This window comes from Kitasatospora dryopteridis (genome assembly GCF_050749075.1).
Classification (GTDB): Bacteria; Actinomycetota; Actinomycetes; order Streptomycetales; family Streptomycetaceae; genus Kitasatospora.
Genome location: NZ_CP192749.1, coordinates 5879654 through 5994996, shown reverse-complemented (window position 1 = coordinate 5994996; position 115343 = coordinate 5879654). Strand labels below are relative to the sequence as shown.

Sequence of the window (115343 nt, the reverse complement as noted above, 5' to 3'; positions counted from 1 at the left end):
GCGCCTCCGGGCTTGGAGACCAGGACCTCGGTGCGGCTTGCACCGACGGCGTCCACGAGCATCGCCCGGACGGCGAACTTGTCGGTGACCAGGTCGATGGTGCCGTGCGGGTGCGCATGTTGGCGCCCCTGCAGGTAGACGGGCACCAGGGCCGCGAACTCATCTCGCAGGGACTGGAGTTGCTCCCGCCTCGAGCGGAGCTCCTCCTCGCGGGCGCGGAGGGCGGCCTCCTCGTCGGAGAGCAGCTGGGCACTGGCGGCCTGGGGGTTCTCCGCCTGCCAGGCCGCTCCGTCGGCTGCCGTGGCATCGGCGGGCTTGAGGAGGCGGGCCGCGGCCAAGGTCTGGAGAGCGGCGAGGCAGGCGGCTTCCGTGAGGCAGGTCTCGCTCGCGGCCCGCGGCAGGAGGCGTTCGGTGAGGGGGCCGTTGACCAGAGTCCACTGGTACAGGGCGAGCGCCGCCTCGTCGATCACCGGCCCTGCCGGGTCCAGCGGGTCCTTCACCACCGATTACCTCCTGAACGTGCATGGCGCGCAGATGAGACATTCACGGCCTCCCGCTCGCCACCCCGCGATGCGATCGTTCTTCCTGGGCGATGCACCACAAGTGCCCGCCCTGCAGAGGTTGTCCAGACAGGATGAGGAGGGGAATCCCGTGAAGAAGAGGGTCGCACGCCTGATGGCGGTCACGGCGCTGGGGTTCGGGATCATCGGTGCGGTCGTGGTGCACACCGGGGGATCCAGCGCATGGACCGGCCCGGAGCGGACGACGGCAGGCCAGAGCTGCCCGGTCACGACGGCCTGGGGGCCCGACGGCGGCAATCCTCATCTGTCCTGCGTACGGGCGCCGCTCAGCTAGCATTCCGGCCCTACCGGGGCCGAAGTCGCCGAATGCGACTGCACTGTTGTGCCCGGACGCAGTCACCGCGTCCGGGACGGCGGCCCGGCGATCCACAGGCGGAGCGTTCCGCCGGGCCGCAGCCGTAGAACCCCCCGAGGCTCCGCCCGGGTGCGGGGGCAGCGGAATCCATCCGCTGTCGGTTGGGTGGAAGTGGGCCCGCGCCCGAAACGATCCTCGACCGCGGCACGAGCATCCACGTGATGCCGGAAGAGCCGACGTCCTGATGCACGGACGCCCGTCTGCCTGCCGAGAACCTGTTCTGACGGTCATTCACTTCACGGCACTGCGCCGCCCGATGCAACGGGCTGTGGCGCCGCTGCGCGCCGGGCCTGCGATGCGCGCAGCGCGCTCGCGTGCCACGGGCATTCGAACCTTCACGCCGAACCGACCGGACGTGCGCCATGCCGCCGGATCGGTCCGGAGTGCTGGGCTCCACCTGTCCCCGGCACACGTCCCCACCACTCTCCATGCGACGAAAGGGATCACGATGCTGTCGGCAGAGAAGAACCGGACGCTGACGGAGGTGGGCGCCGGCACACCCATGGGTGAACTGCTGCGCAGGTACTGGCATCCGATCGCCCCCATCGCGGAGCTGCGCGAGCAGGGCGTCAAGCCCGTCAGGCTGCTGGGTGAGGATCTCGTACTGTTCCGGAAGTCGGACGGAAGCCACGGCCTGATCTCCCGCGGGTGCCCGCACCGGGGCACCGACCTCGGCACCGGCTGGGTCGACGGCGACCGCATCCGGTGTGCCTATCACGGCTGGGCCTTCGACTCGGAGGGCCGGTGCGTCAACCAGCCTTTCGAGGAAGCGGGCCCGGCCGGGGGATTCCGTGACAAGGTCCGGGTGGCTTCCTATCCCACCGCGACCCTCGGCGGACTGGTCTGGGCCTACCTGGGGCCGGACCCGGCGCCGCTGCTACCGGATTTCGAGCCCTTCGGCTGGCGGCACGGATTCGTCGAGCTCATCATGACCCGGCTCCCGTGCAACTGGTTCCAGTGCCACGAGAACGGGATGGACCCCGTTCACTTCGAATGGCTGCACCTGAACGGGAATGCCGTGCGGACCGCTCCGGACGCCCCCGTCTACGTCCCGAGCCACCTGTCGATCGACTTCCTGGAATTCGAGTTCGGATTCGTCAACGGCCGCGAGATCGAGACCCCCGCGGTCCCGCCGAAGGTCTCGTACGCGGGCACCAGCAGGGTGGAGGACGGCGGCATCCTCTGCCTGTGGCCCTACACCCTGGCGTCGGGGAACACCATCGAGTTCCGCGTACCGGTGGACGACCACAACACCCTGAACATCACCTGGCAGTACTCGGTGCTGCCGGACGACGTTTCCACGGACGCCCAGGAGACCGGCGCCGTCCCCTACTGGTACGGCCCGCTGACCGACCCGGCAACCGGGCGGATGCTCATGTCGCACACCGGGAACCAGGACTTCGCGGCGTGGGTCGGGCAGGGCACGGTCGCCGACCGCAGCCGCGAGCAACTCGGGCGCACCGACGCCGGAATCACCCTGCTCAGGCGCAGGTACTTCGAGGCGATCGAGACGGTGGCCCGCGGTGAGGACCCGCCGGGGACGGTGCGCGACCCCGGGGCCAATGTGCGCATTCCGCTTCCGCTCAGCGGAAAGTCCCTCTACACCGACGGAATGCCCCGCGCGGAGTTCGAGGAGAAGCTCGCCGCCAGGAAGCGGAGCGGGCTGTTCGGAATCGGCGGGTTCCTGGCCGTCCAGGCGGGGCGACCCGAGCATCTCCAGGAGGCCTACGAAAAGCTCGCGGGAATCGTCGAGGAGCCGTCGGGCGAAATCGATTGAACCCGCCGTGCCGACCGGCACCGTTCACTTGATGTCTTGATGCTTTGGAGCCCCCAGTGATCAGAGATTCCGTCGTCAAGAGCGTGCTCCTCATCGGAGGAAGGCGTACGGAGGCACTCGAGGCGGCCCGCGAGGCCGGCTGCCGCGTCATTTTCGCCGGGCCGAAATCGGCGATGACGGAACGGCACCGCGAGCTGGCCGATGCCGTGTTCCTGCTGCCCGACCTGGCGCCCGGAACCGCGGTCGAACTCGCGCTCGCCGTGCACCCGGTGGTGCCGTTCGACCTGGCCCTCACGGTCGGCGACCAGTATTCCCTGGCCGCGGCGAGGATCAACCACGAACTCGGACTCGGGTCCAACCCGCTGCGCACCGTGAGCGCGGTCAACGACAAGGCACTCATGCGGGAGATCCTGCGTGACAAGGCCGTCAGCCAGGTCTCGGCAGCCGAGGTGCGGACCCCCGCAGACCTGCAGGAGTTCGTCGCGTCCACCGGATTCCCGGTGATCGTCAAGCCTGCGCTGGGAAGCGCCAGCAAGGACGTCTTCGTCGTCGCGGACCGGGCCGCCCTGGAGAGCACGATGCCACGGCTGGGGCTCGCCGACGGCGACTCGACGCCCTGGGTGGTCGAGGAGTTCCTCCAGGGCCGGGAGTTCAGCGTCGAGACGCACAGCACCGCCGGGGTGCACCATCTCCTCGCCGTCACCGAGAAGTTCACGACGGAGAACTTCGTCGAGATCGGCCACGTGGTGCCGGCCCGGATCAGCGCCGAGGAGCGCGACGCGATCGCGGACGAAGTGCGGGCGGTCCTGACCGCCCTCGGAGTGGAGGAGGGCCCGGGGCACACCGAGATCATGCTGACCGCCCGCGGGCCCCGGCTGATCGAGACCCACACCCGCCCGGGCGGCGACGCGATCGTGGAACTCCTCCGGCTCGCCACCGGCCACGACATCCACCGGCTCAACTTCGCCTGGCTGTCCGGGCAGCCGGTGGACATGGCGGCCAAGCCCCTGGTCGGCGCCGCGGCCATCTGGTTCCTCACGCTCCCGCAGGGCCGGGTGACGGCCGCCGGCGGGCTGGCCGAGGCCGACGCCGTCGAAGGGGTGATGGCAGCCGACCTCTCCGCCGCGGTCGGCGACGTCATCGCCCCGATCCGCAGCTCCGAGGACCGGTACGGCGAGGCGCTCGCGGTCGGCGACGACGCGGACAGCGCGCTGCACCGGGCCCGGGAGGGCGTCGCCCGGCTCACCGTCGAGGTAGAGCCGCCGCAGCCCGCCGCGCCCGCAGCGCGATGACCTCCGCCCATCACCTACCGAGAAACGGTGGCCGCATGACCACGACGACCGCCGGCCCGGACGGACCGGCCGCCGAACGACCGCACCTGCTGCTGGTGGGCAGCGGGGGACGGATCTGGCGCGAGTACCTCCTGCAGTCCATGAGCGCCGGGTACCGGCTGCACCTGCTCTGCCCCGCGCCTCCCACCTGGGAGCTGCCCTACCTCGACGCCTTCAGCGTCGTGGACACCCTGGACGCCGAGGCCATGGCGGACGTCGCCCGTGGCCGGCGGGAGAGCTTCGCCGGCGTGCTGACGTACGAGGAGACCCGGGTGGAGGCGGCCGCCGCGCTGGCCACCGCGCTGGGCCTGCGCACCAGCCCGCCGGCCGCGGTGCACGCCTGCCGGGACAAGTACACCGGCCGCGAGGCACTCGGACGGGCCGGCGTCCCGCAGGCCGAATCGATCGCCGTCGCGGACCTGGCCGAGGCCCGGGCCGCCGCAGCCCGGATCGGCTACCCGGTGGTGGTCAAACCGCGTGCACTGTCCGCAAGTTGCGGAGTGACGCTGGTGGCAGGGCCGGAGCAACTGGAGGCGGCCTACCTGGAGGCGGGCAGGATCTGGTTCGACGAGGTGCCGGCCTTTGAGCGCCCCACCCTCATCGAGGAGTTCCTGGACGGCCCGGAGATCAGCGTCGAGGCGCTCTGCCGCGACGGGCAGGTCACCGCGCTGTTCGTGGCCCGCAAGGAGCTCGGCTACGCGCCCGGCTTCGAGGAGGTCGGCCACACCGTCCGGGCCGACGACGCGCTGCTGCACGACGAGGCCCTGCTGAAGGTGCTGCAGGACGCGCACACCGCCGTCGGACTGACCGACACGGTGACGCACACCGAGCTGCGCCTGACGGCCACCGGTCCGCGGGTCGTCGAGATCAACGCCCGGATCGGCGGGGACCGGATCCCCTACCTGGGCCGGCTCGCCACCGGCGTCGAGACCGGGCTGGTGGCGGCGGACCTCGCATGCGGGGCCGTACCGGACACCACGCCGACGCGCTCGACCACGGCCGCCGTCCGGTTCCTCTATCCCCACCACGACCTCACGGTCGAATCCATCGAGATCGACCACGGCCGGCTGCCGTCCGAGATCCACGAGCTGCAACCGCTGGTGGAGCCGGGCACCCCGCTGCGACTCCCCCCGGTCGACTACGCCCGGTGCCGCTACGCCCTCGTCATCGCGACGTCCGACAGCGAGAAGACCTGCGCGGCAGCACTGGAGCAGGCAGCCGCCGCGGTGACCGTGCACGGCACCCCGCTGTCCTGACCGCTGCCTCGAACTCCGAAGGAACACCACGCACATGTCCAAAATCATCGCCGTCGTCTCGGGCGGCATGGACTCCGTCACCATGGCGCACCACCTCAAGGAGCAGGGCAACGAGCTCCAGCTGCTGTCCGTCGACTACGGCCAGCGCCACCGCAAGGAGCACGACTACGCGGCCGAGGCGGCCGAACGGCTCGGTGCGGTGCACCAGGTCGCCGATCTGAGCGCCCTGGGTGCCATGTTCCACGGCTCCTCGCTCACCGACCCCTCGGTCGACGTGCCCGAGCAGACCTGGAACACCTACGGCGAGAGCCCCAACATTGTCCCCAACCGCAACGCCCTGCTGCTCGCCGCCGCCTACGCGATCGCCGTCGTGGAGCAGGCCGAGGCCGTCGCCATCGGCGTGATGGCCGGCGACGTCGCCTCGGTGCCCGACAGCACCCCCGCCTTCCTCGAGGCCTTCGACGCCATGGAGCGGATCGCCACCCGGGGATACGCACACCCCGACCTCACCCTGCTCGCCCCGCTGGCAGGCATGGACAAGAGCGGCGTGGTCCTGCTGGGCGAAGAGCTCGGCGTGGACTGGACCCGCACCTGGACCTGCTTCCGCGGCGGCGAGATCCACTGCGGGCGCTGCGCGTCCTGCTGGGAGCGGCAGGACGCCTTCGCCGGCGCCGCCGTCAACGACCCGACCACCTACCAGGAGAAGAAGTCATGACCCTGCGCATCACCAAGCAGTTCGCCTTCTCGGCGAGCCACCAGCTGCACGGCCTGCCCGAGGGGCACCAGTGCGGCCGGCTGCATGGCCACAACTACGCGGTGGAGCTCGAACTCAGCGCCGCCCGCGACCGGCTCACCGCTCCCGGCTTCGTCCGCGACTACGGCGAGCTCGCCGGCTTCAAGGGCTGGATCGACGAGTGGCTCGACCACCGGCACCTCAACGACGTGCTCACGGAGCAGAACCCGTCGGCCGAGAACCTCGCCGTGTGGATCTACGACCAGTGGTCGAAGGAGTTCCCCGAACTGACCGCCGTCCGGGTCTCCGAGACGCCGAAGACCTGGGCCGAGTACCGGCCCTGACCATCCGTTGCGGCCTTCGGACGCCGCAACCCGACATACGGAAGTGAGGTGGTGCCCAGTGGAACCGGAACTCGTCGTCAACGAGATCTTCGGCCCCACCTAGCGGCCTTCCAGGGCGAAGGCAGATCGATCGGCCGCCGCTGCGCCTTCCTGCGGCTGGGCGGCTGCAACCTCGCGTGCCACTGGTGCGACACCCCGTACACCTGGGACTGGACGGGCCGGAGCGACGCGGGGGTGAAGTACGACCCCAAGGTCGAACTCCGGTCGATGCCCGTCGGCGCGGTCGCGGAGAAGCTGCTCGACTACGGCGTCGACCTGGTGGTGATCTCCGGCGGAGAGCCGCTGAGCCAGCAGCAGCGGCTGGTGCCGCTGGTCGACCGGCTGACCGGCCGGGGCATCGAGATCGAGGTCGAGACCAACGGCACGCGGGTGCCCGACGACCGCCTGATCGAGGCCGGCGTGCGCTTCAACATCTCACCGAAGCTCTCGCACGCCGGAGACCCCGCGGCACGCCGGATCGTCCCGCGCGCACTCCGCAGGATGGCCGAACTGCCGTCCAGCACCTTCAAGTTCGTCTGCGAGAGCACGACGGACCTGGACGAGGTCGCCGAGCTCGTCCAGCAGTTCGGGATCGCCTCGGTCTGGGTCATGCCGGAGGGGCAGAGCCGCGAGGCGATCGACAAGCACATGGAAGATCTGGTCCCCGAGGTCATCGACCGGGGCTGGAACATCACGACCAGGCTGCACACCCTGGTCTGGGGACACAAAAGGGGTGTCTGAGCAATGTTCAACACACAGGTCGACGACCGGCTCCTGGACCTCGTCGACACGACCGGCACGGATCCCCTGGAGGATCTCGCACGCCTGCTGCTGACGGAGATCGGCGAGGACGTGACCCGCGACGGACTCAAGGACACCCCGGCGCGCTATGCCCGCTGGTGGCGGGAGTTCACCGACTACGACCCCGGCACCATCGAGACGCTGTTCGAGGCGACCTCCACCGGCCAGCTCGTACTGGTCTCCGGCATCGAGGTGTGGTCGCTGTGCGAGCACCACCTGCTGCCGTTCAACTGCACGCTGTCCATCGCCTACCGGCCCGCAGACCGGCTGCTCGGCCTGTCCAAGTTCGCCCGGATCGCACACCGGCACGCGCACAGGCTGCAGGTCCAGGAGCGCCTGGTCTCGGACATCGCGAACGACATCATGCGGATCACCGGCGCGGAGGACGTCGCCGTCATCGGCCACGGCGAGCACCTGTGCATGACCATGCGCGGCATCAGGACCGCCGCCCGGATGACCTCCAGCTCCTTCAACGGAGCCTTCGCCGAGGAGGGCCCCGCCCGCTCCGAGCTGTTCACCCTCCTCCGCGGAGCCTGACCGAAAGGCACCCCATGTCCGACATGTTTCCCGTACTCGACCTCCGGGACACCGAACGGGGCCCGCAGGCGCGCGCCGAGTTCCTGGACCGGCTGCGCGCAGCCGCCCACGACACCGGCTTCTTCCAGCTGGTCGGCCACGGCGTCGACGGCTCGGCCGAACTGCTCGACCTGGCCCGCGAGTTCTTCGCCCTGCCGCAGAAGAGCCGCGAGGCCCTCGACATCCTGGACTCCCCGCACTTCCGCGGATATTCGCAGCTCGGCCGGGAGCGCACCCGCGGCATCCCGGACCTGCGCCAGCAACTGGACGTCGGCCCCGAGCGGCCGGGCGCACCGGGCCCCGGCGACCCCGCCTACCTCCGGCTGGTCGGCCCCAACCAGTGGCCGGCCGAACTGCCGGCCCTGCGCCCCGCCGTACTGGACTGGATGAGCCGGCTGACCGAGGTCTCGCACCGGCTGCTCCGGCTCCTCCTGGAGGCGCTCGAGACGCCCGCCGACTTCCTGGACGCGGTGGTGGACCCCGACCCGCAGGTCCACTTCAAGCTGCTGCACTACCCGGGCCCGGCCGCCGGCGCGGACGACGCCGAGGGCCAGGGCGCGGGAATCCACAAGGACCTCGGCCTGCTCACCCTGCTGCTGCAGGACGACAAGGGCGGTCTGCAGGTCGCCGTCGACGACGGCCGGTTCGTCGACGTCCCGGTGGTGCCGGGGGCGTTCGTGGTGAACCTCGGCGAACTGCTCGAGGTCGCCACCCGCGGCTACCTCCGGGCCACCGTCCACCGGGTGGTCCGCCCTGCGCCCGGCGTCGACCGCTACTCCGCGCCGTTCTTCTTCAGCCCCCGGCTGGAGGCGTCGATGCAGCCGCTGCCGAGCCCCTACGTCTCCGCCGCGGGCGGGGTCGTCCACGACCCGGACAACCCGCTGTTCGCGTGCTACGGCGAGAACGTCATGAAGGGGCTGCAGCGGGGGTTCCCCGAGCTCGTCGCCCGCCACCACCCCGACCTGCTCGCGCCGGCCGGCCGGTGAGGCACACCGCCGGCCGCCGGCCGGGCAGCACCGTCCACAGGAAGGAGCAGAGCAGTTGAACGACCGCAAGCCGGCCGTCCTGCTGATCGACCCGGTGAACATCGGGGTGGGATACAAGCAGGCCGCCCGGGACATGGGGCTGGCCGTCGTGTCCCTCTACACCAACGAGCCCGGCGAGTTGAACGCCACCTGGCCGAACCACTCCGCGGGCGACGACGTCTCGCTCTTCAATCTCGAGGCTCCCGAGCTGCTGGCCGCACTGGCCGGGCTCGACTTCGAGATCAGGGCCGTCGTCCCGGCGATGGAGTCCGCCGTCCACCTCACCGACGTCGTCGCGCACGAACTCGGCCTGCCCGGGAACGACCTCACGCTCGCCTGGGCCCGGCGCAACAAGGTCGCCATGCGCGAGCACGCGGCCGCCGCCGGCATCCGCATCCCGGCCTTCCGGCTGGTGAAGGACCCGTCCGAGGTGCTGGAGGCCGCCGAGAGCATCGGCTACCCGGTCATCGTGAAGCAGACCATGGGCGCCGGCTCGCTGGGCACCACGCTGGTGAACGACAGCGAGGCCGCGCGCAACTACCGGGCCGTGGAGACGGTCGACATGTGGGGCTGGCCGGTCGAGGAGTGGCTGGTCGAGGAGTACGTCCGGGGACGCGAGTTCGCGGTCAACGCCTTCAGCAGCGACGGCGAGCACCGGGTGCTGGACATGTGGGAGTACCGGCAGCCCGACGACCGGGACTACGACTTCCCGCTCTGGGACAACGTCCAGGCCGTCCGGGAGGACCGGGACTGGGCCAGGGTCGAGGCGTACGTCGAGGACGTGCTCACCGCGTTCGGCGTGCACCGCGGCCCCAGCCACACCGAGGTGAAGGTCAACGCCGACGGCGTCTACCTGATGGAGACCGCGGCCCGGCTCCCCGGCGGCCCGGCCACCGACCAGTGGTCGAACTTCACCGACATCCGGCCGTTCCACGACGCGCTGGAGTGCTACCTCGGGAAGCGTCCCGCCGTCATGGACAGGCCGATCAACAGCCGCGCCGTCTTCGGCGCGAGCGCCGTCCGCAACGACGACGCCCCGGGCACCCTCGTGGCCGTGCACGGCCTGGAGCAGATCCGCAACCACCCCGGTGTCGACAAGGTCCTGGTCTCCTACGAGCCGGGAGACCACGTGCCGCTCACCACGGACACCAAGACCATCCCGTTCGGCGCCTGGGTCTCCGGCCCCGACCAGGACGCGGTCGTCCGCGTGCTCGCCGAGATCCGGGAGATCGTCCGGCTGGAGATCGTGCCGGACCCGGCAGCCTGACGGAGTCCCCCCAGGCCCTCCCCCTGCCCCCTGCCCCGGGCCTCGCACCGGGGCAGGGCGGCCGGGGCCTGCGCACCCGTCCGACCCGCCAACCCGCCCACTCGCAGGGGATGTTCGCAACCCGACATCGGCATCCGGCATCGGGTGTCCGACATCGGCATCCGACCTTCGCGACGCAAGAGGAACAGCAGCATGACACTCGCACCCTTGACGCATCCCGACCCCGTCCAGGTGGACGCCTGCACGGCAAGCGCGTTGAAACAGCTCGCCGAAGACCTGCGCAGCGTGGCCGGGGGCCGGATCGACAGCCGGGAATGGATCCGCGCCGCCCGGCAGGCGTGGGCCGGCGCCCCGGAGCAACTACGCAGCACTCTCGCAGAGTTCAGGCGCGACTCCGGGCCGTCGGGCACACTCCTGATACGCGGCCTGCCGGTGGCCGACGAACACGGAATCCCGGACACACCCGTCGTCGGCGGCTCCGTCCAGCGCACGGCCTCCGTGCCGGCCGCCGTCCTGATGCTGGCCGCCCACGGGCTCGGCGACCCGATCGCCTTCCAGCAGGAGAAGTCCGGCGCGCTGGTGCAGGACGTGGTCCCGGTCCCCGGGCAGGAGGAATTCCAGGGCAACGCCGGCTCGACCCGGCTCACCTTCCACGTGGAGAACGCATTCCACGACCACCGGCCGGACTACGTGATGCTGCTGTGCCTGCGCGCGGACCACGACGGGAGCGCCGAACTGCGCACCTGCTCCGCCCGCCAGGTGCTGCCCGACCTGAGCGAGGCGACTCTGCGCACGCTGCGCGGGCCGCACTTCGTCACCGCCCCTCCGCCGTCGTTCGGTTCGGGGCGGGAAGGCCGGCCGCACGCCGTCCTGATCGGCAGCCCGGAGGACCCGGTGCTGCGCGTCGACGAGGCCGCGACGAAACCGCTGACCCGGCAGGCCGCTGCAGCCATGGCCGAACTCGGCGACCTGTTCCAGAACTCCTACAACGCGGTCCGGCTGCTCCCCGGGGACCTCGCCGTCGTGGACAACAGGGTCACCGTGCACGGCCGTTCGGCCTTCCGCCCGCGCTACGACGGACGGGACCGCTGGCTGCAGCGCACCTTCGTGGCGGCGGACCTGCACCGCTCACGGGCACTGCGACCCGGGGACGGCCATGTCCTCGCCTCCTGAGACGCAGACCGCCGAACCGCACCGGCCGCCGGCCGGCTACCGCGAGCTGATGCGCGTCCCCGGCTTCTGGCGGATCGCGGCGATCAGCATGGCGTCGAAGCTGCCGCCCAGCATGGTCCTGCTCAGCCTGCTGCTGCTGGTCGGCCGGGACTACTCGTACGGCACGGCGGGGCTGGCGGTGAGCAGCTTCATGATCGGCCAGGGCGTGACCGCCCCGCTGCGCGGCCGGTTCGTCGACCGGTACTCGCCGCGAGCCGTTCTGCCCAGCTTGCTGGCCGGGTACCTCGGATCCACGGTCCTGCTGGTCCTGCAGGTACGCGCCCACGGGTCCGACACCGCCGTCGTGGCGCTGGCCGCGGCGCTGGGAGCCACCACCCCGCCGGTCACCGCCATGATGCGGTCGATATGGCACACGGTCGCCGATGCACGGGTGCTGGCCACTGCCATGGCGCTCGACTCGACCATGATGGGCGCCGCACTGGTCATCGGCCCGGTGCTGGCCGGCTGGCTCAGCCTGTCGGTCTCGGGTGTCGCACCGTTCGCGGTCGTCGCGGTCCTGACGGCCGGCGCGGTCGCCCCGCTGGTCAACACCCCGCCCGCCCGCAGCCCGGGCCGGCCCGGGCACTGGCTGGGGCCGCTGGCGTCCGCGCCGCTGCGCCGCCTGATGGCCGCGGACGCGCTGTTCGTCGTATCGCTCACCGCCGTCGACGTCGTGCTGCCGATCTACGCCCAGCAGAACCACGCGGCCTCGTACGCCGGCCTGTACCTGGGGGTGATGTCGGTGGGCAGCACCCTCGGAAGCCTCGCCCTCGGCGCGGCACCGGCATGGCTGTCCCGCGGGCCGAGGGTCTCCGTCCTCCTCGGCCTCTTCGCACTGGGCACCGGCGTGCTGGCACTGGCCGCCCGGTTCTCGCCGCAGGCGGTCCTGCTGGTCTGCCCGGTGGCCGGGCTGCTGATCGGTTCCGTCTTCGGGACGCTGCGGACGGTGGGCGGGGACCTCGCACCCGACGGCACGGTAACCGAGACCATGGCCTGGCTCAGCAGCCTCGACCAGGCGGGCGGCGCCCTGGGCGCTGCGGTCTTCGCCCACCTCGCCGTCGTGAACGGCGGTAGCACGGCACTGCTGTTCGTGCCGGCCATCGCCCTGCTGGCCGCCGCAACCGGCTGGAGAGCCGCCGCCGCGCCGACCGCTTCCAGCGCACCGGATTCGTGAAGTTCGACGAGTCCGCGCGACCGGTGCCCGACACCCTGGTCGACTCCGTCCGGGCGGAGTGCGACCGGCTGCTGCAGGAGCACGTGAGCGCCGCGACCTCCTGACCCTCGGCGCCGGCGGCCCGCACTGCGGCGGCGCCCGGAATGGGCAGAGCTACCGATGCGCACGTGCCGGCCGTCGGGCGAGTCTGGTGGTGTCGTCCGAGGCGATGAGGGCAGGAGGTGCGGCGATGAACAGCATGGTCACGACCACCGCGATCGAGCGGTTCGAGGTCCGCTCACCGGACGGGACGGTGCTCGCGGTTTGGGCCGAGGGCGAGGGGCCGGCGCTGGTGATGGTCCACGGCTCGCTGCAGGACCACACGGTCTCCGCCGCGCTCGTGGCGGAACTGCGTTCGGACACCGCCACCTTCTCGATGGACCGCCGGGGCTTCGGGGCGAGCAGCGACGCCGTCGGAGCCGCGTACGCGATCGAGCGGGAGTTCGAGGACGTCGCTGCCGTCGTGGACGCGGTCGCCGCGCGGACCGGCGGGCCGGTGGCCCTGTGGGGCCACTCGTACGGCGCGGGTCTGGCGATGGGCGGGGCTGCACTCACCACGAACATCGGCCACCTGGTGCTGTACGAACCCAGCCTCGGGCTCGCCTACCCGGAGGGCTGGATCGACAGGCTCGAACAGACGCTCGCCGAAGGCGACGACGAGGGCGCGATCGTCCTGGCGCTCCGGGACGTACTCGAGTTCACCGACGACCGGATCGACGCCATGCGCGCGGGCCCCGAGTGGGCGGGCCGGGTCGCCGTGGCGCCGACCGTCGCGCGGGAGGCCCGCGCCGAGGAGGGCTGGGTGTACCGGCCGGGCCGGTTCGACGCCGTCGCGGCACCGACGCTGCTGCTGTCGGGCTCGCAGAGCCCGCCATCGCTCAAGCAGGCCACCGCCGAGGCCGCCGAGGCCCTCCCCCGCGCCCGCGTCCGGGTGCTCGACGGTCACGCGCACATCGCCCACCGGACGGATCCCGCCCTGGTCGCGGGGATCGTCCGGGCATTCACGGCGTCGTAGCCGGACACCCGCCGCGGCGCCGGACCGGATCAGCCGCGCAGGAGGTCGTGCTCCAGCGCGAAGAGCGTGGCACCCGCGCGGGTCGAGGTGCCGATCTTGCCGTAGATGTGCTGGACGTGGTGCTCGGCGGTGCGGCGCGAGACGACCAGCCTTGCTCCGATCTGCTGGTTCGTCAGGCCGCGCGCCAGCAGCCGGAGGACATCGACCTCACGCTCCGTGAGGCCCGCCGGCCGGGGCGGGGCCGGTGCGGGCGGTCGCTGCCCGGTTGCGACGGCGACGGCGCGCACGCACTCGGGATCGAGGCCGCCGGCCGTGGCCTGCCGGGCCAGCAGCTCGGCCGCCTGCTCGGCGCTGCGGGCCGGCCGGTGGGGGCGGTCCTGGGTGGCGGCCTGGAACGTGTCGGCGGCGGCGAGGATCCGGGCGGGCAGCGGGATGGCGGCCGCCGTCAGCCCGTGGTGGTAACCGCTGCCGTCCAGGCGTTCGTGGTGCAGACCGGCGACGCGTCCCAGTGGCTCCAGCACACGCGAGCAGGCCAGGATTCGTTCCGTGTGGTAGGGGTGCAGCCTGATCCGCTCGCGCTCACCGCGCGTCAGCGGGCCGGGCTTGTCCCAGATACCGCTCGGGACGCCAACCCGCCCCAGGTCGTGCAGGAGGGCGGCGTGCCGCAGGTCCCGCACCTCGGGTTCCGCCAGCCCGAGCAGGCGGGCGGCGTGTTCGGCCAGCTCGGCCACCCCGGTCGAGTGCCCCAGCGTGTAAGGCGCCTTGAGGTCCACCATGTCCGCGAAGGCGCGGGCCACCCGGTCGAGCTCCGTCCCGTCGATGCGGCGCACGGGCGGCGGTTCGGCCGTCAGGACGGCTTCCCACGGGTCCGCCGTGTCGAGCTCGCGCAGCAGCGCGCCCCCGTGGCGGCGGAAGGCATCGGCGACCGACGGGTCGAACCATCCGCCGGCGCGCCGCTCCACCATGGACAGCGCGGCATCCGGCCCGCCCGCCAGGTGGAACAGCAGCGCCTGGTTGGCGACCTCCCCGATCCGCGCAGCGAGCGAGATCTCCTCCCCCGCCAGGCGGCGCGGCACCCCCTTGCCGTCCCAGCGCTCGAACTGCTGGTACAGGCAGTCCCGGACCTCCCGGCCCAGCCCGAGCCGCCCGGCCAGCAACGAGCCGGCCTCGCAGACGGACCGCAGGATCGTCTCCCCGTACCGGAGGTCGCCCACGACGGCCCGCACGAGCAGCCCCGGTCGGCGCGGACCGGTCCCACGACCCACGGCGAGAGTCAGGGCGAGGGCCTCCCGGGCGTCACGGAAGTCGGCCGATTCGGCCGCGGAGCGTGACGCCAGCTCGTCGCCCCCGTACAGACGGGCCTCGACGGACGCCGTGGCGGTGCACCCCAGGTGGCGCAGCAGCGCGGCGAGGTAGACGTCACGCACCTGCCGCTCGGGCAGTCCCAGCGCACGGGCGAGCCCGGTGGCCAGCAGGCACGAGCGGACCGCCTTCTCGGGCGGCTGCCCCGTGCCGAGGTCGGTGGCCACCGACAGCGCGGCCAGCAGGTCCGCGAGCCGTAGCTGGTTCCGCATGCGTCACTCCCGTGCCGTGAGCACGGGTCCATCCTCCCACGGAGCCCCTCCCCGAAGTTCCCCCACGATCTTGGACAGCGGGTTTCGCGCTGCGGGGGTGAAGTCTCGTTGCAACCGGCTCCGGGTTTCGAGCGGGGTGAGGTACTCGAGCTCGGGGTGCCTGCGGAGCGGGTGCGGTTGTACTCGACTTCGATGAAGCGGAAGATGTCCGCCCCGGCTCGGGCCCGGGTGCTCACCGGAGGGTGCCAGGAGGCGGCCCACGTCGGAACGGCCGAACCCACGGGGACGAGAGTCGATTGACTGATGACCCGCGCGTGGTCCGCGGGTCAGGGTTTCCGGAGCGGGCCGGAGAGTCTCCGGTACGGAACCCTCTGTGCCCTGACGGAAAGTCAGGACCGAAAGGGCAGCTCCCATCACCATGACGCTCATCACCACCCCCTTCGACATGCGCGCGACGGCCGCAGAGGTCCTGTCCGGGGTCGGCCTGACCGGCAGGCACGCGAAGGAGACGCGGAAGTGGGCCGAGGCGAGCGCCGCCACCGGCTTCCCGGCCGGGCAGCGAGCGTGGCCCGTTGCGCATGCACCGGACGCGCATCCACCCGACACTTCGCGACGGAGAACCTTTCATGAACCGCAAGACCTGGCTGATCACCGGCGCCTCCAGCGGGCTGGACAGGGCGCTCGCCGAGTACGTGCCGGATCACGGGACCGGGCGGTGGTGGTCGCGAGCTCGACGGCCGCCACCACCGAGCCGGCCTCGCGTTGCCTGGAGAAGGAGGCCGACCGTCGCGGGCCGTTCGAGGTGAACTTCTTCGGCACCGCTGCCCTGACGCGCGAAGTACTCCCCGGCATGCACCGGCGCCGTACAGACGTCATCGTCAACGCCCCCTCGATGGACGGCTCACGCCGGAGATGTTCCCCGGTTACCCGCAGAGGGCCGCCGAAGCCATCCACACCGCCGTGACGTCTCCCTGCCCCGGCACTGGGCAGTCCTGGGCAGTCCTGGGCAGTCCTGGGCAGTCCTGGGCAGCGACGCCCAGCGCCGGATCGGGACGAAGCTCGACGTGCTGCGGGCCGAGTTCGACGCGGGCAAGGACCTCGCACTGAGCACCGGTTTCCCGGGGAGCGCCGACAGCGCTGTGCTTTGAGCGCCCGGAGCCCACAGGGCCACACCCCGTGCCGCATGCCGACGCCTGCGTAACCGCGCCGGGCACACATCGTTGGACGGTGCGTCACGCGCAGCCGTGCGTACACCAATGACCGAGAGGGACATCTGATGGCCGAGGCCTACTTCGCATTCAAGTGCCAGCCCGCTCCGGAGGAGTTCGTCTTCAAGCTGACCGATGACGCGAAGATCGAGGAGGCGCGCAAGATCCTCCGGGGCGAGGAGAAGGACAGGATCCATGTGATCGGCCGGATCATCAAGCGGCCCGCCCCCTACAACCCGGGCTGGAGCTACCACCTGGACCCGACCACCATCAGCTTCTTCGAGATGGCCATCGAGGTGTGCGACGCCAACCCCGCGTACGTCGAGGACCACCTCGACGAGGCCTGCGGCGCCTTCCTGCCCGGCTGCATGTGGTGCCCCTGGAGCTCTACGCTCACTCGCGAGGTCAACGGGGCGACGGCGGCCACCACGACGTCCACAACCCCTGCGGCCCTCCAGGCCAAGACACTGTCGAACGGCTGGCCGGCCCTGAAGGGCACCGCCTTCGCCACCGGCATCGACGCCGTGTGCGGCGTGCCGGACAACGCCACCGACCTGTACCTGTTCAAGGGTGACCAGTACCTGCGCTACAAGGTCGCCGAGGAGAAGATCGCCTCCGGGCCCAAGAGTCTCGCGGACGGCTGGTCCGGCCTCAAGGGCACCGCCTTCGCCACCGGCATCGACGCCGCCTCCCTCGCCCCGGACAACACCACCGACGTCTACCTGTTCAAGGGCGACCAGTACCTGCGCTACCGCACCGGCGACGAGAAGATCACCTCCGGGCCCAAGAGCCTCGCGGACGGCTGGTCCGGCCTCAAGGGCACCGCCTTCGCCACCGGCATCAGCGCGGCCTGCAGCGTGCCCGGCGAGCCGACCAGTCTGTACCTGTTCAAGGACGACCAGTACGTGCTCTACCGCACCCGCGACGAGAAGATCACCTCCGGGCCCAAGAGCCTGGCGTCGGTCTGGGGGATCGACGGTGTCTTCGCCAAGGGAGTCGACGACGCCTGCCGCGTCCCCGGAGGCACCGGCGACCTGTACTTCTTCAAGGGCGACCAGTACGTCCGGGTGCGCTAGCCGGGGCCCGACCACGCCGGGCCGGCCACAGCTCGCCGAGCCCGGCGTGGAGTGGGCGCAGGACGGCGGCGCCAGCGAGGGCCCACGGGCTTCACTGCGGGCGCGTTGGCTCGCCGCCATGGGAGACACTGCGCCCCTGGGCCGTGGGATGCACCCCCGGGTGGCCGGCGCCGCGGCCCCTGCATCGCCATGCAGTCGACGCTGCGGAGGCGGTGGACCGGATGGACGACGCGCCCGGCATCTCCGCCAGCGCCACCCCGGCCGCATTCAGAGAGGAGGACGGCTCAGCCGCCGGGATGTCCACGGAGGGCTGGTCAAGCAGGGTTGATGTCACCCGTGGATGTCGAAAGGGCCGGAGACTATGTCTCTGAAGTTCCCCCTTGATCTTGGACAGCGGGTTTCTACGCTGCGGGGGTGAAGTCGCGCTGCAGTCTGACCCGGGTTTCGAGCGGGGTGAGGTACCCGAGTTCGGGGTGCCTGCGGAGCCGACTGCGGTTGTACTCGACTTCGATGAAGCGGAAGACATCGGCTCGAGCCTGGGCTCGAGTGGCCCACGCTGTGGTGCCGATCTCGGCCTTGAACAGGGCGAACCAGCTCTCCGCTGCGGCGTTATCGTAACAGGAGCCGACCCGGCCCATCGACTGCCTCATGCCCAACTCGCCTATCACCGAGCGGAATTCACTGCTGGTGTATTCACTGCCGCGGTCGGTGTGCATGATGCAGCCGGCCTCCAGCTGTCCGCGTCCGGCCGCCAGCCGCAGCGCGGCGACCGGCAGCTCGGCCCGGTGGTGGTCCGCCAGCGCCCAACCGACCACCTCCCGCGTTGCGAGGTCGATGCAGGTCGCCAGGTACAACTTCCCTTCCTCGGTGATCAGTTCGGTCATGTCGCCAACCAGCCGCATCCCGGGTCTGGGGGCGGTGAAGTCCCGGCCGATCAGGTCGGCCGCGAACACTGCCCGCTTCGCCTGCCGGGTCAGCCCCCGGCGTCGGCGGCGGGTGATGCCGGTGATGCCGTGCGCACGCATCAGCCGCTCGACTCGTTTGCGGTTGACCGCACGGCCCGCCCGTGCCAGGGCGGCGTGGACTCGGGGAACGCCGTAGGCGCCGCGCGAGCCGGCATGCAGGAGCCGGATCTCACCCACCAGCTTCTCCTCGGCCCGCTGCCGGGCCCGCCGGGCCGGGGCGGCCGCGACGTGCGCGTAGTAGGTGGAGCGCGGCAGGCCCAGGGCGCGGCACAGCAGTGCCACGCTGAAGCCGCCGGGGTTGGTGTCGGTGGCCTTCTCCGCGTCGACGAAGGCGCACAGGGTGCCTACTTCAGCGTGTCCTGCGCGAAGAAGGCCGCGGCTTTTTTCAGGATCTCGATGGTCTGCTGCTGTTCCCGGTTCTGCCGCCGAAGCCGGGCGAGCTCCTCGCGTTCCGCGCTGGTCAGCGCGCCCACCGGGCCCTCGCCCCGGTCCGCCTTGGCCTGGTTGACCCAGTTCCGCAGGCCCTCGGCACTGACGCCGAGATCCCGGGCCACCTCGGTGACGGTCCTGTCCGAGGACAGCGCGAGCTCGACCGCGTCCTGCTTGAACTCGGCCGTGTACCGCTTGCTCCTGTTGTTCTGCTTGCTCACTACCTGGGCTGCTTCCTCCGGGACCATCCGTCCCAGTATCAAGCTGTCCAGGTCAGCGGGGGAACCTCACTCCGGCCCTCTGACCACTGTCGGGACGACAGGATTTGAACCTGCGACCCCTTGACCCCCAGATCGCGATGCAAGGAGTTTCCACAGGTCAGAGGGCACCGAGAGCACGTTCAGCTTTTGAGTCGAGCTGCGATTGCTCGGCTCTGTGCATGGCGTGTGGTCCCGCCGCGGGACCAGCGGCGCCTCATAGATCGCTCCCTTGACCTCAGGTGCATCCGTTGACGCAGAACACAGTTGGCCGACCAGGCCAAGCAGCCGCTCCGGATCGAGTTCGGCGATCGGGACCCGCACGCCCGGCATATCCTCACGTCTCCGCCCGATGGCACGGCGCCCGCTTGTAAGGCCGCGCCGGCCGTTGTGGCCGGCCGGCGCGGTGGTGTGTGGTGGGATTGCTGGGTTGTGGTCAGCGGCTGGTGCCGCCGAGCAGGGCCGGTCCCTGCCAGCCACTGCCGGTCTGCCAGTCGTTCGCGACGAAGCCGTTGGTGTCGACGAAGGCGACAAGGTTGCCGGCGTTGGTGGTGCTGAGGCCGGAGCCGGCCCGGGCCTGGCCACCGATCAGCGCCGGGCCCTGCCAGCCACCGCTGGTCGCCCAGTCGTTCGCGACATCGCCGTTGGTGTCGATGAAGTAGAGGTGGTCGCTGTTCGCGTCGAACACCAGCGGGGAGTCGGAACGCGCCTGGCCGCCCAGCAGCGCAGGACCCTGCCAGCCACTGCTGGTCGCCCAGTCATTGGCCACATTGCCGTCAGTGTCCACGAACGCGACCCGGTACCCGGCGGCGTCGGTGGCGAGACCGGAGCCGGCCCGGGCCTTACCGCCGATCAGCGCAGGACCCTGCCAGCCACTGCTGGTCATCCAGTCGTTCGCGACATCGCCGTTGGTGTCGATGAAGAAGACATGGTCGCTGTTCGCGTCGAACGCCAGCGGGGAATCGGACCGGGCCTGGCCGCCCAGCAGCGCAGGACCCTGCCAGCCACTGCTGGTCGCCCAGTCGTTCGCGACATTGCCGTCAGTGTCCACGAACGCGACCCGGTACCCGGCGGCGTCGGTGACGAGGGAGGAACCGGCGCGCGCCTTACCCCCGATCAGCGCCGGACCCTGCCAACTGCCATTGGCATACCAGTCGTTGGCAACATTGCCATTGGTGTCAATGAAGAACACCTTGTCGCCGCTGGGACTGAAGACCACCGGCGAATCCGCACGAGCCTGCCCACCAAGCAGCGCCGGACCCGCCCAACCCGTGCTCGTCGCCCAGTCATTGGCCACATTGCCGTTGGTGTCCACAAACCCGACGTGACCACCGGCAGCATCAAACGACACCGTGCCGAGAGCTGACGCCCCGCTGAACGATACGCCGGGGTAGTAGCGGCTCAGTATCGACTGCCAGGAGTTACCGGCGAGGGCGCAGTTCTGCGACCCCCACTGGCTGAGCGTGTCCGGATAGCGGGACAGGCCGGAGCCGCAGGCCTCGGACGGATTGTTGGTGAGCGTGGCCTGATACGAGGCCTGGAAGACCGAGCCGTTCCGTGTCATCACCGTGTTCCAGGTCGCCGCAACAGCGGCGTTGGTGGCGGCGGTGGCCGAGCCGGGGATGTAGCGCTGGTAGTTGATGGAGTCGTCGACGTTGTAGCAGGTGCCGCCGTAGGATCCGCCGCGCCAGTGGTTGACCTGGTACCACGCGTAGGTCTTCGCCGCCATCGCGCCCGCCTTCAGCGCGTCAGGCTGCCAGGAGGGTATCCACTCATTGGCCAGCACATCCTGGACGTACGACTGGAACGGCACACTGACCACGCCGATCTGTGTGCCCGCTACCGGCGCCCCCGCGCTGGTGTGCTGTGAGTACTGCAGCACCCGGATGGTAGAGGGCGGGGTCGAGTCGGACGAGTAGCCGCCGCAGCTGCCCGCCGTCGCCTGCGCCGTGGCCGCGGCGGCCCGGTTGAGCGGGTCCGTCGCGGGTGCGGCCTGGTCGCTGCCCGACTGCGCCTTGCCCGTCAGCTGCACGGTCAGCGAGTCACCGGTGTGTTCCGGGGTCACGCCGGCCAGCTGGTAGGCGCCGAATCCCGGAGCGGTCACCGTGATCGTCACGGGTTTACCGGTCGGGTCCGGGTAGTCGAACTTGAACGCGCCCGCACGGTCGGTGCGGCCCACGAGGGTGCCGTTCACCTCGATGCGCGCGCCGTTCACGGCCGGCATCGAGGCGGGAGGGATGATCACCTCGCCGGACACCCTTTCTGCGCGGGCGTCCTTCACGGTCCCCGACAGGGTGATCGACTTTGATGGCGAAGCGCTCGGCGACGGCAGCACCGCCGCGACTGCCGTTCCTGCCGACACACAGCACACGGTCGCCATCGCCGTGACACCGATGAGCGTCGGGCGTAGGCCGCGGATGACTGACAAGTCTGATTCCCTACTTGTAAGGCCGCGCCGGCCGTTGTGGCCGGCCGGCGCGGTGGTGTGTGGTGGGATTGCTGGGTTGTGGTCAGCGGCTGGTGCCGCCGAGCAGGGCCGGTCCCTGCCAGCCACTGCCGGTCTGCCAGTCGTTCGCGACGAAGCCGTTGGTGTCGACGAAGGCGACAAGGTTGCCGGCGTTGGTGGTGCTGAGGCCGGAGCCGGCCCGGGCCTGGCCACCGATCAGCGCCGGGCCCTGCCAGCCACCGCTGGTCGCCCAGTCGTTCGCGACATTGCCGTTGGTGTCGATGAAGTAGAGGTGGTCGCTGTTCGCGTCGAACACCAGCGGGGAGTCGGAACGCGCCTGGCCGCCCAGCAGCGCAGGACCCTGCCAGCCACTGCTGGTCGCCCAGTCATTGGCCACATTGCCGTCAGTGTCCACGAACGCGACCCGGTACCCGGCGGCGTCGGTGGCGAGGCCGGAGCCGGCCCGGGCCTTACCGCCGATCAGCGCCGGACCCTGCCAGCCACTGCTGGTCATCCAGTCGTTCGCGACATCGCCGTTGGTGTCGATGAAGAAGACATGGTCGCTGTTCGCGTCGAACGCCAGCGGGGAATCGGACCGGGCCTGGCCGCCCAGCAGCGCAGGACCCTGCCAGCCACTGCTGGTCGCCCAGTCGTTCGCGACATTGCCGTCAGTGTCCACGAACGCGACCCGGTACCCGGCGGCGTCGGTGACGAGGGAGGAACCGGCGCGCGCCTTACCCCCGATCAGCGCCGGACCCTGCCAACTGCCATTGGCATACCAGTCGTTGGCAACATTGCCATTGGTGTCAATGAAGAACACCTTGTCGCCGCTGGGACTGAAGACCACCGGCGAATCCGCACGAGCCTGCCCACCAAGCAGCGCCGGACCCGCCCAACCCGTGCTCGTCGCCCAGTCATTGGCCACATTGCCGTTGGTGTCCACAAACCCGACGTGACCACCGGCAGCATCAAACGACACCGGCGAGGTCTGGGCCCGGTCATCGGCGATGTTGTCGTATCGATAGGGACTGAAGGTGCCGTGCCCAGCGAAGTAGGGGTACGGAATGTGGCGCCGCACGGCACCGACACTGCTCGCCTCCTCCAGGCCGTCGTACTCGGTGTGAGCGGAGTTGGTCCAGCCGTTGAAGATGACGACGTGCCCGAGAGCACCGGATGCGGGGTTGAGCAGGATATCGCCCGGCTTGAGGTCCTCCTTGCTGATGGCGGTGGAGAAGTTCGGCAGGGTCCCGGTGGTCTCACCCCAGTTGTTGGCGCTGGATGAGGCCAAGTTCCAGGCCATCGAGACGAAGCCGGAACAGTCGGTGCGGTACCTCCCGTTGGCGTCCGTCCGGTAGGCGCCCATGCTGTACGGCACACCAGCGTTCACCCAGCTCATCGCCCGGGATATGACGTCCGAGCGGGTGACGGCCGACGCGGTGCGCTGGTTCAGGGTCGGCGCCGTCAGCGAGCGGGAACCCGCCTTCTTCGCGGCGTCGGCCAGCTCCGAGGCCGTCGCCGTCGTCGGATTGGGGACAGTCGGAACGAACACACTCTGGTAGCCGGAGGTCGAGGCAACGACGGCGACCCCATCGGGGTCGGTAGGCGCCGCTGCGGCCGGGCCGACGAGGGTCCCACCAAGCGCACCCGCTACAGCAACGGCGAGAGTGGTTCGTAGGACAAGGCGAAGGGACATCTTCAACTTGGGTAACTCCAGTAGCAGAGATCGATGGATGGAAGAGCGCCCGCTCGTGCTGTGACCGCGAGGCTGCTGCCCCAGCGGAGTCCCTTCTCGCCGCGGATGCGGGCGAGTTCCCGGCGCTGGACGGCCAGGAGTTTCGGGGTGGCAGGCGTTGGCGTTGCGCACCGGAGGATCTGGGGGGTGCGGGCTACCGGGAGTGGTTCGCTTCGGTCGTGCTCCGGTGGTGCCGCGCACGGTCAGTGGGAGGGCTGGTACTCCTCCCAGGTCTGGATGGGGATGGGGATGCGGGGGCCGTCGTCGGCGGCGTGGTTGGCCAGGCCGTTGAGGCCGAGGTCGCCGGGCGCACCGTGCTGACGGACAAGATCTTGTGCGACGACTGATTGTCAGGACAGCTGACCCGGTGATGGACAATCAATTCCTTACAAGTGCACGGCGTTCCGCTGTCCTGACAAAGTCCGTACAACGTCCTGACAACGTCCGAGTGCACCGTTGGACAGCTGGACAACCACCGCGCGCAGGGACGACCAGAAGTCAGCTGCAGTGGCTCCAGCCGCTGGTCCACGGGGTGCCCGTGTGGGAGCCGCCCAAGGACAGGTATCGGGTTTGTGATCAGTTTGTGCGTTTCGCCCTCGCGGTCGCGCCTGATCCGATAGATCCTGTTGTGTGACGCGAGTGCAACTGATCGATGCCGAGTGGGAGTTCATCGAGCCGTACCTGCCAATCAATCGGTGAGTACGGCCCATATCCCGAGCGGCTGCGCCGGCAGTTCGAGGGCGTGATCTGGAGGTTTCGGACGGGCAGCCAGTGGCGGGAGATACCGCAGAAGTTCGGCGCCTGGTCGACGGTCCACAACCGCTTCCGGCAGCGGAGGGACGCCCGGGTGTTCGAGGCCCTGCTGGAGGGTGCGATCGCGGAGGCCGCGAAGCGGGGTGAGGTGGACTTGTCGCTGGTCAGCGTGGATTCCACCACCGTCCGGGCCCCACCACGACGCCGCGGGCATGCACCTCGACCCCGCCATGCTCGCCGACTGGGAGAAGGCCGCCGAGGAGGCGGAGAAGGCCCGGCAAGAAGGGGCAGCGCGGAGGGACAAGGCGGACAGGACACCGCACACGACCCGGAACGGGACGAGCGGCGACGTGTCCGACGCCGACGCAGGCTCCGCCTGAAGGCCGCGCTGCTCGGCCGCTCCAGGGGCGGGCAGACCAGCAAGGTCCACGTCGCCGGCGAGCGCAGGTGCCGCCCGCTGGTGCTCGTTCTGACCGAGGGGCAGGCCGCCGACAGTCCGCAGTTCATCCCCGTGTTGGAGAAGGTGCGGGTCCGCGGGCCGGTCGGCCGCCCGCGCACCCGACCCGACGCGGTCGCCGGGGACAAGGCCTACTCGTCGCGCGGAAACTGCGCCCACCTGCGTAAACGCGGCATCAAGGCCGTCATCCCGGAGAAGCGGGACCAGGCCGCCAACCGGAAGCGGAAAGGCTCGGCGGGCGGCCGGCCCGTCGGCCACGACGCCGAGCTCTACAGGGAGCGGAACACCGTCGAACGCCTGATCAACAGGCTGAAGGCCTGGCGGGGCATCGCCACCCGGTTCGACAAGACACCAGAGAGCTACCTTGCAGGCCTCCACCTGCGCGGCGCAATGACCTGGATCAAAGACCTCACCAAGACCACCCCGTGATCACGACCGAGTACGCTCCCTAGGCGGGGTAGCGGCAGGCGGTCCGTGCGGCAGTGCTCCGGTCGCCCTCGCCCAGCGACAGCGGCCGCGCCTGGGTGGGAGCCGCAGGGGGAAGGGTCAGCGCGTCCAGCACATCGGTGGGGCCGTCCCCACCCAGGCAGGCGACGGCGACCAGCTGGATCGGGCCCTGATCAGCCGTTGGCTTCGCGATCCGCCAGGGGAGCACAAATCCGTCGACGCCGACGCCGATCAGGCCGAGCTGGTGCCAGCGCGGCACGGGCACGGCTTGTCCGCTGTCGGAGAAGTACCCGGCGAACCCCACGATGCCGAGGTGGGAACCGCTGGCGCGCAGTTCCACGGTCTTGGGGTCGGAGGGTTGTGGCGCGACCGCCAGGGAGATCGACGATGGAGCCGGGAACTCACCCGGGCAGCGGTCCGGCCTCAACTCCCACGGCGGATTTCCGTGCACCACCGCCGACGAGACCAGCCCGCCGCTGCCCAGTTTGAACCAGCGCACATCGGGAGTCCCGGCCGTCACGTCCACCTCGACGTCACCGATGCAGAAGCCGACGAACTGGACCCTGCACCCGGGCGGGATCTGGTCGATCACCGGTGCGCTGCGGGTGGCGCTGCTGCGGACCCGGGTGCTCCCGCTGTAGGTCATGCCCTGGAAGGTGTTCCCGCCGGCCGGGCCGGCCGGACAGCCGGATCCGGAGACCGTGTGTGTGTCGCCGGACCCGCGCTTGGGACCCACGAGCAGGCCGGTCAGCACCAGCGCCAGGGCGACGGCCATGACGGGCAGCCACGCCCGCGACCGCCACAGGCGCCGATGCGGTGCTCCCGGCTCCTCGCCGTCGACCGGCTCGGGCTCGAAGCTCTGTTTCTGGAACGCGTCCACCACCGGGGCTCGGTTCTCGGTGTCCGCCTGCGTCGGCTCGACTAACTCCGAGACGGTCAGTGCGACCTGCACACTCGACGGCCGGACCCGCGCGTCGGCTCCGGTGCTGCCGGCGAGCCGACGGTCGAGTGCGTACCAGTGCCTCTCCCAAAGCTTGACATCGCCACCGCAGGCGCCGACATACGCCAGCGTCACGTCCAGTGTGGGCCTGCGCACGCCGCCGGCGGCGTCGCTCAGCGTCGCGGCACTGAAGCCTGCGGTAGCTGCGAGTGCCCGATAAGTCGGGTTCCCGGCCGCCTGCCGCAGACACCTCAGCTCGTAGGCGAACGCCTGCAGTGGGCCGTCATCGGGGTCGAGCGGTCGTAGCCTACGGGGCAACGGACTCCCCTTCGCCGCCCACGGTTGGTACCGACATCCCCGGATTCCCCCTCAGCTCTGTTGCCGTCAGCCGTAGCCGGTCTCGCTGCCACGAACCCCGGCCCCACTGCTGACCTGCGGCAATATGTAACGCGCACCAGCTGACTGATCATCACATTGTTGCACAGGGGGTGGGCGTCCTTCACCGGAGATACACAGGGCGCTGCCCCGGGAGCAGAGGCATCCCGGGGCAGCGCCCTGTGTGTCGCGGAGGTGTCCGGCGGGTAGGGCCGATCAGGTGTAGCACTAGGGCCTGTTGCGAAAGTGCTGGTCACAGCCACTCGTTGATGGCCGCGACCAGCACCGTTGCCTCGCAGCGCACGGCCAGCCTGTCGTACCGGGTGGCGACCGCCCGGTGCCTCTTGAGCCGGTTGATCCCGCACTCCACCGCGTGGCGCTCGCGGTAGTCGATCGCGTCGAACTTCGGCGGTCGGCCGCCGCGGGAGCCGAGTCTCCGGCGGTTGCGGATCTGGTCCTTCTTCTCGGGGATCGTGCACCGGATCTTGCGTCGTCGCAGGCAGGAGCGGTTCTTGCGGGAACCGTGGGCTTTGTCCGCGCGGACCTTGTCCGGCCTGGTGCGCGGCCGCCCGGGGCCGGGGCGGGGAACCCGGATTCCTTCCAAAACGGGCTCGAACTGCGGGGAGTCTCCGCGCTGCCCGGCGGTGATCACGATGGACATGGGCTTCTGCCCCTGCTCGACCGCCAGATGAATCTTGGTGGTCAATCCGCCCCGGGAGCGTCCGGGGCCGCGGTCGGTGGGCTCGGCGTCGACACCACCGGGCGGCTCCTTCTGCAGAGCCCCTTTTTCGAGGCGCCCGCCGCGCGCTGATGGGCCCGGCACACCGTCGAGTCCACGCTGATGTCCCAGGTGATCAGGCCTTTCGCGTCGGCCTGGGCCTGAAGCTCGGTGAAGATCCACTTCCAGGTGCCGTTGCGCTGCCAGCGCCGGAACAGGTCGTACACCCGGTCCCAGGGGCCGTACCGCTCGGGGACATCCCGCCACGGTGTCCCGGCCCGAGTCCGCCACCGTATCCCGTCGATCAGCTGCCGCCGGCTCCACTTCGGCGGCCGGCCAGGCTTCTTCCTCTTGGGTAATACCGGTTCCAAGCGGGCCCACTGTGCGTCTGTCAGATCTCCACGTGCCACGGCACGTGATCATCCACAACCAAGATCCACTTTCGCAACAGACCCCTAGCTCAGCAGACTGGCGCTTTGCCCGAGATGCTGGAGTGGTGCGCGCAGGCTGCGGCGGCAGCGGGTAGAGCCGTGAACATCGAGCTCGCCGCGCCCGACGAAAGAGCCCATGTGCTCATCGAGCTTCCAGGAGCCGATGTCCCAGCAACTTGAGCGCGCTCACCAGTCTGCTCAACAGCACCGTCCCCTTCTTCTCCTGCACTCCCAACGAGGACCGGATACTGCTGGAACTCACCCAACCCCCCGAGCTGACGTCGCTCACGGGTCTTGCACGGATCGGCCTCGACGCATACGCGAACGGCACCCCAGAGCCTCGGCAGGCTGGTGTGGACACAGCCGCCATCTCTGAGCAGCGCGCCGATGAGGACCCGCAAAGGGACTCCGCCGCAGATAGCGACTACTCCCGGGAAGGCATCCACCCGGGCCATGCTCAGGACGCTGTGCCATCCGCACCCTGACCTGTCTGCCTCCTCCTGCTTCCAGGCAGAGGCAGACAGGGTCCTCTCACCTATCACATCACCACCGCCAAGGGAGAAGTCCTGTTCAGGACGGCGAACAGGTGGCGGATGATGGCGGAGTGATGGCAACTCAAACGCCATGCTGCGCCAGCTGCCTTCCCCGAGCGCTGAAAGCCATCGTGGAAACAGGCTCTCCTTCTGGAGGAACGCTTGGCTGCTCATCCTGACCGTGGACGGATCTACCGGCGATGCGGCTGCCGCGACGCCAACGGAAAGCAGTTCGGCGCGCGGTGCCCCAGCCTCAGCGGCACCACGCGCCACGGCTCCTGGGCCTACGCCTTCGACGTGCCCTCGGCCGACGGACACCGCAGGCAGCGGCGCCGCAGGGGCTTCCCCACTCGCAAGGCCGCTCGTGAGGCGCTGGAGCACGCCCTCGAATGCGAGCGCACCGGCCTGGACCGCGACGACGATCTCACGGTGGCCGGCTACCTGACCGGGTGGCTGCGCACCAAGGAGGACGTGCTCAAACCCACCACGTACGCCCGCTACCGAGACCACGTGCACAACGACCTCGTTCCGGCCTTCGGCCGGCTCAGGCTGTCAGACCTGCGCGAGCGGCACATCGCCCCTTGGAGCGACGCCGAGCTTGCCCGAGGGCGGGGACGCACCAACGTCTACCGCGCCGGCGCCACCCTCTCCAGCGCTCTGAACACTGCGGTCCGCACCCGACGGTTGGCCGACAACCCGGCGCGCTATGCCGTCATGTCCCGCCCCGCCGCGCCCGAGCGGATCTGCTGGACCCCGTCGCAGGCTGCGACGTTCCTGCGGCACAACCACGACACCTACGGCGACCAGCTGGCGGACGCCTTCGAGGTCCTGCTGGGTACCGGGATGCGCCGCGGCGAACTTCTGGGTCTGCACTGGCTCGAGGTGCACCTGGCCGAGCGGATACTGCTGGTGCGGTGGAACCTCACCGCCGTCGACAACAACCACCTCCACCTCGGCCACCCCAAGACCAAGGCGAGCCGCAACTGGGTCAGCCTCTCCCCTCGGGTCGTCGCCGCGCTCGAACGGCGGGCTGCGGCCGCGCGGGCGAGCCTGCCGGAGGGCGCCCCGCTCGAAGGACTCGTGTTCTGCCAGCCGGACGGCGCGCCACTGCGCCCGCAACAGCTCCTGGTCACGCTGCGCCGCAGGTCGGCGGAGATCGGTCTCCCCCGGATCGGGGTTCACGACCTGCGGCACACGGCCGCCAGCATCATGATCAGCTCTGAGGTTCCTTTGGCCGTGGTGTCGAAGACGCTGCGGCACTCGACGCTGTCAACCACGGTCAACATCTACGGTCATCTGCTCCCGCACGCCGCGCGCGATGCCGTAACCGTCCTGTGCCAGGCGCTCGACGACGCCTCGCCGCCTTCCGCCGCCCCCTACGGCGAAGCGTCAGGCCTTCCGGAGGCCGCGTAGCCGACGAGAAGTCACCCGGGCCATGCGTCCTGCCATCACGTCGCCATCACCGTTCACCCGAACGAGAACAGCGGGCCTGCCGATTTCCGGCAGACCCGCTGGTCACATACGTCGGGACGACAGGATTTGAACCTGCGACCCCTTGACCCCCAGCAGGGACTTTGAGAGACGTAGAGCGACTCCGGCCTGGTTCAGGGCTGTAGTCGTCTGATGCGCGCGCCGGCCCGCCGTCGAGGGCGGCTCGGCGCTCCAGTGTGCCGAACCGATCCGCACGCGCGAGGCCGGCGTCAGCACTGCTTTATCGGTGAGCGGGCAGCGGCATGTGCGGGGGTCACCGGAGCTGTTCCAGCGGGTAGCCCTGGGCGAGAGTGGCCTTACGGAAGGCGGTGAGTCGGTCGGCGGGGACGGCGAAGTGACGCTCCCCCAGCGGGGTTGCGACGCCACGCAGGCGCCGGTCCCCGGCCAGGAGAGCAGCCACCACGGGGTCCGCGCATTCGATCAGGTGGACCGGGCCAGTGTCGCGGACCTGGCCGAGACGACGGGCCGCGTCGTCCAGAAGCGTCGTGACGGTCTGCGGCAGCGGATGCCGGCTCGCCGACTCCAGGTAGCGGCGCAGCTCGGTGAGGTCGCGCCCGGCGTCGGCGGCTCGGAGCAGGGAGCGGTGGGTGAGGCTCCAGACGTGGTCGCCGGTCTTGTCCGCGAAGGCGTTCAGGAGCAGGGCGTCGGCCGGGGCGAGTCCGTCGAGGGCGGCGATGCCGTGGTTGGGCAGGACGGTGATCCGGCCGGGCGGGGTTGCCGGTTGGGGCCTGGGGCTGGGCGTGTAGGTGGCGCTCTGGTCGGTGGCATAGGCGCCGAGCGGGTTGAGGCGTACGGCAAGCAGGCCGTCGTAGCGGCTGAGTTGGTCGAGGTAGTCGCCGCCCCAATTGTGCTGGTAGTCGGTGCGGGCTCCGGCGGGCGGGATGTAGTCGATGTCGACCAGGCCGAGGACGGCGGCGTACTCGAACAGCACGGCGAGGGTATAGCGGCCTTGCAGCAGCGACCAGTCGTGGTGGCCGTCGTAGCCGAGGCTTCCGTACTGGGGGTCTTCCAGGTACAGCTTCCACAGGGCGCGTTCGGTCCGGGTGATCACGGGGTCCTGGCCGGCTCGGCGCATCTGCGCGAACAGGTCGTCCACGGTGATCCATTGGCCGACGGTGCGGGTGGTGAGCGCCTGGCCGACGAGCTCGCGGCGCGGTCGGGCTGCGGTGAGGACGTTGGCGGCACGCTGGCCCTTGATCTCCTCGATCCGGGAGAACTCGTCCAGCAGGGTGTTCTTCAGCCAGCGCCGCCAAAGGGCGGCGATGGTCTCGTGTGCGGGCTTGGCGAGTGCGGTGCGGCCGCGCGGGGTCAGGGTGAGCTTGCCAGAGGCGAGCGTTGCCAGGCCGCCGGCTTGGAAGAGCAGGGGCCAGGCGAAGGCGGCGATGGCCTCGTGTTCGTAGAAGTCGCCGCCGTCGAGGACTTCGGTGATCGCGGCGACGGCGGCCGCGCCCGGCCTGCGGGTCTTCTCGCTGCAGCGGAGCCTGCCCGTGGCGCACAACTGCAGCACGGCGGCCAGATTGGCCTGCGCCTCGTGTTCGGTGGCACGGATCCGGCGCTCCTTCTCCTGCCAGTCCTCGAGCTGGTGATCGATGCTCACAACTGCCCCATCGCCACGGTGTAGTGGAAGCCGTCCGGGCCGCAGGACTGCTCCAGGGTGCGGACAATGTGCCGGGCGTCGTCGTGCGGGCCGGAGACGTAGAACGGGTTCCCCTCGCGGCCGAAGACGATCGGGGGCTCGTCGCCCCGCACAGGCCCCAGGTACGGGGCGGTGTCCGCGAAGCCGGGTGCGGGCGTGAAGCCGAGGGAACGCGCGTACTCGACCGCGCCGTGCACGATCGCGCGCGTCTGGTCGAACTCGATGCTCAGCGGCGGCTGGTCGAAGGCCGAGTAGTACCGGCGCAGATAGGCAAGGAGTGAGCCGGCTCCGATAACCTCCGGCTCGACGGTGTTCTTCACACCCAAGCAGTAGACGTCCACCAGGAACCCGCACACTGTCACTCTGCTGGCTCGCTCCTGACGGGCCACCAGCACCTGCGCAAACCACCGGTCGCGGGATCGGCGGTGGCATGCGGGTCGGCCTGCGCCCACGCGGGCACGGCGGCCAGTCCCAGGCCGACGCTCCAGCCCGCGTTCACCCAGCATCCCACCGCCGGCCGATCGGCTGGGTCCGTCCCTTCCGCCTGGCACTCAGCTGCCTGTCGCAGCAGCGCACTCGCCTGCGCGGGGCGCAGACCGAGCGCCCTGGCGATCTGCTTCGGCCCGCTCCCCGCGGCCCGCAGCTCCAAGACCCTCGCCAGCACATCGTCACTCTCCATCACCCAGCATTCTCCACCAGCCCCGCACTACCTTGGACCTGGCCCTGGGATGTCGACCCGAACGGCTGGCAGACGCTTCAAGCAACCGCCGGCGCCCCTGGTGACGGTATACCCTGCGCTCCGAGCCCAGCTCCCACGGTGGAACTGCCATCCGTTCTCCACGTAAGCCCGCCATGTCGCCCGAGTCTCGCAGCCGCAAAGCCCGAGAAGAAGAACCAGGGCGCCAGCGGACGATAGGGCAAGCCTTGCCGCCGTGTCCCAAGGCGGCCGCCGGGCCGCCGAGCACTGCCCCCAGATGCACTGATCCTGTGGCCGCCCCTCGGAGGAATCCCAGAGCCGCAGTCCCAGCGCGCCGGCGCCCGGACCGGTCACCTGGCAGCCCCCGCCGACAGCCGCAGGACCTCAGCCGGCGAACGGGTCAACCAAGGCCATCGGCGTGCGTGCCACCTCCAGTGCGCGCTGTGGGAATCGTGGTCCGGCCGTGTAGTACCTCGCCCGAGTACGCCCAACCGGCTCAAGCACCTGGGCAGCGACCATGTCTCGTAGATCTCGCTGCGCCTGCTGCAGGCTCAGACTCTCGGCGTGCTCGTAGCGCGAGCGCCGCACACGGCCGGCCATCGCCACATCGTGCAGGGCGGAGACCACGCGCTCGTCGACGCCTGCGCCTGCCGCGAAGTCGGCAAGCAGGCCCCAGACCCGCCCCGACCGCTCAAGGCGGGCTCGTACGGTCTGCGCCTGCTGATGGTAAGCGGTCAGGTTGAAGCGAACCCAGCTGGAGACATCCTGGTCGGGCACGTACTCGGAGCCCCGGCGACCCAGCTCCCGGTAGTACTCCCAGGTATTGCCCGGACGCCCCAGCCAGGCCTCGATCGACGAGAACTCCGGCGCCAGTACCCCCTCCCTGGCGATCATGAGCGTCTGCAGCGAGCGTGACATCCGGCCGTTCCCGTCCGCCCATGGATGAATGGACACCAGATGCAGGTGCGCCATGGCGGCCCGTACCAGCGGGTGGGTGCCATCGTCGGAGTTCAGCCAGTCCACCAACTCCCCCATCAACGCCGGGACATCCCCCGCGTCGGGGGCGGTGTAGGCGGCAATGCTCGGATCGCGGGCATCGGTGACATACACAGGTCCCCTCCGCCACTGCCCGGCCGGCTTTCGCACAGTGTGACGATGCCCCTGCAGCATCCAGTGCAGGGCATTGAGAAGGCCCTTGCTATAGGAGAAGTCCTCGACATCGAAAAGCGTCTGGATGTACGTCATCATCCGCTGGTAGGCAAGCGTCTCCTCGCGGTTCTCCTCCGACACCTCGACGTCGCGCTCACCTTCCAGAAGGTCCTCGACGTCGACCGTGGCGACCTTGAATCCCTCAATGGAGTTGGATGCCGCCACGGCATCGGCCGTCAGGAACTTACGCAGGCCCTCAGTCCACTTCGAGGGAGCCGAACGCACCTGGTGGCGCAGAGCCAGGCGCATGCTCTCGACGTCGCGGAGAACTCGTTCGTCGTGAGCAGTGAGGACAGGGGTGGGGAAGAGCATGCAGCAATGATAGAGTGACGCAGTCATTACGTCAAATCACGAGGCGCCGGACGGTAGCCGTGCCCGGCGAGCCAGGCCCGCGCCCGGCCGCGCTGCCGTTCCTCGGCGAACAGGTAGAACCGGCACAGCTCGTCCTCACGGCGCGCCAGGACGTCCTTGAAACGGCGGAACGCCCCGCGGCCCGTGATCGCGATCTCCAGGCGGTCCGTGAAATCGGCGTCACCGACTGTCGCGATGAACAGCTCCATGTCCCGGTAGCTGTCCCGGGAGCCCTCGCACCACACTGGTAGCCACCGCTCGGGGTCTTCGTCATCCTCCGTCTGGTCGTCGGAGTCGGCCTGCTGGGGCCAGCAGTCACCGGTGGTCAGGTCGATCCGGCCACCGCCGAAGACGGGGTCGCCTTCCAGCAGCCCGGACAGCTCCTCCAGATCCACCGGCAGTGGCCTGAGCAACGGCACGGGGCCGCGGCCCAGGGCGGCCTCGAGCTGCCGCGCCAACTCCGCGTCCCCCTCCCAGTCGCGCTCGGCGAGCCCGGCGACGCACTGTGCAGCCAGTTCCGCCGCGCCCGGCACCCGCGGTCACCGCGTCGCCGACGGTATCCCCCACCTGCTGCAGAACCTCGGCCAGCAGTTGCTCCGACAGCAGCGCGACCAGCGCCGCCCCGTCGCCGGCATGCCGCGCCGCACGCAGCTGCCGCAGGCTCTCCACGTACCCCTCATGGACAGCACGGTAGCCGCACACCCGATCCGGCGAACGTCACCTCCGCCGTCAGGGAACGGGCCCTCGGGCGTCTGCTCGCGGAGATGCCCGACGTGGTGGGATGGGCGCATGGGCACGAACACGGTCTCCCCGGAAGAGCTCGCCGCACTGGTGGACAGGCTGCGGTGGGACAAGCGCCGCCATCCCTACCACGGGCGGGGCGAGTACCAGGCAACCGCCCACCGAGCACTGGAGACGGCGACCACCCTGGTCGAGGCCGGCCGGGCCCACACGATCGTGCGAACGCTGCGCACCGCCGTGGATCGGGTCACCCGTACGCTGATGTACCTGGACGACTCCTCCGGCATCGTCGGCGACGCGCTCCAGGGACTGGTCGACCTGTACGCCCGTGCCCTGGAACAAGCCCCGCCCGCCAACCCCAAGACGCTCGCTTCCTGGCTGGTCTCAGCGCAGTTCGACGGTCCCGGCTGGCCCCGCATCCACCTGCGCGCGTTCGCGCCCGCCCTCGGCGAGCGGGGCATTGCCGAGATCACCGCCCAGGTCCAGGCGCGTGCCGCCGACGCCGACCCCGACTCGTGGAGCGCCCAGTTCGCCGTCCGCGACTTCCGCGAGCAGCTCGCCGAGCTCACCGGCGACACCGACCACTACATCGCGGTCCTCGCCGAGGACTTGAAGAACCCCGAGCAGTACTGCAGGATCGCACGCGCCCTGACCGACGCCGACCGGCCTGCCGAGGCCGTCAACTGGGCCCGGCGCGGGCTGGCCCACCATCCCGGCAACCCCTACAGCGACAGGCTCCGCGCCCTGCTCGTCAACCTCCTGCTCGACGACGGCCAACCCGACGCCGCGCTCGACATACGCATCACCGAGTTCCACCGACACCCCATCGCCGCCACCTTCCGCGCGCTCGCCGCCACCTGTGACCGCACCGGCGACACCACGCCACTCGTCCCAGCACTGGACGAACTGCGTGCCCGCGCCGCAACCGACCCCTACCGCCTCAGCGAACTCATCCAGGCCTTGACCATCGCAGGCCTCGCCGAGGAGGCATGGTCCACTGCCGCCACCCACCCCCACGAGACCGGCCCGCACCTGCTCAGCTCCCTCATCGAGCATCGCGAAACCGTACATCCCGCCGACGTACTGGCCCCCTACCGCTACCTGATCCAGGCCCAGCTCGCCGACACCGGCAAGTACCGCTACGAGCACGCGATCAAGCTGCTTCGCCGCCTGCGCGCCGCCCACACCGCAGCAGGCGACCCCGGCGGCTTCAGCCGCTACCTCGCCGAGCTCCGCGCGGAGCACAAGCGCAAGACCAGCTTCATCGCCAAACTCGACAACGCCGGACTGACTCCCTGATCTGATCTGCTCAGCTCGACGGCTTCGCCTACCAGCCGCGCAGCGCCCCCCAGCGCCGCTCGAACACCGCCACGCCATCGGGCCCGAGCAGGTGGCGGTAGGAAGCAGGCAGGTTCAGGAACGAATCCGTCTCGCATTCAGCAGCCAACTTGGCGAGGCGCTCGGCCAGCTCCGCCGGGTCGACCTGCAGCTGCTCGCAAAGGCCGACATGGACGGCGCCGATGGCAGAGCCGATCTCACGCGACTCACGATCGTAGGTTCGCCAGTCCTGGCTCAGCACCCCGGCGAGATAGTCCCAGCACTCGGCGGCGTACTCCACCGCATCCAGCAGCTCGACCGACGGCGGACGCAGCGCCAGCACCTGAAGTTCGGCCACCACAGCGCGCCCCGCAGTGACGATGTCGTGCAGGTCGTACTCGTACCGGCCGTCCGGGATCTCCCTGGCCTCGTCCACCAGCGCGCGCAGCGACGCCAGATCCCCGGCGCCCGGCGCGCCGAGGCGGCCGGTGACCACCTGGAGGTCCATGGCGAGCTGCCGGTCACGGACGGCATGACGTGCGATCAGGGCGATGAGCTCCGCGGTGTCGAGGGTCTTGGCCAGATCGCGGTAACGGCGCTCCTTCGGATCCACCGTCTGCGAGTCAGGGCGGGACATGGGCAGCGCGATCCAGGGGAACTGGGCTTGCACCGCAGCCAGGGCCACGGCAACCGTGTGCGGGCACAGAGCACCGGTGTGGGCGTCGAGACAGTCGCACTCTCCCGTCAAGGCACGGCCCACCACACCGACCCAGACCTGCCATGTCTGCGTCCCGTCCGCAACGTCAGCATTGGCACCGCCGTAGCCCGGCTCCAGGCGCTTGACCGCACTGGCGGCCAGCAACTTCTCGCCGCCGCGGTAGGCCTTCGCGGACGCGGCGGACCGGACAGTGTCGACAGCGATACTCACAGCCATCCCGCCATCCAACCGATCCCATCGCAGCCGCGCAACAAAATCCCCGAACGAGTGAGCCCGCACTCCGACTCCGCCATGGGCTGGTCCCACCCCACCGCCGCACTTTGCGCTTTGACAAGGGGCTCTCGCAGGTCAAGAGCCTAAACGATCACCCGTGGTCGCAAAGTGTGCCCAGACTGGAGGAACCACGAAACCGCTCGCCCTCGGAATGTGATCACCATGCGTTCCTCCGCGCGTACCGGCCGCGTCTACCGCCGATGCGGCTGCCGCGACCTCCAGCAGAAGCAACTCGGCGCCCGCTGCCCCCGCCTCACCACCGAGCCCGACCACGGCACCTGGACCTTCGCCGTTGACCTCCCCTCCCCCGACCGTCGCCACACCCTCCGCCGCGGCGGCTTCGCCACCAAGGAAGCCGCCCGCGCCGCCCTCCACCGGGTGCTCGACGCCCAGGACGGCGGCTACAACGCCGACCCCAACCAGACCGTCGCCGACTACCTCACCACGTGGCTCGGCACCAAGGCCCTCACCCTCAAGCCGACGACGCTGATCCGCTACCGGGACTACGTCACCTACGACCTCGTCCCGAACCTCGGGCACATCAAGCTCGACGAGCTCACCCGTCGGGACATCGCCAGCTTCGCCCGCACCCAGCTCGCCCATGGCCGCGGCCCATTCACCCTGCACCGCTGCCTCGCCACCCTCTCCAGCGCCCTCGGTGACGCCGTCCGACAGGACCGGCTTCCCCGCAACCCCGCGCGGCCCAGCGTGCTGCAGCGCCCCGCGTCCCCCGAACGCCGGATCTGGACCGCCGACGAGGCCGCCCGCTTCCTGCGCTACTGCCACCGGGCCGACCCGTTCCTGGCCGACCTGTTCGAGGTCCTGATCGGCACCGGCATGCGCCGGGGCGAGGTCCTCGGTCTGCACTGGGCGGACGTCCACCTCGACCAGCACGTCCTCTACGTCCGCTACACGCTCTCCTCGATCAACAACGCCCGCACCGTCCTCACCGCGCCGAAGACCCGCAGCAGCAAAAAACTGGATCGCCATCTCACCCCGCGTCGCCACCGTCTTCCGGCACCACGCCATAACCCAGGGCCCCATCCCGCCCGACGGCCTGGTCTTCTGCAAACCCGACGGCCAACCGCTCCGGCCGCAGCGCGTTCTGGACCGCCTGCGTCGGCTCTCTGCCGAGGCCGGAGTCCCGAAGGTCACCGTCCACGACCTTCGCCACCTCGCCGCCACCCTGCCCATCACCGCCGGCGTCCCCCTGATCACGGTCTCCAAGACGCTCCGCCACTCGACGCTCTCGACGACCGCGAACATCTACCACCACCTCACCCGGAAAGCGGCCAGCGACGCCGTCGACACCATCGCCGCCGTCCTCGGCCAGGCCGACCGCGCGGCCGCACACCACCGCTGGCCCACCTGGCTGCGACCACACCGCGACCACAGTGAAAGCGTCAACGGCACCCGACAAGCTTCAAGCTCCGCGCGCTTGCCGCTGCTTGAATCCTGGTCCCGCACCGTTCAAGGCATGAAGGCGGCACATGCGACCACAATGCGACCATCAGCCGACGAAACGTCAAAAAGGGCCGCTCCCACATCACTGCGGAAACGGCCTACGACCTGCGGTTATGCAAGTCGGGACGACAGGATTTGAACCTGCGACCCCTTGACCCCCAGTCGCCCGGCGATGTGCATCGCTGCACGTCAGACCGTAGACAGCACGCGCTGTCCGTTGACCGAAGCACACCTCGGTGCGTGGTGGTGCGCAGCGCGTGGTCCCTGGCAGTCCCCCGGCTGGCTGCAACCCGGATCTGCCTCAAGCCGCGGAAGCAGGAGGCTGGTCCGGCCGACCTCGGCTACGCGGGACTCACCTGAGGGCGCCGTCACCACTCCCCGCGCTGCCGTGCCCTTCTCGCGCGAACTGGATCAGCCCTCGCAGTAGTCCGCCCCGGTGCCGACTGCCCCAGCTGATCGGTGTCAGAGCCACCCGCGGAGGGCTTGTCGTGCGGGGCGTCAGGGCCGGCGGCTTACGCTCGGGAGCTTGCCGTCGAACTCCCGACCGGCCCGATGGCCGCTCTCGCCAACCTGGTCTTTCTCGGCACCCGGACGACACCCAGTCACGACTGAGCTTTGAGGCGGCCCGCACCCGGACGCACCGTTTAGCCCGCGCTTGGGGACACATCGCAGTACCCTCGCGCGATAGGCTTGATGAGCACCAGCGCTGACTTGAAGTCAGCAACACCGCACACTTCGTGAGGATAGTTTGGACCTCCCCTACCAGGCGTGGCAGCAGGCGCTGGAGGACGAATTCTTCGGCTCAGCGCAGGCTGGCCGCCCGACCTTGTTCTATGTCGATGACGATGTCGAGCGGGAGCTCCGGAAGCGCTACGGTATCGGTGTGCCGCTAGCCGAGTGTGTGGGCCGTTTCCTCAACTCTGGCACGGATCGGCCCTACGCCCCAGTGGAGACATACCGCTGGCGGAAGTGGAAGGAAGACAAGGAAGCGATCCCTGCGTTCCTGCCACTGCTCGCCGCCTCCGTGCTCGCGGCAACGAGGATGGTGAATGACGGGCACCACCCGGCGAGCGCCTATCACGTCCGCTTCTCCGAGCTGCTGACTAACCGTGAAGACCTCCTTCGCGGTGAAGAGTTCGAAGCAGTGTCACAGATGTGGCAGGTCCTTGCGCGGTGGCAGCACAGCCAGGGCACGGCCCGTGGTGTCTGCACCATCCCCGCCGCCGCGGACCTGCCGCGCAACCAGTCGAGGATCGGCTTCCCGCTGTCCCAGGCACTGCTGAACGGCGGCGACCGGCAGGCACTTCCGGAGATCTTCGCAAAGCTGCGAAGCCACAACTCCGGCGCCTGGCCCCTTGACGGAGAGACCTTGCTGGCCACTCTGGAACAGTGGGGCTGGGACAGCAGGTTCTCGGCCGGCTTCCGACGGGCGAAGAAGGTTCCCGATTTCCGTTCACACATAGCCCGGCTCCTGGGCAAACTCGCTGTTTCCTGGGACAGCACGGCAGTCAAGGCGAGCCGCGGCAGCGGGCGGACCGAGCTGCTTGTGAAGTTCGAGGCCGGCAGGCTGTCCTGGCTCGCTCGCGTCCCAAATGCGGGGGCGCCGCACATCAGCCTTTCCGGTGGAGTGTTCCTGGAACGGCTCGCTGACACCGCCTACTACTCGGTCGACGGGCTGGGCGTGCCAGATGCACGGAACCTGAACCGTTGGCTGAACGCCAGCTCCGATGAGGCAGCGCTGAACCGGTCGCCGACACCCGTGCTGGCGCTCGGGCGCGACGATGTCCTGGGCACCTGGGTGAGTGCCAGCGCCTTTGTCCCCGGTGAGGAATACATAGTGCTGGCGGCGCCTGAGGCACAGTCGGACGTGCGGCGCCTCCTGGACCGGGCCGCGTCTCCAGGCCGACCCAGGGAGGGAGGGAGGCTGCCGTGGGTCCCTGAGGGCTGGGCCGTCCACACGGGAGTGGTCTTCAACAGTGCCGTGACACTGCGGCGGGCCGTCAGTGAGATCCAGGGCGCCGTCGATTCACTGCGGCCCACCCAAGAATTCGACCTGCGGCTGGTCGGCGGCCTACGCCTCGCCCCAGTACTGGAGCGGCAGCTCTATCTCGTCGGGGGTGAGCCCTCCGTTGTCATCCCGGACGACGCGTCGGAGACGCTCCTCGTCGACGGGACCGCGCGCCCGGAGCTGAACGGGGCAAGGGCCCTCGGCGGTCTGGTGCCGCTGGCGGGGCTCGGCCTTCCCGCTGGCGTCCACACGGTCTCACTCGGTGCCAGTGCCGTCCGGTTCACCACGGCCGAGGGGCTCCCCGTCCCTGCGGCGGCGGAGCGCCGCTGCGGATTCGAGGTGTCCGGCTTCAAGGCTTCGGCGTACCCGGCGGTGTGCGGGAGCGGGGAGGCGCTGTCCGGGGCGGACTGCGCCGGGCACCGGGTTGGTGCTGTCCCCGAAGTGGTCCTCAGCCGCCGGGGCGCCGACGAGCTGCTGTTCGCTGCCTCCGACGGGAGGCTGTGGCGCATCACCGCTCCCGAGCCGCCCACCTGGCTGGCAGAGCGGCTGCCGCAGGCGTCAGCGCCGTACCTGTTCGAGGTTGAGCTGCACGATGTCGGCGGCTGGCTGCTGGAGCGCCGCGCCGGGCGCTGGCGCGGGCGCGCCGTCAGCCCCGGCATCCCGGAGCCGGCCTCGTCGCCGAACGTCAGCACCTGGGCCGAGGCGGTCCTCGCGGCAAGGGACTGCACAGCGGATTCGAGGTGGGCCGCCTACGTTCACGCGGCGGAGGAGGCAGCCCGGTGAGCACTGAGACGATCGGCGATCTGCTGCTGCGCTGGCTGAGCGAGCGGCAGGGCGGTTCGGTAACGACATTGCGGGAGGGTGTCCGCAGCACGGTGCGGGCATACGGCATCGACACCGCCGAGTACGCGGACTGGGAATGGGTGCGCGCCGTGTCCTCGCTCGGATTCCTGGATGCGGACATCCGGGCGGACCGGTGGTCCGCCGCTCCGCTGGTCCTCACCCGCCTGCCGTTCTCCGACGGTCTGGCACTGATCACCGGTGCCCGTACGGCGGCGGTGCGTGCGGCCCTCGGGTCCGCCGCTGCGGACTGGCTGGAATTGCTGGAGATCCCCGGCGAGACCCGCGAGAGGGCCGTGCCGCTGCCCGCAACGCTGATGGTCCAGTACGACGACGCAGCACGGCTGGACGAGCTGGCCGCGCGCATCGGGGCCGCTTACGTCCCCTGTGCGGCACTCCAGTTGGCCGCGCTCCTGCCGCCTGCCCAGACAGGGGCCGAGGCTGCCCCTCCGGGCGGCGCCGGGCTGGACACCGTGGAGCGCTACGACCTTGCTTCGCGGCGCTTCGTCCCGGCCGATTCGCACACCGAGGACGGACTGTACCGCTGGCGTGGCGCCGACCACGCCCGGCTGGTGCGGCTGCTGCGCGACGGCCGCTTCACCCGGACCGAACACGAGACGGGTATCTACCTCGAACTCGCCCGCCACCATGAGAACGCCGTGCGCTGGCGCCCGGAGGCGGCCGAAGGACGTGCCCGTCTCGGGCGGCTGTTCGTGGACTGCAACTCCCCGCTGCCGCCGCTCCACGCCCGTGCTGCCGTGCTGTGCACGGGTCTGCCGCCGATCAGAGGAAGCCAGGGTCAGACCCTGGCCTACGACAACGTCCCGCAAGTCCTGGCCGAGGCCGTGGCTGCCTCGCTGCTACAGGACCTGGAGATCCTGCCGCCGCTGGCGGCCGTACCCGGGAGGGCACATTGAGCGCCGACAAGGGCATTTCGACCGGAAGTGCGGCACCCGGCGACGTAATCGCTACCTTCGGCGATCTCCGCCGGGCACTGTTCCGCTACTACGACACCCCGTTCGGTGTCGACGACGTCTCGGTGATGGAGGAGCGCCGCCTGCTGCTGGACCGCGACAACGGCGCCTGGCGCGAGCCGCTGATCGAGCTGCGCCCCCAGTACGAGGCCAGCGGGATGACCGTCCCCGAGTCGTTCGCCGCTGCCGCAGCTCACCCGGAAGCCGCCGGCTTCGCCCGGTTCGCACTGCCCGACGGGGTATCGAGCCTCTACCGCCACCAGCACGAAGCTCTGGTGGCGGCCTGCCGGGACGGCAAGGACTTCGTCGTCACGGCCGGAACCGGCTCGGGCAAGACCGAGGCGTTCCTGCTGCCGGTGCTGGCCGACCTGGTCGCCGAGTCCGCCTCCTGGACCGGCACCCGCGCCGCACAGAGCACGTGGTGGCGAGGAGAGGACGAGTACCGCCCGAGCCGCACGGGAGAGAACGGCCACCTCGCGGCAGTCCGGGCCCTGATCCTCTACCCCACCAACGCCCTCGCCGACGACCAGATGATGCGGCTGCGCAAGGCACTGGACGGCGAGGGGGCCCGCACATGGCTCGACGCCAACCGGAACGGCCACCGCTTCTACTTCGGCCGCTACACCGGCGCCACACCCGTACCGGGCGCCAGCACGTCCGCACCCGCCGCGGCCAGGCTGCGCGAGTACCTGCGGGCCCTGGACGCGCGCGAGCAGCGCGCGGACAGCCGCCACCACGCGTTCATCCCCCGCCTGGGCGGGGCGGAGATGCAGAGCCGCTGGGACATGCAGGCCGCACCGCCGGACGTCATGGTCACCAACTATTCGATGCTCAACATCATGCTCCTGCGCCCGCAGGAGGCAGGCCTGTTCGCGGCCACCCGCCGATGGCTGGAGACCACGCCGGACGCCCGGTTCACGCTCGTCCTCGACGAGCTCCACATGTACCGCGGCACGGCCGGCACCGAGGTCGCGTACCTGCTCCGCAACCTGCGGCACCGACTCGGGCTGGACTCCGCCCCGGAGAAGTTCCGGGTACTGGCGGCCTCCGCGTCGCTGGAGGAGGGACGCGACGACGCGTTCCTTGAGGACTTCTTCGCGCTCCCCCGGTCCCGGTGCAGGATCATCCCCGGCACCGCCCTGCTGCCGAAGCGCGCCAGCACCGACCTGACCGCCCACGCGCAGCTCCTCGCCACAGCCGCGAACGATGAGCTGCGCCAGGACCAGGCGCGCGGCCTGGCCGAAGCCACCGGCCTCGGCGGTGCGATCCCCCACGTGCTCTCCCCCGGCGGGACGCCCCGGACACTGCGGATCTCCGCACTCGCCGAGCAGCTCTTCCCGGGCATCGCGGCCCCGGAGCAGCGCGAGGCGGCCCTGCACGGAGCGCTGCGGGTGCTCGGTGCGGCCGAGGACCCCGACCTGCCCAAGCTGCGGGCCCACCTCTTCTTCCGCAACATCGGCGGCATCTGGGCCTGCTCGGACCCGCAGTGCCCAGACATCCCGGTGGAGGCGGACAAGGACCGCCGGGTCGGCCGCCTGTTCGCCGAACCAGCCTCCCGCTGCAGCTGCGGCGCCCGGGTGCTGGAACTGCTGTACTGCCAGACCTGCGGCGACCTGATGCTCGGCGGGTACGCCAGCCCTGAGGACACCCGGAAGCGGAGGTTCACCGGCGCGCTGCACACCGACTTCCCCGAACTCGACCTGCTGCCGGACGAGGCCAGCGGCGTCCCGACAGCGGCGAACTACATCGTGTACTGGCCCAGGCCGAAGGCCCTCGGCCTGGACAAGCCGGACTGGTCAGCCGGGCTGTCGAACAGCGGGGGCAGCGTCGGCTTCGAGTTCCGGCGCAGCGCATACCAGCCCGCCACCGGACGCCTTGTCAACAAGGATGTCGGGCACAGCGGCTGGTCGTTCCACATCACCGTGCCGGACGGCAAGGACTCAGGGGAGCCTGTCCTCGACCCCGCGCAGCTGCGGCCGTTCCCGACACACTGCCCCTCGTGCGGCGACGACTGGGAGATCCGGCGGGACCGCGACGGCCGGCCCATCCCGCTGGAGGACCCCGCCAGGCTCCGCAGCGCCCCGGTGCGCCGCATGCGGACCGGTTTCGACAAGATCAACCAGGTGCTCGCCACCGAGGCACTCGGCCACCTCCCGGCGGACGAACGAAAGGCGATCGCCTTCTCTGACAGCCGCGACGACGCGTCCGAACTCGCCAGCGGCCTCGCGCTGCGCCATTACCAGGACCTGCTGCGGCTGCTCACCGCCAAGGCCGTCCGTGAGCAGGGCGACCCGTTCGCGGACCTGCAGTTGGTAAAGGCCCACTACGCGGGCGAGCAGGTCGAACCCGCAGCGGCCAAGGCCGCCATGCTCCGGCTGCGCGACCGGCATCCGGCCGACTGGGGCAAGCTGAAGGCCATCCTGACGGACGACCTCGACGCCGAGCCGGAGCTGCTGCCCGATCTTGAGCGCCGCTTCGCCAACCTCCCGTCGCTCGATTCCCTCCCCGGCGACCTCGAGGGGCTGCTCGTCGGCTGCGGCACCAACCCCGGCGGCCCGTCCGCCTCGCTGCAGCAGACCTCCGCAGGGCAGAGCTGGACCGTGCTCTTCAACTGGAAGCGCAACCGGGAGTCGGCCGCCGAGACGCAGGCCCAGGAGGAGCTGCTGGACCGAATCCGCAAGCGGCTGCGCACCGAGTTCCTGAACGGGCTCTTCTCCAGCGCGGGACGCGACTTCGAGTCCCTGGGGCTGGGGTGGCTCTGCCTCCAGGACGACCGCGCACCGGTCGAGGCGGCCGTCGGCGGCGACGACGGACTTGCCCGGGCCAGCCTGCGGATCCTCGGCCAGATGCGCCGCTTCCACCAGATGCGCAGCGGGCTGCAGAATCCGCCCGCTCCGCTGAAGCACTTCTGGCAGGAGGTGGCGACCCGCGATGGCACCGACCTGGAATCGGTCAGGGAGCGCGTGCTCGGCATCTGGAAGGACGCCGTGGTCGAGTATGTGATCAACCCCGAGAAGGTGGCGCTCCGTACCGGCATCGGCAAGGTCTGGACGTGCACTGGCTGCCGCCGCCCGCACCTCCACCCGGGCGCAGGGATCTGCACCAAGTGCCGCATCGAACTCCCGTCACAGCCCGAGGAGTTCGAGGGGGCACTCGCCGACGACTACTACGCATGGAAGGCCGAGCACGGAACGGGGAACTTCGCGCTGCGAACGGCGGAGCTGACCGGGCAGACCGACCGGCTGGAGGCCCAGCGCCGCCAGAGCATCTTCCAGGATGTCTTCCTCGGCGAACACGACGTCGAGGAAGCCGACGGGCTCGAGCTCCTGTCGGTGACCACCACCATGGAGGCCGGCGTCGACGTCGGCCCGCTGAACACGGTGCTCCTCGCCAACATGCCGCCGACCCGCTTCAACTACCAGCAGCGTGTGGGCCGGGCCGGCCGACGGAACAGCCCAGTCGCGGTCGCGCTCACGGTCTGCCGCGGGCGCAGTCACGACGAGCACTACTTCGCCCGCCCCGAGGCCATCACCAACAGCCCGACGCCGCCGCCCTACCTGGCGCTGGGAATGCCCGCGATCTTCAAGCGCGTGCTGCTCGGCGAGGTCCTGCGGCAGGCCTTCGAAGCGCTGTCCGCCGCCGACACCGATGACACGCCGTCGCTGACGAACAACGTCCACGGCCAGTTCGGCCTCTCAGCCGGCTGGGCGGACCACCGTGACGCAATCAGGAGCTGGACCGCCGCACACCCCGACCGCATCCGGGCGGCCGCCGCCGCCCTGCAGGCCCGCACCCCCGAGGCAGTCTCCTCGATCGACCCGGTGGCATGCATCGCCGACCTGCTGGACCGGATCGACACAGTCTCCGCGGAGCGGGTCGGCCACGCCGAACTGAGCCAGCGGCTCGCCGAGGCAGGGCTGCTGCCGATGTTCGGGTTCCCGACCAGGGCGCGCCTGCTGTACTCCAGCTTCCCCGACAAGCCATTCCCGTGGCCGCCCTCAGACTCGATCAACCGCGATCTCGCCGTGGCGCTGAGCAAATTCGCGCCCGGCAGCGAGACCCCGCGCGACGGCCGCCTGCTCCGCTCGACAGGCATCGTCTCGCTCAGCCCAGGTGCACGCCGGGTCTACGCCGCCGAGGACCCTTTCGGCCCGGAGCAGCTGGTGGCGATGTGCAGGATCTGCGCCAACATCGATCCGGTGCCCGACGGCGCCGAGCCCCCGGACCGCTGCCCGGCCTGCGGCGCAGAGGGCAAGAACTACCGCGTCGTCCCGTTCCGGGAGCCGGCCGGCTTCCGTGCCGCACCCGACCCGCGGGACTACGACGGCACACGCGACTGGGGCAGCGGTTCGACCAGCACGCGCACCGCCGCCGATCTGGAGAACACCGCACCCCGGGTGCTGCGGTCGGCGGACGACTGGCTGGTGGTGCACTGCGGCAGCGGGGACCGCTACATGGTCAACAGCAACGGCGGCAGGCTGTTCCGCTTCCGCAAGGACACCGGCAAGTGGAAGGGCTACTGGCACGTCGAGAACCCGAGGGCCGACGCGGACCTGCAGACCGCCCTCGGTGCAACCCAGCACACCGACATGCTGTTCCTCGGAGCGAAGGCGGCCGTGGACGAGCGGCGGGGCCTGCGGTTCGACATCTCGCGTTCCGCGCAGCCTGACGGCTTCGCCGACGCCTACCACGGGCGCCGTGCCGCCTGGTACTCCCTCGCCGCCCTGCTGCGCCGCGCGGCCGCGCCGTACCTCGACGTCCAGCCTGATGAGCTGCTGAGCGGCATCCACGGCTCCCCTGCACCGGTGGCGGCACCGGTCATGGCCTACCTCGCCGACAGCCTCGACAACGGCGCGGGTTTCAGCACCCACCTGGGAGCGCCCGACCAGATCAACGGGTTCCTCGACGCGGTGGACGACTACCTCGCCCAGTTCGGGGAGGACAGCCGGCACGCGGAGGCGTGCAGCAGCTCCTGCTACTCGTGCCTCCGGGACTACACGAACATGCGCCTGCACCCCCTGCTGGACTGGCGCCTCGCCCGGGACCTCGTCGGCGCCCTGCGCGGCCGGGATCTCCAGCCGGAACCGTCCCGGCACGAGGAACTCCTGCGCGGCTGGGCGAAGGAGGACCCCGCTGTCCGCCTGGCGGAGACCGGAAGCGGCCTGGTCTGCGTCCACACCTCGGACTTCACCGGCGAGCCCGTCGCCGTCGCAGTCAAGCATCCGCTGGAATCCTCCACCGCCGCCTGCGAGGCACCGCGCCTGGAGCGGCTGCGGAAGGAGGTGTCCGATGCGGGCATCGCCGACCGGCTGGCGTTCGTCGACGCGTACTGCCTGGACCGGACCCCGGCGGCTGTGATCGACGAGGTCCGCAGGTTCGCGGAGGAGTGATGGCGGAGAGCACCGGTGTCATATACGGCGGCGGCGCCACCGGCCCCGCCGACGAGCTGGAGGAGCTCCGTCGGCGTGAGCTGGCCCGGCGCAGAGCGCTAGCCGAAGCACGCGAGCGCGGCGAGCGGCCTGCGCTGCGCTCGGGCCGCGGCGCGTCCCCAGCGGCAGCCGAGCGGCGCCACGGCCCGGTGGGGAGCGTGGCCGCGGACCCTGTGCGGGTCCCCGAAGGTTTCGCCGACGCCGGGGCGTGGGCGGAGGCCTTGGCTTTCGCCCGGCGCGTCCTCGGCGGGCCGCCCCCAGATGCCAGTCCCGCCCCGGACCTGATTGCCCGCCAGCTGGCTGCGGAGATCATCCGGGCTGCTTCGCAGCTGGCACCGGTCGCCGGCGTGGCTGTGCTCACCGAAGCGGACGGCCATGGGATTCCCGTCCTGGATCCGCCTGCTGCCGCCCGGGCACGTGCCCTGCTCGCAGGCACGCCCGCCGTCGTACCAGGGGCAGCCGGGAGCGCCTGGCAGGTCTACCAGGACGAGCAGTCCATCGACGAGTTCCACATCTCCGAGACCCGGCAGAAGGCACTGCTCTCCGTACTTCCGCTCGCCGTCCTGGACGACTTCGTCGACGAGGAGTGGATCACCGCGGTCCCGGAGCCGGACGGCTCACCCCAGGCCGTCTACCTCCGGGCACGGCTCGCCCCGGACACCCTCACCGACGAGGAGCTGTCGCAGCTGGACTGGCCATTGGAGCGCGAGCGCCGGACAGCCGGAACGGGCACCGAGCCCGGGCCCGACTGGCCGGACTCCTGGCGGCTGCTGTCCCGGCTGCAGCAGGCCGACGCCGGAGCCGTGACCGAGGAGTGGTTCGGACTCCCGCAGGGTGTGCGCAAGCTCCTCGATGAACTCCGGGAGGTACGCCGGACCGGCTATGTGAGCCAGGATCTCGCTGCCGACCGCTCGCTCTGGCTGCTCCTCGAGCGCCTGGCCCCCGACGGCCGCGGCGGCTCGCGGCAGTTCACCGGCTGGCTCAGTGTCAGGAGGATGCTGAGGGCTATCCGCCATGCCCATCGTGCCGGACTCCACGGCGAGACGGAGCGCGCGGAGCGGATGCGGGCGGCTGCCTGGGAATCCGCCGACCGGCTCGAGCACGGACCGCAGACCGTCCGGTGGGAAGCGAGGAATGTGCGCGCCTACCTGCTGGCCGCGGACGATCCCGGCAGGGCGGCGTCCTGGCTGGAGCTCGATGCAGAGTCCCGGCCGCCCCGGTTCCGGGAACTGGGCGAGTCCGCCGCCCATTCACTGCAGCGCAACCGCCGCTACCTGAAGAGCGGCCCCCGCTCCGAGCGCAACGGGCCGTTGAACCCCTACCTCGTGCTGGGTGTCGAGGACGCCTCACCGGACTGGAAGCAGTCCTGGCGCAGACTCCGCCGCGAACTCGACGAATCAGGGAACGTCGCGGTCAACCAGGCCAAGGACGCCATCGAAGCCGCCGAGCGCGGGCAAGGGGAGGTGGCACGCTTCGTGCTCCCCCTCGCCCCGCACCGCTGGGCAGTGCCACCGGGCGTCAGCCGGCTCCTTGAGCTCCCCGCCGAGCCGATGGGGCGGCTGACCGAGCCCCCATCCGAGGCCGACCGGGCCTGGGCACGGGAAGCTGCCGCTCGCGAGATAATCGAGGCCGCCGCGGGCCTCCTGTCCCAGCCTCCTGTTCTTCCGGACCTCGACCAGCAGAGAGCAGCTCATCGTGACTAGCAAGCCCCCGCCAAGCGCCGACCGCAGAAGCAAGGGGGCGGCACGTTCCGGAAGGGGCGGCAGCCGCCGCAGCCTCTCCGACCGCCGTATCTCTGAACCGCAGGTCCGCTCCGAAGGCTCCGAGCGCAGCCGCTGGACAGAAGAGAGCCGACTGCCGGAAATCGCTCCTGGCACCTTCGATGCAGCTGCCCTGCTGGCATCCGTCACGGAATCCCTGCGCCCCGTGATCGATACGCAGCTCGAGCAGATCGCCTGCTCCCTCGCCGCGTCGGTGCCCGCCGCTGAGGACGGCGACCTAGCGGCCGTGATCCGCACTGAGCTCACGCGCCGTCTCGTCCCCCAGTTCACCGAAGCAGTCCGCGGAGCCGTCGTAGACGGAATCCGCGCGCGGCAGATGCACCTGGCCCAGCTAGCGGTCATCGACCGCGCCGCGCACCAGGCATCGAAGCTGACATCACTGCAGGCACGGATCGACCACGAGATCACGAAAGCAGGCCTGGTCCGGGTCGCCGAGCCCGGGGATCTGTCGCTCTTCAGCCTGGTGAACCCGGACCAGGACCGCACCGGCGATAGCGAGGCCCCGGCCTATTCCGTAGTCGCCCCCGCCTACACCGACCGGGAGTCTGGCCGGGTTGTGGAAATCGGCTGGCTGCGGGTCGAGGACGGTGACCGGCCTGAGAACCAGCCGAGGAGCTTGACGCCCCGCAAGAAGCGCCAGCAGCACCCTGACCGGGAACGGCACCCGCAAGCCCCTCCCGCTCCGGCAAAGACACAGGGAGCGCTCAAGAAGCCGCACCGCAAGGGGCCTTCCGCCCGTCCGGGGCCGCCCCAGCCCGCTGCCGAAGGGGCTTCCGGGGCCGCACCAGTACCGGACCGCCCCCGGGAGGACCGCACGCCGGACGGATCGCCCCTGTCCCGCACCCATGCCGCCCCGCACCGCGACGCTGCCGGGAACCACCGCACCAAATAGCATGGAAGGCACTCGATGAGCTTCGGCATCGACTTCGGTACCAGTAACTCGGTTGTCGCACGCTGGAACGGGCTGGCCGCCGAGGTCGTCCCGGTGGACGGCGGAAACGTACCCGCGAACTGGCGGCGGCCGGAGTTCGGGCAGCTTTTCCCTTCCGTCGTCTCCGTACGCGACGTCCGCCGCACGCTCTGCTTCGGGTGGGCGGCAAAGACTGGTACCAGCGACCCGCTCGATGCCGTCAAGCGCATGCTCGGCACCCGTTCCAGTGCGGACCGGGCGGCGGACGCCGGCGAGGAGGCGCTTCCGCATCTGGAGGAACACCGGGTGTGGATCGGCGGCGAGCAGTTCCGGAGCACGGCGGCCGCCGCCTCGCTCTTCAGCCGCATGCGGGAAGGAGCCGCTGACGAGCTGCTCGAGCTGTCCGAGGCCGTCGTCACCGTCCCCGCCAACGCGACCGGCGGGGCCCGCTACCGCACGCGCGCGGCCGCCGTGCTCGGCGGCGTCAAGGTCAAGGCTCTGATCAACGAGCCGACTGCGGCGGCGATCTCGTATGCCTACGACTACCCCATCCCGGGCCGGTTCCTGGTCTTCGACTGGGGCGGCGGCACCATAGACGTCACCGTGCTTGATTACGTGGACGGGCTGTTCGAGGAACGGACGTCACGCGGCATCACTGCCCTCGGGGGCCTGGAGTTCGACGAGGAGCTCGCCAAGCTGATTCTGCGCAAACTGGGCACCGTCCCGGAGCGGCTCAGCATGGCGCAGCGCCGGCAGTGGCGCCGGCATGTCGAGCTCACCAAGATCGAACTCTCCCATCTGCCTCCCGACGGCTACGCCCTCTTCGAGTCCCCGCCGAGCGAGCGGTCCGGCCGCAGCGTCAACAACGCGAAGATCACGGTCGAGGAGTACAACGCCGCGATCGCCCCGCTGGTCGAACAGGCGTTGAGACCGGTCGAGCAGGCTCTCGACGACCTGGGCACCAGTGCCCAGGGGATCGACTCCGTCCTGCTGATCGGCGGGACCTCCCAGATCCCGCTGGTGCGCGAAACCCTCGGAAGAATGCTGGGCCACGACCGGATCGTCGATCCGCGGCTGTGCAGGCCCATGACGGCCGTCGCCCGAGGTGCGGCCATCTACGCGGCCTCGCTCGACGGGGAGCTAGACGATCTCAGCGATTTCTCCTTGGTGAGCAACTACGACCTGGGCTCCGCTTTCAACGCCGGCCGGACGCGCGGCTTCCAGTCGATCATCCGCCGCAACGCCACTCTCCCAGCCGAGGGCACGTCGGTCTTCCAGCCCTCCGCCCCCGGGGCCACGTCCGTGCATGTCGAGATCGTCGAAGGCGAGTACGGGCACTCGGCCGACAGCGACCGGGCGTTCCCGCTCGCCGCGTTCGACGTCCCGCTGCCGCGGGCGGAAAACGATCCTGCCCACAATAAAATCACCATCCGCTTCCGCTACAACGAAAGCGGAATCCTCCGCTTCACCGCGACCCACGCCATCACCGGACAGCTTCTGGCCGAACGCGAGATCGACTCCTTCGGCCCCGACGGCACCCCGCTGCAAGATGGCCTGGAAGGCGAGCTCACCAGGCTGCTCGCCCACACCGTACGGCCGTTTCCCGATACTCCGAAGGCTTCCGCACCCGGGCCGGCCACTGGTAGTACGGAGGCGCCCGGGGAGGAAGCCGCCAGTCGCGCGCCGATCGCCGACCCCTCGGTGACCGTCAACGGGGAGTCCCAGTTCCTGGCATCCTGACAGCTTGCCAACGGCTCAGAGCAGCTCTTCCCCGCCCACCAGGTCCGCAAGGAAGGGGCTGGGGGCGCCGCTCCAGCTGACCGCCATGGCATCCCGCGCCCGGGTGCACGCGACGAACAGCAAGCACCGCTCGGCGAGGAGGTCAGTCGCGTGCTGGATCGAATCGGCCTCTGCCGGAGTCACCGCCGACAACAGCGGCAGAGCCGACTCCGAGGCGCCGAGCACGGCGACACAGCGGAACTCCAACCCCTTCATGGCGTGCATCGTGGCCACGCGCACGCCCGCCTCATCAGCACCAGGACTGTCCTTCAGCAGCACGGCGTCGATTCCCGCCGCCTTCAGACGGGACATCACCTTGTTCCCGAGCTGCCGGAACCTAGTGCACACGGCGATCTCTGCCGAGGGCACGTCGGCGGCCAGCCACTGCTGCACACGGTCGACGAGCGCCGTCAGCTCGGCATCCTCCGAGTCGTAGCCGCAGGCGGTCGGTCGGGTGCCGTGAAGGAGCGAGACGTAATCAGCGAGGCCCCCGTCCCGCTGGTCTCCCGACAGGTCGTTCACTGTCTGCTCAGACAGCACCGCCCCGGACCAGCGCAGGATCTCCTCGGTATTGCGGTAGTTGAGCCGCAGCCGGAAGCTCCGCCCGGCAACCGGAATACCGAGCGCCGCAAAAGACACCCGAGAGTCGTAGATCCGCTGGTGAGGATCACCGGTGAGGAAGATGTCGTCGGGCCCCTCGGCCACGGCGGCACGCAGGAGGCGCCACTGGGCAGGGTGGAGGTCCTGGGCTTCGTCGACCACGATGTGGCGATAGCGGGATGCGCCGGACCCTGCCGCCCGCAGTACCCGGGCCGCCTCCGCGCACAGCCGAAGCTGGGTGCTGCGTCCTTCTGCATCGAGCTGGCGGGTGAACTCGGCCACCGCCTGCCAGAGTAGCGGGCGCTTCGACGGCGCCAGTTGACCGCCCCGTCCCCTGCGCTCCGCGGCGGTGTACTCCTCCTCGGTGAGCAGGTCCTGGGCGAGGATAACGTGGCGGTACTCCTGCATCAGGAACTCGCCGGACCACGGCAGGTTGAGCTTCGTGCCGAGCGCCCGCCACCGGTTACGCTCGTCGCTGTCGTCGACCGCCTGCGGCGCGCGGCCGGTGTGCTCGCGCAGGACCTTGAAGGCAAGGGAGTTGACGGTCCCGGTCTCGACGCGGGCGAGCGCTGCCGGGTCGTCAAGCAGCAGGGCCAGGTTCTCCCGCAGGATCGCGGCGAGCGCGTTCGTGTAGGTAGTCAGCAGAACGTGGGGCCGGTCGCCATTCGTCGGTCGGCCCAGCAGGTGCTTGACGCGGTGGAGTGCGACGACCGTCTTGCCCGTGCCGGGGCCGCCGGAGACCTGGGCAGGCCCACTGTAGGACTCGCGGTACGCGACCCGCCGCTGATTGGGGTGCAGGAACACCCGCCAGGCGGCGAACGGCTGGGAGAGCATGTACTCGAGCTCGTCCGGCCGGGACACCACGACGATGCGGCTGGCGGTGTTCGCGATGGCGGTGGACACGTCGCGCGAGTCCAGCGGCCCGGGGTCGGCCGGACGGCGCTGCGAGACGATGTCGCTCCACACCTCCTCCGGAGTGAACCCTTCGGCGAGGTACTGCAGCACCTCGCACTGGTCCTCGGGGAACATCGGTACGAAGGCGTCGAGCTGGGCCTGGTCCGTGAGCGAGCGCACGGCCGGCAGCAGACCGCTGTCGATACCGAGGTCACGCAGCACCGTGTCCGAGTAGGCGTCGAAGAGCCGGCGCGGCGCGGCGGCGGCCACCCGTTCCAGCAGCGGTGTGATCTGCTCGATGGCCTCGACGTTCCGCACCTCCAGCCCCCGGGTCGCCGAGTTTACGCTGAAGATCCGCTTCGCGGCCCACTCGTATGCCTTGTCGTGCTGCAACACATTCACCAGTAGGAACGTCGCACCCCCGTCGTCCGGCGCAAGTACGACGCCACGCCAGAAACCAGTGATTCGGATCGTCCGCAGCCGGGGATCCCTGGCGTTCTCGACCGACTCCAGGTGCAGGCCCTTGTCCTTGTGCAGCTCTGCGGCGCTCAGCTGCTGGAACTTCACCACCGCCTTCCGCACCCCGGAGCGGACATGCTTCTCCAGCTGCTCGTACTGCTCCCAGAAGGAGACGGAGAGTGCGAGTTGCGGCATCGGGCTGGCCTCCATCGAACAGTGCGGCAGCGATCAACGTACTTCCTTACACCATCAGCACTTGTGGCTGATAGTCAGTGCTTGTTCGGTTCCGCCGCCCGCTTCCACGGCTCCCGCGGTCGGCGACGAGCGGCCAGGCGAGACGGAGCTAGGTGTGGACAGCGATTACCACCATGTCCATCGGTCAGCCGACGCCGAGTCACGAAGCCGGGGTCTGGTCTAGCCCAGCGTCTGGTTCCAGGGATGTCCTGGACGCGGAGCGTGCGCAGGCCCGGGCCAACGGGCCGGGATCAGGACGGCTTACGCCGAGTGTGCGCTGCAGCTGATCAGTGCCCGGGCGTCCGCGTGGCTGCCGGCGTCCATCAGGTAGCCGACCACTGCGAGGACGAACCCGTCGGGCCGACTGCCGACCTTCCGCAGGAGAGTATCTACGGCCTCTGTGAGGCCCCGGCTGCGGCACCTCTGGATCGCGGCGGCGGACTCCACCGCAGGCGCCTCGTCGCCGGCATAGTCCAGCATGCCGACGGCGTGTTCGTAGCGGCCGCTGTCCAGGTGCAGCGCCAGCTCCTCAACCGGCCACTGCAGCTCCGCGGCCGAGCCGTTGCGCCGGTCCCCCTCGGCGGGCGGGACCGGCGCAGCGGACGTCACGCCGGTCCCGCCCGCCAGTGCCGCCGGTGCCCCACCGCGCGTGCTAGCAACGGTGTCCGCGGCCGGCCCGGCGACTTCGGCACTGCTGGTTCCGGCAGCAGCGGCCTCGTACTCGTCCGAGACGCGCTGCACGAGGCACTTCAGGTCTGCCAAAGCCAGCACCCCGGCGCGGTCCTTGTGCTCCGCGAGTCTGTGGAGCTCGATGACCGTGTCCGCGTCGGGAAACAGGACCTTTCCCGACGCGAGCCGGTTGAGGGCCGAGCGGGAGCTGTGGATCTGATCTGCCACGCTGCGCAGCGACCCGCCCGTGGCGCTGAGCAGGGTGCGCACCGCCTGGGCGAGTTCGCGGCGCGCCGGGGAAACGGAGGGCGGAAGGGCCTTCATCTGTCCGCGTGGAGGCAAAGGAAACTCCCCGAGGGTAGGGGGTCGACGAAGTGTCAGCCCATCTTGGCAAACGCTTACGACAGTTGAGGGGCCCTGTGGCGCGGCAGGGACACGCCGGGACACCGGGCGAGGAGGGACACCGAGGGACAGGGAAGCCTTCCCCTGCCCCTGGGGCATGCGCTTCGCTTGAGGAGCAGGCGGGACCGGCCCGCTGACAGCCCACCAGGGCCGTCACTGCGCTGCCCACGAGAGGATCCGAAGAGCATGGTGGTGGCAATCCCGTCCTGGACTGACGAGGAACTCGGCACCAAGAAGCGCGTTGCGCTTTGGCTGGTGCAGGAGGTCGGAATCGGCAGCGTGTTCACCAAGGAGCAGCTGCGGACCGCGTTCGAGGGGGTCAGCCAGGTCGACCGGCGCATGCGGGAGCTTCGCGACCACGAGTGGCAGATCGACACCAACCGGGAGGACCCGGCTCTCGACCCCAGCGAGCACCGGTTCGTGCGGCAGGGTGTGCCGGTATGGGAGCCCGGTATGGGAAGCCGCAAGGCAACCGAGTCGGTGGGAGCAGTGCAGCGCCGTGCCGTGCTCCTGAATGACAACTACCTGTGCCGGACCTGCGGCATCGGCAACGGCGAGGTGTACGCCGACGGCCACGGCGCGACCTCCCACCTGGACATTGCGCGGCGTCCGGTCACCCTGCCCGGCGGCGGCACGGAGGTGCAGCTGGTCACCGAGTGCAACCGGTGCCGTGTCGGAGGGCGCGACGCCGGCGCCGACCTGGGCGCCTTTGCGTCGGCGCTGGCGCAGCTGTCGGCCTATGAACGCAAGATGCTGTCTGCCTGGATGGAGCAGGACGCCCGCGGCTTCAATGAGGTCGAAAAGCTCTGGGGCGTCTACCGCACGCTGCCGGCGGCTGCGCGCGCCGAGGTCCGCGACATGCTCCTGTAGTCCACTCCCCGGGGCGGCTCCGGAACCCCTGTGCCGCCCCGTTCCCGGCCCTGGCAGTATCTGCATCGCTTTCACACACACGAAGGAGCACACACGTGTTGATCGACTTCGGCCAGCCCCACGAAGCCGCCGGCAATCGCGAGCTCGTGGCCCACCGGCTGAAGGAGCTGCGCAATGGGAGCGGGGTCCCGGAAACGCTGACCGTCGAGTGGCGCGGGAAGCCCGCCTATATCGAGGTCATCGATATGCCGGTCGAGGTCCTGCGCTATAACCCTGGCACACACCGCATCCGCGCCCAGCGCGCCTACGACCCGGCCCGGGACCGGTCTCTGACCGAGGACCCCTGGAGCCCGGAGAGCCAGGATTACCTCCACCACCTGCTGAAGGCGCTGCCGGCCGACCCCTCCAGGACTGACAAGGCCTTCGAGGACCTGACGGAGAGCCTTCGCGAGTACCAGCAGAACGAACCCGGGCTGATCACCCACGAGGGCATCCTCGTGAACGGCAACACCCGCCGCGCTGCGCTCAAGGAGCTCGGGCGGACCAGCATGCGGGTCGGCGTTCTGCCGGAGAGCTGCGAGTGGAGTGATATCCACGCCGTCGAGCTCTCCCTCCAGCTGCGCCCGGACACCCGGCGGGACTACTCCTACATCAACCACCTGCTCGCCCTGGAGGAACAGGTGGCGCTCGGCAAGCCGCTGTCGGAGATCGCCCGGAATTTCCACACCACGACGCCGGCCTGCGACCGCGATCTGTGGATCCTGGCCCAGCTTCGGGACCTCATCAGCCGTAGCGCCACCGGAACCGCCTCGCTGCGGCTGATGGACTTCGAAGAGGCTAAGGAGCGGTTCTTCGAGCTCTACCGCGCCTACAACACCGAGTCCGCACGCAACCGGGAGCGTGCCGACCTGCTGAAGGAGGGCCGGCTCGCGGCCATCGTGCTGGAGTTCGCCAAGACCGACGTCCGGTTCATCCAGCCCGACTTCCAGGAACGGTTCCTGGACCAGCGGCTGCCCGCAGACCTCAGGCCCGCCCCAGCCGATGCGGCACCGGCGGTGGCCATCCCCGGCCTCGGCCGCACCGTCCAGGCCGCCGGCGCGAGCGTCGCCGCGGCCAAGGCGCTCACCGACTCCCTCCTGCAGGCCAAGGCTGTCAAGGCGGCCGGCGCCGCCGCAACCCCCGAGGAGCAGACGGCGGCCGCCGAGGTCCTCGACCGCACCCGGGACGTCTTCAACGAGGCGCTGGAGTTCGCAGGCAAGGACTTCCGGCTCCGGAAGAAGCGCCTCGCCGCTCCCGACCGCGTCACCGACGCCTGCAAGGACCTGGAGCAGTGCGTCACCGACCTCGTCCTCGCCCGCGGCAACGGGAGCCTGGACGAAGGGGCGTTCGACGACGCCCTGCTGAAGCTGCGCACCATCATGGAGCGCGTGGCCGTCGAGGCTGGCAAGAGCGTGCCGCTCCCGGGCGAGGGTCTGGCCTGGCTCAACATTGCTGTGGGGAAGCAGCAGTGACGGATACCCGGACAGAGCCGTCGCTGCGGATCGCATTCGACGTGTCGCGGACCCGCGTTGTCCTGCGCACCGCGCCCGGGTACGAGCAGGACTTCGCGGACCTCGCCGCGCGCATCGCCCCCGGCGGCCAGCGTGGGCCACTGGTGGGCGAGTTCGAGCTCGACGACTTTCTCGACCGCATCATCGAGCTCGGCTCCTGGCGCCACGACAGCGTCGAGTGGGAGGACGCGCTGGTCCAGCTCGTCACCGGCGTCCTCGACGACGCCGAGCGGGCCGAGCAGACTCTCCGCAGTGGCGCGGACGTTGGCCAGGGCGCGGTCGCGCCGGACGACGTGCCGGGTCTCCTAGGCGACGGCTGGACCGGAGGCCTCACCTCTTTCCAGCTCCGCGATGCTGCACAGCTGCTGTCACTCGGGCACGGCGCGAACTTCAGCGTCCCCGGAGCCGGCAAGACCCGCGTTTCCCTGGCCGTCTACGCCGCCATGCGTGAACAGGGCCTGGCCAAGCGGCTCCTGGTCGTCGGGCCGAAGTCCGCCTACGAGGCATGGCAGACCGAGAGCCAGCTCTGCTTCCGCACGCCGCCGCGCATCGCCGTCATGGGCCGCACCCCCGACTACGGCGCAGAGGTACTGCTGGTCAACTACGAGCGTCTGTCCCGGGCCGTACCCGGGCTCGCGTCCTGGCTGGGCGCGGCACCGTCGATGCTGGTGCTCGACGAGGCCCACCGCATGAAGCTCGGCGCCAACGGGACATACGGCTCCGCCTGCCTCGCGCTCGGGCCCACCGCCACCCGGCGGCTCATCCTCACCGGCACTCCGGCCCCCAACGGGGCCCGGGACCTGGAGAACCTGCTGTCGTTCGTCTGGCCCGGCCGCGGCAAGCGCGTCGTCTCCGACGCTGTGCGCGGCGGCGACCTCGCCTACGCCAGCACGGTGCTGCGGCCGCTGTTCACCCGCACCACCAAGCGCGAGCTTGGCCTGCCCCCGTTCGAACCGAAGGTCCGGTACGTCAGCCTGCCGCCAATCCACCGGGAGGTGTACGAGGCACTCAAGGGCAACTTCTCCCCACGGGCCGAGGCGTCCCGCGCCGACATTGAAGCCCTCGGGCGGGCAGCACTGCGCCTGCTCATGGCCGCAACCAGCCCGGCGCTCCTGGTCGAGGGCAGCAGCCCGTACGAGCCGCTCGCCTACCGGGTACCGGCACTGGAAGCTGCCCCCGGCGAGTCTCTCCACGCGCTCCTGCGCGACCTGCCCCGCTACGAGCTCTCACCCAAGTTCCAGGAGGCCGTCCGGATCGTCGCCGCCAACGCGGCAGCGGGCCGCAAGACGATCGTGTGGACGACGTTCGTACGCAACATCACCACCCTGGCCGAGCTCCTCTCCCCCTACTCTCCAGCCGTCGTCCACGGCGGCACGGCAGACCGGGACGAGGAGATCCGACGGTTCCGCGAGGACCCTGACTGCATGGTGCTGCTCTCCAACCCGGCCACCTTGGGCGAGGGCATCAGCCTGCACCAGGTCTGCCACGACGCGGTCTACGTCGACCGCGACTTCATGGCTGGCCGGTACCTGCAGAGCCTCGACCGCATCCACCGCTTGGGCCTGGCCCCCGGAACGGAGACGAGGGTCACCGTCCTTGTCGCGGAAGGCACCATCGACGAGGTTGTCCAGCTGCGTCTCGAGGCAAAGCTGGAGTTCATGGGCAGCATCCTGGACGACCCGGAGGTGCGCCAGCTCGCAGACCTCGTCGAAGAGCCCGTCGGCAGCGCCGGCCTGGACCTGGCGGACATCCGGGAACTCCTGCGCCACCTCGAGCCCCCGGCCTTGCTCGACGAGCAAACCACGGAGTGAGGCCCAGGACCCGCAGCCGTGACGGGCTAGGGTGCCGTACGGATCGAAAGGGCTCCTCGAATCCACCGTGTTCAGCGGGAGGAAGATATGACACACGCAGAAGTGGACAGCGAGCGCCCGCTGCCCGACCCTACTGATCCGTCCATCGCCGATCTCTTCAGCAGCCAGGAAACCGCAGAAGCCTGTCGGTTCCTCCTCATGCGGCAGGACAGTCCCCCGACGATGGCGGAGTGGCTGGCACGGTCGCAGCAGGTTTTCGGCAAGTCCAACGTGCACAGTCAGCGCCGGCTGCGCGAGGTCCGGAGCCACTTCGTGGTGCAGAGCCGGCGCCGTACCAGTGACGGAGAGTGGATCTACCAGCTGCTCGGCTGGAAGAAGGCGGCTTCCGCGGCCGTGAAGATCTCGCCCCGGCTGCAGGCGGAGGTCTTCAGCAAGAAGGGCCGCTTCTGCCAGATGTGCGGGCGCGGCCCCCGGGACGGTATCCGGTTGCAGATCGACCACATCGTGCCCGAGTCGTGGGGCGGCAAGACGGTGTACTCGAACCTGGAGCCGCTGTGCGAGGAGCACAACCACGGGAAGCAGGCGTTCTTCGCCTCGCTCGACGCATTCGGCCCGGCTATCGGGCGAGCGCTCCCCCGCCCGAATCCGTGGGAGCGCATCGGCGAACTGCTCATCGCCTTCCAGGAGATGGGGAAACCGACGCCGGTCGAGCTCATCGAACTGGTCGCACAGGACACCCATAAGGGCGACCCGAAGAAGCGACTGCGAGAACTCCGTTTCGTCCTCGGCTGGGACATCGTCGCGCACCGCAGGAAGACGGACGGCGTCACTGAGGTGACCTACGAGCTGATCAGCGCCCAGCCGTGGCCTGCCGAGGGTGCGGCCACCGCGGTTGCCGACTACGAGCGCAGGCGTAAGGAGCGCAAGACCGCCGAGCGTTCCGCTACCGAGGCCGACTGACCGGGCCACGCACCGGAGACAACATCCGGGCATTCCTACATCTTCCATTCAGAAGAATTGAGTTGATATGACATCAGCCGAAACCTTATTTCCCGTTTCCTCTGTCCTGCCCCCTGATGCGGAACTGGCCCGTGTCCGCGCCAAAATCCTGGCGGCGGACCCGTGCGACGAGATCTTCGCTGCCGCTCTGCGCCGTACGTTCGACATGCTGCTCGACGGACAGCACACGGGCCGGTTCCGTTGGGAGGAGCTCCATAAGACCGAGAAGACGCATGCCGGCACCCTCGTGGAGATCAACCTCCAGCGCGCCTTCAACTTCGCTGACGGCCACAAGATGGACTACTCGATCGACGGCATCGACGTGGACTGCAAGTACTCCCAGGACCTGGGCCGCTGGATGATCCCTCCTGAGGCGATGGGGCATCTGTGTCTTGGGGTGTGGGCCAGTGATGACGCTGGGCTCTGGTCGGCGGGGCTGTTCCGGGTCACTGAGGAAGTGCTTACCAAGAAGGAAGGGAACCGGGACGGCAAGCGGTCTCTCACCGCCGCTGCCCGCAAGAACGCCGTTCACTGGCTCTTCGAGGATGCGCCGCTCCCCGAGAACATCCTGCTGCGCTTGTCTGAGAAGGACATCGCCGCGATCTTCGCGTCACGGTATGGCACCCAGCGTGTGCATGAGCTGTTCCGGCGCACGCAGGGACGTATTGTCTCCCGCGGTGTGGTTGCCACGGTCGCGCAGCAGGACGACTTCATGAAGCGCGTCCGGTACAACGGTGGCTCCCGCTCGGCTCTCCGGCCGGAGGGAATCGTGATTCTCGGGCAGTACGGCAATCACCAGGCGGTAGCTCAGGGCCTCGGCCTGCCAGTGCCAGGTGCCGGTGAGTCTGTGAGCGTCCGCCTGGCACCCTGGACTACAAAACATGCGAACGCACGGTCGGTGGAACTGGAGGGCATCAAGTGGGTGGTAGCGCAGGAAAGCGATCCGGTCGTCGAGGCGCCGCTACTGCCGGAGCCGCGGGAGCGGTAAGCACGGATGCGGCCGCATGGGTTGCCCCGGAAGGATCATGGGCCTCCTCAGCTGGCAGGCGCCGCAACATGCAGGCGATCCGGAGCCGGGACACGTCCCCCGAGCTCGCGCTGCGTTCCCTTGTTCACGCCGAGGGGCTTCGGTACCGGGTGGCTGCAAAGCCGTTGCCCGGCATGCGGCGGACTGCTGATCTCCTGTTCCGTCCCACACGGGTGGCGGTCTTTGTCGACGGTTGCTTCTGGCATGGGTGCCCTGACCACTTCGTGGCGCCGAAAACCAACCCGGACTACTGGAACGAGAAGATCGACCGGAACGTCCACCGGGACCGGGACACCGACATGAAGCTGGCCGAGGCCGGCTGGCTGGTGCTCCGGTTCTGGGAGCACCAGCCGCCAGCCGAATGCGCGGCTCTGGTCGTCGACGCCGTCCGCCAGCGCCGCGCGGAGGCCACACGGAGGACGTGAGTGTCTACCGACCATGGCCCGCGCCGCGCCGCAGGTTGGCCATGGGGCATGTGTCGGCCCGATAGACAGTTCAGAATCCCCCGTGGTCCAGAAGGCGCTGGATCGCGTCGGATTCGCGGCGCAGAACGATCCGGCCGTCGCCGTCACAGTAGGCGAGCAGCGGCGTGCCCGGGTCAAGTCCGGCTTCCGCAAGCAGGCCAAGGGGCAGTACTACTCGGCCGTCACTGTCGATGGTCACTTCGGCGGGTTCTCTGATCACACGGCTGAGTCTGCCACTCTGGCTCGGCGACGCGGTCCGCTGCGGGGATCCGAGTGCCTGGGATGTGCGGCCGCAGTGGTATCGGCCGTTGTGGCGCGGCGGCAGGAAGCTCCGAGGAAGACTGCAGTCAGGAAACCATGGCCCCTGCCAGAGAACCGCCCGCGGGCTGAGGCCCGCGGGCGGTGTCACCCACTCGTGCTCAGCTGATCTTGGCCTTGTTGGCCTTGAAGAGCTCGTGTCGCTGATGGCCTTCTTGTCCGACGAAGGCCTTGAAGTCGCGGAGCAGGTAGGCCATGGCGCCGTCCTGGCCGGCCTCGGTCTCTTCGATGTGGAAGTCGCGGCCGAGGTGGGAGAGGCGTCGCTCGATGTCGTGCATGCCCATGACGATGCCAGTCTTGCCCAGTGCGGCGACGATCTGCTCTGCGGTCATCGCTTCGCTCTTGCCGCGGAGGAGCCGGTACACCGGGTCATGGGTGGTCTCTACTCGCTCGCGGGGAGTGCCCTCCTTCCGGAGCGCCTTTGCGATGGAGAGCCCGACCGCCTTGGCGACCGGCGGCGGGAAGGCGTTGCCGATCTGGCGGTATCCGGTGGTCTTCGCTCCGGCAAACTGCCAGTCGTCGGTGAAGCCCTGGATCCGTGCCGCCATCTGGCTGGTCAGCTTCGGACCGCCCCTGACTTCGCCCTTCTTGCTCACTGCCGGCTTGAAGTCCGGCCGCGGCGCTTCGTTGGCAAGGCCCCAGGCGTCGACCCCCATCGCCTCCCAGGCAGCCTTGGCTCGGGAGGGGCCAAGGTCTGCTCCTCCGTGCTTCTTGGAGCCGCCGACGATGGTGGGTGCAATGCCGTCGGCCCTGGCAGCCCATGCCTCGGCACCGCCCCAGCCGTTGGCCGCCATGAGGTCCTTCAAGGTCTCGCCGACGGTGGGCGCAGGTCCGTCCTGAGGTTCCGGCCAGTGGAAGTAGTCGGCGTACTCATCCTGGAGTGCCACCAGGACGAACCTGGGCCGGAGCTGCGGCACCCCGAACTGGGATGCCTGGAGGAGCCGCCACTCGCCCACGTAACCGAAGTCGCGGAGCGTGTCCAGGACGTGCTGCCGGTAGGCGGAGAAGCGGTTGGCGCTGAGGCCTCGCACGTTCTCCAGCATCAGCGCCTTGGGCTTGATGCGGCCCGCCAGCTGGACTGCCCACGCGAACAGATCTCGCTCGTCCGTGGCACCGAGCTGCTTTCCCGCGATAGTGAACGGGGGGCAGGGGACACCGCCCGCCAGCAGCGAGACCCCGTGGTACTCCTCGGGATCCCAGACCGACTCATCCGCGACATCACCCTCCGCAACCTTCCACTCCGGACGGTTGAGCTTGAGGGTCTTGCACGCGTTCGGGTCGAGCTCAACAGCGAGCCGGTGCTCGAATCCTGCCTGTTCGAGGCCGAGGGCCTGCCCCCCTGCTCCTGCGCAGATCTCGACAACCTCAAGGGCAGACATTCTTCCTCCGTACGACGCGCGCCGAGCCTGCGGGACGGGAGGCGCCAGGCGTCGAGCTGAGAACAGCCATAATATCGAACAAACTAGCTACCTCCCTTCGGGTGTGATCTTGCCGCTCCATCCCCCAGCCCAAGCCTCACCTGCGGGGCACGCCGGGGACAAGCGACCCATGTGGATCGGCCAGTGTAGTTGGGGGCTCTGACATGCCGGCCGACGTTGCCCGAATCCTGCCCCGCCCCTGCACAACGCGCCGATGTGAACGAGGACACGCGTGCCGTTCTCCTCGCACTGACCCGGCGAGCTGGAGACCGGCGGCGGGAGGGCCGGGACATCAACACCGTTGCCGCGACGACAAGCACAATGCCCCGATCCGGCTTTCCGCCGACTCAAGCATTCCGGCTCCGCAGACCGCCGTATCAGGCTGCCGTCACCGCTGGCACAGTCCGCGGCTGGGGCAGGCCGAATGCCGCCGCAGCCACGTGTGCGGCCAGCAGGGGTGGCACAGCGTTGCCGGCCTGCTCATACTGCTTCGTCTGGGTTCCCTGCCACGGGTAGTCCCCGGGGAAGGACTGCAGCAGGCCCGCCTCGTGAACCGTGATGCGCGCTGTGTCCGAGACCGCATCGCGGCTCTTCCAGCATCCTCGGCTGCGGGAATCGGCAAGAGCGCGGCGGGCCTGGGTTGGAAAGGGCTCGGCACCGCCGGTCTTGCCGCCGCCGGCGGTGACGGTGGGCGCAGGCCGGTCGGTGGCGCCCCAGCCGATGCCTTCCGCCATGGAGACCCAACAAGCCCGGGACTCGCCGAAGAGGTTGCCATCCTCGCCGTGCTCGGTGTGCGTGGGCTCGGGAGGCTGGGCGGTACGCATGCGCGAGGCGATGAGGATTGCGCGGCGTCGGCTCTGTGGAACGCCAAAGTCGGCGGCGTTCAGGTTGCCGCACCAGGTGCTGTAGCCCCATCCACGGAGCACCTCGGCATAGTGGCGGAACAGCGGGAGGGCATCGGGGACCTCCTCCATGACAGCGTCCTCCGGCCGCAAGGCATGGAGGTAACGCATCGGCTCGGCGGCGAGCAGGGAGCGGGGGTCCTGGCACGCAGCAAGGAGTTGCGGCCGGGTGTCCCGGTCTCTGGCGAGGTCATCGATCGCCTGATGGACCAGCGGCTGGTCCCGGAGCCCCAGTTGCTTGCCCGCCCGGGACCAGGCCTGGCACGGCGGAGATGCGATGAAGCGGCGGATGCGACCGGCCATGGGCGCCGTGGCAATCTGGGCCACGTCCGCACGAACAGTCGGATGCCCGGCAGCGGCCCGCGTCCGGCAGGCTGCAGCATCCCACTCAATCCCGATGTCAGTAATCCCGTGGTGGGCGCGCAGACCCTCCGACCAGCCACCGGGCCCAGCGAACAGGTCCAGGGTGTCAGGAGCGGCGGGGGCAGGCATCAGGTCTCCGGGGCAGGTAGGACTGCGGACGTGGCAGGTCAGGTACGGCAAGCTGCGTCCCGCCCAACTGGCGCAGACAGCAGCCGACCAGCCCACACGACCATACAGGCGCCGACCGACGAACCGGCTGCTGAGACGGGCACGGCTCCGCGAGGGCCCTGTCGCGGCGGCCCCGACGGAATCCCAGCTGCCGCGGTTGAACCAAGCCCGACACGAGGCGATGTGATATCACCAGGTCGTCCGCGGCGGCAGATACCCCCAATCTGGCATAACTGCAAAACACACCTCGCAGCACACGACTACCGGGGGCGCCCAATGTCCGGCAAGCGCACAAATTTCACCTCTCAAGGCTAATTGCGGTCCGCCCAAATTTCCATAGCGGGCGGCTATCCAGCCAGGCATAGCGGAAGGTCGCTGATATCACGGAGACGGCTTCCTACGACCAAGGTGTGCAGCATTGTATTTGCCTCGTCGTTACACGTTTTCTCTACTGCCCTGATCAGTACGGGAGGACCAAGTGGTAAACCGTATCGATGTCGCCAGTCCCAGTTCTCGATGACGGCCGCCCGTAGAAGCTCAACTCGGTCGCTGCGTCGAAGACGAGCCCGTTCTGGACGGCGAGGAGCAGCCAGGCGACATCCCGGTCCGCGAGAGCGCTAGCGGCATCATCGCTGGCCATGGCGGAGTCGAGGAGGAGCAGCATGCGCCGCTTCACGGCCTCCTGGCCGGCGTCGGCCAGTTCATCGGCGAAGTCGTGGAAGACGTCGTCTGGCGCGTGCGTCATCGCCGACAGGGTGGGGGGCGTTGGGGGTGTGGCTGGACATGGCTTTCCTCGCTGCGGAGGGCCGCGCCGGTCCTCGGCGCGGCCGGTGTGACGTGAAGGGGCCCTGTGGCGACCGGGGGCAGGGCCCCCGGCCGCCGGGACGATCAGGCCACGAGCAGCAGGCTCTTGGCGAGGTCCTTGAGGTCGTTCTTCTGGTCGTGCAGCAGGGCGGTCATGGCCAGGTTGTTGCGGTGCTCCTGCTCGGTCAGGGCCTCGGGCACCTTGACGGTGCGGAAGTAGTCGTCGTGCTCCACAACGGCCTGGAGGGCGGCCCAGCGGGTGCCTCGGATGTTGTCCTGGGTGTCGGCCTCGGCGAACAGGTGGTGCAGGCGGTCGCGGCGCTCTTGGTGGGCCGCGACCAGGTTCTTGCGGGCTCCCTCGGCCGGGGGCGTCCACAGCTGGGCGATGAGCCTGTCGAACTCCTGGTTGGTCATGGCGGTCTGGAAGAGTTGGGTGGCCTCGGCCTCGAAGGCGGCCGCGTACCGCTCGGTAAAGCCGAGGGCGCGGCGGGCCTCCTCCAGCTGGGACAGGGCGTCAAAGGTGTGGCGGATCTTCCAGGTGCGCTGTGCCTCGTTGACCGCGAGGTCCAGGGTGTTGGTGCACACCGCCCGGATGGGGGTCTCGACGGCGACGGCGGCGGAGCGGCCGTCGTGGCTGTTGGCGAACAGGGTGTACAGGTCGATGCGGTCGGCCGCGCCCTCCGGGTCGATGGTGATGCTCGGGGACATGGTGGACATGAAGACGACGCGGCCGCCGTCGAGGGCCCCGGCGGTCTCATAGGTGACGTGGCCGCCGCCGACGAGCTCGTCCAGGAAGGCGAACGCCTCGCGGTTCTGGATGGGGGTCCAGGTGTTGCCGACCAGGCCGCCGAGCCAGTCGCCGGTGTCGTCGCGGAAGGTGCCGAAGCGGTTGGGGATCTTCTTGCCGAGCTTGCCCTTGTGCATGGAGAGCAGCGGGCGCTTCTCGACCTGCCAGTCCAGCTTGGCGAGGTGCAGGACCTCCTCGCTGGTCTTGGCCTCCTCGGTGACGGTGCCGAGGCCGTGCCAGGCGGGCTGGCGGTGGGAGTAGAAGGCGGCCTCGCCGGTGGTGTTGTCGATGGCCCCGGCGTCGGCCCGGCCGGTGATGACGGCGCTCTGTCGCATGGATGGGTCTCCTGTGTGGTGTGGTCCGGGTTCGCGGCCCGGACTGGCAACCTTTCGGACTTCCGTCCGCTTTCTTGACTCAAGTCTAGATACCGGGGCGCGCCCTTGGGCACACCCAACTTCGGCTCGCAGCAGGCGTCCTGGAGAAGCTGGGGAAGGCGGTGCGCGGGGGACGCCGCAGAGCATCGGGCCCGCATCGGTTTGGCCTGACGGTGCGCCGGCTGACACACTCGGCGGGATCCTCGCGGAGCGCCGCTGGCGCCGCGCCCGGCCACTGAGCCGGCACTCCGCGTGCTTCACGCGGCGCGCTGCAGGAAGAGAGTCCGGCTGGTGGATGACGAGCCACTGGAGTCGTGGATGGCCCGGCGGGATGCGTCCCGCCGGGCCGTAGGCGCCTTGAAGGCGGTGCGGCTCGACGGCAGCGAGGGCGCCGCGCAGGTCCGGCCGGGGGAACCGCGGCTGGTGATGCGGTGGGACGGCGTGCAGTGGCTGCCGGAGACGGTCGTCGCCGACTATGCGGCGGCGCAGCGCCTGCTGCACAGGATCGACGGGGACGGCGTCATCCGGCCGGTGCCGGCGCCGAAGCTCGGGCGGGGCACCGGCCGGCACAGGAAGCCGCGGTGATGGGCCCCGGCCCGTCCTGGGGGCGCGGGGGGTGCTGCTAGCCGCGCTTGCGGTTGCGCAGCTCCAGGCCGGCTTCCTTCGCGTAGCGGGTGATCAGGGCGGACTCCAGCCCTGATGCCGCGGACAGCTCGTAGACGGTGCGGGTGCGGTCCGGGTAGGCGGCCACGACGGCCTCGCGGCGCAGCCTGCGCATGTCGGTCAGCGTCGAGTCGACCTCGGCCAGGGGCTCGCGCAGGGCCTCCATGATCTCGACGTTGGTGAGGCCGGCGTCCTCGAGGGCCTTGACCGCCTCCTTGAGGGCCGTGGCGGCGCCGGCCAGCTTCGTGCTCGGCTGCCTGCCGCTCATGATGCTCCTCGCGTGATGGTCCGGCTTCCCGGACGGAAGTAAGACGTCATGTCTATCAGGCGGCCGGAGGGCGGCGCGAGGAGCGCTCGCACCGCCGCCCCCGCGGTTCAGTCCGGCTCGCCGGGGATGGCCGGCGCGCGCGTGAAGGGCGCGCCTTCGTGGAGCAGCGCTCCGATGTCGGACACCTCGAGTTCGACGGCGGCCGTGGCGCGGCCGGTGCGCTGGCGCAGGGTGCCGATCACGATCACGCGGTCGCCCGTCCTGAAGGTGTCGGCGATCAGCTGGGCCAGGCCGCGCCAGGCGACGCACCGCAGGAGCAGCGGGCCGGCGGTGGCCCGGCGCTTGCCGCGTTCGGCCAGGGCGGGGCGCTCCTCGAGGGTGAACGTGACGTTCTGGACGGGGCTGCCCGGCATGCGGTGAAGTTCGGGGCTGCTGGCGATGCGGCCGATCCACATCTGGGTGCTCACGGGTCACCTGCCCGGTCCGGCCGCGCCGACGGCGTTGAGCTCCTGCTGCTGGGTAAGGCGTTCGACAAGGTCGGCTTGCTCCTCGAAGATCCGCCGCTGGTGGGGGTGGGCGTAGGTGTCGGCGAGCTCGTCCAGTGCCATGCACAGCTGCCAGGCATGCCGCTCTTGGGGCGTGGTGTAGCGGGTGCGCGTGGCGGAGGCGCTGTAGATGGAGACGAGGCGTGCGGAGATGCTCCAGCGGCGGCCGGAGCAGGCGCAGTAGTGGATCCACCGGGTCCGGCGGGTGGGGCCGAACTCCTGGTAGGCGAATCGGACCTCGCCCAGGTTGGGCAGGTGGATCCAGTCGCCGTCCCGGGCGGCCCGGTGGAGGTCGTCGCCGTCAGGCGCGATCGGGGTGATGCTGCTGCGGCGGACGTGGGTGAGGGATTGGCTGGCCTCGCCGATGAGGGTGTGGCATCCCTCGTCGCGGCCGGTGATGTCCTGGCCGTGGTCGTCGTCGCAGTCGTGCACGGTGGCGGTGAAGGCGAGTCCGTGAAGCTCGGTGATGCTGCCGTGGTAGCGGACCGGGAAGCCGGCCATGGCGTGTCTCTCCCCTGTGAGGCTGATGGCTGCGGAGCGGGCCGGGAGCGGGCCGGCCCAGCGTGTCGCACGGGGGACCGCCGCAGTGTGTACGGCGGTCCCCCCGCGGCCTGTCAGCAGATGCTGGCGATGTACCGGCCGATGGCGTCCCGCAGACCCTGGGGCTCCAGCGCCCCGCGCTCGTCCAGGAGGTGCGCGTTGTAGGCGGTGAGCATGCCGCCGTCATGGTGCGGCAGGGTTCCGTGGTCAGCGAAACGGAAGTGGTTGACGTCCAGCTCTCCTGCGCGGGGGGAGAGCACCCGGACGGTGATGCCGTCGTACCACTCGTCACGGATGGCCTCCGCCAGGGAGGCGACGAGGATGACGTCCCCGACCCGGCACACCTGCTTGATGCCTGAGACGGCCCCGCCGACGAGCGGGCGGATCTTGGTGAGGGTGTCTCCGTGGTTGACGCGCGGCATGTTGGCTCCTTGGTTGGGCCGGGGTTCGCTGGCCCCGGCTGGCGGTACCAGCCTCCACCGACAACAGACCCAGGTCAACTATCTTTACCTGAGTCGCATGCTGCAGGTTCGGTGGACCTCACGCCCTCGGGACCCGCCGGCAGGTGCGCGCCGAGCGCCGCTTCGACGAGGCCACCAATGGTCTTTAGCGCCTCGTTCCAGCCGTCCGACCACGGGTCCTCGCCGCACTGCACACCGAGGGACACGATTGAGGTCAGGGCCGCCACCATGGCCGGCACCGGCACCTCGACCACGCGGGTGGCCCCGCCGTGCCCGTGGATCGCCTCGACGCCCTTCGCCCGGTCCCACGCGACGGTCGAGCCCCCACTCCCCCCGCCAGCGGGTGACCGCGGCGGAGCCCGCGGCGGTCGAGAAGTAGCAGCCCTCGGCGACCGTTCCGGTGCCCGAGACCCCGGACATGTCCACGTCGCGGCGCAGCACGTACGGGGTGGGCGGCGCCGGGTGGAACTGCTCGAACAGGGCGGCCAGGCGGTCGGCGAGGTTCACGCCGCGTCCTGCGCCGTGTGGGTGCCCTTGGGGTCCTTGCGGATCGAACTGCCGACCGTCGGGAGCGGGCGCCGGCCATCCGTGAGGTCCTTGAGTCGCTGGTGGGGGCGGAAGCGGGGCACGCGACGCGCGGGGATCGTGACCCTGTCGCCGGTCTGGGGGTTGCGGGCGAGGCGGCTGGCGCGCTCTGCGGGCTCGAAGACGCCGAAGCCGGTGACGGAGACCGAGCTCCCCTCGGCGAGGGTGCGGGCGATGGTGTCGAGGACGACCTCGACGGCCTCGGCGGCGGCGCGTCGGCTCCCGAGCTGGGGGGCGACGCGGTCGATGAGGGCGTTCTTGTTGACGTTCATGGAGGGGGTTCCTGTCCTGGGTGGGATGGGGTCGAGGGTTGGTGCCGGGCCGGGCGCCGGTGAGTTGCCACGGCGTCCGGCCCGGGGCGCAGGGGCCCGCTACACGGCGAGCTGCGGCGCGGGCGCCGGGGCCGGGCTCGGCGCGGGCTGAGACGGGGTGACGGCCGGCTTTGCCGGGCCGGGCGGCGTGGCGCAGCCGGGCTGGACGGGCTGGGACGCGGGGATGGCGGGCGGCTGGCCGGGGGCGTCGGTGGTGCGTGCCACGGCAGCGCCGCTGATGGTGCCGAGCACCAGTCCGGCGAGGAGAGAGCCGACGAACAGAGCGGGGCCGCGCATGGCGGGGTTCCTTCCTGGGGTGGGGCCTGACCGGCCCCGCGCGGGGCGGGGCCGGTCAGGTTCCGGTCAGTGGCCGGTCGGGCGACCGGGCACCACGGGCGGGACGCTGGTCGGGACGGGCGAGGGGCTGGTGTTGGCCGACGGGCTCACGGTCGCGGTGGGCGAGGGGGCGGGCGCGCAGATCGTGGGCGCGCTGGTCGGGGCGGGCGCCCCCGGGGTGGGGGCGGTCTGGGCGTGGGTGACCGTCACGGTGACGGTCGGGACGGGGGCGGGCTGCTCGGCCGTCTGGGTGACGACGGCCGGGGCAGGGGTGAGACCCGGGGCCGGGACGGCGGGCGCCACCGGCAGGGCCGGGGCGGCCGGGGGGAGGGCCGGGGCCGCCGGGACCTGGGTCGGCAGGGCCGGGAGGGTGGGGGCCTCGGTGTTGAGCTGGGCCGGGGCGGCCGTCAGGGTCGGGACGAGGTTGGTCGGGACGGGCTGGGCACCCGGGGCCGGGGTGGCGGCCGGGCGGCCCATCACGACGGAACCGGCGACGAACCCGGCGGCGGCGAGGCCGAGGGCGACCACGGTCCGCTTGTCGAGGCGCTTGGTGGCCGGACGGGTGCCGGACTGGGCGTTGGCCTCAGTGGCGGGGGTGTCGGTCATGGGGCTGTAACTCCTTGTGCGTTGGGCCGGGGCTTCGCGTTTCCCCGGCTGGCAGGACCAGCCTCGCACATAACAGACCTGAGTCAAATAACTAGACGCTGGTAACTTTAGGTGCGGGGTGGGCACTCAAAGCGCCCACCCCGCAGCCGAGTTGGAGACCTACCGAGCACGCAGGCCGTGCGCCGTCTGATAGGCGTACAGCCACGTAACAGGCCCGGTCAGCCCGTCAGCCGGCCCGAGATCGTCGATGTAGTGCTCCTGAAGCGCCGCCACCTTCTCCAGGTCCAGCGGCTCCATGTCCTCGCTCGGCCCGACCCGGTACGCCGGCCCCCAGTCACCGGCCTGGAGCCAGGTCTGCAGCTGCTTGGCGTAGGGGCTGTGCGCGCCCAGGACGAAGAACTCGCGGCCCGGGAACGGCGGGGCGAGGATCTGGAGCTGCTGGCCCACCTGGATCAGGTCGGGATCGGAGATGCCGTTGAGGGTGACGAGCTGCGTCACGCTGGTCTCGAAGCGGCCGGCGAGGGCGCTGAGGGTATCGCCCGGCTGCACCGTGTAGATGCCGGCGCCGGCGCCGGAGGGCTGCGGCGCCGCCCCTCCGCCGCCTCCGCCGCCTGCGGGCCTGGGCGCGCCGTTCTGGACCCAGGCGTACAGGTCGTCGCCGGGGCAGTCGGTCGCGTACCCGTCCCGGTGGCCCCGGACCTCGCCGCCGGCGCCGCCATCGCTGCGGCAGTACTCGATGGCGTCGACCAGGCCGTTCAGCATCTCGTCGGTCGGCGAGGTGATGCCGGAGGTTCCGACCATGGCGCACACCGCGTAGTGGCCCGCGTTGAGCGTCGAGTTGCCGTTCGCCCCGTTCCGATGACCGAGGCCGCGTCCCTCGTGCACGTAGCCGTGGGGGCAGACGACGAACGAGTACGCGATGTCGATCCAGCCCTCCTCCCGGTTCGCCATGTGCGAGGCCTGGATGTCCCGGACGTGGCCGGCGCACCGGCCGTGGTCACCTAGCAGGGCGTCCGGGACCGGGGAGCCCTCGTAGTGGATCTTCACGCCCCGGGTGGAGCTGATGCGGGTGTAGGGGCCGGTGGGGTCGGCTGCGCCCCACTCGGAGCGGGAGACGAGCTTCATCGGCCCGCCTCCCGCCCGTAGGCGGCCCAGCGGTCGCGCTTCTGGTTGGTCGGCACGGTGTCCTCCCAGGTGGGGTGGTTGGTGTGCCGGGGAAGCTATGCCGGGGCCGTCGTTAAGGTCGCGCCGTCAGCTACCGGTCTTCTCGACCAACACGCCGTCCTCGTAGACGAATCGGCGCGTCCGCTCATAGTTGGCGAGCAGGAAGACGGGCACGAGGCCGCCCCCCTCGGCAGGCATCAGCCCGGCACCGAAGCTGCCGGCCAGGACCATCACCCACTCCTGGGGCTTGGCCTCGGAGAACCCCTCGGGCACCGCGGTTCCCTCGGGGATTCGGCACTCGGTGGCGCGGCGGGCGTGCTGGCGGGCGATGTGCGGGCACAGCCGCAGGGCGGCTTCCGCGCACTCCTCGTGCATCGGCGGGTCGGAGTAGCCGCCCGCCGCCGCCGATTTGGGTCCGCCGAGGAACGCGGCCAGGCCCGACATCGGGCGTGTGCACAGCGAGCATCGGCCTGCGACGGCCAGCTTGATCGTGGTCTGGCCGTTGATCGACAGGAAGTCGGCGGTGCCGTCGGGCCGCTCGTTGACGGCGGGGATCGGTAGGCCGCGCCGCTGGTCGATCGGGCGGGCGGCAAGGCCCGGCGGCAGCTCGGGCATAGTGGGCTTCGGCATGGTCTCCTCCAAGGCGCCCCGTCGCGTGGGGGCTGGCAACTGGTGGGCCTCACCCGCGCCGGCTCCCTGCGTCCGAGGTCCGGGCCGGGGTGGACCCGATCCGGACCCTGCGGGCGCCGGGCCTCTCTCTAGGGGGTCCGGGGTGCGCAAGGGCCCGGCGCGGGCGGGCCCTTGCCACCTTCCCCACCACCGCCCGGCGGGGACAACAGGCTCAGCGCACCGGTCGCACGATGCCTTCCGGGGCTGCGCCGTCGCCGTCCAGGAGGTCTTGCGACACCCAGTACGGGGCCACCAGGACCGAGTCCGCGACGGTCCGGCCCGGGCCCTTCCACACGGTCTTCTGGTGCCCGCCCCGCTGGTGCGGGTACTGCCTCCTGCCTAACACCCCGGGAGCCGCGTGAGGGCCGCTGCGCCGCGTCTCCTGGGCGCGCAGCCGCGCGGCCTTGAGCATCGGGCCGAGCCGCCAGCCCACCCGCAGGAACGTCTCCCCTGGCTTGCGCTGCCTGCCGCGTTTGGCGGCCTTGCTGCGAGGAGCAGGCGGGAGCGCGATCTCCGCCTTCGAGGAGCACAGGTACACGGCGATCTGCAGAACGCGGGTGACGACGTCGCGGTGACCGTCCGTCGGCTCGTCGAGGCCAGCCTTCCGGGCGAGGCGGCCCGCGAGATCCCCAGCGGTGAACCGCACGCCGGCCTCGACCGGGATCGTGCAGTGGATGTACTCGAGCGGCGCGACGCGGGCGCCAGCCGGGGGCGGCAGCGGCGTGCCGTCCTCCGCGAGCGGCTCAGCGATCGCGATCACCGCGACCTCCCCCATGCGCCCGTCGGAGGTCAGGCACAGGAGCCGTTCGCCGCTCAGCCGACCGCAGAAGAAGATCGCGAGCAGACGGCCATGCCCGCCTGCGGTCAGCGTGATGACGGGCGGCTGCGCGAAGACCACCGCCGGGTTCGGGTGCCGCAGGTTGCGGAACAGCTCCCCGGGCAGCTGGCCGACGCCGTACGACCACAGCTCCGAGACCATGTCGGGGTGAATCGCGTAGACGTTCTTCGCGCGGCCCCACAGCCTCCAGGTCGCTCCGAGCGTCGTCATCGCCCGCACCTGGGTCAGGTTCAGTACGTCCTGCGGGAGGGCGCTCAGCAGCATCCCCCCGTTGATCGCGTGGTCCGGCAGGTCGCCGAGGCCGGCCGTGCGCAGCACGCTGTCCGCCGACCGCATCTCACTCACCACCCGGTCGGCGACCTCGGCGGCCTGGCGCCCCAACTCGACGTCCTTGCTGGCCATGCGGGCTTCTCCCCTCCCCCGGGCCCCTGCGGCCCGGCTGCACCCACACTCACCAACCCTGGCGAAACAGGACAACAGCCTTAGAAGGCAAGAGAGTTGGGCAATCAGGTCTCGGGGCCCTCGATGAGCTCGGCATCGACGACCTGCGCGTCATCCTCCAGCTCCGCAGCGAACTCCTCGCGGATCTGAGCCAGGCGGGCCGCCAGCCGGTCGATGTCCTCACCCGCCCCGCCCGGAGCCGGCAGCTCCCCACCACCCGCGGGCGCCAGCTCGATCCGGGCCTGCGCCGCCCGGCCGAACGACTCCGGCGCGAGGCACGCCAGGAGGAACTGCGCCGCCCGCCAGTCCGGCTGCGCGAAGTCCCGCTCCGTCTGCACCACCTGCTGGCCCGTCTCCGGGTCCCGCACCACCCGAGTCCGCTCTCTCAGCACGTGCCCGCCCTGCGCCGCCTTCCGCACCAGCAGCACCAGCTGCGCCTTGCCCTCGCTCCGCGCGCGCATGAACCTGTCGCGAAACTCGCGAAACTGCCGCTCCCCCGCCCGCGCCCGCTGGCCGGCCTCGATGCGCTGCTGCTCCTGCTCCCCCCGCTCCAGCCACCGGTACACCGTGCTGGCGTGCACGCCGGCCATCGGCGCCGCATCGCTCACCGGCACGCCGGCGCGCACCGCGTCCAGCAGCCTCTTCTCCACCTCCGGTTCGAGGGCTGGGCGGCGGCCACGGCGGCCAGGACGGGGGGTATCCACAGTGGGGACGGTACGTCGAACAGCAGGTCAAGGGCGCTCCGACGACCGCCACGGCCAAGCACCCGGGGCGATCATCCGGTAGCTGTCAGGCGGGAGCGTCCGAGCGGGAGGCCCGAAGCTCCTGGGGCAGCCTCCGGGCCTGGCCTGATCGAGACTGGGACGCACCCAGGCGTTGTAGGTTCCGTGGTTCGCTGTCCAACCGCATCGTTGTGACCTGCAAGGCTTCGGTATTCCGCGCTCGTGTTCTCCGAATGCGTTCCGCAGAACCGTGTCCAATCCTCGCCGGGCCCGTTCCGCGTGTCTGGTGGACCTCATCCCTTGACGGCCTCTGCAATCTGCAGGGCGGCCTGGGCGGGCGTGAGTTGCGTCGTGTCGACGACCTCGGCCCCGGCGTGCAGCCCCGTGCGGGCCGCCTCGGCGTAGGGCTCAAGGTATTTGAGACGGAGTGGGGAGTTGGGGCCAAGAACAGTGATTCCCAATGGTGTTTGTCAACCGGCCTGGTGACGTGAGGTGGTTGTGTCATGCCTCTGCGAGGTCGCGTCGGGGTGGCTCGGCGGTGAAGGTGCGCTGGTCGCGTATGAGAGCCCAGAGGACGTTGAGGCGGCGGCGGGCGAGGGCGAGGATGGCCTGCTTGTGGGTCTTGCCCTCGCTCCGCTTGCGTTCGTAGAACGTCCTTGAGCTGGGGCAGCAACGGGCGGCGACCTGGGCGGAGAGGTAGAAAACGCGCAAGAGCCGACGGTGGTAGCGGTGAGGCCGGCGCATGTTGCCGCTTATCCTGCCGGAGTCCTTGGGGACGGGCGCCAGGCCGGCGACGCCGGCGAGCCGGTTCGGGCTGCCGAAGACATCCATGTCACCGCCGGTGCAGGCGATGAACTCGGCGCCGAGCAGGATTCCGATGCCGGGCATGCTCGTGAGGGCGTCGGCGTGCGGGTGCTGGCGGAACCGTGCCTCGATCGCCGCGTCGGTGCGTGCGATCTCTTCGTCCAGGGCCATCACCGCCTTGGCTAGGGTGTTCACCATGACCGCGGCGGTCTTCTCACCGGGGATGACGGTGTGCTGGGCGTGGGCTGCCTGGAGTGCCGCAGCGGCGACGGCCGGGGCGTTTCGCACCTTGCGGTTGGCGAGCCATGTGGCCAGGCGAGCCTGGCCGATCCTGCGCAGGGCGGCCGGCGTCTGGTAGCCGGTCAGCAGCAGGAGGGCGGCCTTGGATGTGCTGTAGTCGAAGGCGCGCTCGAGGGCCGGGAAGTACTCCAGGATCTGGGCGCGCAGGCGGTTGATCGCGCGGGTGCGGTCCGCGGTGAGGTCGTAGCGGCGGGCAGTGAGCCAGGGCTGTTGCAAGGTCGATGTGATCTTGCAAAGCGCCTGGTCATCGGGGGTGTGACCGGAAAGACCGAAGCTCCGTTGGTGTGAGTGACCTCTCAAGTCGCTTACTACCAACGGAGCTTCGGTGTTCTGTGAGTCTTCCATGCCCGCGGCCGTGCTGTCGTGCGTTGTCACCGGTGCGGGTGACGGGCCCGAGGCGTGGGACCCGCGGGATCGGCGCGGACGGCGGTATCCACTGCTCGCACTGGTCCGCGCGGCGGCCTGCGCGGTGGTGGCCGGGGCCCGTTCGTACGCGGCGATTGGTCAGTGGCTACGGCGCGCCCCGCAGCACACGCTGGAGAGGCTGGGCTTCCCGCCGCGCGGCGCGCTGGGCGTGCGGCCGGCGGCGTCGATGGACACTGTGCGCCGTGTGGTCGAGAAGCTGAACCCGGCCGGGCTCGCTGTCCTGCTGCAGCCGGTCGGCGAGCCGGGTCCCCGGCCACGCCGGCTCGCGGCGGACGGCAAGAGCGCGAGGGGCTCACGCACCCGAGACCGGCAGGCCGCCCACCTGCTCTCGGTCGTCGACCAGGACGACCGTCTGCTGGCTCAGCTGCGGGTGCCGGACGGGACGAACGAGATCCCGTGCCTGCGGGACCTGCTGGCGGCGCTGGACATCTCCGGTACGGTCGTCACCGCCGACGCCCTGCACACCCAGGTCGAGACCGCCCGGTTCCTGGTCGAGGACAAGAAGGCCCACTTCGTCCTGACGGTGAAGGCCAACCAGCCGACCCTGCACGCCAGCTGCCGGGCCTTGCCCTGGAAGCAGGCCACCGCCAAGTACTACGACCGCAGCCGGGGCCACGGTCGCACCGAGACCCGGGTCGTCCAGGTCCTCACCGTCTCCCACTTCGCGTTCCCGCACGTCAGGCAGGTCGCCCGGATCACTCGTCACCGCACCGAACAGGCCACCGGCAAGCGGACCCGCGAGACCGTCTACGTGGTCACCGACCTGCCCTCGTCGCGGGCGAAGCCCGAGAACCTCGCCCAGGCCGTCCGCGGGCACTGGGGCATCGAGAACAAGATCCACTACGTTCGTGACACCCTCTGGGACGAGGACCGTTCCCAGGTCCGCACCGGTCACGGCCCGGAGAACATGGCCGGCTTGCGCAACACCGCGCTCAACCACCTGCGCGCCGACGGCGCCACCAACATCGCCGCGGCCGTCCGCGACCTGTCCTACGAACCCTTCACCAAGCCCCTCGACCTCCTCGGCATCCCCCGTTGACCAGCGCGAATGCCAGAGAAATCAGACCTTGCAAGAGCCCTGCCTTCCGCGGACGAAGTGCTCACCGGAATGGCATGTTGGGCGAGGCCGGTGCTGATCTCGCGCCAGTACTGCTCGACCAGGACCGTCATGGGTATCACCAGAGTGCCGCTGGTGTAGTCGAGTACGCGGCGGGCGGTCTCGACTACGAGCGGCCGCCACGGCGGCCAGTGCTGGAAGTTGTCCGTCGCGGGCAGCCCCGGCGTGATGTCCATGGTGCGCATGTGGGTCGGCGAAGCTAGTTTCGGACCATGAACGGAGCAAGGCTAAGGCTACATGGCGGATAATCCCGCCCCATGAGTCCAGAATGGAAGATATGTGAAAACCAGCGACGATGATGGTCAAGACGTATGGGAGACTCTCGCGAATAAAGACCCGCTGTGGGCTGCTTGCACTAATGGCAAACGCCATTTTGACTGGCGTTATGACGAATTCCTTGCCACAGGCGAACGTGAGGTCGCATGGGCATCACATTCGGCGCAAGAGAGTCACGTATACCCGATTCGTAGGTCGCTGGCGGTCGATTTTGGCTGCGGTCCGGGAAGACTGATCGGGGCACTAAAAGAGAGGTTCCAACAGGTCGTTGGCATTGACACGAGCAGGACAATGCTCAGTTTGGCGCGACGCACCCATCCGGAAGATAATGTCAGCTTCAGTGAATCAACTCACACAGTGCGGGAAGGTGGTGCAGATCTGGTTTACAGCACCTTCGTCCTTCAGCATCTCACGCAAAATCAGATGAACGAATGCTTTCGCGAATTCGCTCGCATCCTTCATCCGAATGGACTGCTAATTTTTCAGTATCCCGCAAGGCCGCGCACCACGCTGTCAGGAATTGCCTTCCTTCTCCTGCCAACTTCAATACTAAACGTGATACAACGAAACGTACTGCGCTATCCTGGACTTATGCCGATGTCGTGGGCGGCCCCCGAGAAGGTCATCCGACGTGCCGCAGCTTGCGGTCTCACCATTCTTGAGTACAAGGCCGGGCCGAAGTACAGTCGGAACTGGAAGGACGTATGGTACTTCGCGAGTAAGAGTAGCTTCCGCTCCCACAACTGATACGCGTCTAAATCGCCACTAGGCGAAACCCTTAGCGAAGGCCAATTCGTGTCCTACTTTGACTTTTATTCTGCCTAACGATTGCGCCCGCGCTTATGCGCCATGGCGCAGACCTAGAATCCAGCGGTCGAAGAACGAGCGTTCCTGATGGGTTGTTTCCCAGCTTAGCAGGTTAGGATCATTGGGCACGAGATCGTTGATTCTCTTTTCGATTTCGGCAATTTTGGTAGAGATTTCCGCCTGCTCCTTTCCCTGCAGCCAGAAAACGGTTAGCCCAATAACGAAAAGTGCTGCCCCTAGACTCACCAAGCGCAAGTGCCAGCTACCAAGTCCCGTAGCCAGAATGGCGGCAGACGCTGTAATAAATCCGAGGAACTGAAAACGGGCCGCAGACCTCATCACCAAATCTGATCGCAGCGATTGGTATTCGAGAGCGAGCACGATAACACGTTGATCATCCACGCTTGGCCTCGATTCGTCGGGTGTAGTCGTTCCTTGAGTCGTCCGGGTGCTCGCCCGGTTTCCCCTGGGGTGGGGGTGTCGGGCCGTCGTGTCGCTGCGGGCTGCGCCGGTTTCCACGGTCCGGCTAGGGCCCGCTGTCCTTTCCGTGATCAATTGTATGAGTTTCGGTTGTTCAGTCGGGTGCTGGCAGCGTGGTCAGGCGCTGCCAGCAGGTCAGGAACGCCTCGCGCCAGGGCCAGTCGGCGGGCAGGTGCAGCCATCGGCGGTGGGCGTGGCGCGGGAGTCGCGAAGATGTGCCAGAGCCGGTAGCGCAGGGTCTCGGCCTCCGGCGCGGACGAGCTGCTTGTCGTCGTGCAGGCCGAGCAGTCGGGTTCAGGCGTCCAGGTCGGCGGCGAGGTTGGCGGCCAGGACCCACCCGGTATTTGCGCGGGCCCATCGCCTTCTCAGTGTGCGCCCGGTCTTCGACCACGGCGTGGGCGCGGTGCAGCACGTCGAGGAACTGCGGGTTCTGCGAGCCGGGCACGGCGCGCATCCGGGTGATGTTGGTGACGGTGATCTGATAGCGCCAGCCGGTGCGTTTCTTCAGACTGGTGAGTTTCCCCAGGTGTCGTTTCGAGGGGCGGCGCGGCGTGCCAGCAGCCGGATGCCCGCCGGCCAGCCAGCGACGCGCGTCCAGGCCGGTCAGTTCCGCGACGTGGCACGCGTCCTGGAGCCGGCCGTCTTGGCCCGTCGCCGCGCGCCAAGCGGCCTACCTGCCGCCAGTCGTCACACTTGATCCATTGCGGCCGTCTGGCGGAGGTTGTGCTAACAAACGCGATCCGATGCCAACTAACACGCAAAGTCGCACGAAGCCTGTCCAATTCGACATCCGTTGGACATGTCGGTCAGGAATTGGGCGCCCAAACGCGGAACCTACAGGCGTGCCAACCTGCCCGCTCGATCCACTGGCGGGCGCTCGCTACCTGGGGTCGGGGAAGGATCTTGGCAGCTCAACGGCCATCTGATCAGTTGAGTCGCATGAGGCACGTTGGGCACGGCACAGTCAGCGAGACCGGCTGTGTCCGGTCCCGCCGGCCGCAGCCGGTGGGCACCACGGCAGCCATGGACAACGTCCTCCAGGCCGAGCGGCCCGCGTCTGCCTATCAGCGCGCGGTGCTCGGCCCGCTGGCCGGGCCGACCAGCGGCTTCACCTGGCCCGACCGGCACTTCATGACGCCTCGACCAGGCAGTTTGGACGCCACCTATGCCGCACGCGCCTCACGAACCCCCAGATATCCGCAAGGCACATGGGCCAACCAGCCCTGCCCTCACGTGCCTTCTCTGAACTAGTTCATGGCGTCTGAGACCGAGACGATGCTAAGTGGGCCAGTTGACATGACTTCAGCCGACACGGCCTGATCACTCAGAACCTCAATGAGTACTGTGGCTTCGAACCTGAACTCGACTTCCGAGGTCCAGCGGGCGAGTGTGCCTGCGGCTACCGGAGACGACGGATGTAGAGCTTGAGGATAGGAGTAGATCTTGGTAGCCCGCCACTGCAGCTGCGCGCTGATCCAAGTCTGGTTTCCCACCTGGTAAGCCTCCGCCCGTTTGGTGCCTTCGAGTTCGACATTGGCTTCGCTTGATCGGAAGCTGCCCGCCCAGCGAACAACTTCTGCTGCAACAGCAGGTAGGAGCCGGTGGAAGACGCTGACGCTTGAGAGGCTATCGATCACAGCCTGTGTGACAGCATCGGCCTGCAGGATCTGGGCCGGAGCTTCGGGCATTGACGCCGGCTGAGCAAGTTCGCTCAGAAGTTGATCAATGCCACCGCGCAACAGTCTCAGACTCTCAGCCTTCGCGAGCGCCTCCATGGCTTCATCACGAAGCGCAGGGTGGAAGTCGCCCTTGCCGAAGTCTCCATCCTGAGAGACGAACCACACGTTCTCACCGGATCTAGCAGTCTCCAGGAGCGTGAGCCAGATCGTGACGTCTCGGGCTCCTCTCGCTTTGACGCGTTTGCCGTCCTCGGCTTCCCAGGCTTGTTCAGCCGGGGGAAGCCTGTGTGCCTCGCGGCGGAGCGCTTCCTGCGCAGCCCCTGCAGGGGTAGGAAGGATCTTGAAGACGTTCTCCAGGGCTTCTTGGCGCTTTTGGGCTGCGAGTTCGCCAGAAAGCCAAGTGACCTTCTGGGCAAGGCTTGCACCGAACGCTTCGTCGAGCGTGGCGAGTGCCTTGCGCGCGGCAGTGAGCGCCAGCTCGACCTTGTGCTGATGGTGCGCGACATCTTCCACCGCCACCATCTCCGGGATCGCCAGAACTTGCCCACTCAGCTCGGCGATCTTCCGGACCATGCCCAACACGGCGCCATGAGGGAACGCCGCATGCTGAAGCTGATTGGTATCGAGAACGATCACGGGAACCCTCCGCATGCGGTGTGGGACGTTCGAACGGTGATCTCGCTGAAGGATTCATGTCAAGATCGCCCATTTCTGAAATACCAGGGTGGGCGGCGGGGTCCTCCGAATGACACGCAGACCCAGCCTGATTTATGAGCAGTCGCCTCCACGCTTCAGCGCGCCTCCTCTGAACTGCGGCTCACTGGCCGCCTGGCAGTTTCTGACCTCAAGACCGCAACGGAGACAGGGAGACTTCCACGGAGACGTGACTCATCCCCAATGAATCGAGAAGGCGGCGGACCCCCTTAGCGCGCTCTGCGGCATATTGTCCAGGACCTACGATCACCTCGACAACTGCACTCTCGGGAAATGCCAGCGACACGTAAGGGACAATCCCGACGGGACTGATTCGAAATTTGAGATCTTCGCTATCCTCATTCCCTAGCAGCATCAGCCGCCATTCTTGCTCTTCCCTGAACGCGGGATGCTTCACCATAGTGAGCGCGTTCAAGTAGTCACCCAATGAAAGGCCTGCATGCAGGTATTCCGGGAGCCACCCCCAGCCAATCGCCTCACCAAATCCATAGGAGACCTTATCAAACCGCAGTGAGCTCATACTTTGAGAGAGCCGCACAAGGTCCCTCGACCGGAATCCGATTGCGTATCCGCCTGCCCCTCCGTAGGCGCGCCACTGACTCAGCAGGTCGCCATGTTCGCAGAAGCACGTCGTGTAGGCCCGCAAGCTGGATGCCTCAGTGGCGCTCGCGACGCCCCCTAGCTCAAAGGCAATGGCAGATAGGGCGGCGAGAGGGCGTTCATCTGCAAGTGGCTTATGCACTCCCAGCCGCTCGCGCACTTCATCGCGCCTCTCAAGGCCAAGGGCAACTTCTCGCCTCCAGCTCTCGCTATGCCACGACCCTGCAGGAGCCTCAAGATGTTCCCGCATTCCAGTGTCTTCCAGCTCCAGCCGAAGATCACTCAATAGACAGTCGCGGGCGTAGATCAATTCCTGCGCATCGTTTAAGAATTCGACATCCGAGGCCCAGAGTGAAGCGGATGAGATAATCCCCTGAAGCCCTCCTGCTGCAGTGTAATGATAGACCAGGTCGGGTAAAGCAGGTGGCTTGATGGATGGAAATTCATCCATCTCATCATCCACTTGACGAAGGAGCCAATTTCGCTCCAGATCCTCAAAGGAGTCATCCTGGCGCATTTCCAAACTCCTCTTGGCGGGTTTTTGCTTTGTAAGCCAAGTATCGCGGCACGGAGTTTGGTTGATGCGTGAGCAAGCTTAACCTTCACCGTTCTGCAGCAAACACATCACCTAAATGAGTGAGGGTGATCGGCTCCCAGACCCGGCGAGCCCGCGCGGCGCCACCGTCAAGGTAGGTTGGGGTAGGCAGCAAGCGGTTCGAACCGTGCGAGGGTGAGCGGCGGAGACATACCCGGACACGCTCTTCGCTGGGGTCGTGTAGTCCGGTCATGGCTGTGCCCGGTACCCCATCGGGGCACCGGGCGCAGCTGCGGGGCTTCTACTCCCAGCCGAGGGTGTAGACGAACTCGTCGTACGCGTAGCCGGTCGCGCCGCTGGCCATCGGCGGCAGGGTAACCACGGCCGCCGGGTCGCCGTTCTCGTCCATCGTCAGGTCCTCCACCGGCCAGCCGAGGGTGGTCTGCCGGGGGCCGTCCTCGGTCTCCCACACCGTGACCACCAAGGCGTCGTCCGGCAGGTCCACGAGCCGCCCCCACAGCATGGAAGAGCTCATGACGTCCTCGACGGCGTTCACCTGCGGCAAGCCGACCACACAGACCCGGCGGCCGGTCTCGTCGCGGACATGGGCCTGGACCGGCCAGCCGACGACGGCCCAGCCGGACCCGTCGTCGGTCGCGCGCTCGGCGACGACCAGGGCGTCGGCCGGCATCTCCAGGAGCCTGACTCGGAGGGTCGAGACGCGCAGGACGCCTGCGGGCACCTCAAGGGGGACAGTCAGCAACATCGTTGGTCTCCTTGACCGGTAGGCGGCCGGGATTCGCGGTTCCCGACCTGGCTCTGCCATCCTCCACCGGCACCGCTCGCCTTGGGCACAACTGCCGTGCCCTATCAGGACGGTGAAGGCATCAGGGCGAGAACCTCGGCGCGACGGGCCAGGTCGGTGTCCAGCACCCCGGTGAGGTGGGTGGTGACCATGGCCGCGTCGTGCGCCCGGGCGCCGCGCAGGGTCATGCAGGCGTGCTGGGAGCGGATCAGGCACGCTGCGCCCTGGACGTCCAGATGGGAGTCGAGGGCTTCCACCACCTGCCGGCCGAGGCGCTCCTGCACCTGCGGACGGGCGGCGTACTCCTGGGCGAGGCGGGCCAGCTTCGACAGGCCCACGATCCGGGCGCCGGGCTTGGGCAGGTAGGCGACCGTCGCCCGTCCGGGGAACGGCAGGACGTGGTGCTCGCACAGCGCCACGAACGGCACGTGGACGGCGGCGATGATGCCTGGCCGCTCATCCTCCGGCGGGAAGGTCACCTTCAGGTGCCGCGCCGGGTCGAGGTGGACGCCGCTGGTCAGCTCGGCGAGGGCCTTCGCCATGCGGCGAGGCGTGTCGGCGGTGGACTCGCTGTCGCACGGGATGCCGAGGGCCGCGAGCAGGCCGGCGGCGTGATCGGTGGCAGCGTCGAGGTCGATGCCGTCGGGAAGGGTGGTCGTCGTCATCGGTTGCGCTCTCCAGGCCACAGCAGCACGTGCTGCCGCATCGACAGATTCCAGTTCTGGCCGATCACGTGCTCGGCCAGGGAGCGCGCCACGTCGATGGTGCGCTCGGCGGTGGTGCCTTCCGGCATCACCCACACGGCGTGCGGGGGGATGTGGAACCGCTCGACCAGGGCGGCGATCTCCTCGAGGTCGTCCGGGCCGGTGGCGACGAACTTGAAGCGGGCCCGGTCGCGGTGGGAGAGCTCCGCGAACGCCGCCAGAGCCTCGGGGACGATCCGCCGGTCCTCGTCGTCGCCGGCGTTGGCCAGCTTCGGGCTGACGTTGAAGGTCAGCCGCGGCACGCCGAGGGTGACCGGCTGGGGCACGCGGGTGCCGTTGGTCTCGACCTCGACCCGGCGAGTGGTGTGGCGCAGCACCGCCATCCACGACCGCCAGCCGTCGGTCTTCTGGTGCAGCAGGGTTTCTCCGCCGGTGATGACGACGAGGGCGTGCGGGTGCGCGGCGGCCCACTCGGCGAGGTCGACGACCGGGACGCGGGTGATCTCCTTGCGCAGGTCGAACCGCTTGGCGTCCCACGAGTACGGGGTGTCGCACCAGGTGCAGCGGAGGTTGCAGCCGCCGAGCCGGAGGAAGAGGGCGAGCCGCCCGGCGGACGGGCCTTCTCCCTGCACGGTGGGGCCGAACGTCTCCACCACGGGCAGACTGGCCGGCAGGACGAGTGCGCTCACTGCTGCGCCGCCGTCCACGAGGCGGCGTTGACCGCGGTCTCGGACACGCGCACGTGGGAGACGACGGCGCCGGCGGCCCTGGGCAGGGTGTGCAGGGCGCCGGTGGCGACCCGGCTCAGGAGCTCGGCGACGGCTTCGACGCTCGGCCAGCCGAGGTCGGCGGCGTGCCGCTCCTGCTCGGTCGGGTCGTCGGCGCCGAACCGGAACAGCTTGCTGCCGTGTCCGGCGAGGATGGGCGCGAGCGGGTCGGTGTGGCCGAGCATGGTGCCGTGGTCGAGGAACGTGTCGATCCACTCGCGCAGGGCCCGCTTGAACCCTCCGAACTCCACGACGGTGCCGGCCGCGAGGTTGGGCGAGGTGACGGTGATCTCGGCCCACCAGCTGTGGCCGTGCAGGTTCTCGCACTTCCCGGCGAGGTGCGGGAGCCGGTGGGCGGTCTCGAAGTTGTGCCGCACGGTGACGGCGTGCCGCACGGTGAGGGCGCTGTTGTCGCTCACGCCTTGTCCTCCTTCGGCAGACGGATGACGGCGCCGGCCTCTCCGTCCTCGGAAACGGCCACCTCGTCCAGGCGCAGGCCCATCGCGGACAGGTGCTCGGCGAGGGTGCGGGCCAGGGCCTCGCACGAGGCGGGGCCGCACTCGCGGTCGCCGGGGCCCCACCAGGCGCGGATGTGGTCGGCGAGGTCGTGGAACTCGGTGTCGCGGTCGTCGTGGCCGACTTGGACGCTGGCGCGGATGTGGAACAGGTGGCGGTGCCGGGCGCGCAGGTAGATGCGGTGCTCGGGAGCGGCCGGCCAGTGGTGGAAGCCCGGTAGCCGGACCTCCGCCCACACGGTCGCGGTCGCCGCGGCGGGGGTCGTGATCATGGTGTCTCCTTGTCGGTGATGGGCGGGTAGGAGTGCTGGCCGAGCAGCTGCTCCCTGGTGGTCCGCGCGAGGCTCCACACGGTGGTGGTGGCCTCGACGGTCTGCGCGCACATGAGGCAGCAGGCCGTGCGGCCTCGTGTCGGGTGTGCTGGCTGGTCGAGGTCGTAGCTGAACCCGCGGTCGATGACGCCGACCTTGCGCAGTAGGGCGGAGTCGACGCGGACGTTGGGCCAGCGCAGCGGGCCGAGCCAGGTGGAGGAGTCGCAGGAGTCCGGCGGTACGGCCAGGCACCACTCGTTGACGGTCAGGCCGAGCACGTGGACCCACAGGTCGGGGTACTGGCGGTGCCGCTCCCACAGCGTGTGCAGGAGCCTCAGCCGCACCGGGGTGGGGGCCTGGACGACGTTGCCGAAGCAGATCCGGTCGTACTGCTGCGCCAGCTCGTCGAAGTAGTCCCAGCCGTCCACCAACGGGTGGTAGACCGGGATCGGGGCGAGCCCTTCGCCCTCCAGCCGACCTCGGGTGCGGATCTTGTTGTCCCGGCCGCCCTGGTCCAGCTCGATGTAGCCCCACAGCCGGTCGCCGTGGCGCTGCACCAGCTCGACGTACCGGGTGTACAGCTCCTCGAAGCCGTCGATCTCCTCGGGGGCCAGGCGCAGCGCTTCGTCCATCGTCACGCCGGGGTGGGCCCGCTTGTGCCGGTTGGTGAGCCAGAAGATCCCGCTGTCCAGCAGGACCTGGTGACCGGCGTCCAGGAGTGCCACGAGGCGGCGTTCGTGGCCGGCGGTCAGCAGGTCGTTGGTGGCGAGCAGGACGTGGCGGGGGTAGTGCTCAGAGTCGCCCGCGGCGAAGTAGATGTGCCGCTCGTCCTTGTCGAAGGCGCCGCCTCCGGTCTGCCGGATGGCGGGGGGACGGGTGCGGGGGCTCATCGGAGCGTCTCTTCTCGGTCGAGGCGGGCAGGGACCGGACCGCCGGTCAGCTCCTCGAGCCGGTGCGCCGCGTGGTGCCAGCAGCGGCCGAGCGCGGTGGCGGCGTCCGCGCAGATGCGCGCGGCGGCCTCGTAGGAGGCGGTGTCGCCGGGCGCGTACCGGAAGCCGGCGGGCAGGTCGCCGACGCGGCGCAGCAGGGCAGTCTCGATGCGCTGGTGGTTCCAGCGCAGCGGGGCGAGCCAGGAGGAGGAGTCGCAGGAGTCCGGCGCAAGCGGCAGGCACCACTCGTTGGCGGTCAGGCCGAGCGCGTGAATCCACAGGTGTGGATAACTGCGGCGCCGCTCCCACAAGGTGTGCAGGATGCGCAGCCTGACCGGGGCCGATGCCTGGACGACGTTGCCGACACAGATCCGGTCGTACTGGGAGGCGAGCTCATCGAAGTAGTCCCAGCCGTCCACCAGCGGGTGGTAGACCGGGATCGGGGACAGGCCCATGCCGTGGAGCGCGGCGCGCTGCGCCCGCTTGTGCAGGAGGCCGCCCTGGTCCAGCTCGATGTACCCCCACAGCCAGTCCCCGTAGGTCCGAGCCAGGTAGACGTACCGGTCGCGCAGTTCCTTGAAGCCGTCGATGCTCTCGGGCGGCAGCGCCAGGGCCTCGTCCATCGACACCCCGTGCGCGCGCCGGTGCCGGTTGGTCAGCCAGAAGATCCCGCTATCGAGGAGCACCCGCATCCCGGCGTCCAGGAGGCTGCGCAGCCGCTGCTCCTCGGCATCGCCCATCAGCTCGTTGACCGCGGTCAGGACGTACGGGCCGGCGTTGTACTCCCCTCCGCCGGCGGTGAAGTAGATCGGCCGCTCGTTCGGGTCGAAGGTTCCCCCGGCGGTCGGCAGGACCGTCGTCACGACTCGTCTTCCACGAGCACGGGCTGCTGCCCGCTGATCCGCGCCCACTTGTCGAGGAGGTGGCCCGCCAGGTAGCGCTCCGGCTGGACCATGACCAGCCGGCGGCCCATCGCGCGGTCAGCGAACGGGGCGAGCGGGGTGGGGTAGGGAAGGAACAGGCTGTCGTCGATGAGCAGCGGCGACCAGCGCGGCCATCCGTCGAAGACCTCGGCGACCACGAGGCGGTGTTCGCCCAGTTCCCAGACCTGGCCCTTCTCGACCTGGTGCTCCGGTTCGCCGACGGTCACGCCGGCCAGAGCGAGCAGGTCACCGCGGGTGGGCTGGTCCGGCTCGTCGTCCGCCTCTTCCGTGTCCCCGTCAGCGTCCGCACCGGCGGCTTCGCCCGAGTCGAGGTCGGCGAGGAGAACATCGAGCTGGCCGTGGTCGAAGCCGGTCGCGGCGAACAGGTCGGTGTCCACCGCCTCCAGACTCGACAGCATGTCCGCCAGGCCGGCTTCGTCCCATCCGCCGCGCGTGGTCAGGTGGTTGGAGGCGATGAGGTATGCCTCGGCGTGCGCGTCGTCACGCGAGGCCCAGCCCCGCACTACCGGGACCGTCCAGCCGCCGTCCTCGGTGACGACTACGCCTTCCGGCGCGTCCTTCCCGGCGTCCCGGCGGCGCGCCAGTGTCTCGTAGCGGCCGTGGCCGGCCACCAGGCGCCCGGTGCGCTCATCCAGGAGACCGGGCTCGGTGAAGTCGAACTGCTCGACGGACAGGTCCAGCCCGCCGTCGTCGTGCCCTTTCGGGTTCCGCGCGGCGGGCTGGATGTCGTCCAGCGGCATGTAGTCGATGTAGCGGGGGGCAACCATGAGCGGGGAACCTAGGCGGCCTCCCTCGTTAGGTCGCGTCGACCTAACTGCCCAACGGCTGGTGAGGGTTCAGCTTTCCTCGGCACGGTTCACGGCGTGGGTGCTCTGCTCGCTGCGCGGGAGGCGGGCCCGGGTGGGGCCCTGTCGGCTGAACGGGTCGCCGTAGGCCGCCACGAGCGAGTCGTAGATCGGCGTGCCGGCTTCGCGCGGGCCGCCGATCGCTGCGACGGGTGCCGCCACCGGGACAACGACCGGGACGGCGGGTGCCCCAGCAGGCAGGGCGGGGCGGGAGGCAAACCAGGCGGAGGCAGACGAGTCAGCCGAAGACCCAGAGCTGGTCATGTCGATGCAGTTCCCTTCAACTCTCTTGATGACCATGGACGTTAAAAAGCCCGATGGGTGTGGTCGCGGCGAGCCTGGTGCCGGAGATGCGGCCCAGGCCCGCCACGGCCGTGCAACGCGCCACCTGCGGCGCGTGCCGCGTTTGGCGGCCTTACGCGCTCTTGCTGCCGCGCTTCGCGGCCCGCACGCGCCGCACCTCGTCGCGGCCGGCGGTCTGGACCTGCTTCATCGGGTAGTCCAGCTCGTCGAGGGAGGGGCGCTCACCGGGCGGGTTGTCCCAGAACGCCTCCAGCTGCCGCACGCGGGCCGTCAGGTCCGGCTCCGGGTCCTTGAGACGCCCGCCCGTCCGGACGTACTCGTACTCGCCGTAGGTGCCGTAGGGCACGCCCTGCAGCAGGGTCTTGGCGATGGACTGCTGCTTGTCGGCGTCGGACTTCGCGGCCCGGTGCCGGTCGTAGTCCGCCAACGCCCACTCGATGTCGGCTCGGTCCTCGATGAGCGTGTACGACTCCGGGGACCGGCCCGCCGAGGCGGCTTCCTGCATGTTCCAGCAGTGGATGCGGGCTGGGCAGTACCGCCGGCAGATCGGGTCGTTGCTCGGGCCGGGCCGGTCGCGTGGCAGCTCGGTGCCGAGGTCGAGGGCCGTGGCTATGGCGGTCAGCCGGGCCAGCGCGCGCCTGGCTGCGTTCTCGTCGTAGGGCCTCGCGAACTCCTCGTCGGCGCCGCTCTTGCGCTCGAAGTAGATGATCCGCACCTCCCGAACCGCCTCGCCTGCCAGGACCAGGGCGAGGGCGTAGAGCTGCGCCTGGTCCCAGACCTCCTCGGCCGGGCCTCTCTCGCCGACCTGGGACCACTGCCAGTCTCCGGCGGTCTTGAAGTCGTACAGGATGCCGGTGATCGGGTCGTACTCGTCGTAGCGGCTTGGCCGGTCGAGTCCCGGCAGGGTGACGCGCTGCTCGTACAGCCGCCATGGGTAGAGCGCTCGGCGCCGTGCGGCAACCGAGTCGTGGATGAGGATCCCTGCGGTCGCCGCGCGCCGGTCGGTGGGCGCCGGGGTGTAGCCAGGGGGCGGGTTCTCCCGGTACCAGATGGCCTTGCGGCAGGACGTGGTGTCGGAGGCTCCGATCGACCAGTGCCCCTTCGGCCGGGGAGTGCGACGGCTATGCCGACGTGTGCGGTCGTACTCGGCAAGGTCCTGCCCGAGGCTGCGCCCGGTGCCGGCCTGAGCGCGTTCCCGCAGGACGTCGGCCGGATCGCGGCGGTACCTGCCGCAGCCGGTTGGGGCGTGGCCGCCCAAGCGTTTCCTGCCCCGATGGGCGTGGCGAGGGACGCCGCAGCGGCAGGGCAGCATGCGGGGGCCGGTGGTGGTGGCAGCGGCTGCGAGTTCGCGGGCACGCTGGATGAGCAAGGGGTCCAAGGTGAGTCCCGAAGGTGGGCAGGCCGGCCAGCCGCGCGAGGCGACTGGCCGGCCTGCGGGTAAGTAGTGGCGCTCAGGCCTGGTCGGCGGCGCTGCGACCCCACGCGCGGTGGTCGGGGTTCCGGCGGACGAGCATGCCGCCGACGGCGAGGTACTGCGCGGCGTCCTCGTTGTATTCGCGAAGTGCGGCGACTGCGTGGTCTCGAAGCCCGTCGAGGAGCTGGCTCAGCTCTTCGGGTGTGGCCTCGGTGGTGTTCTTGCCGTTGGACTCGCGCCAGCGCCGGGTGATCTGGGTGACGTTCCTGCCGAGGGCGGCCGCGTAGGCGCGCACCTCCGCGCGAAGCTCTTCGAGTGTCGGCGGCCCGGCGGCGTCGTCTGGCGACGGACTCGGCTGATCGCCGTCCGGGTCGGCCTCGGGGTCGCGGTCACCGGTTGTGCTCTCCACGACGGTGCCTCGGATGACCACCGGGCCGGGCTGGGACGCCTCCGAGCGGGCAGCGCGTCGGCGTGCTGTGCCTTCGTCGCGGGCAAGCTCTCGCTGCTCGGCGTCCGCGCGACCCATCTCGTCGTGCTCGTAGATACCGGTCAGCTCGCGGGGGAACGCGACCCTCCATGCCTGGGCCTCGGCCACCTTGCCGATCATGTGGGTGCCCATCACCGGCCAGAGCCCGGAGAGGATCTTGTTGCCGGTCCTCGTGCCGTCGCCGGTGTACGGGTCCCGGGTCCACTCGTCCTTGGTGACGGCGAACTCCTTGAACAGCGCGACAGCCTGAGAGACCGTCCGGTCGCCCGCGATGCTGTAGTGCTCGATGCGGCACATGGCGCCGGCCGGGTGCTCCTCCCCAAGCCACACATCGACCCACCGGCGGCGGTTGATGCCGTCCTCGCCCTCGACCCACCACTTCGGGTCGTCCTCGGGGCCGGTCCAGAACGGGCCCTGGCGGCGGATGAAGCGCTTGGTGCGCTGGCCGATGTGCCGGAAGCCGTCGATGCCGGTCTGCGCGGTGTAGATCAGCTCGTCGGGCTTGTTGTACACCTTGCGCGTGCGCCCGATGTAGTAGATCTCGCGGCGGAACGGGTCCAGGCCCGTGCTCTTGCAGATGTGGAAGAACGCGACCTGCTCGTGGGTAGGTGCGTTCGCGAGTCCGATCGAGGCGAGGGCCGATCGCTGCGCCTTCGTCCAGAACCGCTGATCGGCGGTGATCTCCAGGACCTGGTCGGCGGTCTCGATCGCCATCTCGGCACGGTTGTCGTTCAGCGGCGTGAGCGGCTCGGGCGGGGCCGGCGCATCCTGCCGGACGGCAGCAGGCTTGTCCTGCTGGGTAGTTGTCACCGTGAGGTGCCTTCCTTATCTCCGTGGCGGCACCAGGGTTCGCAGGCCCCGGTGTGGCTGCCTGCGTCTACCCTCCCGCTCCGGGGACGCCCGTGGGAACACCTCACCACGTGGCCAAATCGGCTGCGGAGACTGGAGATTAGGAAGAATGGCCGCCGAGCCAGCGGGGTGCGAATCCCGCCCGGATTCTCGCGCTCCCCTGATAGGAGACAGCCCCGAAGGGTTGGTTGCCAGAGCACGAGGCCGGTCGGCCCGGCGGCCACATCTTCACTCTAGGGTACGGCCGGCGCCAGCCGAAGGTCGATCACCAACCGGAACGGCGGTCCGGAGCGGTGGCCCGCTCCAGTGCGCCGGCCCCGGCGTGCTGCCACAGGCCGTCGTAGAACGTCTTGGACGCCACGACGGCCAGCGCCACGGTGGTCAGTGCGGTCTGGGCGTGCGCGATGTCACCGCGGGCCAGCACGGTGACGATGCCGACGATGGCGGAGGCCACGGCGCCGACCACGGCGCGTACCGGCTTGGTCCACTGCGGCTGCTGGATGAAGGCGGTGGCCCAAGGGGTGACGGCGCCGAGCAGCAGGCCCCACGCCTCGGTGTCGTTCAGGATGTTCGTCACGGTCGCATCTCCCGGGTGCTGGTGGTGTGCTGGTCGGGTTTGGCGCTCATAGCGGCCAGGTCGCCACGAGCGCGATCGCGCAGACGGCCAGGTAGCCGCTGGTGAAGCGATAGCGCTCCAGGAGGCCGGCTTGAGCGGCTACTCCCGGGGCGGTCGCTCGTCCCTTGACAGCGCGGCCGGCAGTCCGGCGAGGCTGAGGCCGGTGATGATCACGCTGGGGTCGGCTGGTGGCGTCCACACTTCCCGGACGATCACCGCCATCCCGAGCAGGAAGAGGATCAGGTCCCGGAGAGTCCGCCAACCGGTGATCTCGCGCCATCTGGTCCTCCATCCGTGCTGTCGGCCAGCGGGTGGCTGCTGGTCGTCCTGGTCCGGTTCCACAGCGGGGGACGGTAGGCCGGGCTGGCCGTTAGGGTCGCGTCGAGGCGGCCTGGAGCTCGGCGATGGTGGCCTCGAGTTCGGCGATCCGCTGCGCCTGTTCGCTTTCGCGGACGGCCCGCGCGGCGTTCTCCTCCCGGGCGAGCGCGAGTTCCGCCTGCGTCTGGCCCCATGCCTCGGCCATCTGAGCGCCAAGGCGTGCGATGTACTTGTCCGCTTCGACAGCGACGGGCGCGGTAGCGGGCTGCATGGTGTCTCCGATCATCGGGCCTGGCTGGGTGAGTTGGTGGGGTGCAGCTCGTGGGTGCAGCGGGTGCCCTGCTCCCGCAGGTGCCGGACGCCGGCGCGTAGCAGGGCGGCCTCGGCCGGGGTGAGCCGGCGGCGGTCTGCTGTTCCGAGCAGGTGGTCGAGTTGGTCAGGGGTGGGCCGCTCGCTCATGCTGTGCCGTCTCCGCTGTCGCTCCGGTGGGCGTCATCGCGCCGGGGCACGGCAGAGTCCCACATCGCGGTGGTGAAGGTCGCGGGGACGGTGGGAGGCGGGGAGGCGGCGTCCGGGGACGCGCCGAGCTGCTGGCGTGCCTGCTCGACGAGGACGGTCTTGGCGGTGACGCCGGCGGTGGTGATGCCGTGGTTGGCTCGGATCAGGTCCAGCGGGTCCGGGGCCAGCGCGGCCGCGGTGCGTTTGGCCGTGGTCGCGGCGGGCGAGACAACGTGGATGCGGGTCCGCTTGGTGTGGGCGATGCGCTCGAGGTGAGCAGCGCGTGCGGTGGCCCGGTCGGGGGCGTTGTGCAGGGTGATGGGCGCTTCCTCGCCGACCTGCAGGCCGTGCAGGGCTTGGGTGGAGGGCGCCGTGAAGCCCTTGGCGGCGGCCGGATCGCGCTCGCGATGCTCGATGGGGTCCGGGACGAATGGCTCGTGCAGAAGGATGTCGAGGATCTGGTTGATGCCGGCGGTCGTGGTGTGGTCGATGTCGTACTCGGCGGCCCGCCACTCCAGCGAGGAGGTCGGGAAGACGGTGAGGTGGTGTCCGCCGTCAGGCCGTTGCTGGCGCACCTGCCAGCACTCGGTGGTGCCGACCCGGACGACGCTCGCGTCTACGACTCGGTACTGCTCGGGCATGTGGGTCACTTCCTGTCTCAGATGCGGAATGCCCAGAAGCCCACGCTTCCGTCTGGGCTGGCGGATTCGAGGCCGACGGTGAAGCCGGTGCGGGAGGACGCGGTGACCTGCCACTTGCGGAGCGCCCGCGAGTCCCGGAGGGTCACGATCGGCACCATGTCCGAGTTCATGGTCGGGCCGAAGCCGAGCGACATGGCGGCCCAGTTGTTCTGCTGCACGGTGCCGGTGAACAGCCCTCGATCGGGCTCGGCGTACCAGTAGTTCGGCCAGGTGCCCTTGTACTGGAGGGCGGCGTTGTCGAGCCAGATCTCGCTGCTGGAGCCGTCATCGTTGCGCCGGCCGAAGGTGGGCCCCCAGCTCTGGGCGGTGACGTAGCTGTGCAGCTTGTCCTCCAGGATGTAGGCAAGCGCTGCGCCTTCGGTGGCGTTCATCCGCACTGCTCCGCCCCAGGGCATCTGGCTGTCCGTGCGGATGGTCTCCAGCGCGGAGACGTACTCAGTCAGGTAGAGGCGGTATGCCGCTGTCTGCCCGTTGGCGGGGAAGGTGCCGGAGTTCAGGCCGATGTAGGCGGCTCCGTTGTTGCCGCCGATGGCGTTGATGAAGGCGTAGTTGCTGCCGTTCGTCGGGAAGAAGCGGATCTCCGGCAGGCCGCCGCCGGGGTTGATCTCGATCCGCTGGCCGGTGACGCCGCTCGACAGTCCTCCCACGATCTTCACGGAGCCGTTGGCTGCCGCGATCGAGACCGTCTGGAGTCCGTCGGCGTTCCAGGCTCCGATGCCTCCGGAGTTCAGTTCGACCCTCGCTCCGCTCTCGGCTGTCTTGATGCGGGCGGAGACCGTGACATCGGCCTTGAGCTGGCCGACCGTCAGCTTGCTGGCCGAGACGGTGCCGATGTTCGCGTCCTGGATCGTGGCGAGGGCGATCTTCGCGCCGACGATCGTGGCGTCGGCGATCTGGACCGCCCCGATGATGTTGGCCGGGAACTCCAGCGCCTCCAAAGTGAGCATGTCGATCTCGGTGACCGCGGCGGCGCCGCCGTCCACGTTGAGCAGCAGGTGAGGGCGGACGTACCGCACGTTGGGGTGGAGGCTGGTGGGCTTCTGCGGGTCGGGCTGGGTGGTCCAGAAGGGTCCTGCGGCGGGGCCGTAGCCCTTGAGGAAGCCTGTGAGGGTGACCCAGCCGCCTCCGGGCGCGAGGGGCGTAGCGTTGGCGGCGACGGTGAACGGCAGGTCGACCGCGTTGGTGCCGGCGGTGTTGATCCGGGTGAGGCCGTCGGCGGCGATCCCGGTGAGTCCGGCGGTGATCTTGCAGGCGGTGCCGGTGGTCTGCCGGACGCGCACGGACATGCGGTACAGGACCGCCGGGTCGAGGAGCAGGTTCTCGGACCATTCCAGGCGCAGCACCTTGGAGGCGACGAGGGCGCGGGCGCCGGTGGGGGCGTCCGGCCGGGCGGCGGTGCTCCAGGTGGCGCCGGCGTCGCCGGAGGTCTTCACCCACCGCGGGTCGTCGGAGGCGAAGCCGGTGAAGAAGGAGGTCTGCAGGCTGGCGCGCTCGACATCCGCCCACTTGCCCGCGGTGAGGATCTTGTCGGCGAGGTCGGAGCCGATCACCATGTCGGGGATGGCGGAGACTTCGGCGGACGGGGCGGAGGCGTTGCCCGCGCGGTCCACGGCCCGGAACTTGAGGTAGTAGGTGGTGCCGTACGCCAGGCCGGTGACCGGTGCGGCGGCCGCGCCGGTCAGCCGGTCGACCACGGTCGCGGCGGTGGGAGTGAAGCCGGCGGCGGTGGAGGCGTGGACCTCGAGGGCTGCGAAGTCGGCGGGCATCGTCTCGCCCTGGGCGCCGAGCCCGTCCCAGGTGGCGCGGATGCCGCCGATCAGCCGGGCCAGGACGGGCTTGGACGGGACGGGCGGCGGTGTGGTGTCGGTGGCGAGGACGATCTCCTCGGACAGCTGCCAGCCGGAGGAGTTGCCGGAGGCGTCCACGGTGCGCACGCGGGCCTGGACGCGCTGTCCGGCGGGCAACTGGTCGTAGTGCGCGACGGTGCCGTTCACGGCCTGCTCGGGCGACCACTGCGGGGCCTGGCCGCCGATGGGCAGGCCGGGCAGCAGGTAGGAGACGAAGTAGTTCCCGGCGTCGTCGTACACGGTGCCGTCGGCGTTGTCGGTGACCTTCGGCCAGGACACGGCCAGGGCCGCGTGCTGCTGGCCTTCGGAGTCCAGGTAGGCCCACGAGCCGACCAGCACCGCCGCTGGCGCCTTGGGCGCCACCGTGTCGTTGCGGTCGCCTAGCGGCGGCAGCGGGGTGCGGGAGGCGGAGGCGGCACCGTTGGTGAGCGCGTCCAGGCGGCGCTGGATGCGGATGCGCTGCTCCACGAAGACGTCGTTCAGCTCCAGGGAGCTGGTCGGCTGGCCGCCCTCGTCGTAGGTGGTGGCGATGGTCCGCACCCGCAGCGGCTCCAGCGTGGCCGGGTCGGTGCGCCGCTGGTCGTAGCGGATGTAGTCGCCGGGCTGGTAGTCGATGCCGGGGCGGTGCTGGGTGACGGCCGGGTCGAGTTCGATGGTGAAGCCCTCGGCGGCCGAGGTCATGCCGCCGAGGGTGACGCGGGCCAGCTCGGCGAGGGTGGCGGCGTCGGTGATGCCGCCACGCCCGTCGAACGCCTCGCGGCGGCCGAACCGGGCGGCCGCGGTGGCATCGACGACCTCTGCCAGGGCGCCCCCGTCGCCGGCGGCCAGCAGGTGGGAACGGACGGTGCGGCGGGAGCGCTGCCGGGGCCCCTTGAGGACGTCGCGGCCCAGGTAGAGCACGATGCCGGGGTGGTCGGTGGCGCAGACCGTGTCGGGCACGTAGGCACGGAGCCGGTAGCCCTCCATCCGTACGTCGGCCCAGCCGGCGCCGGTGACGGCCTGCACGGTCTTGAGCAGGTCGCCGCCGGCGTCGTACTGGGCTGTGTAGGTGGTGGGCCAGGGCCGTCCGGCGCTGTCGGTGGCGGAGGTGAAGTCCCAGGTGACCTCGGGCAGCGCGCCGCGGGCTTGGGCGCGCTGCAGCAGGGTGGCGAGGATCGCGCCGGGGCTGGCGTTGACGAACGGGAAGTGCGGGTCGAGGCCGATGACCGGCGCGCCGGGGGTGTGCCCGGCCGGGTAGATCAGGGCACGCTCCAGCAGGGCGAGGGATCCCCGGCAGCCGACCTGGACGGGGCGGGCCTCGCCGCCTCCGTCGGCCGGGTCATCGCCGTCGTCCTCGAGCAGGTATCGCTCCGGCCGTTCGGTGCCGTCGATGACGAGCGCGATCCGCGGGTCGTCGCCGGACAGCAGCGCGGCGCCGGGGGCGTTGCGGGCGTAGGAGAAGGTGAGGGCTCCGGGCCCGTTGTGCTCGGACTGGACCTTCAGGTCGCTCGGGTAGGGCAGGAGGCCGAGCAGGGGCCCGCTCGGGCTGTAGACGCGCAGGTGGATGGCCACGGTGGGTGCTCCGGTGTCAGGTCAGGTAGGCGCGGCGGCCGGTGACGGTCAGCTGGGTGCCGGCGCCGGGGTTCGTGCCGGTCAGGCGCACGCTCGGCGGCGTGCCGGGACGGCCGGGGGCCAGGCGCAGGAAGGCCGGTCCGGTGTTGGTCAGGCGCGCCGGGTCGGGGACGAGGCCGCCGGTGCCGGTCAGCTGCCAGGTGGCGGAGTCCACGGTGAGGGTCTGGCTGGCGGCGATCTGCCCGGTGTAGGTGAAGGAGTCGCCGTTGCGGCCGGGCCCGTCGCTGGTGTCGGTGACGGTGGGCGCGGTGATCGGCCCGGTGATGCGGTAGGCGAGCTGATCCATGGGTGCGGTGGCGTCCGTGAACGGAGCAAGGTCGAGGTCTTGCGGCAGCGGGGAGCCGGGGGCGGTGGCCTCGAAGGCGATGTCGCCGGACTCCCAGTAGCCGGCGGGCACGTTGACCTCCACGCCGACCCGCATGCCGTTCTGGCCGAGCGGGGTGGGCGCGAGGGCGGACAGGACCTCGCCCTGGCAGCGGCGGAGCTGCCCGGCTGCGGTGTACCGCTCGAAGGTGAGCAGCCGGTGCGGCCGGGCGATGGCGCGCAGCAGGTCTTCCCAGGCCTGTTCGACGGCCTGCCAGCCGCCTGCGCGAGGGGCCAGCCACAGGGCGAGGGTGAACTTGCCGGGGCCATGGTGTTTGGGCCTCCACAGTTCCCCGATCCGGTTGGGCACGGCGGCGTTGGCGCCGACGACGGCGGGGGTCGTGACCAGCCCGGACCGGTATTCCACGTCTCGCACGAGGCCGTCGGTGAGTTCGTAGCCGTCCACCAGCCAGCGTTCGCGGGCCATCAGGCGCTCTCCTTGTCGAACAGGCCGAAGCTCGCGAGGGCCCGCAGCCGGTTGTTGACGGTCTCGCCCGGGGTCTCCGGCAGCGGGTTGGTGATGTACTGCACGATCGCGCCGGGCGAGATGACTGTGCCGATGCGGTTGCCCTGGCCGCCGTCGGCGAGCTGCCCGCGGGCGGCGTTGAGGGCGCCGACGGCCGAGGTGCCGCCGAGGCCGCGCACGGCCTGCGGGGTGAGGACGCCTTCGCCGGGGCTGAGCCGGGCCAGGGTGGAGTCCTGGCCGGGCGCGTACCCGGGGACGACGCCGCCGGTGGCGTAGCCACGAACGAAGGCCAGCACGCCGTCCACGGCGCGGTTGACCATGCCGCGCATCATGTCGCCCCAGGCGTTGTCGGGCATCCAGTTGAACCAGCTGCGCAGGGGGTTGAGGGCCTTGGCCAGGGCGCCGGCGGCCCAGCCCCGTAGCCGGTCCATCGCGCCGTCGACGAGGCCGCCGAGGAAGTAGCCCTGGACGGGCGCGCCAGCCTGCGCCAGGCGGCCGGCGCGGGCGGCGTCGTTCAGCGCGGTGATGCCGCCTTCTCCGCCGAGCTGCCGCACGGCCTGCGGGATCAGCACGCCCTCACCGGGGCTGAGCATCGCGGGCACGGTGTCGCGGCCCGGGGCGTACCCGGGCACGACACCACCTCGCGCGAAGTTGACGGTGAAGCTCGGGAGCTTACCGAGGCCGAAGGTGTCGGCCAGGGAGTTCCACAGCCGACGGATACCGCCGTCATAGACGATGTTGACCCAGAACTTGATGGGCCAGCCGAAGACGGTCGTCAGGGTCGGCCAGATCCACTTGACGAAGTCAACGAGGCCCTGGAGGGCGCCCCGCACTCCGGAGACCAGCCCCCCGATGGCGGCGTTCACGACGTTGCGGAACCACTCGGACCGTTCGTAGGCCGTGATGAAGGCGACGACCAGCGCGGCGATGGCGGTGATGATCAACATCAGCGGGTTCGCCGACAGCGCGAGCATGGCCACCCGGACCGCGGCGATCGCGTTCGAGACGGCCATCAGTCCGGCGGCGACGCCGGCAATCGTCAGCAGCGCGGAGACGAACGGTCCCATGCCAGGGATCGACAGCAGGACCTGCACGGCCGCCGCGACGGCCTGGAGAACCAGCAGGAACCCGGACAGGGTGCTGCCCAGGCCCCCGAGTTCGGCGGCGATGTTCGCCACCGAGGTGATCAGGCTGAGCAGTTGGCCCCACAGCTGGCCGTTGCCGAGTGCCCCGGCCAGCTGGGTGACGGCGGGCAGGAACTCGGTGCGCAGCCGGGCGATCAGCGGGGCGAGCGCCGGGTTGTTCGTGAAGTTGAACCAGGCGACGGCGACGGCCGCGACCAGTCGCCCGATCTCCTGGACGACGGGGACGGTGTTGGCGAAGTACCCGGCCAGCTTGGCCTGGGTCTCGCCTTCGCCGGTCAGGGTGCGGAAGCTCGCGGCGGCGGTGGACAGGGAGTTCAGCAGGGTCTGCCCGGCCGGGGCGGCGGCCTGGCCGATGTTGAACACCCCGACGACGATGTCCCGCAGGATGCCCCACAGCTGCGCTCCGGTGTCGCCGGCGCGTTGGAAGAACGCGCTGAGCTGCCCGCCGTCACGGGCGGTCTGGATGAACGCGGCGGCGGTGGCCATGCCGCGCTCGGCGGCGCCGGCCAGCCGCTCCACCAGCGGCCCGGCTGCGACGGTGATGTTCCGCAGGATGTCGGCGGCGCTCAGGCCGGCGTTGGCCAGCATGCCGATGACCCGCGTGTTGGTGGCGGCCACCTGCGCCAGGTCCGCCCGCCAAGGCCCGGACGTGGCCAGCTCCGATGCCCGGATGGCGGCCTGGCCGAGGACCTGGCCGGTCTGGGAGATGGCGTTGTTGAAGATCGGCAGCAGCTGCATGCCGCGGGTGATGGCCTGCTCCAGCGGCGGCAGGAGCGCTTCCTGCGCGGAGTCGCGAAGCCCGCGCAGGGCCGGCTGGACGGTGCCCTGGAGGAAGCGGGCGAAACGCTGCCCGGCCGGGGAGAGCTTGTCGAGGGCCGCAGCGGCGGCGTTGGCTGCCGAGCTGCTGCCCGAGAGGGCCTGCGACTGGTCGCGCAGTGCCCGCGCCACGTCCCGCTGCGCGTCCGCGACCTGCTCGGCGGAACGTTTCTGCTGGCGCTGCCCCTCGCGGACCGTGCGGTCCAGCTCGGTGTGCGCGTCCTGCACCTCGCGGACGGCCTCGACCCGGGCGCGCGCCGCCTGCTGCTCGGCATCCTGGACGCCCCGGACGGCGTCCTGCTCGGCTTCCTGAGCGCGGGTCAGCTGCTCCTTCGCGGAGGTGACCTGATCGCTGCCCTCGACGCCTTCCTGGTTCGCCTTCTTGGCGTCCTCGGCGAGGCGCTGGTTGCGGGTACGGACGTCCTCGAGCTGGTTGACCGCCTCCTGGTAGGCGATCTGTGCTTCCCGCCGGTCCGTCTCCGACGCGAACGGCGAGGTGTTGACCTGGTTGAGGCGCGAACGAGCGTCTTCCAGGCCCAGGAGGGCCTTCTGCTCCTCCAGCGGCCCACGGGCAAGGTCGCGGTTCAGGTCCTCCAGGGAGCGCTGCGCTTCCCGCCGGGCGTCGTTGAGGGCTTCCTGCGCCCGTGTGGTCGCCTGCTGGGCGCGGGTGACGGTCAGCTCGGCCTGGGCCAGCTGCCGGTCCGCCGCAGCCACGGCCGCGGCCGCCTGCTCCTGGACATCGGCGAGCCGGCGCCGGGCCTGCGCGACCTGCTCGGCGCCGTTGATGGACTGCTCGTCGGCGTCCCGCTGAGCCGCTACGAGACGGCGCTGGGCGTCCGCGACCCGGTCTGCGGCGGCCTGGCGGGCCTGAGCGGCAGCAGTCGCCGATCCGGCCGCCTGGGTGTCGGCTTGCCCGAGGGCCTTCACGGCCGCGCCGATGCCGGAGAAGGCGGCCAGCACGGTGCCGGCTCCCTGCGCGGCGGCCGTCATGGCGCCGGGGAGTACCCCGAGGAGTCCGACCGCGGGGGCGGCTGCGGAGCCCATGGCGAACAGGCCGGCAGCGGCCTGGGTGAGGGCCTGTCCGAGCGCGAGGGCACCGGAGGCCATCGCGGGCAGGCGCGCCAGCCCGGCGATGGTGGATCCCAGGCCCTCGGCCGCCGCTGCCAGACCGCCTCCGGCGGCCCCTGCGCCACCTGAGCTGGGGTTGAGAGGCACGTTGACGGGCCGCTCCGCCATCGTCCGGAACGCCGCCATGCGGGCGGACGCGGCCGCGGTGTCGACCTCGACCTTGACCTTGACGGACATGCCGGCGAGAGCGGCACGCACCTGGGACCGCAGACTCGCCGCGTCCACGTCCACGGCGAGACGGACCCGCGTCGAGGCGGCCTCGGCGACGGCCCGCACACGTTCCTTGAGCCCGCCGTTGTCGAGGGCGGCAACGACCCGCAGGTATGCGACGCCACGCGTCGCCTCCCGGATCTTCGCGTTCAGGCCGTCGGTGTCCAGGTCGACGCCGACCTGGACCCGGGCCTTGGCCGCCTGCGCGGCGGCCTGGACTCGCTGCCGCAGGCCGGTGGTGTCCGCGTCGACACGGACCCTGGCCTTGAGGTTGCGGGTCGCCGCATCGACGCGGGCTCGCGCGTCCTGCGCGAAACCTCCCAGGTCCGCGACGACCTGGACCCGGAGACGGCCGGAGTCGATCTCATCCGCCACTGCGGACCGCCTTCCTGGTAGTGCCGCGCAGGACGGCGACTGCGCGGGCCATCTCGTCCGCGCCCGAGTCGTGCGTGTGGCCGGGCCGCAGATGGGCCGGGCGGGGAAGCTCAACCGGCTTCCGCAGGCGGCGCTCCGCCGCCAGTACCGAGATCAGCTCGACGGCCTGCGCGAGGAGTTCCTGCGTCAGGCCCCACCGGTCGGAGCCGACTTCGCCGGCGTCCCGGCGCAGCAGCGCCTCCGCCGGCAGACCGCGCATCAGGGTCAGGAGGCGGCGGGTACCGAGGAATCCAGGGTCACCGGGCCGTCGCCAGACACCGCGGGCATCGAGGCGGTAGAAGCGCTGGAGGTCGGCTTCGAGGTCGTCCCAGCGTTCGAAGGCGTCTCGGACGGCCCGATGAGTTCCCCCAGGCTGGCACCGCCGCCCATGTACTTCGACCAGGCGTAGCGCGCCAGTTCCACCACGTCGGAGTGGCTGGGCCGCTTGGCCATCAGCCGGCTGTAGCCGTCCGCCCCGAGCAGCCTGCGGCCCATCTCCCCGAACGCGGCGATCAGGTCGGACGGAAGGCTGGGCTCGGAGCCGAGCACGTCCACGATCAGGCCGGCGGCCTCTGCCTGCTGCTCCCCCTTGGACTGGGCGGTCTCCACGAGCTTGCGCAGCAGCAGCGGCAGGTAGGGGATGCCGACGAGCGGCTGCCACACCTCCAGGGGAAGTTCGGCGGGCAGGACGGCCACCTCGGCGCCGCCGAAGCTGACGGGCTCCTCCCCGACGGTGTACTCGGCCTGCACGGTACGCGCCTTGTCGGCAGCGGCGGCCAGGCGGCGCGCGCGGGCGGCATCCAGATCGATCCCGGGCATCAACGGCTCCTCAGTCTGTCGGGCGGTGATCGCGGCAGACGCTAGGAGCGGCCAGGGGTTAGCGTCGCCCCGAGATGCGCGCCTCACGGGCCTAATAGGCGGCTCGTGCAGACGACGGGGACCACGGCTTCCCGTGACCCCTCGGCAGGCTTCCACCGCTTGATCTTGCCGAGGTGTGGGGCAGCAGTGGCCACCACGGCTTCACTCGTTCGTGGCCTTCTGCGCGTCGTCAGCCTGAGGGCGCTCTGACCTCGACATGATCGTCGCGACGTGGCTCCACGTGATCGCGCCGCGTCGACCCGACCAGCCGTACACAACCCTCTGTGGCTCCGAGGCGCGATGCCCGCACTCGGGGCCCGGCCGAGACGAAGGAAACCGTCATGGACGACAAGGCGTATGTGCACGTCAGCGGCAACAAGGCAGAGATCCACCTGCCCGCCGGTGTGACAGCCCACGTCAAGGTGAAGAGCAACTCGAAGTTCACGCAGAAGGTGGAGCTCAAGGACAGGTCCGGCGAGGTGGACCTGCTGATCTCCGGCACTGGCGAGGGCAACACGATCATCGGGGACAAGACGATCACCCCGGGCCGGAACTTCCTGCTCGACGCCGTCTTCGAGTACGCCGACGCCGACGGCGTCTTCAAGCCGAGCCGCCTGAACTCCGGCGGCCCGTACGACATCGGCAATTACAACCTGATGGTCGTCGTCGCCGAGAACGGCGACGACGCCGACTACAACGACGCCATCCTCGAATTCAGCTGGTACACCAAGTAGCAGCGGATCCCGGCTGGGCCTCGTCGTGCTCGGCAACGTGCGCGGGAGGAGGGGCCGGACGGGCGGGCCGGAGAACCCTATTGGGCCTTCCGGCCCGACCGCCGTTCCGGCAGTTCCATCTACCTCCACTGGTCTGTCGGTCCGGCCAACCTCTGGCCTGGCCGCCGGCGATGGGCATAGCGAAGCCCCGGCGGGGTGAGAGCCGGGGCTTCGCGGGGGCGGCCGGGCCGGCTACGGGCACAGCGGAACGAAACGCCAACTTCGTTGGCAGGATGGCTGGTCAGGCCGCCGGGGCGAACCCGGGATCGTCGGTGAGGTCGTACCACGGGTCGCCCACCGCGCCGCCGACGACCTTGAGTTCCAGCGGCAGCGTGGACTCTGCGTCGTTGGGGAACTTCTGGTTGACCGAGGCGACCTGCTCGCACAGGGGGATGATCCGCCGGTAGTGCTTGGAGCCGTCGATCAGCTCAACAACGGCAGCGAACTGGGTGCGGCCTCCGACGGCCGGCGGCGCGTACCGGTAGAACGTCTTGCCGTTCTGGGTCACGCTCGTGACCGCCCCGCCGCCGTACACAGCGGTGATGTTCGCGGCGTTCCACTCCTGAAGCTCGACCTTCACCGTGGCCGCGTCCTCGGTCTGGATGGTGCGCGCGGTGTACCGGAGCTGGTGAGACTTGATCTCCTCGAACTTCGGGTCGGTGTTCCACTCCAGCGACCCGGGCTTAAACAGGCCCACGTCCTTCCAAGCAGCTGGCAGGGCCACGATCGGATCGGCGGGCGCGGCCGTACCCGGCACCGCCAGGTACAGCCGCGCCATCTGGGCGACGAACATGCTCTCCGTAGGCACGGTCGATCTCTCCTTGGGGCGGACCGGTAGGACTGCGCGGACCGTAGGCCGCGCCCCGCCATAGCGTCGCGCCGTCCCCGGGCGAGGCTCCGGCCCGCCATGGCGCCCCCGCGCGCGTAGGGCTGTCGCAGAACTCGCGGAAATGCCCGCAGTCAGCTGGCAGCCGGGTGGGCGGTCAGCGCCACGACCCCGACGTACCGGCCCTGGCCTGTCGGTTCGGGCAGCCACCCCCCGGTCGACAGGGCCTGCACGAACGTGACCACGGGCTGCCCGGGGAGGGCCGGGCGCGCAGTCAGCTGGTGCAGGGCCTTCACCGCGGTCGTGAACGCCAGGCGCAGCGCGGGCCGGGCCGTCGTACGGTCCAGGTCCCCCAGAGCCTCGACCTGGAGGTTGAACGTACCGAGCCAGCGCCATCCTGGAGCGGAGCCGCCCGGGATCTGGGTGATGCGAATACGCGGGTAGGGCGGGGCGTTGCGCGCCCCGACCCTGCCTGCGCCGCCGAGCACTGCTGTCAGCTCATGGTGGTTGGACAGCCAGTCCACCGCGAGCAGTTCGGCGTCGAGAGACGCGAGATCACGCACTCGCCTTGCCCTCAGCCTTGTCCGCCGGCGGCTTCGGCGCGAGCTGCTTGCGGGCCGGCTCCGGCGCGAGCGCCTTCGCCACAGCCTGCGGATCCGACGGATCGACGCCAGCCACGTACCCGGCGGAGATCAGCTGCCGGGCCTCGTGGCGCGGCACGTCGATCTCGTCGCCCGGGGCCAGTTGCTCGTCTTCCCGGGTGAGGTGGTGGGCGAGGACGATCCGGATGCGATCGGTGTCAGCCATTGACGGCTCCTTCGTACGGGGATGGGGTGACCGGGCGAAGGAAACCAAGCCGGCGCGGCTACCGTCCCGCCGGGGCGTGCAGAGCCGCGCTCTGTCCTCCCCCTGCGGCCTCAGCGGTGCCGGGCGGCGACCTGGGAGGCGGCGCCGCTCATGAAGTGCGTGCCCGCGCCGGCGGCGAACTCAGCTTCAGCGGCCCGCGGGTAGTGGCACGAGATGTCCGCTTCGGCGCGCGAGCCGAGAATGGCGGCCTTGCCGGCCGTGATGGTCGCCGCGACGGCTTCCGGGTCCTCGGTGACGGTGCACCGGCACCCTGCCGTCTCTCCCACCGGGCCGTTCGGGTCCCGGGGCCGGTCCAGCAACCCTTCGCCGACGTGGAACGGCACCGGGGCGGGCACCGTCTGGCCGTCGGCGGCATGGTGACTGGGCCGTGCCTGGCCGTCCTCGCGGGTGTGCCACGTCTTCGCGGCGGGAGCCAGACGCCGCGCCTCCGCCGCCACTTCCTCGGCAAACCGTTCAACATGCCGGGCTGCCAGCGGCGCGAGGCGGGCTTCGATGTCCGGGGGCAGTTCCAGTCGCGCCATCAGGGGTGTCCCTCCGCTCGGGTGCCGCCCGCGGTCCGTGGCCGGCCGGTGACGCGCACGTAGTTGAGTCCGGGGTCGGCCGTGTTCTTCAGCTCGTCGGCGACCAGGACGGTCCACTCGGTCCCGGACGCGGGTTCCACCACCAGATCGCCGACGAGCAGCGTGCCGACGCGCGGGTCCAGCGCCAGGTGCCAGGTGCCGTCGGGCTGAGGCTGAGCGCGTCCGGGCCACGGCCCCCGTAGGTTGCCGAGGGGGCCGGCCGTCTCGTCCCCGTAGGCGTCGAGCACCGGCAGGCCCCGGGTACGGGCACCGAGCTGCCGGTCAGCGAGGTGGACGGCCATCACATGCTCCACGTGCGCGGGGTGCCCGGGACAGTGAGCCCTGGCGGGGTCGGCCGCACGGGGGCCTGGTAGACGCGGCGGCCGCGCAGCCGCCACCGGTCGGTGGTGGCGAGGTCCGGTGGTGTGAGGAGCATGGGCGGCTCGGTGGTGGTGTCGTAGGTGACCGACTGGCCTTCGACGGACGCGGAGGAGACTCGACGCTGCCGGATCGGCGCATCGGCCAGGACGGGGTGGTGGCAGGCGGTGGCGCGCAGCCACAGGCGCAGCGGGGCGGTCTCGGGGTCGGATCGGGCGTCGATGCCGGCCACGTACTTGACGGTGTACGTGGGCACGCCGAACGGTCCGGACCGCGAGTCAGGGTCCGCAGTCGCGGAGAGCACGGTGACGACGGGGGTGTGGTGCAGGATCCAGCCCTCGGGGCCGGCTTGGACGCCGGTCTCGGTGTACTCGGCGGGAACCAGCGGCCGGCCAAGGTGGGCCACGAGGGCGTCTTGGGCGTCCTCGATGGCGGTCTCAATGCGCTCACGTACGTCAGCAGCGAGAGGTGCCGCGTAGCCGAGGCGCCGCGCGACATCCTCGGCCGTCACGATCAGCTCAGTCATGGCCCTCCTCGTTCCGGTCACCAGTTCGGAGGCTGACGCTAGGCAGTCATGCAGCTTGTGTCCTTCCGGAACGGCCGGGCACGCTGGCCCGGCCGTCCGTGACGACGTCACTCTTCGACCTTTGGTGGTCGGCCGCCCGCACTCCGCCAGGCCCCGTATGGGTCACCGGCAGCTCGTCACGCCTGGGCGAAACCCCAGGCCAGTTCCGCGTCGGTGACCACATCCGCGAGCGCCTGCACCTCGCGCCGACCCATCTGGGTCACATACGCGGCGACGTCCGGTCCCAGCAGCTCCAGCGCGAGGTGGCTGACCTCCATCGCCCGGACAGCGTCGATCAGGCTGGCGGGCAGGACGGGCGCGTCCCACACCTCGTAGCCGTCGCCCTCGCACGCCTCCGGTGCCTTCAGCCCCCGGGCCAGGCCGTGCCGGATCCCGGCCGCCAGCACGGCCAACGCCAGATACGGGTTCGTGTCCGCGCCTGGCACCCGCACCTCCAGGTGCAGTCCCCGGCCGTGTCCGACGGACCGCACCGCGCACGTCCGGTTGTCGCGCCCCCACACGCTGCGCGTCGGCGCGAAGCTCAGCGGCCGAAGCCGCTTGTAGGAGTTGACGTACGGCGCCCACATCGGCCCCGCCTCGGGCAGCAGCTCCAGCAAGCCCGCCACCGCGTGAAGTCCTTCGGCCGACAGCTCGGTCTCCGAACGCGCCGCGCACATCACCGGCTGCTCGTCGCGCCACAGCGATACGTGCAGGTGCATGCCGGAGCCAACGCCGGAGTCGGGGGCTGCCATGAACGTGGCCGCCATTCGGTGCTGGTCCGCCACCGTCCGGACAGCGTGCTTGAACAGCACGTGCTGGAAGCACGCCCCGACCGCATCTCCATATGGAAACGTGACCTCCACCTGCCCCGGCGCGCTCTCGGTCTTCACCGCCTCCACCGGCATCCCGGCCTCGCGCAGTACGCGGCGCAGATGCCGCGTGTAGGCAGTCAGCCGCGACGGCTGGTCGAGGGAGTAGTCACGGTTGTCCCGCGTCACCGGCACCAACTGGCGGAAGCCGCCGTCGGCAGCCTGCGCGGCGGTCCCCTCGAAGACGACGAACTCGGTCTCGATCCCGACCTTCAGCCGATACCCGAGCCCGGCGAGCTGGTCGAGCTGCTCCTGCAGGATCGCAACCGGGCCGGTGGGCAGGGGCACACCATCAGGGGCGATCGGCTCGGCAGGCAGCAGCGCCGTGGCCGGCAACCACGGCAGCAGCGTCGCCCGCGCCCGGTCGGGTAGCAGGAGTACGTCGCCGAACCCGCCGCCCCACGCGGTGGCGGACATCCCCAGATCCGTGTCGAACAGGTAGCCGCACACCTCCGGCGTCAGGGAACCGCCACCCAGCCGGGGAAGCAGGAAGTCCGCATCGAACTCCTTGCCCTTGAGCCGGCCCTGGCCGTCGACCACCCCGAGCAGCACAGTGTCCACTGTGCCGTCGGCCACCCAACCGGATAGCGCGTCCCCGCTATTGCCAGTCGATACCCACGGGGCGCTCGAAGGGGCTGTCCGTGCTTGCTTCAGTCGCGTCCGGGCCATCACACGACCCGGGTGCAGATCCAATGAGGGTGCCTCGTTGGGGTGATTCGTAGGGGTTCGTGGGGTGGCCGCTGGTGTCGGCTTCTACTGTCGCCGGGGTGGAGCCTGCCGAGGGTGCGGGTAGTGAGCGAAGGTGATGGCGGTGCCGTCGTTGATCGAGGCGTTGGAGACCAGGCGGGCCGAGGTGCTGGGGCAGGTCGAGCGGCTGCGCGAGCAGATCGCTGTTCTGTCGCAGGAGTTGGCGCGGGCCGAGGAGCAGCTGTCGCGGCTGCAGATCACTCGGGAGACGGTGGAGGAGGTGCTGGCCGCGCCGTCTTCGCCGGCGTTGGGCCCGGACGGGGCGGGCGGGGCTGCCGGCGGCGTTGCCGTGGCGCTGGTGAAGGCCGAGGCGGAGCTGGATGTGACGGTGATGTCGCCGGAGTACCGGGCGATCATCGGGCTGTTCGCGACGTCGGGTAGCGCGATGCGCTGCAAGGAGGTGTGCCGGCATCTGGGGGTGGGGACCGAGCCGCGGCATGTCGAGACGATGCGTTCGAAGCTGAAGCGGCTGGCGGAGCGGGGGATCCTGGCCGAGCCGTCGCCGGGGCTGTTCAGGGTCGACGGCCGGGAGCTGGGATGGTGAACGGGGTGGAGCCGACGGGCGATGCGCTGGCTGCGTGCGAGGACGCGTTCGCCGCTTCGGCGGGTCTGTTCGCCGCAGTGACCGCGGAGCTGGCCGCCCCGGAGGCCGCCGCCTTGACGCACGCACAGCTGGAGGACCTGCTGGGAACGCGGATGCGCGAGGTCACCCGGCAGCTGTTCCAGGACCACCTGACGCTGCGGGCCAGGGACGAGGTACGCCGGGAGGACGTCGTGGACGCCGCCGGCGCCGAGCGGACCCGGATCGAGCGGGGCCGCCGCCGAACCCTGGCCACGGTGTTCGGCAAGGTCACGGTGACCCGGATTGCCTACCGGGGCGCAGGGGTGGCGGACCTTCACCCAGCGGATGCGGTGCTGAACCTGCCCGAGGGCATGCACTCGCACGGGCTGGCCAAACTCACCGCGATCGAGTCCTCCCGCGGCAGCTTCGCCGACGCCTGCGAACGGATCAACGCCATGACCGCTGCCGGGATCGGGCACCGGCAGGTCCAGGAACTCGCCGTCGACGCCGCGGCGGACATCGACACCTTCTACGACGCCCTGGTGCCGGCGCCCTGCACCGACGCCACGCCGCTGATCCTGTCCTTCGACGGCAAGGGCGTGGTGATAAGGCCGGGAGCCCTGCGTGAGCCCACGGCCAGGGCCGCGGCGGCCAAGGGCGGCAACGCGATGAAGACCCGGCTGGCGTCCGGGGAGAAACACGGCCGCAAGCGCATGGCCACCCTGGGAGCCGTCTACGACGCCGAGCCAGCGCCGCGCACGGTGGACGACGTCATCGCCGACCCCGACACGGTCCACACCGCGGCCTCCGAGCGCAGCCCGGGGCCGCAGGCCAGGTCGAAGTGGTTGTGCGGCTCGGTGAACGACACCGCCGCCCAGGTCGTGGCCGCCGCCTTCGACCAGGCCGAGCACCGCGACCCCGGGCACCACCGCCCCTGGATCGTCCTGGTCGACGGGGCCCGCCATCAGATCGACCTCATCAAGACCGAAGCACAGCGGCGGGGCGTGGACATCCATATCGTCATCGACCTGATCCACGTACTCGAATACCTGTGGCGAGCCGCCTGGTGCCTGCACGAGAGCGGCGACACCGCCGCCGAGACATGGGTCGCCCGCCACGCCCGCACCCTGCTGGCCGGCGGCGTACAGTCCACCGCCGCCGCGCTCCAGCAGGCCGCCCACGCCGCACACCTGCGCGGCGCCAAGCGCAAGGGCATCGACGAGGCGGTGAACTACCTGACCGGCAAGGCCGAACACCTGCGCTACGACACCGCCCTGGAACGCGGCTGGCCGATCGCCACCGGGATCATCGAGGGAGCCTGCCGCCACCTGGTGAAGGACCGCCTGGACATCACCGGCGCCCGCTGGGGCCTGTCCGGCGCCGAAGCCGTCCTCAAGCTGCGAGCCGTCCGCGCCAACGGCGACTTCGACACCTACTGGGCCTGGCACGAACAGCAGGAGTTCCTCCGCAACCACCAGGCCCGCTACCGCGACCAACTCATGCTCACCGCCTGATCGACAACACCCTCATTGGATCTGCACCCACGACACCATCCGCACACCCCGCAGGTTCAGCGCGGCGTGCAACAGCAGGATCACCAGGAAGATCACGAACAGGGAGGTCGACGTCGGGATGTAGCCCCACTGGAGGTTGAGGAACGCCCCCACGAACGAGGCGGCGCCGTAGTCGATCCCGGCGATTCCGCCGACCAGGCCCAGAAGGTTCAGCCAGCCGGTGAACCAGCCCCACCGCGGACCGCCCAGCCGGTGGGCCATGAAGTACAGCGCGCCCGACGTCGGGTAGGCCGAGGTGACCTCAGCCAGCGCCATGCCGACCAGGAGCACCATGAGGCCGACCCCAACCCAGCCCCACAGCATCACCGTCGGGCCACCAGTGTTGAGACCGAAAGCGAACAGCGTCATGCACCCGGAGAGGACGCTGATCACGGAGAAGGAGATAGCAAAGTTCCCGAACTCTCCCATTCTCCTGGTCAGTTTGGGCTCGTAGCCGAGCTTGCGTAGCTGAGCGTCGTCGCCCGAGCGGGCGGCATGGGAGCGGGACATCGAACGGGCCTCCACGGTAAGCGGGACAGACAGGTAGAAGGGGAGGGCGTGCTCTGGGCGGGCTCACCAGGCCATGGCAGTGGCCCGGCCGGCGTACGCCTGCGTCCGGGCGGTCTCCATGAAGTCACCAGCGCGATCAGGGGAGTCGGCAACGTAGATCCAGGGCTGCGGGGAGGCGAGCGGACCGAGAGCCTCGAACACCTCGACGGCGCGCCCCATCTGGGCACTGGCCCAGAGAGCGTGCGCCAGATAGCTCAGGTCGACAACTGGCCAGGGCTCCCGTGTCGGTGCCGCGCACCAGCTCTCGTACGCCATGGCCGCCCGGGTGAAGTGCACCTCGTGGAGCCACTGCCTGCGGACAGCGTCCTTCCGCGGCGTACGGCGGTACTGCTCGACCGACAGGTACAGCGGGAGCGCCGCGAGCGGCGACCCGGGCGGCACGCGAGGCATCACCGAGAGCACGAAGTCCGTCGCCGCTGGCGAGTACACCACTTGCCAGTACCGCAGCATTCGGTGGTGTGCCTCGCGGTTGAGCCCGTCCCGCCGGACGGCTTCGTCGAAGAGTCGCCAGGGCCCCGGGGGGAGCATCCACTCGGACGTCGGGTACCGGTGCTCCTGGTGTCGCTGCTTGGGGTCGAGCGAGGCCAGAGCCAGCAGGCACAGCCAGGGCACCGGGTCGTCCGGGAACTCCGTGGTTGCGCGGAGGCTCTCCTCCCTGGCTCCGTACTCCAGCCGGCCGGCTTCGCGGTCCCGGGCCACGCTGGCGGTCAGTGCGCGTTCGACCGCCACCCGCACCTGAAGTAGGACGAGGTCGGGGTTGGTCGGCTCCTCTCTCGCCCAGTGCCCTAGAGCATCCGATCGGGTTCCGACCAGGCCCAAGACCTGCGTCCGCGAGGACCGAAGACCCCACTGGCGACCCGTTGTTGCCATGAGTTCCCGAGTCGACAACCAACGGCCGGCCTGCAGATCCTCTACCGCGCTCCGCAGCGAGGCGTCATGCCCGGCGGGGTGGTAGACGAGCGCCTCGTTGGTGTTGGCACTCATACGACAGCTCCAAGTCTTGGCTGGTTCCTGGCCCTGGACCGGTGTCGTGTGTCCGAACGTTCGGCATCGAGCCGAAGTCGTGACACTCGGAAGTCTGGGTGCGGGAGTGAGCGTCCTGAATTGCGAGGGTGGGTGCGACCAGCGGTGAGGCCTGGTGCCTGCTGTCGACAGGCAGACGAACGTCGCACTGAACGGCAGAGGTGTGATGCGGACGGTGCTCGCGGCCCGCTTCACATGGCTGCGGCTACTACCCCTCGGGCTGCGCCGTGTGCCCGTCGGCGAAGAGGAGTGTGGGCTCGGCGAGGATGTCGCGGCCAGATTCGCTCTTGTAGATCTCGTCGACGCTGCCGAACCGGGCTGCGGCGTAGTCGAGGTCAAGTAGGGCCGCGGCCTTGCGGACCGACCTCTCGTCCGGACCTTCGATCTCGAGGAAGGTCGGGAGATCGGGCCAGGCGTCGAAGTCGAAGACGAGCTCGCCGAGGCGCCACTCCTCGCGATAGTTCTCCTGGTAGCGGACCTCGCGCAGGCCAACATGGCGGAGGATCTCGGCCATGGCGTGGATGTCGCTGACCTCGGTCTCGATCTCAGTGGTGCCGTTGATCGTGGTTGCGTCGGTAACCTGCTTGAGGGTGAGGGTCGAGCGGGTGCCCTCGTCCCGCAGGCGGATCCACTGGTTGGCGTCGAGCTCGTCGTTCTCGAAGATCTTGCGGGTGAGGAGCGTCCGAGGGAAGGCCTGGACGGCGCCGAGGGCGGCCAGCTTTGCCTGGAGACTGGCGACGTCGATAGCGAGGAACTTGGCCTCGTACTCGTGCTTCATGGGTCCTGCCTCCGTTTAGGGATGAGCGGGGCTGGTAGTGCGGTCGGCTAGGAGTAGGCGGCGCGGAAAGCGAGCCCGAGGTCAGCCGGCCTTGGCCGGTTTGGTGAATGGCCGGTCTTAGCGGCGGGGTGCCAGCAGCACGATCCGGGCGCGGCTGAGGCGACTCTCTTTCTCAGCCTTGTGAGTTCAGAGCGAGGATGGTGTCGACAACCTGTTCGGGCCCGAGGCCTGTGGTGTTGACGTGCCGCATTGGGAACTGCTCGTACGCGTTGGTGATCTCGTCGGATACCTCCTCACCGAGTACGTCCCAGCGGCTGAGCGGCTTGTCTCGCTGGGCCAGTCGCCGCCGACGTTCCTTCTCGGCGCAGATCAGGTGGTAGGCGGCGGGCTTCGGCAGGTCCGGTGGCAGTTCGATGCCGAGGCGGGCGCCGAAGGCGCGGTGGTTGGAGAGGCACCGGGCGAAATAGCTTTCCACGACGACGGGGACACCGGCGGACAGGTGGCGCTGAATCTCGTCGACCGCGGTGAACAGTCCGGAGAGGTAGAAGCACATTCGGGCCTCGACGCTGCCCTGCCGGTCCATCTCTCGCCGCAGCGGCAGGAAAAGCGGAGGCACAGTGGGGACCAGCACAGCCTTACGGGCTGCGGCGAGCATCGGTGCGATGGTCGACTTGCCGGTGCCACGCAGTCCTTCGAGACTTTCGAACAGCGGACGGTCAGACACTGGCGTACATCACGGCCGGCACGGACAGGGCGATCTCGTCGAACACGCTCGGCCGGTGGACGATCCGGTCGGCGGCCTTGTCGTACCAGAAGGCGTGGGAGTCCCTTCCGACGGCGTTGCAGGACATCGTGAGCGCCCCTCGGGGGTCGGCCTCGATCCGCGGGATCTCCTGGAGGCCATCGATGGGAGGCCCGACCTCCGAGGCACCGTCGAGTGACAGATCCTCGTCGAGGATGACCTCGATGGTCAGGTCGGTGGCGTCTCGGATCTGCTCACGCAGCCGGGCGTACAGCGTCCGGTCGGTGACGAGCAGTTCCGGGTGCTCGGCGGCGTTGCCGACCAGCCGCAGGTGGTGAAGCTTGAGCTGCCGTGCGCCGAATTCCTGCAAGGTGCGTGCCAGCGGCAGCACCTCCGCGATGTTTCGGGACGTCACCGTCATGGTCGCCCCGGTCGGTACGCCCAGTTCCCTCGCGTGCTGCAGGGCGCTGAGGGCGCCCTGGTAGCTGCCGAACTTGCGAATGCCGTCGTTGGTGGCACCGATGCCTTCCAGGGAGACCCGCAGGACGTCCAGGTACGGGGCGATTTCTGTGAGGCGGCGCTCGATGCGGTAGCCGTTGGAGCAGGTCTCGACCTGGAGGCCCAGTTCCTGCTTGGCGTACCGGACCACCTGGGTGAGGTCCTTGTACACGAAGGGCTCGCCACCGAGAAAGGTGACGCCCTTGGTGCCGTACTGCCCGCGCATGAGCGTGAGGAGGTTGATCGCCTCCTCAGGGCTGAATGCGTCAGCGTGCTTGAGTCGCTCGCCGTGGAAGCAGTGCAGACAGTCCATGTTGCAGCGGTACAGCAGCTGTAGGTACAGCATGCGGATCACGCGGATTCCGGTTACGTTCCCGATCACATCAGCCTCCTCGGCTAGGCACCTGATTGGAGACCTTGATGGTGGCCGAGGGCGACGGGACGGCGTCACCGCGAACGGTGACGGTTCCGGGACGTCCTGGGACGTTCTCAGCGTCCTGCAAATCTCCCCAGCAGGCAAAGGACGTCCTCTGTGTCGGAGAGGTCCGCCAGGACGACGGTCGCGCCAGCAGCCTCCAGCTCGGCCTGGCTGTGGATCCCAGTGGCGACCGCGATGATCCCCGAGCTGGTGGCGAGGGCCGCCTCGACATCACGCGGCGTGTCACCAACCAGCACCACAGGGGTGTCCGCAGGTAGGCCGCGGTCACGCTGGACACGAGCACGGGCAACGGCCACCAGATCAGAACGCTCGACGGCATCAGCCCCGTAAGCCCCGACCGGCAGGTCCACCAGCATGTCGAGGCCGAAGGCCGACAACTTCACGCGGGCGTTGGCCGCGATATTGCCGGTCAGTACGGAGGACACCCATCCCTCCTGCGATGAAGCGGCCTTGAGGGCTTCACGAGCGCCTGGAAGCGCTGTACCTCGCCGGCGCAGGACACCGAACCGTTCCTCACCCGCCGCCGAAAGCGCCTCATTGATGGCCGCCCAGGACGGCTCGGGCAGGTGGTGCCGACGAAACATGTCCTGCATGATCATGCGGTCCGTACGGCCCTCTGTTGATGCGGGCACGGCAGGCGACGCTCCTGCCAGCGCCGTGAATGCCGCGGCATAGATCTCCTTACTCACCCCGGCGTTGTCGATGAGCGTGTGGTCAATGTCCCAGAGGACGATGAGCTGCATACCGCCAGCGTAAGCATCCTGTCGCCCAGTCAGCGCCGCTGCGACGTTCGCCAACGTCCTTGCACGCGCACCGTCGGCTCGGCTTGTATGGCATCCGTGAACGAGCGACTTCACTCCGTACTCGCGCAGCGGGGTATCGAACCCGAGTCACTCGCCGAAGCCTGCGACGTCGACCCTAAGACCGTCGCCCGCTGGCTCGGCGGGCGTGTGCCCCATCCGCGCCACCGCTTCCGCGCCGCGCAATTCCTGCGTGTCGAGGAGACGTTCCTCTGGCCGGATACTCCGACTCGAACCGGTCGGCCTGGCAACGGATTAGGCACCGAGCTGGTAGGCACCTACCAGAACCGTGCCAGCGTCCCCAGGGACACGTGGCTGACCCTGCTACAGGAGGCGCAGAAGCAGATCGATATCCTCGTCTTCTCCGGCACCTTCTTCGCCCAGTCCAACCCACACGTCGCCAGGATGCTCGCCGAACGCGCGGCCGACGGCGTCCAAGTCCGCC

Annotated in this window: 104 protein-coding genes and 6 pseudogenes (2 of these 110 running past the window's edge); 38 read left to right on the top strand and 72 right to left on the bottom strand. The window is 70.0% G+C overall.

Annotated elements, in window-relative coordinates; all coding sequences use genetic code 11:
- A protein-coding gene (locus tag ACQ614_RS27040) for a helix-turn-helix domain-containing protein (RefSeq protein WP_431681330.1) crosses the window boundary here: on the bottom strand, positions 1-503 show its 5' end (the start). The gene continues 712 nt to the left of window position 1, outside the view; only the first 503 of its 1215 coding nucleotides appear in the window; the start codon lies at positions 501-503; the stop codon falls past the left edge of the window.
- Between the two features lie 701 nt (positions 504-1204).
- On the opposite strand from ACQ614_RS27040, the gene ACQ614_RS27035 reads away from it, so the two are divergent.
- The 12 genes from ACQ614_RS27035 to ACQ614_RS26980 all read left to right on the top strand — a co-directional run bounded on the left by ACQ614_RS27035 (position 1205) and on the right by ACQ614_RS26980 (position 13525).
- Positions 1205-2713, top strand: a complete 1509-nt coding sequence (locus tag ACQ614_RS27035; protein WP_431681329.1) for a Rieske 2Fe-2S domain-containing protein — start codon at positions 1205-1207, stop codon at positions 2711-2713.
- A gap of 56 nt (positions 2714-2769) precedes the next feature.
- The gene (locus ACQ614_RS27030) at positions 2770-4005 is read left to right on the top strand and encodes an ATP-grasp domain-containing protein (RefSeq protein WP_431681328.1); all 1236 of its coding nucleotides are present in this window, start codon (positions 2770-2772) and stop codon (positions 4003-4005) included.
- A 35-nt stretch (positions 4006-4040) separates the two neighbouring features.
- Positions 4041-5300, top strand: a complete 1260-nt coding sequence (locus ACQ614_RS27025) for an ATP-grasp domain-containing protein (RefSeq protein WP_431681327.1) — start codon at positions 4041-4043, stop codon at positions 5298-5300.
- 34 nt (positions 5301-5334) lie between these two features.
- Positions 5335-6015, top strand: coding sequence for a 7-cyano-7-deazaguanine synthase (locus ACQ614_RS27020; protein WP_431681326.1), 681 nt, complete (start codon positions 5335-5337; stop codon positions 6013-6015).
- Entirely contained in the window at positions 6012-6377 is a 366-nt protein-coding gene (locus ACQ614_RS27015) for a 6-pyruvoyl trahydropterin synthase family protein (protein ID WP_431681325.1), read from the top strand. The genes ACQ614_RS27020 and ACQ614_RS27015 overlap by 4 nt, the downstream gene beginning before the upstream one ends.
- Before the next feature lie 51 nt (positions 6378-6428).
- On the top strand, positions 6429-7157 hold the full coding sequence (locus tag ACQ614_RS27010) for a 7-carboxy-7-deazaguanine synthase QueE (protein ID WP_431681323.1): 729 nt from the start codon (positions 6429-6431) through the stop codon (positions 7155-7157).
- A gap of 3 nt (positions 7158-7160) precedes the next feature.
- Positions 7161-7754 (top strand): GTP cyclohydrolase I, encoded by a 594-nt coding sequence (folE, locus tag ACQ614_RS27005; RefSeq protein WP_431681322.1) that lies wholly within the window; start codon positions 7161-7163, stop codon positions 7752-7754.
- A 14-nt stretch (positions 7755-7768) separates the two neighbouring features.
- Complete coding sequence (locus ACQ614_RS27000) at positions 7769-8779, top strand: isopenicillin N synthase family dioxygenase (protein ID WP_431681321.1); 1011 nt, start codon at positions 7769-7771, stop codon at positions 8777-8779.
- A gap of 55 nt (positions 8780-8834) precedes the next feature.
- The gene (locus tag ACQ614_RS26995) at positions 8835-10085 is read left to right on the top strand and encodes an ATP-grasp domain-containing protein (protein WP_431681320.1); all 1251 of its coding nucleotides are present in this window, start codon (positions 8835-8837) and stop codon (positions 10083-10085) included.
- Between the two features lie 192 nt (positions 10086-10277).
- Positions 10278-11258 (top strand): TauD/TfdA family dioxygenase, encoded by a 981-nt coding sequence (locus ACQ614_RS26990; RefSeq protein ID WP_431681319.1) that lies wholly within the window; start codon positions 10278-10280, stop codon positions 11256-11258.
- Positions 11242-12471 carry an MFS transporter gene (locus ACQ614_RS26985; RefSeq protein ID WP_431681317.1) on the top strand — a complete coding sequence of 410 codons (1230 nt, stop codon included), beginning with the start codon at positions 11242-11244 and terminating at the stop codon, positions 12469-12471. The genes ACQ614_RS26990 and ACQ614_RS26985 overlap by 17 nt, the downstream gene beginning before the upstream one ends.
- A 229-nt stretch (positions 12472-12700) precedes the next feature.
- Positions 12701-13525, top strand: coding sequence for an alpha/beta fold hydrolase (locus tag ACQ614_RS26980; RefSeq protein WP_431681316.1), 825 nt, complete (start codon positions 12701-12703; stop codon positions 13523-13525).
- A 29-nt stretch (positions 13526-13554) separates the two neighbouring features.
- On the opposite strand, the gene ACQ614_RS26975 is transcribed toward ACQ614_RS26980, so the two are convergent.
- Positions 13555-15099 (bottom strand): HD domain-containing phosphohydrolase, encoded by a 1545-nt coding sequence (locus tag ACQ614_RS26975; protein ID WP_431681315.1) that lies wholly within the window; start codon positions 15097-15099, stop codon positions 13555-13557.
- A 418-nt stretch (positions 15100-15517) separates the two neighbouring features.
- On the opposite strand from ACQ614_RS26975, the gene ACQ614_RS26970 reads away from it, so the two are divergent.
- Both ACQ614_RS26970 and ACQ614_RS26965 read left to right on the top strand, forming a co-directional pair.
- The gene (locus tag ACQ614_RS26970) at positions 15518-16063 is read left to right on the top strand and encodes a hypothetical protein (RefSeq protein WP_431681313.1); all 546 of its coding nucleotides are present in this window, start codon (positions 15518-15520) and stop codon (positions 16061-16063) included.
- A 312-nt stretch (positions 16064-16375) separates the two neighbouring features.
- Positions 16376-17383, top strand: a complete 1008-nt coding sequence (locus ACQ614_RS26965; protein WP_431681312.1) for a hemopexin repeat-containing protein — start codon at positions 16376-16378, stop codon at positions 17381-17383.
- Between the two features lie 401 nt (positions 17384-17784).
- On the opposite strand, the gene ACQ614_RS26960 is transcribed toward ACQ614_RS26965, so the two are convergent.
- The 4 genes from ACQ614_RS26960 to ACQ614_RS26945 form a co-directional block, all read right to left on the bottom strand.
- Positions 17785-18687, bottom strand: coding sequence for an IS3 family transposase (locus ACQ614_RS26960; protein WP_431684035.1), 903 nt, complete (start codon positions 18685-18687; stop codon positions 17785-17787).
- Positions 18688-18692: 5 nt separating this feature from the next.
- The gene (locus ACQ614_RS26955) at positions 18693-18998 is read right to left on the bottom strand and encodes a transposase (RefSeq protein WP_431681310.1); all 306 of its coding nucleotides are present in this window, start codon (positions 18996-18998) and stop codon (positions 18693-18695) included.
- A 472-nt stretch (positions 18999-19470) separates the two neighbouring features.
- On the bottom strand, positions 19471-21462 hold the full coding sequence (locus ACQ614_RS26950; protein WP_431681308.1) for a SpoIID/LytB domain-containing protein: 1992 nt from the start codon (positions 21460-21462) through the stop codon (positions 19471-19473).
- An 82-nt stretch (positions 21463-21544) separates the two neighbouring features.
- Positions 21545-23173: an NlpC/P60 family protein gene (locus ACQ614_RS26945; RefSeq protein WP_431681307.1), complete on the bottom strand. Its 1629-nt coding sequence runs from the start codon at positions 23171-23173 to the stop codon at positions 21545-21547.
- A gap of 669 nt (positions 23174-23842) precedes the next feature.
- Between ACQ614_RS26945 and ACQ614_RS26940 the strand changes: the two are divergent.
- A pseudogene (locus tag ACQ614_RS26940) lies at positions 23843-24851 on the top strand (IS5 family transposase).
- Positions 24852-24870: 19 nt separating this feature from the next.
- Here ACQ614_RS26940 and ACQ614_RS26935 read toward each other — a convergent pair.
- A complete protein-coding gene (locus ACQ614_RS26935) occupies positions 24871-25944 on the bottom strand; it encodes a hypothetical protein (RefSeq protein ID WP_431681306.1) in 1074 nt (357 codons plus the stop codon).
- Between the two features lie 493 nt (positions 25945-26437).
- Positions 26438-27312 (bottom strand): IS5 family transposase gene (locus ACQ614_RS26930; protein ID WP_431681305.1). Its coding sequence is split into 2 segments (ribosomal slippage): positions 26438-26965 and positions 26968-27312, totalling 873 coding nucleotides; the frame shifts between segments, so codons are not numbered across the junction.
- Positions 27313-28028: 716 nt separating this feature from the next.
- Between ACQ614_RS26930 and ACQ614_RS26925 the strand changes: the two genes are divergently transcribed.
- Positions 28029-29279, top strand: coding sequence for a tyrosine-type recombinase/integrase (locus ACQ614_RS26925; protein ID WP_431681304.1), 1251 nt, complete (start codon positions 28029-28031; stop codon positions 29277-29279).
- Between the two features lie 331 nt (positions 29280-29610).
- Here ACQ614_RS26925 and ACQ614_RS26920 read toward each other — a convergent pair whose 3' ends face one another.
- From ACQ614_RS26920 to ACQ614_RS26905, 4 genes are all read right to left on the bottom strand, one after another.
- The gene (locus ACQ614_RS26920) at positions 29611-30954 is read right to left on the bottom strand and encodes a helicase-associated domain-containing protein (RefSeq protein WP_431681303.1); all 1344 of its coding nucleotides are present in this window, start codon (positions 30952-30954) and stop codon (positions 29611-29613) included.
- Positions 30951-31355, bottom strand: coding sequence for a hypothetical protein (locus ACQ614_RS26915; protein ID WP_431681302.1), 405 nt, complete (start codon positions 31353-31355; stop codon positions 30951-30953). Before ACQ614_RS26915 ends, ACQ614_RS26920 begins: the two co-directional genes overlap by 4 nt.
- Positions 31356-32074: 719 nt before the next feature.
- Entirely contained in the window at positions 32075-33211 is a 1137-nt protein-coding gene (locus ACQ614_RS26910; RefSeq protein ID WP_431681301.1) for a Fic family protein, read from the bottom strand.
- A 26-nt stretch (positions 33212-33237) separates the two neighbouring features.
- The gene (locus ACQ614_RS26905) at positions 33238-33783 is read right to left on the bottom strand and encodes a UPF0158 family protein (RefSeq protein ID WP_431681300.1); all 546 of its coding nucleotides are present in this window, start codon (positions 33781-33783) and stop codon (positions 33238-33240) included.
- Positions 33784-34039: 256 nt separating this feature from the next.
- Between ACQ614_RS26905 and ACQ614_RS26900 the strand changes: the two genes are divergently transcribed.
- Positions 34040-35290 carry a DUF6880 family protein gene (locus tag ACQ614_RS26900; protein ID WP_431681298.1) on the top strand — a complete coding sequence of 417 codons (1251 nt, stop codon included), beginning with the start codon at positions 34040-34042 and terminating at the stop codon, positions 35288-35290.
- Positions 35291-35318: 28 nt separating this feature from the next.
- Here the strand turns inward: ACQ614_RS26900 and ACQ614_RS26895 are convergent, their stop codons facing one another.
- Complete coding sequence (locus ACQ614_RS26895) at positions 35319-36236, bottom strand: hypothetical protein (RefSeq protein WP_431681297.1); 918 nt, start codon at positions 36234-36236, stop codon at positions 35319-35321.
- A 225-nt stretch (positions 36237-36461) separates the two neighbouring features.
- Here ACQ614_RS26895 and ACQ614_RS26890 point away from each other — a divergent pair.
- The 8 genes and pseudogenes from ACQ614_RS26890 to ACQ614_RS26855 form a co-directional block, all read left to right on the top strand.
- Positions 36462-36821, top strand: a pseudogene (locus ACQ614_RS26890) (hypothetical protein); the annotation flags it as partial.
- 460 nt (positions 36822-37281) lie between these two features.
- Positions 37282-37902: a tyrosine-type recombinase/integrase gene (locus ACQ614_RS26885; protein WP_431684034.1), complete on the top strand. Its 621-nt coding sequence runs from the start codon at positions 37282-37284 to the stop codon at positions 37900-37902.
- Between the two features lie 609 nt (positions 37903-38511).
- Positions 38512-40554, top strand: a complete 2043-nt coding sequence (locus ACQ614_RS26880) for a hypothetical protein (protein WP_431681296.1) — start codon at positions 38512-38514, stop codon at positions 40552-40554.
- On the top strand, positions 40551-41528 hold the full coding sequence (locus ACQ614_RS26875; RefSeq protein ID WP_359965542.1) for a hypothetical protein: 978 nt from the start codon (positions 40551-40553) through the stop codon (positions 41526-41528). The genes ACQ614_RS26880 and ACQ614_RS26875 overlap by 4 nt, the downstream gene beginning before the upstream one ends.
- Entirely contained in the window at positions 41525-46975 is a 5451-nt protein-coding gene (locus tag ACQ614_RS26870) for a DEAD/DEAH box helicase (protein ID WP_431681295.1), read from the top strand. The genes ACQ614_RS26875 and ACQ614_RS26870 overlap by 4 nt, the downstream gene beginning before the upstream one ends.
- Positions 46975-48717 carry a hypothetical protein gene (locus ACQ614_RS26865; protein WP_431681294.1) on the top strand — a complete coding sequence of 581 codons (1743 nt, stop codon included), beginning with the start codon at positions 46975-46977 and terminating at the stop codon, positions 48715-48717. Before ACQ614_RS26870 ends, ACQ614_RS26865 begins: the two co-directional genes overlap by 1 nt.
- Positions 48710-49687 carry a hypothetical protein gene (locus tag ACQ614_RS26860; RefSeq protein ID WP_431681293.1) on the top strand — a complete coding sequence of 326 codons (978 nt, stop codon included), beginning with the start codon at positions 48710-48712 and terminating at the stop codon, positions 49685-49687. Before ACQ614_RS26865 ends, ACQ614_RS26860 begins: the two co-directional genes overlap by 8 nt.
- 15 nt (positions 49688-49702) lie before the next feature.
- Entirely contained in the window at positions 49703-51445 is a 1743-nt protein-coding gene (locus ACQ614_RS26855; protein ID WP_359965530.1) for an Hsp70 family protein, read from the top strand.
- Positions 51446-51460: 15 nt separating this feature from the next.
- On the opposite strand, the gene ACQ614_RS26850 is transcribed toward ACQ614_RS26855, so the two are convergent.
- A complete protein-coding gene (locus tag ACQ614_RS26850; RefSeq protein ID WP_359965528.1) occupies positions 51461-53632 on the bottom strand; it encodes a DEAD/DEAH box helicase in 2172 nt (723 codons plus the stop codon).
- Between the two features lie 300 nt (positions 53633-53932).
- Positions 53933-54610, bottom strand: a complete 678-nt coding sequence (locus tag ACQ614_RS26845; protein WP_431681292.1) for a hypothetical protein — start codon at positions 54608-54610, stop codon at positions 53933-53935.
- 318 nt (positions 54611-54928) lie between these two features.
- Here ACQ614_RS26845 and ACQ614_RS26840 point away from each other — a divergent pair, with 318 nt between their 5' ends.
- The 6 genes from ACQ614_RS26840 to ACQ614_RS26815 all read left to right on the top strand — a co-directional run bounded on the left by ACQ614_RS26840 (position 54929) and on the right by ACQ614_RS26815 (position 61424).
- Complete coding sequence (locus ACQ614_RS26840) at positions 54929-55612, top strand: hypothetical protein (protein WP_431681291.1); 684 nt, start codon at positions 54929-54931, stop codon at positions 55610-55612.
- A gap of 95 nt (positions 55613-55707) precedes the next feature.
- Positions 55708-57123, top strand: a complete 1416-nt coding sequence (locus ACQ614_RS26835) for a transcriptional regulator (protein WP_431681290.1) — start codon at positions 55708-55710, stop codon at positions 57121-57123.
- Between the two features lie 41 nt (positions 57124-57164).
- Positions 57165-58973: a DEAD/DEAH box helicase gene (locus ACQ614_RS26830; RefSeq protein WP_431681289.1), complete on the top strand. Its 1809-nt coding sequence runs from the start codon at positions 57165-57167 to the stop codon at positions 58971-58973.
- A 102-nt stretch (positions 58974-59075) separates the two neighbouring features.
- The gene (locus ACQ614_RS26825) at positions 59076-59933 is read left to right on the top strand and encodes an HNH endonuclease (protein ID WP_431681287.1); all 858 of its coding nucleotides are present in this window, start codon (positions 59076-59078) and stop codon (positions 59931-59933) included.
- Positions 59934-60000: 67 nt separating this feature from the next.
- Entirely contained in the window at positions 60001-60960 is a 960-nt protein-coding gene (locus ACQ614_RS26820; protein ID WP_431681286.1) for a NaeI family type II restriction endonuclease, read from the top strand.
- The gene (locus ACQ614_RS26815; protein ID WP_431681284.1) at positions 60891-61424 is read left to right on the top strand and encodes a very short patch repair endonuclease; all 534 of its coding nucleotides are present in this window, start codon (positions 60891-60893) and stop codon (positions 61422-61424) included. Before ACQ614_RS26820 ends, ACQ614_RS26815 begins: the two co-directional genes overlap by 70 nt.
- A 70-nt stretch (positions 61425-61494) precedes the next feature.
- Here the strand turns inward: ACQ614_RS26815 and ACQ614_RS26810 are convergent, their stop codons facing one another.
- From ACQ614_RS26810 to ACQ614_RS26785, 6 genes are all read right to left on the bottom strand, one after another.
- Complete coding sequence (locus ACQ614_RS26810) at positions 61495-61683, bottom strand: AbrB/MazE/SpoVT family DNA-binding domain-containing protein (protein WP_431681283.1); 189 nt, start codon at positions 61681-61683, stop codon at positions 61495-61497.
- 199 nt (positions 61684-61882) lie between these two features.
- Positions 61883-63160 carry a DNA cytosine methyltransferase gene (locus ACQ614_RS26805; protein ID WP_431681282.1) on the bottom strand — a complete coding sequence of 426 codons (1278 nt, stop codon included), beginning with the start codon at positions 63158-63160 and terminating at the stop codon, positions 61883-61885.
- A 416-nt stretch (positions 63161-63576) separates the two neighbouring features.
- The gene (locus ACQ614_RS26800; RefSeq protein ID WP_431681281.1) at positions 63577-64593 is read right to left on the bottom strand and encodes a DNA cytosine methyltransferase; all 1017 of its coding nucleotides are present in this window, start codon (positions 64591-64593) and stop codon (positions 63577-63579) included.
- A gap of 386 nt (positions 64594-64979) precedes the next feature.
- A complete protein-coding gene (locus ACQ614_RS26795; protein ID WP_431684033.1) occupies positions 64980-65051 on the bottom strand; it encodes an NgoMIV family type II restriction endonuclease in 72 nt (23 codons plus the stop codon).
- 41 nt (positions 65052-65092) lie between these two features.
- Positions 65093-65377: a hypothetical protein gene (locus tag ACQ614_RS26790; protein WP_431681280.1), complete on the bottom strand. Its 285-nt coding sequence runs from the start codon at positions 65375-65377 to the stop codon at positions 65093-65095.
- A 143-nt stretch (positions 65378-65520) separates the two neighbouring features.
- The gene (locus ACQ614_RS26785; RefSeq protein ID WP_431681279.1) at positions 65521-66558 is read right to left on the bottom strand and encodes a DUF932 domain-containing protein; all 1038 of its coding nucleotides are present in this window, start codon (positions 66556-66558) and stop codon (positions 65521-65523) included.
- A 330-nt stretch (positions 66559-66888) separates the two neighbouring features.
- Between ACQ614_RS26785 and ACQ614_RS26780 the strand changes: the two genes are divergently transcribed.
- Positions 66889-67182, top strand: a complete 294-nt coding sequence (locus tag ACQ614_RS26780; RefSeq protein WP_431681277.1) for a DUF6087 family protein — start codon at positions 66889-66891, stop codon at positions 67180-67182.
- Between the two features lie 37 nt (positions 67183-67219).
- Here the strand turns inward: ACQ614_RS26780 and ACQ614_RS26775 are convergent, their stop codons facing one another.
- The 14 genes and pseudogenes from ACQ614_RS26775 to ACQ614_RS26710 all read right to left on the bottom strand — a co-directional run.
- Complete coding sequence (locus tag ACQ614_RS26775; protein ID WP_431681276.1) at positions 67220-67528, bottom strand: hypothetical protein; 309 nt, start codon at positions 67526-67528, stop codon at positions 67220-67222.
- Between the two features lie 107 nt (positions 67529-67635).
- Positions 67636-67995, bottom strand: a complete 360-nt coding sequence (locus ACQ614_RS26770; RefSeq protein WP_431681275.1) for a single-stranded DNA-binding protein — start codon at positions 67993-67995, stop codon at positions 67636-67638.
- A gap of 3 nt (positions 67996-67998) precedes the next feature.
- A complete protein-coding gene (locus ACQ614_RS26765; RefSeq protein ID WP_431681274.1) occupies positions 67999-68574 on the bottom strand; it encodes a hypothetical protein in 576 nt (191 codons plus the stop codon).
- Between the two features lie 113 nt (positions 68575-68687).
- The gene (locus ACQ614_RS26760) at positions 68688-69035 is read right to left on the bottom strand and encodes a hypothetical protein (RefSeq protein ID WP_431681273.1); all 348 of its coding nucleotides are present in this window, start codon (positions 69033-69035) and stop codon (positions 68688-68690) included.
- Positions 69036-69109: 74 nt separating this feature from the next.
- Complete coding sequence (locus tag ACQ614_RS26755) at positions 69110-69328, bottom strand: hypothetical protein (protein ID WP_431681271.1); 219 nt, start codon at positions 69326-69328, stop codon at positions 69110-69112.
- A gap of 249 nt (positions 69329-69577) precedes the next feature.
- Entirely contained in the window at positions 69578-69931 is a 354-nt protein-coding gene (locus tag ACQ614_RS26750; protein WP_431681270.1) for an HU family DNA-binding protein, read from the bottom strand.
- 99 nt (positions 69932-70030) lie between these two features.
- Positions 70031-70267 carry a hypothetical protein gene (locus ACQ614_RS26745; protein WP_431681269.1) on the bottom strand — a complete coding sequence of 79 codons (237 nt, stop codon included), beginning with the start codon at positions 70265-70267 and terminating at the stop codon, positions 70031-70033.
- A gap of 66 nt (positions 70268-70333) precedes the next feature.
- Positions 70334-70912, bottom strand: a complete 579-nt coding sequence (locus tag ACQ614_RS26740) for a hypothetical protein (RefSeq protein ID WP_431681268.1) — start codon at positions 70910-70912, stop codon at positions 70334-70336.
- Positions 70913-71071: 159 nt separating this feature from the next.
- Complete coding sequence (locus ACQ614_RS26735) at positions 71072-72037, bottom strand: LysM peptidoglycan-binding domain-containing protein (RefSeq protein WP_431681267.1); 966 nt, start codon at positions 72035-72037, stop codon at positions 71072-71074.
- Positions 72038-72163: 126 nt separating this feature from the next.
- Positions 72164-72706, bottom strand: coding sequence for a hypothetical protein (locus tag ACQ614_RS26730; RefSeq protein WP_431681266.1), 543 nt, complete (start codon positions 72704-72706; stop codon positions 72164-72166).
- Positions 72707-72917: 211 nt separating this feature from the next.
- Positions 72918-73985, bottom strand: coding sequence for a hypothetical protein (locus ACQ614_RS26725; protein WP_431681265.1), 1068 nt, complete (start codon positions 73983-73985; stop codon positions 72918-72920).
- Positions 73986-74089: 104 nt separating this feature from the next.
- Positions 74090-74674, bottom strand: coding sequence for a hypothetical protein (locus ACQ614_RS26720; RefSeq protein WP_431681264.1), 585 nt, complete (start codon positions 74672-74674; stop codon positions 74090-74092).
- A 365-nt stretch (positions 74675-75039) separates the two neighbouring features.
- Positions 75040-75204 (bottom strand): annotated as a pseudogene (locus ACQ614_RS26715) (ATP-binding protein); the annotation flags it as partial.
- A 43-nt stretch (positions 75205-75247) separates the two neighbouring features.
- Positions 75248-76051, bottom strand: a pseudogene (locus tag ACQ614_RS26710) (IS110 family transposase); the annotation flags it as partial.
- A 142-nt stretch (positions 76052-76193) separates the two neighbouring features.
- Here ACQ614_RS26710 and ACQ614_RS26705 point away from each other — a divergent pair.
- Positions 76194-77315 (top strand): ISAs1 family transposase, encoded by a 1122-nt coding sequence (locus ACQ614_RS26705; protein WP_431676013.1) that lies wholly within the window; start codon positions 76194-76196, stop codon positions 77313-77315.
- A gap of 62 nt (positions 77316-77377) precedes the next feature.
- Here ACQ614_RS26705 and ACQ614_RS26700 read toward each other — a convergent pair.
- Positions 77378-77578 (bottom strand): annotated as a pseudogene (locus ACQ614_RS26700) (ATP-binding protein); the annotation flags it as partial.
- Positions 77579-77672: 94 nt separating this feature from the next.
- Between ACQ614_RS26700 and ACQ614_RS26695 the strand changes: the two are divergent.
- The gene (locus tag ACQ614_RS26695) at positions 77673-78416 is read left to right on the top strand and encodes a class I SAM-dependent methyltransferase (protein ID WP_431681263.1); all 744 of its coding nucleotides are present in this window, start codon (positions 77673-77675) and stop codon (positions 78414-78416) included.
- A gap of 93 nt (positions 78417-78509) precedes the next feature.
- Here the strand turns inward: ACQ614_RS26695 and ACQ614_RS26690 are convergent, their stop codons facing one another.
- The 23 genes from ACQ614_RS26690 to ACQ614_RS26580 all read right to left on the bottom strand — a co-directional run bounded on the left by ACQ614_RS26690 (position 78510) and on the right by ACQ614_RS26580 (position 102309).
- Positions 78510-78857, bottom strand: a complete 348-nt coding sequence (locus ACQ614_RS26690; RefSeq protein WP_431681262.1) for a hypothetical protein — start codon at positions 78855-78857, stop codon at positions 78510-78512.
- Positions 78858-80203: 1346 nt separating this feature from the next.
- Entirely contained in the window at positions 80204-81271 is a 1068-nt protein-coding gene (locus ACQ614_RS26685; RefSeq protein ID WP_431681261.1) for a PIN domain-containing protein, read from the bottom strand.
- 208 nt (positions 81272-81479) lie between these two features.
- The gene (locus ACQ614_RS26680; protein WP_431681260.1) at positions 81480-82466 is read right to left on the bottom strand and encodes a DUF2971 domain-containing protein; all 987 of its coding nucleotides are present in this window, start codon (positions 82464-82466) and stop codon (positions 81480-81482) included.
- 319 nt (positions 82467-82785) lie between these two features.
- Positions 82786-83250 carry a hypothetical protein gene (locus ACQ614_RS26675; RefSeq protein WP_431681259.1) on the bottom strand — a complete coding sequence of 155 codons (465 nt, stop codon included), beginning with the start codon at positions 83248-83250 and terminating at the stop codon, positions 82786-82788.
- Between the two features lie 104 nt (positions 83251-83354).
- Positions 83355-83954, bottom strand: coding sequence for a GTP cyclohydrolase I (gene folE / locus ACQ614_RS26670; RefSeq protein ID WP_431681257.1), 600 nt, complete (start codon positions 83952-83954; stop codon positions 83355-83357).
- Positions 83951-84682: a 7-carboxy-7-deazaguanine synthase QueE gene (locus tag ACQ614_RS26665; protein ID WP_431681255.1), complete on the bottom strand. Its 732-nt coding sequence runs from the start codon at positions 84680-84682 to the stop codon at positions 83951-83953. Before ACQ614_RS26665 ends, folE (ACQ614_RS26670) begins: the two co-directional genes overlap by 4 nt.
- The gene (locus ACQ614_RS26660; RefSeq protein ID WP_431681254.1) at positions 84679-85179 is read right to left on the bottom strand and encodes a 6-pyruvoyl trahydropterin synthase family protein; all 501 of its coding nucleotides are present in this window, start codon (positions 85177-85179) and stop codon (positions 84679-84681) included. The genes ACQ614_RS26665 and ACQ614_RS26660 overlap by 4 nt, the downstream gene beginning before the upstream one ends.
- Entirely contained in the window at positions 85176-85547 is a 372-nt protein-coding gene (locus ACQ614_RS26655) for a hypothetical protein (protein WP_431681253.1), read from the bottom strand. Before ACQ614_RS26655 ends, ACQ614_RS26660 begins: the two co-directional genes overlap by 4 nt.
- Positions 85544-86476: a hypothetical protein gene (locus ACQ614_RS26650; RefSeq protein WP_431681251.1), complete on the bottom strand. Its 933-nt coding sequence runs from the start codon at positions 86474-86476 to the stop codon at positions 85544-85546. Before ACQ614_RS26650 ends, ACQ614_RS26655 begins: the two co-directional genes overlap by 4 nt.
- Positions 86473-87378, bottom strand: coding sequence for a hypothetical protein (locus tag ACQ614_RS26645; RefSeq protein WP_431681249.1), 906 nt, complete (start codon positions 87376-87378; stop codon positions 86473-86475). The genes ACQ614_RS26650 and ACQ614_RS26645 overlap by 4 nt, the downstream gene beginning before the upstream one ends.
- A complete protein-coding gene (locus tag ACQ614_RS26640; RefSeq protein WP_431681248.1) occupies positions 87375-88226 on the bottom strand; it encodes a hypothetical protein in 852 nt (283 codons plus the stop codon). The genes ACQ614_RS26645 and ACQ614_RS26640 overlap by 4 nt, the downstream gene beginning before the upstream one ends.
- Positions 88227-88295: 69 nt before the next feature.
- Positions 88296-88466: a hypothetical protein gene (locus ACQ614_RS26635; RefSeq protein ID WP_431681247.1), complete on the bottom strand. Its 171-nt coding sequence runs from the start codon at positions 88464-88466 to the stop codon at positions 88296-88298.
- Between the two features lie 253 nt (positions 88467-88719).
- Positions 88720-89976 (bottom strand): hypothetical protein, encoded by a 1257-nt coding sequence (locus ACQ614_RS26630; RefSeq protein ID WP_431681245.1) that lies wholly within the window; start codon positions 89974-89976, stop codon positions 88720-88722.
- 82 nt (positions 89977-90058) lie between these two features.
- On the bottom strand, positions 90059-91318 hold the full coding sequence (locus ACQ614_RS26625; protein WP_431681244.1) for a recombinase RecT: 1260 nt from the start codon (positions 91316-91318) through the stop codon (positions 90059-90061).
- A 304-nt stretch (positions 91319-91622) separates the two neighbouring features.
- Positions 91623-91934 (bottom strand): hypothetical protein, encoded by a 312-nt coding sequence (locus tag ACQ614_RS26620; protein WP_431681243.1) that lies wholly within the window; start codon positions 91932-91934, stop codon positions 91623-91625.
- Positions 91935-92343: 409 nt separating this feature from the next.
- A complete protein-coding gene (locus ACQ614_RS26615; RefSeq protein WP_431681242.1) occupies positions 92344-92577 on the bottom strand; it encodes a hypothetical protein in 234 nt (77 codons plus the stop codon).
- Positions 92574-92750, bottom strand: a complete 177-nt coding sequence (locus ACQ614_RS26610) for a hypothetical protein (RefSeq protein WP_431681241.1) — start codon at positions 92748-92750, stop codon at positions 92574-92576. Before ACQ614_RS26610 ends, ACQ614_RS26615 begins: the two co-directional genes overlap by 4 nt.
- Positions 92747-93430 carry a hypothetical protein gene (locus ACQ614_RS26605; protein ID WP_431681240.1) on the bottom strand — a complete coding sequence of 228 codons (684 nt, stop codon included), beginning with the start codon at positions 93428-93430 and terminating at the stop codon, positions 92747-92749. Before ACQ614_RS26605 ends, ACQ614_RS26610 begins: the two co-directional genes overlap by 4 nt.
- Before the next feature lie 17 nt (positions 93431-93447).
- Complete coding sequence (locus ACQ614_RS26600) at positions 93448-96888, bottom strand: hypothetical protein (protein WP_431681238.1); 3441 nt, start codon at positions 96886-96888, stop codon at positions 93448-93450.
- A 16-nt stretch (positions 96889-96904) separates the two neighbouring features.
- A complete protein-coding gene (locus tag ACQ614_RS26595) occupies positions 96905-97738 on the bottom strand; it encodes a hypothetical protein (protein WP_431681236.1) in 834 nt (277 codons plus the stop codon).
- Positions 97738-101451 carry a hypothetical protein gene (locus ACQ614_RS26590; RefSeq protein WP_431681235.1) on the bottom strand — a complete coding sequence of 1238 codons (3714 nt, stop codon included), beginning with the start codon at positions 101449-101451 and terminating at the stop codon, positions 97738-97740. The genes ACQ614_RS26595 and ACQ614_RS26590 overlap by 1 nt, the downstream gene beginning before the upstream one ends.
- Positions 101441-101710, bottom strand: a complete 270-nt coding sequence (locus ACQ614_RS26585; protein ID WP_431681233.1) for a hypothetical protein — start codon at positions 101708-101710, stop codon at positions 101441-101443. Before ACQ614_RS26585 ends, ACQ614_RS26590 begins: the two co-directional genes overlap by 11 nt.
- Before the next feature lie 5 nt (positions 101711-101715).
- Positions 101716-102309 carry a hypothetical protein gene (locus ACQ614_RS26580; RefSeq protein WP_431681232.1) on the bottom strand — a complete coding sequence of 198 codons (594 nt, stop codon included), beginning with the start codon at positions 102307-102309 and terminating at the stop codon, positions 101716-101718.
- A 380-nt stretch (positions 102310-102689) separates the two neighbouring features.
- Here ACQ614_RS26580 and ACQ614_RS26575 point away from each other — a divergent pair, with 380 nt between their 5' ends.
- Positions 102690-103082 (top strand): fucose-binding lectin II, encoded by a 393-nt coding sequence (locus ACQ614_RS26575; RefSeq protein WP_431681231.1) that lies wholly within the window; start codon positions 102690-102692, stop codon positions 103080-103082.
- A gap of 280 nt (positions 103083-103362) precedes the next feature.
- On the opposite strand, the gene ACQ614_RS26570 is transcribed toward ACQ614_RS26575, so the two are convergent.
- The 7 genes from ACQ614_RS26570 to ACQ614_RS26540 all read right to left on the bottom strand — a co-directional run bounded on the left by ACQ614_RS26570 (position 103363) and on the right by ACQ614_RS26540 (position 107738).
- Positions 103363-103929 (bottom strand): hypothetical protein, encoded by a 567-nt coding sequence (locus tag ACQ614_RS26570; RefSeq protein WP_346143405.1) that lies wholly within the window; start codon positions 103927-103929, stop codon positions 103363-103365.
- 152 nt (positions 103930-104081) lie between these two features.
- Positions 104082-104510 carry a hypothetical protein gene (locus ACQ614_RS26565; protein WP_431681229.1) on the bottom strand — a complete coding sequence of 143 codons (429 nt, stop codon included), beginning with the start codon at positions 104508-104510 and terminating at the stop codon, positions 104082-104084.
- Complete coding sequence (locus ACQ614_RS26560; protein ID WP_431681228.1) at positions 104503-104754, bottom strand: hypothetical protein; 252 nt, start codon at positions 104752-104754, stop codon at positions 104503-104505. The genes ACQ614_RS26565 and ACQ614_RS26560 overlap by 8 nt, the downstream gene beginning before the upstream one ends.
- Positions 104755-104864: 110 nt before the next feature.
- Positions 104865-105335 carry a hypothetical protein gene (locus tag ACQ614_RS26555; protein ID WP_431681226.1) on the bottom strand — a complete coding sequence of 157 codons (471 nt, stop codon included), beginning with the start codon at positions 105333-105335 and terminating at the stop codon, positions 104865-104867.
- The gene (locus ACQ614_RS26550) at positions 105335-105676 is read right to left on the bottom strand and encodes a hypothetical protein (RefSeq protein ID WP_431681224.1); all 342 of its coding nucleotides are present in this window, start codon (positions 105674-105676) and stop codon (positions 105335-105337) included. The genes ACQ614_RS26555 and ACQ614_RS26550 overlap by 1 nt, the downstream gene beginning before the upstream one ends.
- On the bottom strand, positions 105676-106278 hold the full coding sequence (locus ACQ614_RS26545; RefSeq protein WP_431681223.1) for a hypothetical protein: 603 nt from the start codon (positions 106276-106278) through the stop codon (positions 105676-105678). Before ACQ614_RS26545 ends, ACQ614_RS26550 begins: the two co-directional genes overlap by 1 nt.
- 176 nt (positions 106279-106454) lie before the next feature.
- Positions 106455-107738, bottom strand: a complete 1284-nt coding sequence (locus ACQ614_RS26540) for a glutamine synthetase family protein (RefSeq protein WP_431681222.1) — start codon at positions 107736-107738, stop codon at positions 106455-106457.
- Between the two features lie 259 nt (positions 107739-107997).
- Here ACQ614_RS26540 and ACQ614_RS26535 point away from each other — a divergent pair, with 259 nt between their 5' ends.
- A complete protein-coding gene (locus ACQ614_RS26535; protein ID WP_431681221.1) occupies positions 107998-108477 on the top strand; it encodes a hypothetical protein in 480 nt (159 codons plus the stop codon).
- Positions 108471-110009 carry an ISKra4 family transposase gene (locus ACQ614_RS26530; protein WP_431681220.1) on the top strand — a complete coding sequence of 513 codons (1539 nt, stop codon included), beginning with the start codon at positions 108471-108473 and terminating at the stop codon, positions 110007-110009. The genes ACQ614_RS26535 and ACQ614_RS26530 overlap by 7 nt, the downstream gene beginning before the upstream one ends.
- Before the next feature lie 30 nt (positions 110010-110039).
- Here the strand turns inward: ACQ614_RS26530 and ACQ614_RS26525 are convergent.
- From ACQ614_RS26525 to ACQ614_RS26500, 6 genes and pseudogenes are all read right to left on the bottom strand, one after another.
- Positions 110040-110558: pseudogene (locus ACQ614_RS26525) on the bottom strand (amino acid permease); the annotation flags it as partial.
- Positions 110559-110621: 63 nt separating this feature from the next.
- On the bottom strand, positions 110622-111347 hold the full coding sequence (locus tag ACQ614_RS26520) for a hypothetical protein (RefSeq protein WP_431681219.1): 726 nt from the start codon (positions 111345-111347) through the stop codon (positions 110622-110624).
- A gap of 502 nt (positions 111348-111849) precedes the next feature.
- On the bottom strand, positions 111850-112419 hold the full coding sequence (locus ACQ614_RS26515) for a class IV adenylate cyclase (protein ID WP_431681217.1): 570 nt from the start codon (positions 112417-112419) through the stop codon (positions 111850-111852).
- Between the two features lie 172 nt (positions 112420-112591).
- A complete protein-coding gene (locus ACQ614_RS26510) occupies positions 112592-113074 on the bottom strand; it encodes a hypothetical protein (RefSeq protein ID WP_431681215.1) in 483 nt (160 codons plus the stop codon).
- A gap of 61 nt (positions 113075-113135) precedes the next feature.
- Positions 113136-114041: a radical SAM protein gene (locus ACQ614_RS26505; protein ID WP_431681213.1), complete on the bottom strand. Its 906-nt coding sequence runs from the start codon at positions 114039-114041 to the stop codon at positions 113136-113138.
- 107 nt (positions 114042-114148) lie between these two features.
- Positions 114149-114841, bottom strand: coding sequence for a haloacid dehalogenase-like hydrolase (locus ACQ614_RS26500; protein WP_431681211.1), 693 nt, complete (start codon positions 114839-114841; stop codon positions 114149-114151).
- Between the two features lie 96 nt (positions 114842-114937).
- Between ACQ614_RS26500 and ACQ614_RS26495 the strand changes: the two genes are divergently transcribed.
- Positions 114938-115343 carry the 5' portion of an XRE family transcriptional regulator gene (locus ACQ614_RS26495; protein ID WP_431681210.1) on the top strand. It continues 368 nt past the right edge of the window, so the window shows 406 of its 774 coding nt (coding positions 1-406); the start codon lies at positions 114938-114940; the stop codon falls past the right edge of the window.

What these genes read in the sequence shown, in the direction of transcription:
- ACQ614_RS26655 (WP_431681253.1), bottom strand. Translation starts at nt 85,547, where the DNA reads ATGATCACGACCCCCGCCGCGGCGACCGCGACCGTGTGGGCGGAGGTC.
- ACQ614_RS26575 (WP_431681231.1), top strand. Translation starts at nt 102,690, where the DNA reads ATGGACGACAAGGCGTATGTGCACGTCAGCGGCAACAAGGCAGAGATC.
- ACQ614_RS26530 (WP_431681220.1), top strand. Translation starts at nt 108,471, where the DNA reads ATGGTGAACGGGGTGGAGCCGACGGGCGATGCGCTGGCTGCGTGCGAG.
- ACQ614_RS26510 (WP_431681215.1), bottom strand. Translation starts at nt 113,074, where the DNA reads ATGCTCGCCGCAGCCCGTAAGGCTGTGCTGGTCCCCACTGTGCCTCCG.
- ACQ614_RS26735 (WP_431681267.1), bottom strand. Translation starts at nt 72,037, where the DNA reads ATGAAGCTCGTCTCCCGCTCCGAGTGGGGCGCAGCCGACCCCACCGGC.
- ACQ614_RS27000 (WP_431681321.1), top strand. Translation starts at nt 7,769, where the DNA reads ATGTCCGACATGTTTCCCGTACTCGACCTCCGGGACACCGAACGGGGC.
- ACQ614_RS26975 (WP_431681315.1), bottom strand. Translation starts at nt 15,099, where the DNA reads ATGCGGAACCAGCTACGGCTCGCGGACCTGCTGGCCGCGCTGTCGGTG.
- ACQ614_RS27020 (WP_431681326.1), top strand. Translation starts at nt 5,335, where the DNA reads ATGTCCAAAATCATCGCCGTCGTCTCGGGCGGCATGGACTCCGTCACC.
- ACQ614_RS26610 (WP_431681241.1), bottom strand. Translation starts at nt 92,750, where the DNA reads ATGAGCGAGCGGCCCACCCCTGACCAACTCGACCACCTGCTCGGAACA.
- folE (WP_431681322.1), top strand. Translation starts at nt 7,161, where the DNA reads ATGTTCAACACACAGGTCGACGACCGGCTCCTGGACCTCGTCGACACG.
- ACQ614_RS26515 (WP_431681217.1), bottom strand. Translation starts at nt 112,419, where the DNA reads ATGAAGCACGAGTACGAGGCCAAGTTCCTCGCTATCGACGTCGCCAGT.
- ACQ614_RS26965 (WP_431681312.1), top strand. Translation starts at nt 16,376, where the DNA reads ATGGCCGAGGCCTACTTCGCATTCAAGTGCCAGCCCGCTCCGGAGGAG.
- ACQ614_RS26900 (WP_431681298.1), top strand. Translation starts at nt 34,040, where the DNA reads ATGGGCACGAACACGGTCTCCCCGGAAGAGCTCGCCGCACTGGTGGAC.
- ACQ614_RS26970 (WP_431681313.1), top strand. Translation starts at nt 15,518, where the DNA reads ATGACGCTCATCACCACCCCCTTCGACATGCGCGCGACGGCCGCAGAG.
- ACQ614_RS26730 (WP_431681266.1), bottom strand. Translation starts at nt 72,706, where the DNA reads ATGCCGAAGCCCACTATGCCCGAGCTGCCGCCGGGCCTTGCCGCCCGC.
- ACQ614_RS26805 (WP_431681282.1), bottom strand. Translation starts at nt 63,160, where the DNA reads ATGTCTGCCCTTGAGGTTGTCGAGATCTGCGCAGGAGCAGGGGGGCAG.
- ACQ614_RS26865 (WP_431681294.1), top strand. Translation starts at nt 46,975, where the DNA reads ATGGCGGAGAGCACCGGTGTCATATACGGCGGCGGCGCCACCGGCCCC.
- ACQ614_RS26585 (WP_431681233.1), bottom strand. Translation starts at nt 101,710, where the DNA reads ATGCGCGGTCTGCCGGCGGAGGCGCTGCTGCGCCGGGACGCCGGCGAA.
- ACQ614_RS26500 (WP_431681211.1), bottom strand. Translation starts at nt 114,841, where the DNA reads ATGCAGCTCATCGTCCTCTGGGACATTGACCACACGCTCATCGACAAC.
- ACQ614_RS26855 (WP_359965530.1), top strand. Translation starts at nt 49,703, where the DNA reads ATGAGCTTCGGCATCGACTTCGGTACCAGTAACTCGGTTGTCGCACGC.
- ACQ614_RS26555 (WP_431681226.1), bottom strand. Translation starts at nt 105,335, where the DNA reads ATGGCGCGACTGGAACTGCCCCCGGACATCGAAGCCCGCCTCGCGCCG.
- ACQ614_RS26580 (WP_431681232.1), bottom strand. Translation starts at nt 102,309, where the DNA reads ATGCCCGGGATCGATCTGGATGCCGCCCGCGCGCGCCGCCTGGCCGCC.
- ACQ614_RS26765 (WP_431681274.1), bottom strand. Translation starts at nt 68,574, where the DNA reads ATGGCCGGCTTCCCGGTCCGCTACCACGGCAGCATCACCGAGCTTCAC.
- ACQ614_RS26650 (WP_431681251.1), bottom strand. Translation starts at nt 86,476, where the DNA reads ATGAGCCCCCGCACCCGTCCCCCCGCCATCCGGCAGACCGGAGGCGGC.
- ACQ614_RS26790 (WP_431681280.1), bottom strand. Translation starts at nt 65,377, where the DNA reads ATGACGCACGCGCCAGACGACGTCTTCCACGACTTCGCCGATGAACTG.
- ACQ614_RS26800 (WP_431681281.1), bottom strand. Translation starts at nt 64,593, where the DNA reads ATGCCTGCCCCCGCCGCTCCTGACACCCTGGACCTGTTCGCTGGGCCC.
- ACQ614_RS26560 (WP_431681228.1), bottom strand. Translation starts at nt 104,754, where the DNA reads ATGGCTGACACCGATCGCATCCGGATCGTCCTCGCCCACCACCTCACC.
- ACQ614_RS26745 (WP_431681269.1), bottom strand. Translation starts at nt 70,267, where the DNA reads ATGCGCGGCCCCGCTCTGTTCGTCGGCTCTCTCCTCGCCGGACTGGTG.
- ACQ614_RS26775 (WP_431681276.1), bottom strand. Translation starts at nt 67,528, where the DNA reads ATGAGCGGCAGGCAGCCGAGCACGAAGCTGGCCGGCGCCGCCACGGCC.
- ACQ614_RS26675 (WP_431681259.1), bottom strand. Translation starts at nt 83,250, where the DNA reads ATGTTGCTGACTGTCCCCCTTGAGGTGCCCGCAGGCGTCCTGCGCGTC.
- ACQ614_RS26990 (WP_431681319.1), top strand. Translation starts at nt 10,278, where the DNA reads ATGACACTCGCACCCTTGACGCATCCCGACCCCGTCCAGGTGGACGCC.
- ACQ614_RS26705 (WP_431676013.1), top strand. Translation starts at nt 76,194, where the DNA reads ATGCCCGCGGCCGTGCTGTCGTGCGTTGTCACCGGTGCGGGTGACGGG.
- ACQ614_RS26850 (WP_359965528.1), bottom strand. Translation starts at nt 53,632, where the DNA reads ATGCCGCAACTCGCACTCTCCGTCTCCTTCTGGGAGCAGTACGAGCAG.
- ACQ614_RS26760 (WP_431681273.1), bottom strand. Translation starts at nt 69,035, where the DNA reads ATGCCGCGCGTCAACCACGGAGACACCCTCACCAAGATCCGCCCGCTC.
- ACQ614_RS26740 (WP_431681268.1), bottom strand. Translation starts at nt 70,912, where the DNA reads ATGACCGACACCCCCGCCACTGAGGCCAACGCCCAGTCCGGCACCCGT.
- ACQ614_RS26785 (WP_431681279.1), bottom strand. Translation starts at nt 66,558, where the DNA reads ATGCGACAGAGCGCCGTCATCACCGGCCGGGCCGACGCCGGGGCCATC.
- ACQ614_RS26725 (WP_431681265.1), bottom strand. Translation starts at nt 73,985, where the DNA reads ATGGCCAGCAAGGACGTCGAGTTGGGGCGCCAGGCCGCCGAGGTCGCC.
- ACQ614_RS26980 (WP_431681316.1), top strand. Translation starts at nt 12,701, where the DNA reads ATGAACAGCATGGTCACGACCACCGCGATCGAGCGGTTCGAGGTCCGC.
- ACQ614_RS27015 (WP_431681325.1), top strand. Translation starts at nt 6,012, where the DNA reads ATGACCCTGCGCATCACCAAGCAGTTCGCCTTCTCGGCGAGCCACCAG.
- ACQ614_RS26595 (WP_431681236.1), bottom strand. Translation starts at nt 97,738, where the DNA reads ATGGCCCGCGAACGCTGGCTGGTGGACGGCTACGAACTCACCGACGGC.
- ACQ614_RS26545 (WP_431681223.1), bottom strand. Translation starts at nt 106,278, where the DNA reads ATGACTGAGCTGATCGTGACGGCCGAGGATGTCGCGCGGCGCCTCGGC.
- ACQ614_RS26680 (WP_431681260.1), bottom strand. Translation starts at nt 82,466, where the DNA reads ATGCGCCAGGATGACTCCTTTGAGGATCTGGAGCGAAATTGGCTCCTT.
- ACQ614_RS26820 (WP_431681286.1), top strand. Translation starts at nt 60,001, where the DNA reads ATGACATCAGCCGAAACCTTATTTCCCGTTTCCTCTGTCCTGCCCCCT.
- ACQ614_RS26750 (WP_431681270.1), bottom strand. Translation starts at nt 69,931, where the DNA reads ATGAACGTCAACAAGAACGCCCTCATCGACCGCGTCGCCCCCCAGCTC.
- ACQ614_RS26640 (WP_431681248.1), bottom strand. Translation starts at nt 88,226, where the DNA reads ATGGTTGCCCCCCGCTACATCGACTACATGCCGCTGGACGACATCCAG.
- ACQ614_RS26615 (WP_431681242.1), bottom strand. Translation starts at nt 92,577, where the DNA reads ATGATCGGAGACACCATGCAGCCCGCTACCGCGCCCGTCGCTGTCGAA.
- ACQ614_RS26605 (WP_431681240.1), bottom strand. Translation starts at nt 93,430, where the DNA reads ATGCCCGAGCAGTACCGAGTCGTAGACGCGAGCGTCGTCCGGGTCGGC.
- folE (WP_431681257.1), bottom strand. Translation starts at nt 83,954, where the DNA reads ATGACGACGACCACCCTTCCCGACGGCATCGACCTCGACGCTGCCACC.
- ACQ614_RS26945 (WP_431681307.1), bottom strand. Translation starts at nt 23,173, where the DNA reads ATGTCCCTTCGCCTTGTCCTACGAACCACTCTCGCCGTTGCTGTAGCG.
- ACQ614_RS26910 (WP_431681301.1), bottom strand. Translation starts at nt 33,211, where the DNA reads ATGCTCTTCCCCACCCCTGTCCTCACTGCTCACGACGAACGAGTTCTC.
- ACQ614_RS27025 (WP_431681327.1), top strand. Translation starts at nt 4,041, where the DNA reads ATGACCACGACGACCGCCGGCCCGGACGGACCGGCCGCCGAACGACCG.
- ACQ614_RS26840 (WP_431681291.1), top strand. Translation starts at nt 54,929, where the DNA reads ATGGTGGTGGCAATCCCGTCCTGGACTGACGAGGAACTCGGCACCAAG.
- ACQ614_RS26550 (WP_431681224.1), bottom strand. Translation starts at nt 105,676, where the DNA reads ATGGCCGTCCACCTCGCTGACCGGCAGCTCGGTGCCCGTACCCGGGGC.
- ACQ614_RS26985 (WP_431681317.1), top strand. Translation starts at nt 11,242, where the DNA reads ATGTCCTCGCCTCCTGAGACGCAGACCGCCGAACCGCACCGGCCGCCG.